The organism is Stenotrophomonas sp. STEN083, from assembly GCF_056759195.1.
Map to the genome: position 1 here is coordinate 1 of NZ_JBRRCU010000002.1, position 115343 is coordinate 115343.

81 protein-coding genes and 1 tRNA gene (1 of these 82 running past the window's edge) are annotated in these 115343 nt (G+C 61.4%); 31 read left to right on the forward strand and 51 right to left on the reverse strand.

Annotation, left to right across the window (positions count from 1 at the left end; genetic code table 11):
* From ACVOK8_RS00865 to ACVOK8_RS00875, 3 genes are all read left to right on the forward strand, one after another.
* On the forward strand, window positions 1-826 hold an 826-nt coding region (locus ACVOK8_RS00865), incomplete at its 5' end, for a methyl-accepting chemotaxis protein (RefSeq protein ID WP_481565149.1).
* A 132-nt stretch (window positions 827-958) separates the two neighbouring features.
* The gene (locus ACVOK8_RS00870; RefSeq protein ID WP_481565150.1) at window positions 959-3592 is read left to right on the forward strand and encodes a methyl-accepting chemotaxis protein; all 2634 of its coding nucleotides are present in this window, start codon (window positions 959-961) and stop codon (window positions 3590-3592) included.
* Window positions 3593-4003: 411 nt separating this feature from the next.
* Window positions 4004-6235 carry a methyl-accepting chemotaxis protein gene (locus tag ACVOK8_RS00875; protein ID WP_481565151.1) on the forward strand — a complete coding sequence of 744 codons (2232 nt, stop codon included), beginning with the start codon at window positions 4004-4006 and terminating at the stop codon, window positions 6233-6235.
* Window positions 6236-6402: 167 nt separating this feature from the next.
* On the opposite strand, the gene ACVOK8_RS00880 is transcribed toward ACVOK8_RS00875, so the two are convergent.
* The 3 genes from ACVOK8_RS00880 to ACVOK8_RS00890 form a co-directional block, all read right to left on the reverse strand.
* A complete protein-coding gene (locus tag ACVOK8_RS00880) occupies window positions 6403-7797 on the reverse strand; it encodes an FAD-binding oxidoreductase (RefSeq protein WP_481565152.1) in 1395 nt (464 codons plus the stop codon).
* 34 nt (window positions 7798-7831) lie between these two features.
* Window positions 7832-8854 carry a GNAT family N-acetyltransferase gene (locus ACVOK8_RS00885; RefSeq protein ID WP_481565153.1) on the reverse strand — a complete coding sequence of 341 codons (1023 nt, stop codon included), beginning with the start codon at window positions 8852-8854 and terminating at the stop codon, window positions 7832-7834.
* 118 nt (window positions 8855-8972) lie between these two features.
* A complete protein-coding gene (locus tag ACVOK8_RS00890; RefSeq protein ID WP_481565154.1) occupies window positions 8973-9725 on the reverse strand; it encodes a class I SAM-dependent methyltransferase in 753 nt (250 codons plus the stop codon).
* Between the two features lie 351 nt (window positions 9726-10076).
* On the opposite strand from ACVOK8_RS00890, the gene ACVOK8_RS00895 reads away from it, so the two are divergent.
* From ACVOK8_RS00895 to ACVOK8_RS00930, 8 genes are all read left to right on the forward strand, one after another.
* A complete protein-coding gene (locus ACVOK8_RS00895; RefSeq protein ID WP_481565155.1) occupies window positions 10077-10844 on the forward strand; it encodes a flagellar brake protein in 768 nt (255 codons plus the stop codon).
* Window positions 10845-11142: 298 nt separating this feature from the next.
* Window positions 11143-11634 carry a chemotaxis protein CheW gene (locus ACVOK8_RS00900; RefSeq protein WP_481565156.1) on the forward strand — a complete coding sequence of 164 codons (492 nt, stop codon included), beginning with the start codon at window positions 11143-11145 and terminating at the stop codon, window positions 11632-11634.
* Between the two features lie 124 nt (window positions 11635-11758).
* The gene (locus ACVOK8_RS00905) at window positions 11759-12142 is read left to right on the forward strand and encodes a hypothetical protein (protein WP_405051672.1); all 384 of its coding nucleotides are present in this window, start codon (window positions 11759-11761) and stop codon (window positions 12140-12142) included.
* 83 nt (window positions 12143-12225) lie between these two features.
* Window positions 12226-14595, forward strand: a complete 2370-nt coding sequence (locus ACVOK8_RS00910) for a methyl-accepting chemotaxis protein (RefSeq protein WP_481565157.1) — start codon at window positions 12226-12228, stop codon at window positions 14593-14595.
* 361 nt (window positions 14596-14956) lie between these two features.
* Entirely contained in the window at window positions 14957-17116 is a 2160-nt protein-coding gene (locus ACVOK8_RS00915) for a methyl-accepting chemotaxis protein (RefSeq protein ID WP_481565158.1), read from the forward strand.
* Window positions 17117-17129: 13 nt separating this feature from the next.
* A complete protein-coding gene (locus tag ACVOK8_RS00920; RefSeq protein ID WP_481565159.1) occupies window positions 17130-17975 on the forward strand; it encodes a CheR family methyltransferase in 846 nt (281 codons plus the stop codon).
* Window positions 17972-18571, forward strand: a complete 600-nt coding sequence (gene cheD / locus ACVOK8_RS00925; protein WP_481565160.1) for a chemoreceptor glutamine deamidase CheD — start codon at window positions 17972-17974, stop codon at window positions 18569-18571. Before ACVOK8_RS00920 ends, cheD begins: the two co-directional genes overlap by 4 nt.
* Window positions 18568-19623: a protein-glutamate methylesterase/protein-glutamine glutaminase gene (locus ACVOK8_RS00930; protein ID WP_481565161.1), complete on the forward strand. Its 1056-nt coding sequence runs from the start codon at window positions 18568-18570 to the stop codon at window positions 19621-19623. Before cheD ends, ACVOK8_RS00930 begins: the two co-directional genes overlap by 4 nt.
* 30 nt (window positions 19624-19653) lie before the next feature.
* Here ACVOK8_RS00930 and ACVOK8_RS00935 read toward each other — a convergent pair whose 3' ends face one another.
* The 8 genes from ACVOK8_RS00935 to ACVOK8_RS00970 form a co-directional block, all read right to left on the reverse strand.
* On the reverse strand, window positions 19654-23310 hold the full coding sequence (locus ACVOK8_RS00935; protein WP_481565162.1) for an ATP-binding protein: 3657 nt from the start codon (window positions 23308-23310) through the stop codon (window positions 19654-19656).
* A 23-nt stretch (window positions 23311-23333) separates the two neighbouring features.
* Window positions 23334-24020 (reverse strand): response regulator, encoded by a 687-nt coding sequence (locus ACVOK8_RS00940; RefSeq protein ID WP_481565163.1) that lies wholly within the window; start codon window positions 24018-24020, stop codon window positions 23334-23336.
* 164 nt (window positions 24021-24184) lie between these two features.
* Window positions 24185-25261, reverse strand: coding sequence for an OmpA family protein (locus ACVOK8_RS00945; protein ID WP_481565164.1), 1077 nt, complete (start codon window positions 25259-25261; stop codon window positions 24185-24187).
* Entirely contained in the window at window positions 25212-26120 is a 909-nt protein-coding gene (locus tag ACVOK8_RS00950) for an OmpA family protein (protein WP_481565165.1), read from the reverse strand. Before ACVOK8_RS00950 ends, ACVOK8_RS00945 begins: the two co-directional genes overlap by 50 nt.
* Window positions 26121-26433: 313 nt before the next feature.
* Entirely contained in the window at window positions 26434-28137 is a 1704-nt protein-coding gene (locus tag ACVOK8_RS00955; protein ID WP_481565166.1) for a TolC family protein, read from the reverse strand.
* Window positions 28138-28858: 721 nt separating this feature from the next.
* Complete coding sequence (locus tag ACVOK8_RS00960) at window positions 28859-33727, reverse strand: Ig-like domain-containing protein (protein WP_481565167.1); 4869 nt, start codon at window positions 33725-33727, stop codon at window positions 28859-28861.
* A gap of 450 nt (window positions 33728-34177) precedes the next feature.
* Window positions 34178-40282, reverse strand: a complete 6105-nt coding sequence (locus tag ACVOK8_RS00965; RefSeq protein WP_481565168.1) for an Ig-like domain-containing protein — start codon at window positions 40280-40282, stop codon at window positions 34178-34180.
* A gap of 1106 nt (window positions 40283-41388) precedes the next feature.
* On the reverse strand, window positions 41389-46491 hold the full coding sequence (locus ACVOK8_RS00970; RefSeq protein WP_481565169.1) for an Ig-like domain-containing protein: 5103 nt from the start codon (window positions 46489-46491) through the stop codon (window positions 41389-41391).
* 343 nt (window positions 46492-46834) lie between these two features.
* On the opposite strand from ACVOK8_RS00970, the gene ACVOK8_RS00975 reads away from it, so the two are divergent.
* From ACVOK8_RS00975 to ACVOK8_RS00985, 3 genes are all read left to right on the forward strand, one after another.
* Entirely contained in the window at window positions 46835-47071 is a 237-nt protein-coding gene (locus ACVOK8_RS00975) for a hypothetical protein (RefSeq protein WP_481565170.1), read from the forward strand.
* 81 nt (window positions 47072-47152) lie between these two features.
* Window positions 47153-49540 (forward strand): type I secretion system permease/ATPase, encoded by a 2388-nt coding sequence (locus tag ACVOK8_RS00980; protein ID WP_481565171.1) that lies wholly within the window; start codon window positions 47153-47155, stop codon window positions 49538-49540.
* Window positions 49540-50781 (forward strand): HlyD family type I secretion periplasmic adaptor subunit, encoded by a 1242-nt coding sequence (locus ACVOK8_RS00985; RefSeq protein WP_481565172.1) that lies wholly within the window; start codon window positions 49540-49542, stop codon window positions 50779-50781. Before ACVOK8_RS00980 ends, ACVOK8_RS00985 begins: the two co-directional genes overlap by 1 nt.
* Before the next feature lie 317 nt (window positions 50782-51098).
* On the opposite strand, the gene acnB is transcribed toward ACVOK8_RS00985, so the two are convergent.
* The 3 genes from acnB to ACVOK8_RS01000 are packed head-to-tail and all read right to left on the reverse strand — an operon-like array spanning window position 51099 to window position 54360.
* Window positions 51099-53690: a bifunctional aconitate hydratase 2/2-methylisocitrate dehydratase gene (acnB, locus tag ACVOK8_RS00990; protein WP_481565173.1), complete on the reverse strand. Its 2592-nt coding sequence runs from the start codon at window positions 53688-53690 to the stop codon at window positions 51099-51101.
* Between the two features lie 38 nt (window positions 53691-53728).
* Window positions 53729-54127 (reverse strand): type II toxin-antitoxin system VapC family toxin, encoded by a 399-nt coding sequence (locus ACVOK8_RS00995; protein WP_481513245.1) that lies wholly within the window; start codon window positions 54125-54127, stop codon window positions 53729-53731.
* Window positions 54127-54360, reverse strand: a complete 234-nt coding sequence (locus ACVOK8_RS01000) for an AbrB/MazE/SpoVT family DNA-binding domain-containing protein (RefSeq protein ID WP_481535712.1) — start codon at window positions 54358-54360, stop codon at window positions 54127-54129. Before ACVOK8_RS01000 ends, ACVOK8_RS00995 begins: the two co-directional genes overlap by 1 nt.
* A gap of 529 nt (window positions 54361-54889) precedes the next feature.
* On the opposite strand from ACVOK8_RS01000, the gene acnA reads away from it, so the two are divergent.
* On the forward strand, window positions 54890-57652 hold the full coding sequence (gene acnA, locus ACVOK8_RS01005; RefSeq protein WP_481565174.1) for an aconitate hydratase AcnA: 2763 nt from the start codon (window positions 54890-54892) through the stop codon (window positions 57650-57652).
* Between the two features lie 246 nt (window positions 57653-57898).
* On the opposite strand, the gene ACVOK8_RS01010 is transcribed toward acnA, so the two are convergent.
* Window positions 57899-58201, reverse strand: coding sequence for a nuclear transport factor 2 family protein (locus ACVOK8_RS01010; protein WP_481565175.1), 303 nt, complete (start codon window positions 58199-58201; stop codon window positions 57899-57901).
* Between ACVOK8_RS01010 and ACVOK8_RS01015 the strand changes: the two genes are divergently transcribed.
* Window positions 58200-58421 (forward strand): hypothetical protein, encoded by a 222-nt coding sequence (locus ACVOK8_RS01015; RefSeq protein WP_481565176.1) that lies wholly within the window; start codon window positions 58200-58202, stop codon window positions 58419-58421. The two genes, ACVOK8_RS01010 and ACVOK8_RS01015, sit on opposite strands and share 2 nt — an antisense overlap.
* A 32-nt stretch (window positions 58422-58453) precedes the next feature.
* Window positions 58454-60136, forward strand: a complete 1683-nt coding sequence (locus tag ACVOK8_RS01020; protein WP_481565177.1) for a long-chain fatty acid--CoA ligase — start codon at window positions 58454-58456, stop codon at window positions 60134-60136.
* Between the two features lie 133 nt (window positions 60137-60269).
* On the opposite strand, the gene ACVOK8_RS01025 is transcribed toward ACVOK8_RS01020, so the two are convergent.
* The 12 genes from ACVOK8_RS01025 to hisS form a co-directional block, all read right to left on the reverse strand.
* Window positions 60270-60824 carry a single stranded DNA-binding domain-containing protein gene (locus ACVOK8_RS01025; protein ID WP_481565178.1) on the reverse strand — a complete coding sequence of 185 codons (555 nt, stop codon included), beginning with the start codon at window positions 60822-60824 and terminating at the stop codon, window positions 60270-60272.
* A gap of 368 nt (window positions 60825-61192) precedes the next feature.
* A complete protein-coding gene (locus tag ACVOK8_RS01030; protein ID WP_481565179.1) occupies window positions 61193-62716 on the reverse strand; it encodes a calcineurin-like phosphoesterase C-terminal domain-containing protein in 1524 nt (507 codons plus the stop codon).
* 237 nt (window positions 62717-62953) lie between these two features.
* A complete protein-coding gene (gene hisIE, locus ACVOK8_RS01035; RefSeq protein ID WP_481565180.1) occupies window positions 62954-63592 on the reverse strand; it encodes a bifunctional phosphoribosyl-AMP cyclohydrolase/phosphoribosyl-ATP diphosphatase HisIE in 639 nt (212 codons plus the stop codon).
* Entirely contained in the window at window positions 63582-64358 is a 777-nt protein-coding gene (gene hisF, locus ACVOK8_RS01040; protein ID WP_481532858.1) for an imidazole glycerol phosphate synthase subunit HisF, read from the reverse strand. Before hisF ends, hisIE begins: the two co-directional genes overlap by 11 nt.
* Window positions 64352-65086 carry a 1-(5-phosphoribosyl)-5-[(5-phosphoribosylamino)methylideneamino]imidazole-4-carboxamide isomerase gene (hisA, locus tag ACVOK8_RS01045; RefSeq protein ID WP_481565181.1) on the reverse strand — a complete coding sequence of 245 codons (735 nt, stop codon included), beginning with the start codon at window positions 65084-65086 and terminating at the stop codon, window positions 64352-64354. The genes hisF and hisA overlap by 7 nt, the downstream gene beginning before the upstream one ends.
* Complete coding sequence (hisH, locus tag ACVOK8_RS01050; protein ID WP_481565182.1) at window positions 65083-65682, reverse strand: imidazole glycerol phosphate synthase subunit HisH; 600 nt, start codon at window positions 65680-65682, stop codon at window positions 65083-65085. Before hisH ends, hisA begins: the two co-directional genes overlap by 4 nt.
* On the reverse strand, window positions 65679-66752 hold the full coding sequence (gene hisB / locus ACVOK8_RS01055) for a bifunctional histidinol-phosphatase/imidazoleglycerol-phosphate dehydratase HisB (RefSeq protein WP_481565183.1): 1074 nt from the start codon (window positions 66750-66752) through the stop codon (window positions 65679-65681). Before hisB ends, hisH begins: the two co-directional genes overlap by 4 nt.
* On the reverse strand, window positions 66749-67828 hold the full coding sequence (gene hisC, locus ACVOK8_RS01060) for a histidinol-phosphate transaminase (RefSeq protein WP_481565184.1): 1080 nt from the start codon (window positions 67826-67828) through the stop codon (window positions 66749-66751). The genes hisB and hisC overlap by 4 nt, the downstream gene beginning before the upstream one ends.
* Window positions 67825-69120: a histidinol dehydrogenase gene (gene hisD, locus ACVOK8_RS01065; protein ID WP_481565185.1), complete on the reverse strand. Its 1296-nt coding sequence runs from the start codon at window positions 69118-69120 to the stop codon at window positions 67825-67827. The genes hisC and hisD overlap by 4 nt, the downstream gene beginning before the upstream one ends.
* Window positions 69117-70028 carry an ATP phosphoribosyltransferase gene (hisG, locus tag ACVOK8_RS01070; protein ID WP_481565186.1) on the reverse strand — a complete coding sequence of 304 codons (912 nt, stop codon included), beginning with the start codon at window positions 70026-70028 and terminating at the stop codon, window positions 69117-69119. The genes hisD and hisG overlap by 4 nt, the downstream gene beginning before the upstream one ends.
* A 9-nt stretch (window positions 70029-70037) precedes the next feature.
* The gene (locus ACVOK8_RS01075; RefSeq protein WP_481545869.1) at window positions 70038-70364 is read right to left on the reverse strand and encodes a YerC/YecD family TrpR-related protein; all 327 of its coding nucleotides are present in this window, start codon (window positions 70362-70364) and stop codon (window positions 70038-70040) included.
* Between the two features lie 364 nt (window positions 70365-70728).
* Complete coding sequence (gene hisS, locus ACVOK8_RS01080; protein WP_481565187.1) at window positions 70729-72138, reverse strand: histidine--tRNA ligase; 1410 nt, start codon at window positions 72136-72138, stop codon at window positions 70729-70731.
* A 108-nt stretch (window positions 72139-72246) separates the two neighbouring features.
* Between hisS and ACVOK8_RS01085 the strand changes: the two genes are divergently transcribed.
* Window positions 72247-73005: a Crp/Fnr family transcriptional regulator gene (locus ACVOK8_RS01085; RefSeq protein ID WP_481537979.1), complete on the forward strand. Its 759-nt coding sequence runs from the start codon at window positions 72247-72249 to the stop codon at window positions 73003-73005.
* A gap of 141 nt (window positions 73006-73146) precedes the next feature.
* On the opposite strand, the gene thrC is transcribed toward ACVOK8_RS01085, so the two are convergent.
* From thrC to kdsA, 13 genes are all read right to left on the reverse strand, one after another.
* The gene (thrC, locus tag ACVOK8_RS01090) at window positions 73147-74442 is read right to left on the reverse strand and encodes a threonine synthase (protein ID WP_481565188.1); all 1296 of its coding nucleotides are present in this window, start codon (window positions 74440-74442) and stop codon (window positions 73147-73149) included.
* Between the two features lie 103 nt (window positions 74443-74545).
* Window positions 74546-75475, reverse strand: a complete 930-nt coding sequence (locus ACVOK8_RS01095; RefSeq protein ID WP_481565249.1) for a homoserine kinase — start codon at window positions 75473-75475, stop codon at window positions 74546-74548.
* Between the two features lie 11 nt (window positions 75476-75486).
* Complete coding sequence (thrA, locus tag ACVOK8_RS01100; protein ID WP_481565189.1) at window positions 75487-77991, reverse strand: bifunctional aspartate kinase/homoserine dehydrogenase I; 2505 nt, start codon at window positions 77989-77991, stop codon at window positions 75487-75489.
* 492 nt (window positions 77992-78483) lie between these two features.
* The gene (locus tag ACVOK8_RS01105; protein WP_481565190.1) at window positions 78484-79428 is read right to left on the reverse strand and encodes a DMT family transporter; all 945 of its coding nucleotides are present in this window, start codon (window positions 79426-79428) and stop codon (window positions 78484-78486) included.
* Between the two features lie 88 nt (window positions 79429-79516).
* A complete protein-coding gene (locus tag ACVOK8_RS01110; protein WP_481565191.1) occupies window positions 79517-80257 on the reverse strand; it encodes a helix-turn-helix domain-containing protein in 741 nt (246 codons plus the stop codon).
* Between the two features lie 53 nt (window positions 80258-80310).
* Window positions 80311-80387: transfer RNA gene (locus ACVOK8_RS01115), tRNA-Arg, on the reverse strand.
* An 89-nt stretch (window positions 80388-80476) separates the two neighbouring features.
* Window positions 80477-81457, reverse strand: coding sequence for a Csu type fimbrial protein (locus ACVOK8_RS01120; RefSeq protein WP_481565192.1), 981 nt, complete (start codon window positions 81455-81457; stop codon window positions 80477-80479).
* Entirely contained in the window at window positions 81454-83793 is a 2340-nt protein-coding gene (locus tag ACVOK8_RS01125; protein ID WP_481565193.1) for a fimbria/pilus outer membrane usher protein, read from the reverse strand. Before ACVOK8_RS01125 ends, ACVOK8_RS01120 begins: the two co-directional genes overlap by 4 nt.
* 107 nt (window positions 83794-83900) lie before the next feature.
* Window positions 83901-84671 (reverse strand): fimbrial biogenesis chaperone, encoded by a 771-nt coding sequence (locus ACVOK8_RS01130; RefSeq protein WP_481565194.1) that lies wholly within the window; start codon window positions 84669-84671, stop codon window positions 83901-83903.
* A gap of 21 nt (window positions 84672-84692) precedes the next feature.
* On the reverse strand, window positions 84693-85139 hold the full coding sequence (locus ACVOK8_RS01135; RefSeq protein ID WP_481565195.1) for a Csu type fimbrial protein: 447 nt from the start codon (window positions 85137-85139) through the stop codon (window positions 84693-84695).
* 41 nt (window positions 85140-85180) lie between these two features.
* Window positions 85181-85714 (reverse strand): Csu type fimbrial protein, encoded by a 534-nt coding sequence (locus ACVOK8_RS01140; protein WP_481565196.1) that lies wholly within the window; start codon window positions 85712-85714, stop codon window positions 85181-85183.
* Window positions 85715-85798: 84 nt separating this feature from the next.
* Window positions 85799-86350 (reverse strand): Csu type fimbrial protein, encoded by a 552-nt coding sequence (locus ACVOK8_RS01145; RefSeq protein WP_481565197.1) that lies wholly within the window; start codon window positions 86348-86350, stop codon window positions 85799-85801.
* 96 nt (window positions 86351-86446) lie between these two features.
* Window positions 86447-87292 carry a 3-deoxy-8-phosphooctulonate synthase gene (gene kdsA / locus ACVOK8_RS01150; RefSeq protein ID WP_282269007.1) on the reverse strand — a complete coding sequence of 282 codons (846 nt, stop codon included), beginning with the start codon at window positions 87290-87292 and terminating at the stop codon, window positions 86447-86449.
* Between the two features lie 265 nt (window positions 87293-87557).
* Here kdsA and amaB point away from each other — a divergent pair, with 265 nt between their 5' ends.
* From amaB to ACVOK8_RS01180, 6 genes are all read left to right on the forward strand, one after another.
* Entirely contained in the window at window positions 87558-89090 is a 1533-nt protein-coding gene (gene amaB, locus ACVOK8_RS01155; protein WP_282269009.1) for an L-piperidine-6-carboxylate dehydrogenase, read from the forward strand.
* 119 nt (window positions 89091-89209) lie between these two features.
* Window positions 89210-89506: a DUF4190 domain-containing protein gene (locus ACVOK8_RS01160; protein WP_481513284.1), complete on the forward strand. Its 297-nt coding sequence runs from the start codon at window positions 89210-89212 to the stop codon at window positions 89504-89506.
* Between the two features lie 7 nt (window positions 89507-89513).
* Window positions 89514-90284 (forward strand): class I SAM-dependent methyltransferase, encoded by a 771-nt coding sequence (locus ACVOK8_RS01165; RefSeq protein ID WP_481565198.1) that lies wholly within the window; start codon window positions 89514-89516, stop codon window positions 90282-90284.
* A 4-nt stretch (window positions 90285-90288) separates the two neighbouring features.
* Complete coding sequence (locus ACVOK8_RS01170; protein ID WP_481565199.1) at window positions 90289-91344, forward strand: quinone-dependent dihydroorotate dehydrogenase; 1056 nt, start codon at window positions 90289-90291, stop codon at window positions 91342-91344.
* Entirely contained in the window at window positions 91341-92384 is a 1044-nt protein-coding gene (gene murB / locus ACVOK8_RS01175; RefSeq protein ID WP_481565200.1) for a UDP-N-acetylmuramate dehydrogenase, read from the forward strand. Before ACVOK8_RS01170 ends, murB begins: the two co-directional genes overlap by 4 nt.
* A gap of 32 nt (window positions 92385-92416) precedes the next feature.
* Window positions 92417-93304 (forward strand): DMT family transporter, encoded by an 888-nt coding sequence (locus ACVOK8_RS01180; protein WP_481565250.1) that lies wholly within the window; start codon window positions 92417-92419, stop codon window positions 93302-93304.
* Window positions 93305-93321: 17 nt separating this feature from the next.
* Here the strand turns inward: ACVOK8_RS01180 and ACVOK8_RS01185 are convergent, their stop codons facing one another.
* Complete coding sequence (locus ACVOK8_RS01185; protein WP_481565201.1) at window positions 93322-94041, reverse strand: LrgB family protein; 720 nt, start codon at window positions 94039-94041, stop codon at window positions 93322-93324.
* Window positions 94031-94438, reverse strand: a complete 408-nt coding sequence (locus tag ACVOK8_RS01190; protein WP_481565202.1) for a CidA/LrgA family protein — start codon at window positions 94436-94438, stop codon at window positions 94031-94033. Before ACVOK8_RS01190 ends, ACVOK8_RS01185 begins: the two co-directional genes overlap by 11 nt.
* 81 nt (window positions 94439-94519) lie before the next feature.
* Between ACVOK8_RS01190 and ACVOK8_RS01195 the strand changes: the two genes are divergently transcribed.
* A complete protein-coding gene (locus ACVOK8_RS01195; RefSeq protein ID WP_481565203.1) occupies window positions 94520-95407 on the forward strand; it encodes a LysR family transcriptional regulator in 888 nt (295 codons plus the stop codon).
* A gap of 3 nt (window positions 95408-95410) precedes the next feature.
* Here ACVOK8_RS01195 and ACVOK8_RS01200 read toward each other — a convergent pair whose 3' ends face one another.
* Entirely contained in the window at window positions 95411-97471 is a 2061-nt protein-coding gene (locus tag ACVOK8_RS01200; RefSeq protein ID WP_481565204.1) for a putative bifunctional diguanylate cyclase/phosphodiesterase, read from the reverse strand.
* Window positions 97472-98714: 1243 nt separating this feature from the next.
* Here ACVOK8_RS01200 and ACVOK8_RS01205 point away from each other — a divergent pair.
* The 4 genes from ACVOK8_RS01205 to ACVOK8_RS01220 all read left to right on the forward strand — a co-directional run bounded on the left by ACVOK8_RS01205 (window position 98715) and on the right by ACVOK8_RS01220 (window position 103789).
* A complete protein-coding gene (locus tag ACVOK8_RS01205; protein ID WP_481565205.1) occupies window positions 98715-99245 on the forward strand; it encodes a fimbrial protein in 531 nt (176 codons plus the stop codon).
* A gap of 103 nt (window positions 99246-99348) precedes the next feature.
* On the forward strand, window positions 99349-100074 hold the full coding sequence (locus ACVOK8_RS01210; protein ID WP_481565206.1) for a fimbrial biogenesis chaperone: 726 nt from the start codon (window positions 99349-99351) through the stop codon (window positions 100072-100074).
* A gap of 152 nt (window positions 100075-100226) precedes the next feature.
* The gene (locus tag ACVOK8_RS01215) at window positions 100227-102719 is read left to right on the forward strand and encodes a fimbria/pilus outer membrane usher protein (RefSeq protein WP_481565207.1); all 2493 of its coding nucleotides are present in this window, start codon (window positions 100227-100229) and stop codon (window positions 102717-102719) included.
* Window positions 102716-103789, forward strand: a complete 1074-nt coding sequence (locus tag ACVOK8_RS01220; RefSeq protein WP_481565208.1) for a fimbrial protein — start codon at window positions 102716-102718, stop codon at window positions 103787-103789. Before ACVOK8_RS01215 ends, ACVOK8_RS01220 begins: the two co-directional genes overlap by 4 nt.
* Window positions 103790-103977: 188 nt before the next feature.
* Here ACVOK8_RS01220 and ACVOK8_RS01225 read toward each other — a convergent pair whose 3' ends face one another.
* The gene (locus ACVOK8_RS01225) at window positions 103978-104421 is read right to left on the reverse strand and encodes a helix-turn-helix domain-containing protein (RefSeq protein WP_481565209.1); all 444 of its coding nucleotides are present in this window, start codon (window positions 104419-104421) and stop codon (window positions 103978-103980) included.
* Between the two features lie 80 nt (window positions 104422-104501).
* Here ACVOK8_RS01225 and ACVOK8_RS01230 point away from each other — a divergent pair, with 80 nt between their 5' ends.
* Together ACVOK8_RS01230 and ACVOK8_RS01235 are read left to right on the forward strand one after the other, a co-directional pair.
* The gene (locus ACVOK8_RS01230) at window positions 104502-104993 is read left to right on the forward strand and encodes a DUF2938 domain-containing protein (protein ID WP_481565210.1); all 492 of its coding nucleotides are present in this window, start codon (window positions 104502-104504) and stop codon (window positions 104991-104993) included.
* A gap of 1 nt (window position 104994) precedes the next feature.
* The gene (locus ACVOK8_RS01235; protein WP_481565211.1) at window positions 104995-105798 is read left to right on the forward strand and encodes a class I SAM-dependent methyltransferase; all 804 of its coding nucleotides are present in this window, start codon (window positions 104995-104997) and stop codon (window positions 105796-105798) included.
* 299 nt (window positions 105799-106097) lie between these two features.
* Here ACVOK8_RS01235 and guaA read toward each other — a convergent pair whose 3' ends face one another.
* From guaA to bamB, 7 genes are all read right to left on the reverse strand, one after another.
* Window positions 106098-107663, reverse strand: coding sequence for a glutamine-hydrolyzing GMP synthase (gene guaA, locus ACVOK8_RS01240; protein ID WP_481565212.1), 1566 nt, complete (start codon window positions 107661-107663; stop codon window positions 106098-106100).
* Between the two features lie 104 nt (window positions 107664-107767).
* The gene (gene guaB / locus ACVOK8_RS01245; RefSeq protein ID WP_481565213.1) at window positions 107768-109225 is read right to left on the reverse strand and encodes an IMP dehydrogenase; all 1458 of its coding nucleotides are present in this window, start codon (window positions 109223-109225) and stop codon (window positions 107768-107770) included.
* A 191-nt stretch (window positions 109226-109416) separates the two neighbouring features.
* Window positions 109417-110316, reverse strand: coding sequence for a bifunctional methylenetetrahydrofolate dehydrogenase/methenyltetrahydrofolate cyclohydrolase FolD (folD, locus tag ACVOK8_RS01250; protein WP_481565214.1), 900 nt, complete (start codon window positions 110314-110316; stop codon window positions 109417-109419).
* Window positions 110317-110378: 62 nt separating this feature from the next.
* Window positions 110379-112238: a monovalent cation:proton antiporter-2 (CPA2) family protein gene (locus ACVOK8_RS01255; protein WP_481565215.1), complete on the reverse strand. Its 1860-nt coding sequence runs from the start codon at window positions 112236-112238 to the stop codon at window positions 110379-110381.
* A gap of 81 nt (window positions 112239-112319) precedes the next feature.
* On the reverse strand, window positions 112320-113459 hold the full coding sequence (gene moeB / locus ACVOK8_RS01260; RefSeq protein WP_481565216.1) for a molybdopterin-synthase adenylyltransferase MoeB: 1140 nt from the start codon (window positions 113457-113459) through the stop codon (window positions 112320-112322).
* A gap of 261 nt (window positions 113460-113720) precedes the next feature.
* Window positions 113721-115121 carry a ribosome biogenesis GTPase Der gene (der, locus tag ACVOK8_RS01265; RefSeq protein WP_481565217.1) on the reverse strand — a complete coding sequence of 467 codons (1401 nt, stop codon included), beginning with the start codon at window positions 115119-115121 and terminating at the stop codon, window positions 113721-113723.
* Between the two features lie 12 nt (window positions 115122-115133).
* Window positions 115134-115343 carry the 3' end of an outer membrane protein assembly factor BamB gene (bamB, locus tag ACVOK8_RS01270; RefSeq protein WP_481565218.1) on the reverse strand. 987 nt of this gene lie beyond the right edge of the window, so the window shows 210 of its 1197 coding nt (coding positions 988-1197); its start codon lies off the right edge, out of view — the gene reads right to left on this strand; it ends in the stop codon at window positions 115134-115136.

The following is a 115343-nucleotide window of genomic DNA, read 5'->3' on the forward strand; positions in this document are numbered from 1 at the left end:
CGAGCAGCAGGCCGCCAATCTGGAAGAAACCGCCGCCTCGATGGAGGAACTGACCTCCACCGTGCGCCAGAACGCCGAGCACGCCCGTCAGGCCAACCAGCTCGCCATCGGCGCGCATGGCGTCGCCAGCCAGGGCGGCAATGTGGTCGGTCAGGTGGTCACCACCATGAGCGCGATTGAAGCCTCGTCGAAGAAGATCGGCGACATCATCAGCGTCATCGACGGCATCGCCTTCCAGACCAACATTCTGGCCCTGAACGCTGCGGTGGAAGCTGCGCGTGCCGGTGAGCAGGGCCGCGGCTTCGCGGTGGTTGCCTCGGAAGTCCGCACCCTCGCCCAGCGCTCGGCGGCTGCGGCCAAGGAGATCAAGGGCCTGATCGACGACTCGGTTGGCAAAGTCGGCGAAGGCTCGGTATTGGTGCAGCAGGCTGGCGCCACCATGGGCGAAATCGTGACCTCGGTGCAGCGCGTGACCGACATCATGGCCGAGATCTCGGCGGCCTCGCAGGAACAGAGCGCCGGTATCGACCAGGTCAACCAGACCGTCATGCAGATGGACGAGACCACCCAGCAGAACGCCGCGCTGGTGGAAGAAGCCACCGCCGCCGCACGCTCCATGGAAGACCAGGCCAACCAGCTCAGCGAAGCGGTTGCGGTGTTCCGTACCGATGCCGGGCAGGCCGTTGTCGCGCAGCCGCAGCAGGCCAAGGCTGCATTCGCTCCCGCAGCCCCTGCCCCGGCACGTCGTCTGCGTGCGGTCGCCCCGGCGCAACGCGGCAATGCCGCAGTGCGCGTCGACAACGACGGCGACTGGCAGGAATTCTGATCGCCAGCTGCACGCGTATGAACGACGCCCCTGAATAGGGGCGTCGTCATTTCAGCTCAAGAAAACGCTCCAGCTCGGCCTGCAGATGCCGATGTACTGACAAACCCCTACCTACCAGGCCAGCAGTAACCCATGTCTTTGCCCACTAATTTCCTCACCCGCAGTATTGCAATGCGCTTGATGCTGGGAACGGCATTGGTCGCGACCTTCGCATTCGGCCTCACCGCACTGTTCATCTATCTACGCAGCAGCGATGCACTGCTGTCGGCCTCGCGGGTCAGCCTTGAAAACATCGCCCAGCTCGAGGCCCAGCGCATCTCTACCGAGCTCGGCCACGGCTTTGAAGCCAATGACACCTTGTCGCGCAGCTTCCTGGCACTACGCCAGCAGGGCGGCTTCAGCCGCCTGAGCGCCGCACAGGTGCTGCATTCGCAGGCATTGAACAATCCGCAATGGGTCGGTGTCGGCACTTTGTGGGAGCCGCAGGCCTTCGACGGCGACGATGCCAACCATATCGACGCCGATGGCCACGACGCCAGCGGCCGCTTCATGAGCTACTGGGCCTGGCAGGACGGCGCACCGGTGCAGGAACCGCTGCGCGGCTACGACGTACCTGGAGACGGCGACTGGTACCTGCAGCCGGCCGCCAACAAGAAGCCCTCCGTGCTGGAACCCTATAGCTACGAGATTGGCGGCAAGAAGATCCTGATGACCACGCTGGCAACACCGATCGTGCAGGACGGTCAATTCCTGGGCGTGGTCACCGTGGATTTCGCCCTGCAGTCGCTGCAGGACCGTCTGTCCAAAATGCGCCCGATGGAGGAAGGCTATGTGCGCCTGCTGTCGCCGGCCGGCACCATCATCGCTGATCGTGATCCGGCCATGGTGGGCACCAAAGCCGACGACGCAGACACCCGCGCGATGCTGGCCAACACCGCCAACGGCAAGATCAGTTTCGAGCAGCATCACGATGCCGCCCTCGATCAGGACATGGTGGAAACCTATGTGCCGCTGAAGATAGGCAATGCCGAGCAGACCTTTGCCTTCGGCGTGGTAGTTCCGCGTGCCCTGCTGATGCAGCAGGCACGTGCCCTGCTGTGGACCATCATCGTGGTCGGCATCGTTGCCGCCCTGTTGCTGTGTGGCGCACTGTTCCTGCTGCTGCGCAGGTTTGTTTTCAAACCGCTGAACGAGGCAGTCAAGCTGTCCGACAACATCGCCGCCGGCAAACTCGACAACACAGTCAGCGTGCAACGCGATGATGAGCTTGGCGCCCTGCTCAGCTCCATGCAGCGTATGCAGTCGCAGCTGCAATCGGTGATCGGTGCCCAGCGCCAGATGGCCAAGCAACACGATGCCGGCACCATCAGCTATCGCATGGACGAGATCGCCTTCCCCGGCGACTACGGGGTGATGGTCAAGGAAAGCAACGCACTCGTCGCCTCGCACATCCAGACGTTGCTGTCGGCACTGGATGTCATCAAGCGCTATTCCAATGGCGATCTGTCCCTCGACATCGAACGCCTGCCCGGCGAGAAGGCCGTCATCACCGAGACGGTTGATGCAGTCAAGGCCAGCCTGTCGGCGATCAACAGCGAGATCAAGCGTCTGGCCGGTGCTGCCGCACAGGGCGACTTCTCGGTACGTGGCGATGCCAATGCCTACCAGCATGATTTCCGCGACATGGTCAGCAGCCTCAACCAGTTGATGGAAACCACCGACGGCAACCTGTCCGAGCTCTCGCAGCTGCTGCAGGCCATCGCCCGTGGCGACCTGACCGCGAAGATGCAGGGTGACTTCCACGGCGTGTTCGCCAACATGCGCGACGACGCCAACGCTACCGTCAGCCAGCTGACCGAGATCATCGGCCGCATCCAACACGCCGCCTCCAGCATCAACCTGGCCGCCACCGAAATCGCCACCGGCAACAGCGACCTGTCACGCCGTACCGAGCAGCAGGCCGCCAATCTGGAAGAAACCGCCGCCTCGATGGAGGAACTGACCTCCACCGTGCGCCAGAACGCCGAGCACGCCCGTCAGGCCAACCAGCTCGCCATCGGGGCGCATGGCGTCGCCAGCCAGGGCGGCAATGTGGTCGGTCAGGTGGTCACCACCATGAGCGCGATTGAAGCCTCGTCGAAGAAGATTGCCGACATCATCAGCGTCATTGACGGTATCGCTTTCCAGACCAATATCCTGGCGCTGAACGCGGCGGTAGAAGCCGCCCGTGCCGGTGAGCAGGGCCGCGGCTTCGCGGTGGTTGCCTCGGAAGTACGCACCCTCGCCCAGCGCTCGGCGGCTGCGGCCAAGGAGATCAAGGGCCTGATCGACGATTCGGTCGGCAAGGTCGGCGAAGGCTCGGTGCTGGTGCAGCAGGCTGGCGCCACCATGGACGAAATTGTCACTTCGGTGCAGCGCGTGACCGACATCATGGCCGAGATCTCGGCGGCCTCGCAGGAACAGAGCGCCGGCATCGACCAGGTCAATCAGACCGTCATGCAGATGGACGAAACCACCCAGCAGAACGCCGCGCTGGTGGAAGAAGCCACTGCCGCCGCGCGCTCCATGGAAGACCAGGCCAACCAGCTGACCGAGGCCGTGGCGGTATTCCGCATCGCCGCTGACAACACCGACAAGCCCGCGGCCAAGGCGCCGGCTGCTGCCGTCGCGCAGCACCGACAACAGCGTCTGCGCACGGTCGCCAGTAGCGGGCGTAGTGGCCAGGCAATGCGGAAGATGGATGTCGGAGACTGGCAGGAGTTCTGATCCAACCAAGCCAGTTGAAAGCCCCCGCCAGCAATGCCGGGGGCTTTTCTTTTCTTTTCTGTCAGCCCGCCGGACGAGATTCCAGATTCGAACAGGACACCGCGATTGATCGTAAGAGAGTTACTGAAATTCCGTGAAACAGTGAATAGACGCACATTCCTCACTTCGGTGCCGTCACCTAATTTTCCTGATGTCTTTGAACAGCTAAGTAATGTGATGTTGACGCTGAACATTGTGCTGAATTCTTCAGAATTCAGAGCAGATAGAACCCTACAGCGCAGTCAGATAACGCCGTTATCGGCTATGACAACGCCCGCATAGGCTTGCGGCGTGGACACTACGCTGTGCAAAGGACGGTTGAATAGCGACCCGCGCAGCGCCCAAATCTGCAGTCGATCCGGAGAGTCAGAGATGGAGTTCTTTCGCAACCTCAGCATCGCCAGAAAACTCGCACTTGCTTTCACCCTGACCACGCTGACCACGCTCGCCATGGGCGGCTTTGCCGTGCAGCGCCTGCACCAGGCCACCGCCCAGCTCGACCAGGTCAGCGCCCGCTACATGCCGGCCGTGCAGTATCTCGAGCGGATACGCGCGGATCTGGCCGAGATCCGCATCGCCGAGTTGTCCCAGCTTTCCCATCTCAGCGAACCGGCCTTTGTTGCCGAGTACAACCAGCGCATCATCGAGCAGCGGCAGAAGCTGGCAGAGCACCGCAAACAGTACGAAGCACTGCCCGCCGACAGCACCCAACAGGGCCTGTACGCCGAGTTGAGCAAGACCCTGGAGGCCTACTTCAGTGCCCACGCGTTGATGGAGAAGGCAATCAACGAGGGCCAGTTCGAACTTGCGCAGAACATCTCCAACGATCAATCACGCGTCAGCCGCCGCGACCTGTTTGACGCCGTCGAGAAGCTCAGCGCTCACGTTGCCAGCGTACTGGACAAGGAAGTGGCCGAAGCCAACGCTGCACAGACACGCAGCACTACTGCCATCATCGTCTGCATGCTGCTGCTTGGCCTGTTGTCCGTCGCCTTTGGCGTGGTGATCGTGCGCGCCATCGTGCGTCCGGTGAACGATGCACTGCGCGCCGCTGACGATGTTGCCAATGGTCGCTTGGACAGCAACATCGACAGCAGCCGCAAGGACGAAGTTGGTGCACTGCTTGCTTCGATGCAGCGCGTGCAGAACCAGCTGAAAGCCGTTATCGGTGCGCAGATCGAGATGGCCCGCGAACACGACCAGGGCGCGATCAGCTTCCGCATCGACGAAGCCCGCTTCCCCGGCGAATACGGGCGCATGGTGCGCGAAGTCAACACCTTGGTTGCTCAGCACATTGGCGTAAAGATGCGGGTGGTTGAAGTAATGCGTCATTACGCCCGCGGTGACCTGTCGGTGGACATGGACCGTCTACCGGGCGAGAAAGCTGCCATCACCCAGGCTATGGACAACACCAAAACCAGCCTTTCGGCGATCAACAACGAGATCAAGCGGCTGGCCCATGCAGCTGCAGCCGGTGACTTCAGCCAACGCGGCAATGCAGATCAGTTCGAGCATGATTTCCGCGACATGGTCGGTGGCGTCAACTCCTTGATGGAAACCACCGAGGACAATCTTGGGCACTTGTCGCGGCTGCTGCAGGCAGTTGCCCAGGGCGATCTGACCCAGCGCATGGAAGGCGATTTCCAAGGGGTTTTTGCCCGCATGCGGGATGATGGCAATGCCACCATGGACCAGCTGACCAGCATTGTCTCGCGCATCCAGTCGGCCAGCGGCAGTATCAGCCTGTCGGCCAGCGAAATCGCAACCGGCAACGACGATCTGTCACGCCGCACCGAGCAACAGGCAGCAAATCTGGAAGAAACCGCTGCATCGATGGAGGAACTCACCTCCACTGTCCGTCAGAACGCCGAGCATGCCCGTCAGGCTGATCAACTGGCGCGCGGTGCCGCCGAGGTCGCAGCACAGGGCGGCAACGTGGTCGGCAAGGTAGTGACCACCATGAGCGCGATCGAGGCCTCGTCGAAGAAGATCGCCGACATCATCAGCGTCATCGACGGCATCGCCTTCCAGACCAATATCCTCGCGCTCAACGCGGCGGTGGAAGCGGCACGTGCTGGCGACCAGGGCCGCGGCTTTGCGGTGGTTGCCTCGGAAGTGCGTACGCTTGCGCAGCGTTCGGCGGCAGCGGCCAAGGAGATCAAGGGTTTGATCGACACTTCGGTCGACAAGGTAGCCGAGGGCTCGCAACTGGTACGCAACGCTGGCAGCACCATGGACGAGATTGTTGCCTCGGTGCAGCGCGTCACCACCATCATGGCCGACATCTCCTCTGCCTCGCAGGAGCAGTCCACCGGTATCGACCAGGTCAACCAGACCGTCATGCAGATGGACGAAAGCACCCAGCAGAATGCGGCGCTGGTCGAAGAAGCCACCGCCGCCGCTCGCTCGATGGAAGACCAGGCGCATCAGCTCACCGATGCAGTGGCACAGTTCCGTCTGGCTGGCTCGGTAAGTGCATCGCTGGCCAAGGTTGCCGCCAGCCCGGACGCGGCACCGCCGCGTGGTCGTCCTGCGCTGCGAGCGATCCCGAAACCGGCCAGTCGGGCATCGGTTGCCAGCACGGATGACTGGCAGGAGTTCTAAACAAGCGATAGCGCTGGCGGGCAGGACCTCTCCGTCCTGCCTGCCATCGTCGGGCGTGCTGGCGCTACGCTACGCATTGTTGACACTCTACGGCAGCGGGCTTACCCACACTTCAGGCAGACGCACTGGGTCGCCCAGCAAGTCATCGCTCCGCTAAACACCGTGCTTCAGCCAGCGACGTACTCGCGCTCTGCGACGTCCGCCCCCAGCACTGACACACCCGGGAACACACCCGCCGGGTCATAACGCTGGCGCAGCCGTTGTAGTCGCCACCAGCTTTCCTCGGAGTAGCATCGGGCTACCTCCTGCGAGCGTGTCTCAAGGTCAAACTCATTGACGTAGCTACCGGTCGCAAACCTCGCCAGCTGGTCGTATACGCCACGCAGCCAATCCCGGTTCAACTCGTCCTCGTCGTCTAGGTTCCACTGCGCATAGGTAGAGACCGACATCCGCCCATGCAACGAGTACGCAGCGTCGCCATAGCTGTGTTCCGGTCGCATGATCACCAGCGAGAACGTCCTGGGCGAAGGCCGGGCGCGCATGCCCGAAAGCAGCGCTTCAGCGACCTGCTCCACCGCATTGGTCATGATGTTGTCAGCCCGGTAGCGCTTGCTGACCATCGCCTGCTCGGTCTGCCGATAGATGGGTTCGAAGCTGTCCAGCACCTGTTCGCCAAACTCCCCCACCCACGGATCCACATCCCCGCGCAATGCCTCATGCAGCGCGGTGGCCTGCGTGATGTCCTCGCAGAAGACGCTGGCACTCAAGGCTGCAGGCAATCCCTCCGCGCCACCGAGCGCCAACATGATCTGCATACGCGGATCGTCGCGACGTGTGCACAGTGCCCGCAGCACATGCTTGAGGTTGACCGCGTCCACTGGATAGCTGCGGGCCATCATCATGGTCGGCTTGGGCCACACCTTCAGATGGAAACGAACCACGGCGAAGAACAGGCAGGGACCTCCACCACGCGCCGCCCACAGCAATTCAGCATTCTCGTTCTCGCTTGCATGCAGCAATCGCCCGTCTGCAGTCACTACATCCACCGCAATCACATTGAAGGCGCTCATTCCACCCCAAGCATCGCAGTTGATGCCCAGCCCACCGCCGAGCAGGAAGCCCGCCAAACCCACTTTGCCGCCATGGCCGGTTGGGAATGCCAGTCCATGGGGTGCCAAGGCTTTAGATAGCGCGGCGCTGGTTACGCCCGGCCCAACCGTTACCCGCCGCTGCTGCACATCCACCTCTATCGCGTTCAGCGCCGACAGGTCCAGCAATACGCCGCCACGGTGGAAGAAACTACCGGCATAGCTATGCCCGGATCCCTTCAAGGCAACCCGTAGCCGATGCAGCCGCGCGAAATTGACACTCCTGACTACATCGTCGACGGATGCGGCGCGGACGATGTACTCGGGATAGCGCTCGAAGTCGCGCTTGTTCCATCCGGTGCTGTAGTACCAGCTCGCGTACTCGGCGTGATGGCGCGACCTGACCTTTCCCTCCAGCGCCTGTGAGAACGCACGAAAGTCGTCGGGCAGCATTTTCGGGTGCAACGGGTCCATGTCGGTTCTCCTGGATTGGCCAGATGGATGCGAATCAGCCAGCCACTGTGCTGGTCGCGGCGTATAACGGTAGGGGTTGCAGCCCGAGACGGGTCTTGATGCGTGCATTCAAGCGGCCGGCTTCGATAGTGCGGACTCCAGCGCCCAAAGCCCATTCATAGGCAAACGCGAAACTCACCGTATAGGGGCTGTAGTCGGTCAGGTCGTAACGCATGCCCGCCGACCATATGCACATCAGCGGCTGCTCGACGAAGCAGATCAGCCCGCCCACCACCTTGCCCTTGTCCTCGATCAGCACCAGTCGCACCAGGTCGTCACAGGTCCGCACGAACTGCGCCAATGCCTGCGCCGGAAAATACTGCGGCGTGCCATTGCGCGCGGTGGTCTGCTGGCACAGCTCGGCCAGCTGCTCCAGACGATGATCGAACGGTGGAGCGTGCAGCCCGACCTGGGCGTCGGCGATGGCGAACTTGCGCAGCTGTCGAGTCATTTCATAGCGGCCATCCTTTGGCAGGGCTTTCAGCACTGCGTCAAAGCCATCGAAGCGGGTCATGTCCATGAAATACCTGTCGACCAGGTAACGTACGTCCAATCCCTGCCCGGCCAACTGCTGCCGGGCCTGCTCGCGCGCCACGTTCAGAACCCCAACATAATGCGCATCCAGCGAATGGGCCAAGTCCTTCAAGGCCAGTACCAGTGCATCCTCGACATCCGCGCCTGGGAGGGCGATCACCTCGCTGTCGAAACAATGCATGACGTGACTGAACAACGCGCTCTGACCACGACCGCCTTCAATACCCGCCATCCGCGCCAGCAGCCCGAACGGATCCACCGTCCGTACCGATTGCAGATAGGCGGGCAGAAACCCCACCAGACGCCCTTCCGCTCTGGCCAGCAGGTAGTACGTGCCCTGGATGGACAGCAATGGCGAGCGTTCGGCTGCGCACAGGAAGCGCCAGTCATAGAAGAAAGAAGCCTGGCTTGCCCGATGAAACGCTCGGTACTCAGCCTGGTCCAACGCATCGATGGAAAGCCGCACTTCCACTTCAATGGACATTGCCCGACCCTCAGGATCGCCCAGTACCCCGGAGCCGGAGCCGGGACAGGAACAGGAAGATGGCGCGTGGACGGCGACTTCGCCGTCGCCGCAGAACACCCGCTAGCGGCTATCGTCGCTAGCGCTTGCGACAGGCAATGATTGCTGCATGTGGCTCATCCACGTAGGCCCGCAATGCAGGCGGAACGTCCGGCAGATCGTTGTCCTCGGCGAGCGTTGGATTGGACCATCGGATCGCATCCGCGCCAGCCTTGCGCAGCGATGCTTCAATCGCCTGTCGTGACCAGTACCAGGCATGCACACTGGCGTCGTACTGGCGATAGCGCAGATCCAGGCGCAGGCGTCCGCCCTCGGCATAAGGTTCTTCGCTGTCATCTGGCGTCAGCATGAAACCGCAACCTTGGTAATAAGTGGGCGCCGGCGCGTATAGCGGATGTATCGGCAAGGCAATCAAGCGCCCGCCGCTGCGCAGCGGTGCCAGCATCTGCGCCGTCATCTGATCCAGCTCGTCCAGCGTCGTCGCATAGGGCAGCACATAGACTGCCAACACCACATCGAACGCAGCGCTACCAGCCTCGCCCTGACTGGAGTGGAAACTGATGTCCAGCCCATCGCGCTGGGCGCAACGACGCGCATAGTCGAGCATGCCTTCGGCAAGGTCGTAGCCGACCACTCTGCGTGCACCTGCACGTTTCAACAGACGCGAGTAGTAGCCGCTGCCGCAACCAAACTCCAGAACATCCAGACCTTCCAGTGGGCCCAGCGCAGCAAACACGCTGGGCGTCTCGATGTACCTGCGGAAGGGCCATGTCGCCATGTCCTCGTAGAGCGCTCCCAACTGATCGAACTGATCTGCTGCTTCCCTGCTCATTTGCTGTTCCCTATTTATGAGGGTACTGCGGTGGAAGAAGTCGCAGATGCTCAGGGATCGCAATATGTAGAACAGTGCTCGATTTCACAAATTATCGATATTTCACACAACTCTCTCAAAGATGAAACCTGCGTTCAGCCGCCATCAAGCTGATCTAGTAGTGTCATTTCGATTATCCGCAAGCCGCTTACGTCGCAACGGCCAAGCGCCGTGCCACCGTCGGCAAATGCCCCGACGCGTGGCAGAACTCGTAACAGTCCGCCTAAAGATGCTAAAAAGGCGGCCGTTATCACACTTTGAAGCGCAGTGATCAGCGCTGCGCCGATCATCGACCCAACCGTAACCGTGTCCATGCCCGACCAAGAATCGCCCGCACCGACGCCTTCCCCGCACGCCGGCAATCTCTATGCCGACGACCGCTACATGGTGCGCAACCCGCATCAAGTGCGGCACCTGTTGCAGGCCATGATCGATCAACGCTCGATGATCAATGTGCACCCGGACGGGCGTGACCAGGCCTTCCCGTCAGCGGTATTGGACGTGGACATGCACCACCTGGTGCTCGATGCCAGCCCGGTACCCTCGATCAACCGCTCGGTCGAGACCGCAAGCGACCTGCTCTGCTTCGGCCAGGTCGACAAGGTTACGGTGCGCTTCCAGCTGGAAGGCCATCGCCGTATCGAGCGCGACGGCCATGTCGCCTTTGAGGTGCCGCTGCCGGAGGAGGTCTATCACCTGCAGCGGCGCGAGTTCTACCGCCTGGAAACCCCGGTCGGCGATTCGCCATATTGCGTCTTGCCAGACCCGGACGGCGGTGAAGCCAGCCGCTGGCGGGTACTGGACATCAGCGCCGGTGGCATTGCGCTGCTGCTGCCCCCCGACCAGAACCTGCTCAAGCTGCAGAGCCGCTACAGTTGCGTGTTGGAGATCCCCGAAAGCGCCCCGATCTCAACCCCGCTGGTGGTCTGCAACCTGCGCCAACAGAAGCAACCCAATGGCACGGAGATGACCCGCATCGGGCTGCGTTTCGATGACCTGCCACGCGGTGCGGACAACAGCATCCAGCGCTACATCTTCCGCATCGATCGTCTACGCAAGGCACGTAGCAACGGCGATTGAGTTGCCCGCCCCTCGCAGGCATTCGGATTTGAACTTTGCACGATGGCATTGACGCCGTCCAAAGCCGCGCAGCAGGCGCCCAGCATCTGCAGGCATGATCCAGGCCCCGGCAGGGCCGTGTCGCATGCCGATATGACAGAAAACCGGCACACTGAAACATGATGACGCGCACACTTCATGCGCCACACCAGATCACAGCGGAGCTTTCCCCGTCGGCCTCCTAAAGTCCCCACCCGCAACGCCGATACCGGTGCATCAGCCGCACCACACCGGCAGCCCGCCAGGACCAGGATCCGCCATGAATGACTCCCGCAGCACGTCCGCCGATACCACCGGTGGCGAGTACCTCAGCTTCACTCTCGGCAACGAGCACTACGGCGTGGATATCCTCAAAGTGCAGGAAATCCGCGGCTATGACGCCGTCACCCGCGTCCCCGATGCCCCCGACTACATCAAGGGTGTCATCAACCTGCGCGGCACCATCGTGCCTGTCATCGATCTGCGCCTGAAGCTGCGCCTGGATGAGGCCCGCTACGACGCCTTCACTGTGATGATCGTGCTCAACGTCGAGGACCGCGTTGTCGGCATCGTCGTGGACAGCGTTTCCGACGTGATCCCCCTCAGTGCCGAGCAGATCCGCCCGACACCGGAATTCGGCGCTGCCGTCGATACCCGCTTCATTTCCGGCATCGGCACCCAGGACGATCGCATGCTGATCCTGCTGGACATCGAGACCCTGCTCGACACCGCCGACCTCGGCCAATCGAGCGCTGCCGAAGAAGCGGCCTAAGCGAGCGTTTCGCTAAGCCGATCACAGTTTCACGCATGCGGCTCAAGGGAGGCATTTGCAGGCCGATAGCCATTGCATGCCCGTCCTCCCCGACCGGCCCTACTATCCCTTCCCGGAGTTTCCGATGTACAAGCATGTACTTCCGCTGTTCGCTGCCACCGTGCTGGCAACCGTTGCGTTTGACGCAGTTGCCGATGCCGAGATGATCCCGCCGGAGACCGCCGCGCGTTTCGCCGGCAAGGACGGCATGGTCTGCGGCAAGGTTGAAAAGGCCCGCTACGCCGAAGGCTCCGAAGGCCAGCCGACCTTCCTGCACATGGGCGGCATGTTCCCGCGCCACACCTTCTCGGCACGTATCGCCGGCAGCAACCGCAGCAAGTTCGGTTTTCCGCTGGAAACCCTGGAAGGCAAGACGGTCTGCGTGATCGGCAAGATCCAGCGCGACGCATCGCGCGCCGAAATCGAAGTGGCATCGCCGGCCAATCTGAAGCTGGCAAACATCAAGTAATCCGCCTTTCGTCACGCCGGCTCAGCCGGCGTGCCACCCCGCGCCTATGACATGGCGGGGCCTGTTCCCGGAGATCGCGCAAGATGCAGTGGATCAACTCGCTGAAACTGAAGCCGAAGCTGATGCTGACTTTCGGCGTCGTGCTGTTCGTCATGTTGTTGCAGGGCATCGTCGCGTATCGCGGCCTGCACTCACTGAACAACGCCACCACCGACCTCGCTGAGAAACGTACGCCCAGCCTCCGTACCACCGGTGAGTTGAGCGGCATGGTCAGCGAGTACCGCAACGCGTCCTATCAGAGTTTGATCCGCGCCAGCGATGACGTAAAAGCCGACGCCAAGACGCGCGCAACTGAACTGCGCATGCAGATCGATACCACCATCGCCGCGTATCCAAAGCTGATCGACAGTCCGGAACAGAAGAAACTCTTCGACACGTTTGTAGCCGACTGGAGCAAGACGGCGGCCTCGTACGACGCGGTCAGCGAGATGCTGGCGCTGGACCTGCCGGATGACGCCATCGATACCTTCGTCGGCGAAACCCGAAACCTGCACCGCAAGGCCTATGCGGCCCTGCAGGCGCTTGCTGCAAACGACAATACCCGCGCCCAGGCAGCCGCCAAACAGGCTGCGGAAACCTATCGCGCGTCAGCCCTGCTGATCATCATCGCAGTGCTGGTCGGCGGTGCCGCCGGCCTGGCACTGATCTGGTTGTTCGCCCGCTCACTGGTCAACGCAATGCGTGGCGCCGTGGATGTGGCCAATGAAGTTGCGAGCGGCAAGCTGGACGGCACCATCGACCTGTCCCGCGCCGACGAGGTAGGCGACCTGTTGCGTGCCATGCAGCGCATGCAGCGCGATCTGCGTGAGCGTATCGAACGCGAGCAAGTCATCGCCAACGAGAACCTGCGCATCCGTACCGCGCTGGATTATTCGTCAACCGGCGTGTTCCTGACCAACAACGATCTGGAGATCGTTTACGCCAACCGTGCCCTGCTCGACAAGCTCACTGAGCATCACGAGCAGATCAGCGGCGCGCTCAGTCAGTTCGACGCCAGCAAGCCGTTGATCGGCCAGCCGGTGACCGTGCTTGAACATCGCGGCGAAGTGGATGGCAAGGTTCTGGACGCATTGGACAAGACCGGTGTATTCAAGCGCGAAATGCGCTTTGGCGAGGCCGAGTTCGCGCAGACCATCTCAGTCATCCGCGACGACAACAATGTGCGGGTCGGCCACGTTGTCGAGTGGCGCGATCGCAGCACCGAAGCCCAGGTTGAGAAGGAAGTGGCCCGCATCATCGAGGCCGCCGCAGCAGGCGATCTCAGCGGTCGTATCGGCACCGCAGACAAGGATGGCTTCTTCCTGCAGTTGGCCAGCCAGATCAACGGCCTGCTGGACGCCAACGCCAGCAGCCTGGAACAGATCTCCGCCCTGCTGTCGGGCCTGTCCCGCGGCGACCTGACCGTACGCATGCACGGCGAGTACCAGGGCGTGTTCGCCACCATGCGTGACGACGCCAATGCCACCGCCGAGCAGCTGACCGGCATTGTCGGTCGCATAAAGCAATCATCGGTGTCGATCAACTCGGCCGCTACCGAAATTGCCGCTGGCAACAACGATCTGTCGCGTCGCACCGAACAGCAAGCTGCCAATCTGGAAGAAACGGCCGCCTCGATGGAGGAATTGACCTCCACCGTGCGCCAGAACGCAGAATCGGCACGCCAAGCCAACCAGCTCGCCATCGGCGCCGCATCGGTGGCCTCGCAGGGCGGTGATGTGGTCAGCCAGGTGGTGACCACCATGACCCAGATCGAGCAGTCCTCGCGCAAGATCGCCGAGATCATCTCGGTCATCGACGGCATCGCCTTCCAGACCAATATCCTGGCCTTGAATGCTGCGGTGGAAGCCGCACGTGCCGGCGAACAGGGCCGCGGCTTTGCCGTGGTTGCATCGGAAGTTCGTACGCTGGCACAGCGTTCGGCTGGCGCGGCAAAGGAGATCAAGGGCCTGATCGACGACTCGGTCGGCAAGGTCGCCGATGGTTCGGCACTGGTCCGCAAGGCCGGCACTACCATGGGCGAGATCGTCGCCTCGGTGCAGCGCGTGACAGACATCATGGCCGAGATCTCGGCGGCCTCGCAGGAACAGTCTGCGGGCATCGAGCAGGTCAACCAGACCATCGTGCAGATGGACGAAACCACCCAGCAGAACGCCGCACTGGTGGAAGAAGCCACCGCCTCCGCCCGCTCGATGGAAGAGCAGGCAGCGCAGCTTGCCAACGTGGTGTCGGTATTCCAGCTTGAAGAAGCCGCCACCGAGACCAGCAGCCCCAAGGCCCTGCGGGAAGCGGCAACCCGCCCTGCCAGCCAGGCTCCGGCACCCGCACCGCGTCGTCGTACCGCCAACCGTACCGCAGTTGCCGAGCTGGCCGATTCGGACTGGCAGGAGTTCTAAGCGATATCGTCAACGGCCTCGGCAGCAACGCCGTCCGCCTGAGCCATTGAGCAACCCCTAATCCGATGCCAGACCTCTGGCATCGGATTTTTTTTGCCCTTGTGGGAGCGGCGTAAGCCGCGAAGCAGGGAGATCACCAGATGGCACGGCTGGTAATCGTTCATGCACCGCCAGCTTCGCGGCTTACGCCGCTCCTACAGTGACAGCAAGCAGCAATCCGTATCACCACCGCAGTCGGGTGAACAGTTCCACGTCGCGTGTCTGGCCTCCCGCTTCAAAACACTCAACTCATGCCCCATGCGGCCGATAACCCGGTAACCCCTCACGCAGCGCCGGTACCGCAAGGTTGGCGGCAGATTCGATGAACATCGCTTCGCTCTGGAACAACTACATTTCCAATATTTCGGTCCGGCGCAAGCTGAACCTGCTGACCGCTCTGATCGTCATCGGCGTCGTAGCACTGTCAGTCATAGCGGCGCGCATGCAGTACCTGGACCTGTACGAAACCCGCAAGGAAGCACTGCGCGCCCAGGTGGAAATGAGCTACGGCGTTCTGGATCACTACGCCAAGGAAGCGGAAACCGGTGCGATACCGCTGGAAGATGCTCAGAAGTACGCGATGGCCGCGCTGCAGAAGATGCGCTCCGACGGCGACGTCAACTATTTCAACATCTATAGCAACAAGTACGTGCTGTTGATGCATCCGTTCCGCGCCGACCTGGTCGGCAAGGACATGAAGGACTTCCGTGACCAGGACGGCGTGCGCCTGTACTACGACCAGGTTGAAGCTGCACGCAAGGGCGGCGGCTACGTCGCCTACGTCTGGGCCAAGCCCGGCAAGGAAGGCATGGTTGGCAAACTCACGTATGCAGGCATGTACACACCATGGAACTGGGTGGTTTCAAGCGGCATGTACATGGACGACCTGCAGGCCCAGGCACTGAAATTCACCGCTGTTATGACGGCAGCCGGCGGCGTGCTGGTACTGCTGGTACTGGCGCTGAGCTGGATCATCGGCAACCGCATCGTGCTGCCGTTGCGCAATGCCACCGCCGTCGCTACCGCCATTGCCAATGGCCGCATGGACAACCGCATCGCTGCGCCCAGCAAGGATGAAACCGGGCAGCTGCTGAGCAGCATGGCGCACATGCAGGATCAGCTACGCGCTGTAATTGGTGCGCAGGCGGAAATGGCACGCCAGCATGATGCCGGCATGATCCGCTATCGCATCGACGCCAGCACCTTCCCTGGCGACTACGGAGTGATGGTGGAAGAGACCAACGTACTGGTCAGCAACCATATCGACGTCAAGATGCAGGTGATCGCGCTGGCGCAGCGCTATGCGGTTGGCGACCTCAGCCAGGACATGCCGCTGCTGCCGGGCGACAAGCGTGTCATCACTGACACCATGGCTGCAATCAAGACCAACCTCGCCGCCATCAACAGCGAAATCAAACGCCTGGGCAGCGCAGCTGCTGCCGGCGATTTCAGTCAGCGCGGCGATGAAGACCGCTTCGAGCACGACTTCCATGCAATGGTTCGTTCGCTGAACAACATGATGCAGGTCAGCGACTACAACCTCGGCGAGGTATCGCGTCTATTGCAGGCGCTTGCCGAAGGCGATCTCACCGTCAAACTGAGCGGCGACGCCCAGGGTGTGTTTGCCAGCATGCGCGAGGACGCCAATAGCACCGTCAGCCAGTTGGCCGGCATCGTCTCTGGCATCCAGCAGTCGGCGGACAGCATCAATCTCGCCGCCGGCGAGATCGCTACCGGCAATTCGGATCTGTCCCGCCGCACAGAAATGCAGGCCGCCAACCTTGAAGAAACCGCCGCATCAATGGAGGAACTGACCTCAACCGTCCGCCAGAACGCGGAGTCCGCCCGCCAGGCCAACCAGCTCGCCATCGGTGCTGCCGGGGTAGCCTCGCGCGGCGGCCTCGTGGTCGAGGAAGTCGTCACCACCATGGGGCAGATCCAGCAGTCCTCGCGACGCATCGCCGACATCATCAGCGTGATCGATGGCATCGCCTTCCAGACCAATATCCTGGCGCTGAATGCCGCAGTGGAAGCTGCGCGAGCAGGTGAACAGGGCCGCGGCTTCGCGGTAGTTGCCGCCGAAGTCCGTACCCTCGCCCAACGCTCTGCTGGCGCGGCCAAGGAGATCAAATCGCTGATCGAGGACTCGGTCGGACGCGTGGACGAAGGTTCGCAGCTGGTGCAGCAGGCCGGCAGCACGATGGGCGAAATCGTTACCGCAGTACAACGCGTCACCGACATCATGGCCGAAATTTCTGCAGCTTCGCAGGAGCAGTCAGCCGGCATCGAACAGGTCAACCAGACCGTCATGCAGATGGACGAGACCACCCAACAGAACGCCGCCCTGGTAGAGGAAGCCACCGCTGCAGCACGCTCGATGGAAGAGCAGGCGTCCCTGCTGGACCAGGCGGTTGCGGTATTCCAACTGAACGCACAGCCAGCAGCGGCAGCACGCCCACAATCACTCGCCCTGGCCAGCTGAGCGGACTGCCACCATGATCGATCTGGACAGCAACCAGCGTGATTTCGAGTTCAACGACCGCGACTTCCGTCGCGTCTGCGAGCTGATCCATGCCCGTGCCGGCATTGCGCTGGCGCCGGCCAAGCGCGACATGGTCTATGGCCGTCTGTCGCGGCGGCTGCGCAACCTGGGCCTGCATTCGTTCAAAGACTACCTGGACCAGCTGGAACAGCATGGCGGCGACGAGTGGCAGGCCTTCACCAATGCCCTGACCACCAACCTCACCTCGTTCTTCCGCGAACCGCACCATTTCGACAAGCTGCGCGAGGAGCTGCAGACACGTGCCCCAAAGGCGCCGCTGAAGCTATGGTCGTGTGCCGCCTCCACCGGTGAGGAGCCCTACTCCATGGCGATAACCGCCTGCGAGGCCTTCTCGTCGATGACCCCACCGGTGCGCATCATCGCCACCGACGTCGACACCCAGGTACTGGCCACCGCCAGCCAGGGCGTCTACGCGATGGATCGTATCGCCGGTTTGGATCCGGCCATGAAGCGGCGTTATTTCCAGCGCGGCAGCGGCCCCAATGAGGGCAAGTGCCGGGTAGTCCCTGCCCTGCGCGCCCTGATCGAGTTCCGCCAGCTCAACCTGCTGTCCAACCGCTACGACGTCGGCGGCCCGTTTGATGCACTGTTCTGTCGCAACGTGATGATCTACTTCGACAAGCCGACCCAACGCGGCATCCTCTCGCGGTTGATCCAGCATATGGACGAAGAAAGCCTGCTCTACACGGGTCATTCCGAGAACTACCTGCATGCTGCCGATCTGATCCAGCCGTGCGGCCGCACCTTGTACCGCCGCAGCCGCAGGAATGGCGCATGAAGAACCCGCAGCACTACCCCGATGAGGTCATGCGTTACCGCGACACACGGTTCCAGACGATTGCCGCCAAGCTGCTGCCAACCCAGTACCTGGTAGTGGACGACGATACCGCGTTGACCACCATCCTCGGCTCCTGCGTGGCGGCCTGCATCCGCGACCCCATCCTCGGCATCGGCGGCATGAACCACTTTTTGTTACCAGAAGGCAATATCGGTGACGGCGCGCCCGCGCGCTACGGCAGCTACGCCATGGAACTGTTGATCAACGACCTGCTCAAGCGCGGCGCCCACCGCAAGCGTCTGGAAGCCAAGGTATTCGGCGGTGCCAACGTGCTCAAAGGCTTCACCAGCAATCCGGTGGGAACCCGCAATGCTGAGTTCGTGCGCCAGTACCTGCGCGCCGAACACATCCCGATTGTTGCTGAAGATCTATGTGGCATCCATCCGCGCAAGATCTGGTTCTTCCCGATCACCGGCCGTGTCGTGGTACAGCGTTTGCCGCACGCACATGATGCTGAAGTGGTCGCCACCGAAACCGCCGTCCGCGCCCGCCTGTCGCATACCCCGGTCAGCGGTGGCGTGGAGCTGTTTGAATGATGCCGCAGGCACCCTGCCGGGTTCTGATCGTTGACGACTCGGCCCTGGTACGCCAGATCCTGACCGAGATCCTGGCCGCCGATCCCGCTATCGAAGTCATCGGCACCGCCGCCGATCCATTGCTGGCACGCGAGAAGATAAAACGGCTCAACCCGGACGTATTGACGCTTGACGTGGAAATGCCGCGCATGGACGGCCTGGCCTTCCTGGAGAACCTGATGCGTCTGCACCCGCTACCAGTGGTGATGGTGTCATCACTGACCGAGCGCGGTGCCGACACCACCCTGCAGGCCTTGGCTTTGGGCGCGGTGGACTTTGTCGCCAAGCCGAAGATCGACGTCGCGCGCGGATTGGACGCGTATGCCGAGGAAATCCGCAGCAAGGTAAAGATGGCCGCGCGCTCACGGGTACGGGCAATTGCCGGCGGTCCACGTCGGCCGCTGCAGCGCCCGGCCAGCGCCAGCAGCCTCGGCTTCCGCACCACCGACCGCCTGATCGCCATCGGCGCTTCCGCCGGTGGCACCGAGGCCCTGCGCGTGGTGTTGGAAGCGATGCCAGCCGATGCGCCTGCCATTGTCATGACCCAGCACCTCCCGGCCAGCTTCAGTACGGCCTTTGCAGAACGTCTGGACCGACATTCGGCAATGTCGGTACGCGAAGCCAGCGACGGCGAAGCCATCCTGCCTGGCCACGCCTACCTGCCTGCCGGCGGCCAGCATCTGCGTGTGATACGCGACGGTGCGCGCTGGCGGTGCCGGGTGGACGACGGCGTGCCGGTCAACCTGCATAAGCCGGCAGTCGATGTATTGTTCCGCTCCGTCGCGATGAATGCCGGTGCCAACGCCATCGGAGTGATCTTGACAGGCATGGGCGAAGACGGCGCACGCGGCCTGCTGGACATGAAACAGGCCGGTGCGACGACCCTGGCCCAGGATGAAGCAAGTTCGGTTGTGTGGGGCATGCCGGGCAGTGCAGTGCGTTTGGGCGCCGCCGATGAAGTGCTGCCACTGGATAGAATCGCCGAGCGGATTCTCGGCATCGCCCGCGGCTGATGCCACGGCCTTAACGGCCGTGGCTTTTGATCAGCCCGCCGCTTCAGGCGCGAACATGGCAGCCAGCACCGCGATAATGGCGGGCAACTCACTGGCAATGAACTGCGCGTTTGCAGTGACTTCGTCGGTCTCCACTTCAGCCTGATCGCAGAGAAATTCAATACGCTCACAGATGTCCATCAGATGCGTAACCTGCAACAGACGCATACCACCGTTGATGCGATGCACGAGGCTGGACATCTCCGCTGGTTCAAAGCTAGGCAACAACGCCAGCAGCTCGGTCAGATCACGCACGAAACTCCTATGCGCCTCAATGACCAGACTGCGTGTCATCCCGGCATCGCCACCGGTCAATTCCTGCAGCGTCTCTTCGATGTCGCTGATCTGTTGCTGGCTCGCCTGCACTGCGCTGATGCCTGTGCTCTCACCCAGGGTGACCAGCATGCTGGAAAGTGTGCTCAAGCTGACCGGCTTGAAAAGGCAATCATTCATGCCTGAGGCAATGCACCTGGCCCGCTCCTCGGGCTGCGCGTTGGCGGTGAAGCCGATGATCACGCATGGCGGCAGACCATAGGCCTTTTCATGTCGTCGAATTGCCCGTGCCATCTCATGACCATTCATCACCGGCATATTGCAATCGGTGACGACGACATCGACGCGCTCCTCCAACCAGCAATCCAGACCCTCACGTCCATCCGATGCGCTGCGCACGCACTGCCCAAGAAATGCCAGCTGCTGTGTCAGCAACGTACGGTTTGCGGAGTGGTCGTCAACCACCAGAACCTTCAAACTCGGATGTCTGGCATCCGCGGCCTGCGGAACCTCGTTCGCTCCCGGGACCGGTGGCAATACCTCCAGCGGTAGATTCAGCACGACCGAGGTACCTTCGCCCGGTGTACTGCGGATAGAGATGTCTCCCCCCATCAACTCACACAGGAACTTGCAGATCGGCAAGCCCAGGCCAGTGCCGCCGCGTGAGCTATGGCCATGATTGGCCTGAGAAAATGGATCAAACAGGCTCGCGATATCGGCATCGGCAATACCTATACCGGTATCGGCAACTTCCAGCTGCAGGCGCAACTGTGCCACCGCAACTGAAACAGCATTGACCCGGATGGTGACCCGGCCACGGTCGGTGAATTTGATGGCGTTGCCGACGAGATTGGACAGCACTTGCTTGAACCGCATCGGATCAATGGACACGTCGCAGTCCACGCTGGGATCAAGTTCCAGGATCAGATGCAGTGTCTTCTGGCGGGCCAGACCATTGAACACCCGCGTCACCGACTCGGTCATCTCACGCAGATTGGCCCGCTTCGGACTCAGGCTGACGTGGCCAGACTCGATGCGCACCACGTCCAGGATGTCACCGATCAACTCGAGCAGACCATGGGCCGAGTCATAGGCCACCGCGATGGCCGCCCTATCAAGGCGCCCTTGATCTGCGTGCTTCTGCGCAAGCTCGAGCATGCCGATGATGGCACTCATCGGCGTGCGGATCTCATGGCTCATGGTCGCCAGGAAGGTGGTCTTGGCCCGGCTCGACTGGTCCGCGGCGTTCAGCGCACGGCGCAGTTCTTCCATCAGATGCAAACGGTCACTCACATCGATCCAGCCACAGACCACGCCCTTGGCCTGCCCTTGTGAATCGAAGTAGGGGTAGATCCAGTGATAGATGCTCAGCACCCTTCCAGGCAGGTGCAGCGTGCGATCCACCTCCAGTGGCCTGCCATTGGCCATCACCCACAGATAGTCGTCATGGAAGCTCTGGGCTTCGAACGGATCGAGCTTGGCACCCTCCATCGATGTCTTGCCGATAACCTTTTTCTCGGTGACCGCCAGCATGTCAAGATAGTTGGTGTTGCAGGTAACCAATCTGCCCTGCTCGTCACGGACATATATGGGGTGCGGCGTTCCGTTGATCAGCGAGCGCATGAAATTCAGCTGCTCTCCCAACGCGTCCTCGGCCACCTGGCGACGGCGGTACTGCGAACGGATATGCACGTTCCATATCAACGACACCAGGATAAGCAGCAGTGCCCCAGCGGTAATCTTGTAGATCAACCCGCGAAAGTCAGTCCACGTTGCCGGTGATGCATCGGGCCGCGGCCGCCAGCGGTTCTGGAAGATATCCACTTCGTCCGGCGGAATCTGCAACATCGCTTTATCGATGATGCTGGCAAGCTCGGGCATGCTTTTGCGCGTAGCGATGGCCAACCACGCAGGCGTATCCTCCACTACGTCTGACACACGCAACTTGTCGTCATGCAGGACAGATGTGTAGTAGAGCGCCATCGGCAGGAATGCAATCGTCGCGTCCGCCTTGCCGTCTTTCACCAATTCCATTGCTGCCGCCAAGGTATCGGTCTCGATGAACTGAAAGTCCGATGCCGGCAACAACATTTCCTTCAGCGCATGATGAGCCGGCAGCGCGATGCGCTTGCCGCGAAGATCACTCAATGACAACGGACTGCCGGGTTCTTCGCGCGTAATTATCCCGAAAGAAGTCTGCACGAACGGCCGAGATAAGCTAAACCGCTGTGCTCGCGAAGGGGTCGGCACCAACATGGTCACATCTGCTGTTCCAGCCTCCAGTGCAGCCATCTGTTGATCGAGCCGGGATACCCGGACCGGTTCGAACTCCAAGCCGGTACGCTGCGCGATAGCGCGCATGATGTCAGCACTCAAACCGCTGAAACGCCCATCGGTATCAAAGTAGGAAAGTGGCGCCGTGTCATTGCTGGCGACGAAACGCACCACCGGATTCTCGCTGATCCAGCGCTGCTCTGCAGGCGTTAGTTCTATCCGTGCCGATGGTACGATCCCGCCACCACCGGACCAACGCTTCAGAATCTCACTCCCATGGGTCTGTTGAAGCTGCATCAGCGCAAGGTTGATGACGCGTTCCAGGGTCAGCGCATCCTCGTGCACCGCGAATGCAAAACCGCCGGTATCGGTGCGCGGATCCGCAATCGTTCGCACATAGTTGAAGTAACTCAAATTAACCAGATAGTTGCTGGAAACCGCATCCCCCAGATACAGATCCGCACTACCAAACGCCAGCGAGGCAAGCGCTTGCTCGCGTGAACGGTAGGTGGAGATGATCGCATGCGGGTACAGATCGCGGATCTGGATTTGCGGCAGATAGTCCTCGGCTACCGCGATACGCATACCAGCCAGCCCTGGCGGCATGTGCCTACGCTCTGCTTTGCGCACGTATAGCACCGGCGTATCTTCAACATAGCGCTGTGTCAAACGCACCGCATGTTCTGCGAGTTCGTAGTTATTGGCACTGCCAACCATGTCGACCGCGCCGCTTTCAACCGCACGCAAGGCAGCTGCTCGGTCCGGATAGCGAACAACCCGCAATTTCACGCCAAGCATTTCACCGATAGCGCCAAACGCATCGGCGGTGATTCCCTCATAGCAGTCATTGCCTGAGAACACTTCAAGCGGCATAAAGCTTGGCGGGGCAACACCCATCACCAGCGTACCCTTGGAGCGCAGCCAATCGCCATCCCCTTTTCCAAGCTCAAGCGCAGTGTTTGGCATATTGTTGCGCGCCAACAAAGTCACGTCTCTGACCGCCTCAGAGGCAGCAAAAGCGGAACCCGCCAACAGCAATAGAAGGGCAGCGAGGACCCATGCCGCACAGATCAAGCGGCGCCTCAGCATGATGTGCAGCATGGTTGCGATACTCAGAAATTCAATCAGCCGGTGGCGAGGCTGTGCTGCAGCTTGAACAGCTCTGCATCAGTACGGACGCCAAGTTTTCGGAACGCGGCTTGTTTTTGGCCGCTGATGGTCTTCATGCTGCGCATGAACTTGCGTGATATCTGCGAAACAGACATCCCGTCCAGACAGCAGCGCAGTACCTCACGCTCCTTGGGCGAGAGCGAAGGATCATTCAGCAGGCGCTGCGCGCCTTTTACATCAGGAGATGTGCGTCCCGCGGGCAGCGGCTGCCGTCCAAGACGGTAAGCCAGCCCTGGCGATACATAGGTTTCGCCCGAGGCAACCTTACGAATGGCCTCAACCAGTAACTCTGCGCTTTCTGACTTCCCAAAGAAGCCGTTGGCGCCAACACTGAGCGATAGATTGACGACGGATGGCGTCTCCGTCGAGGACGAAATAAGTATGCAAAGCGTAGGAAATCGACGACGAATCAATCCGATAAGATGCAAACCGTCCAGCTCACTTGCACCCAGTGCATAGTCAAGCACCAGCAGATCTGCTGGAGTATCACCCAATGAAGCAAGCAGATCCCGACTGTTCGAGTAAACACCAACAACCTTCATATCTGCTTCGCGTGACAAGCGCAGCTCCAACGCCATCTGTATTAAATAGTGGTCATCCAACACCGCAACGCGGAGTGGCGCCATCACTGACCATTTCACTGAATCAACTCCTCTACACCGCAAATCCCAGCAACACCAAGCAGGTTCCAGACAGCATGCTGGTTAGTGCTCCCCATCAACCCAGGCAACAAGCCAGAACGATCGTTCTGTTCATCCAAAATGGATGCAGCCCTTGATCCAACGATTGGGGCCATTTCCTTCATTCAAGGCGCCGCTGCCTGACGCACTTCCACGCGCAGCACAATCCTGCGATTTGGCGCATAGCAGACACGCTGTTGTTCAGCACTACCGTAGCAACCGTGCTTCACCAGCGTTCGGCTACCAGCGCTAGTTGAATGCGCCATCGACTGCGGAACACCGTGGCTGATCAAGGCGCTGCGAACGCTGTCAGCCCAACGTTGGCCCAGCAGCTGATTGTCTGCCGAGGCACCCATCGGATCGGTATGTCCCTCTACTTCAACACGGCTTATCTGCGCGCCTTCATGCTGCAGATCTACAAGCAGAGATTGAATGTGGTCGCTGCCATACGCACTGATTCCGTTCAGGCCATTGATCATCGAATCAGCTGAAAGAACGTACTCGCGAACTACCGACTTTGGTGCATCCAGATAGCGATAGTGACGACAAGGCTCAGCCATGGAAGCACGCGATAGCAGGTGGTTCTGCTGCAACATCCCAATCAGTTCTGTGGAAGCTATTGTCTTGGTCACGGGCAACGGTTGATTGCCGCCCTCCTCCCGAACCTTTAAGTAGTAGGTCGCGCCGCCTTTCAACGTCGCTGCGTATAAATCGTCATTCTTTCCCGCGTAAATTGGAGCGTCATCAAGGTAGGAACCCAAGATGTGGCGGCCAGGCACCAAACAGAAAGCGGTATAGCTGCCAGGGTTCAGCGCGGTGATGAACTCCCTGTCCAGATAGACGTTCGCGACTGCGGCGCCGTTGGCATCTACGGAGCGGTAGTAAACAACTTGAGCTTGGTCTTGCCCTACTGCCCCCACCTCTGAGTACAGCATGTCAGATGTGCGGTCACGCTTCGCCGCTGTGGGACCTCCCGCAGATGCTGCACTTGCAGCAGTGAGCAGAACCATTACGGCCACACCTTTTATACGTTCAACTACCGCGCAGCACATCTGAGCATCACTCCGTCGCGCCCGCTCACTCCAACTGATGCGGCGGTGCATATATTCAATATGGAGCGGCAACCCAACGCCGCCGTTCAGTACCCGAGCCTTACTCGCGATGCGCGTATGCCTGAATGACAACGCGGCGATTCGGCGCATTGCAGGCAATCAAACGTGCACGATCGCCCTGACAGTTGTCGACCAACAGCTCGCGATAGCCTTTGGAATGAACGGATATGGCGCTCACAGACAAACCACTCTCGGCTAGCATCTTCTGCACCGCCTGCGCGCGCAGCATTCCGAGCGCATCATTGGCTGCTTCGCTACCGATTGGATCGGTGTGGCCTACCACGTCAATCCGATCAAGCTCTATGCCGACCTTCTTCATCTGGCTTGCAATTGCAGCAACGGCGCCACGGCCATCGTCGCGGACGTCGGCATAACCGGCCTTTCCAAACGCAAACAACACGTCGGCGGACAGGTTGTATTCCAAACGCTCTGCTGTGGCAGCATATCTGCAATTCAACATGGCAGACGCCCGCGACAGGACGTGAACCTGACGCCGGCTGCCAGCAAGTTCACGCTCCGCGTCCGAACGAGTGACCGCCGTTGGCAACAACGCACCGCCCTCGTCCACTTTCAGGAAATAGGTCGTACCAGCTTCCAGCGTTGTTCGCGGCTGCGCCGTCTTGCCCTCATAGTGCGGTGCATCGCCAAGTACGGCATTCAGTCCGTGTGCACCAGGCGTTAAGCAGAACACGGTAAAAGCGCCCGGCAAAAGGCTGGTATGAAACTCGTTGTCCACATACACGTACGTTGCGCTGGCCTGCTGACCAGCTGCTCCAGCACGGTAATAGACGACCTGGCTCTGATCGGCAGCCACTGCTGGTACCGATTGATAGGAATCGCCAAAAGTCGACGCGGGAATTTCCGCATGCGCGGCGGCATACACAAGAAAGCAAGCCGTCGCCCCAGCAACCGCCGATACCGCGCGTTTCATCGTTCCATTCAAAGACATACCATATTCCTCACTAGCAAAATTTCGGCCCGCCACTCCGCGTAAAAGCGAACGATTCGCCTTTGCGGCGAAAGGGCCACCATTTCCAGACTCATAGATAAAACCGGCAGTTCAGCAGCGCACGTCGAAACGCTTCGACGTGCCATGAGCGGCCGCCTCGTTGCTACCAGTATGTTTGTCGACAGAGACTCCATACATAGGGAAAGTCTCAAAATTCAGTTCGCCGTCGCATATGGCGCGACGTATCGGAAAAGAGGCCACAGTGGCATCCACTGTTGCCATTCAAGTAAATACCGCGTGGCAAACGAGGCAGTTACCTGTCAGCACTGAGCCAGCTCAGCAGCGTTCCTGCGCTTGCGTACTGCCTGACTACCGCCTGGTACCCATCAAATCGGCTGGAAACTTCACCAACCTGGTTGTTGTAGTGTTCGCTTTCCGAAGACAGTACATCGAGCAAACTACGCCGTCCCAGGTGATACCACTGGTCATAGAACGCTGCGCGAATCTTGTCCGATTCCAAAGACAAGCCACGATAGAGATCAGCGCGATCGGCCAGCGAACGAGCATCCTGGTTTGCTGCGCGAATACGGTATTCCAGATCCTGCACCTGTTGTTCGGCAGCCATCCAACCTGCTTGAGCGCGCTGCCGCGCTGCTTGTTCCGAAGCGCGACCTGAGCCACCACGAAACGCGGACCAGGATAGCGTCACACCGGTCTGCCATGCGGACTCGCGCCCATAGATGTCATCGCCGGAATTTTTGCCAACCACCCAGTTAACCTGCGGCAGAAGCGCAGATCGCACTGCAGCGGCCTGCATATCTGCCGAGCGCGCCGATGCTCTGGCCTGCAACACGGTGGGGTGATGCAGCGATGCGGCCAGCAGCCAATTCAGTTCCGGAAGTCGAATATCCCAGTATTGCGAACTCGGCAGGCTTGGCAGCGCACGGTTACCTACCATCCTGCGCAGATTGATCTCGATATCACGCGTCTTGGACTCTGCTGCACTACGCGATGCTTCGGCCTGCAGCAATCGTGCCCTGGCCTGGATCAGCTCGCTCACTCGGCCAGGATCGACAGCAACGATGCCTTCAAGCATTTTTACCAGCTCCGCCATGCGGTCCACATAGCGCTGGCTGGCTTCCACAATGATGCGCTGCTTGGCAAGTTCAACCAGATTTGAGGTTACATCGTACGCTGAGGACTCCAACTGCGCCTGCACCGCAGAGTCCGCAGCGTCAGCAAGGTAGCTGCGACTTTCGATGGTCTTGCGAACTCGCCCCCAGTCGAACAGTGTGGTGGTTATACCCAAGCTCAGTGACGGATCGCTGGGCCCCGAAGCGGCGCTGGAGCCAAACTCACGGGAAAGCCCACGAGCACTGATGTCCAACTGCGGATAGCGCTGACCTCTTGCTTCGGAGATATCAGCCTTGGACGCAGCATGTTGCGCCAACGCGCCGGCAACCGCCGGGCTGCGCCCACTCGCAGCATCAACCATGCTCAGGAACATGCTGCGCAGCTCAGCCTCGGGCACCTCGCCCCCCCTTGTACCTGGCGCACCCTGCACGACGACGCCAGGCGCAGACAGCAAGGCACTCAATCGTACGATCGGCGCAACCAAAGCCTCAGCCGCCGCAGGAGCAGTCTCGCTGGTAGCATTCGGCATATCTACCCGTGCGAGTGGAAGGCGCTCAAACACAAGTACATCCTCCAACAACCCATCAGACACTGGAATCGCCAAGCTTTCGCGAACCGAACGCACAACACCAGAAGTTGAATCAGCCTTTGAAGCTCCAGCACCGACCTGGCGCAGCTGCGAAGCGAAAGGTCGCGCGTCGGCAGCAACTTCACTTGCAGTGCTAGCCGGGGCAACCTGCTCGAACCGAAGAAGCTCATCTTCAGCCGTTGCGTTCCCACTCATGACCGCCATGCTGGCAAAAGCGATGACTGTCCAGGTAACAACGGGCCTCTGTGCCGTTCCCGTCCCACCGGAAGCCAAGCACTTATCGAAACTGCTCATCCACTACCTCAAAAGTATTCGTATCCAGAACAAGGAAGGTCGTGTGCTCGGAAACAGCTGCCATCGCTCGTGTTGGGACGTCGAACGCGCAACGCTGCTCCAACCCCTATTACCCAGTCCTGCCGCTAACCTACGTTTACGCCAGTACCGCGTCGCCTAAGAAATTTCCAACGCGTTGCAGCTTCGTAACAGGCGAAGACAGGAATCCGCTGCCCCCAGATTCGCGGAACACGTCCTTGATGCTTGGGCTGAAAGATTCATCCTCATAGAATCCAAAGTCGTGCTTGCACCCCGTAAACGTTGCTGAATCCACTGGCGATATGACATTGGAGCTTGCGTTCCACACGCACCGGCTCCCTGCATCCAGATTCCACTCGGACGCAACGTGCCTTTCCACCTCAGCAGAGCATGGCTTCATGGCGAAATACCCCCACTTGTTCAGCACAGCAACGGCAAGCCTCCATTCCACGCATCGGCACATGGAAGATGCTGGAATAGCGGAAAGTGCAGCTCTGAAAATCATCCACTGAAGGTATCTTCGGGCGTAATCTCTTGCTGTATACGACCAGCAGAGCAGTGGCTCGATACGCCCCTCAAGACGAGATGTCCAGCAACCAAACATCGCTGCTGGAGACTCCCTTTCGGGTGGCGCAAGAGCGTCTGACGAACGCATTGGAAAGGCCCGGAGTGTCTTTTGACTATCCTCCGGACCCTTCTTTCGTCAAACGGCCATATGCTGCTCAAGCGGGTAAGCAATCTCACTCACGACTACGGGGTACCACTCGGTATCGATCGCCTGATTGCTGCTGACCACCCAGCTCTCCTGTTCAACTGTTTCGATGGAGGACTGCTGGTTGACAGCCTGCACTGGATCGATCGCGGGGTCGCGCAGCACAGCGCCCTGGCTGAAGAGCTCAATCCCCGCTTCAACCAGAAGATCGTGCGCCGGGACAAGCACCTCAGCACTGCCATCGTTCGGTGCGGACCTGATCGCCATCGCAACGACAACTACCCACTGCTCAGATGCGTCGCTTATGTTGCCCGCCACATCGAAGGATTGGAATGTAAAGCGATGTTCGCCGTACGCCAAACGCTCGGCGGTGTACGTCCACCCACCGTACTCATCGACTGTTGCGAAGCCAACTTCTTCGCCACTATTGAAAACGATGATGGTCGAATTCGGCTCCGCCCTGCCAACAAAGGTAGGAGTCCGGTCATCGGTGGTCTGCCCGTTCTCAAGGTCTCCCATCCATGCACCAGCGTTATCCTTTACAGCGTCGATAACCGGACGATCGGGAGCGACAGTGTCGACGCGTACGGCATAGGTGTTGCTGACCGCACTCTCAGCACCACCTGAACTTACAGCGATTGCAGAGAAACCGTGCAGTCCTTCCGTCAACGCGATTTCCGGAGTGAAGCTCCAGCGCCCGTTGTCACCTACCACGATGCTTCCGAGCAGAGTTTCGCCGGATCTGACCTCAATCAGCTCTCCCGCCTTCCCGGTTCCGTTGATGGTCGGGTTCGCATCATCGGTACTGCCGCCATTCTGGAGAATGCCGGTGTACTCGCCAACGTCATCCCTGACGTTGGTGATCCTCGGGATCGTCGGAATCGAGGTATCGACGATAAAGTCAAAGGTATCGGAAGGTGCACTCAGATTGCCGGCTGCATCCAAGGCTTCAACGCTCAGTGTATGCACGCCATCATCCAAGGCTGCGGACAACACAAATGTCCAGCTGCCATCACTAGCTGTCACGGCACGGCCAATCTCAATCCCACCGTCCTTGATGATCACTATGCAGTCGCGTTCGGCGGTACCGCTGATTGTCGGCGTGGAATCGTCAGTCATTCCGCCCGAGGCGACGCTGCCCGTACGCGCGCCATGATCGTCATACACCAGCTCGATTGCTGGCCTATCCGGTGCGCTCGTGTCGATCAAGATGTCGAATACCTCCGAGGGCGCACTAACGTTACCGGCACCGTCTTCAGCTTTCACAGTGAACTCGTGCGCACCATTGAGCAACGGCGAACTTGGCGTGAAGCTCCACTCCCCGTTCATGCCGACCGTGGTGCTACCCAGCAGACTGCCGTTGTCATAGATGTGAACCTCGCTATTGGGCTCAGCCTTGCCGGACAGCGTCGGCGTGGTGTCATCCGTGCTCTGGCCAGGACTCAGCGCGCCCTGGGGTGAACCCACATCGTCATGTATCTGATCAATCGTCGGCTTGCCCGGGCCAGTAAGATCGATGGTGAAATCGAAGAATTCGCTGTTGGCGCTTTCACCATTGGCCGCCGTGGTCACGGTTGCAGACAGGCTGTGCAGGCCTTCGCTCAAACCAAGGCTCGGCGTGAAGCTCCACTTGCCATCAGTGCCAGCCAGGACCTGCCCCAGCAAGGTACTGCCTTCGTAGACCTTTACGGTACCGCCCGCGGTGGCTATGCCATACAGGGTGGGAGTGACGTCATCGGTGAGACCGCTTGTGCCGATCTCGCCTTGGATAGTGCCAACATCATCGGTGGCACCATCGATGCGGACGACTACGACATTCGTGTTTACTTCGAAATCTATCGCTGGCGACCTAGGAGCAACGTTCCCAGCCTTGTCCACCACTTCGTAACTCAAGCTGTGCTGACCATCAACAAGCACCGGGGAGGGGGTGAAACTCCACTCGCCACTTGCGTTGGTAGGCACTCGCCCGATCACCATCGCTCCGTCATAGATGACTACGGCCGCGTTGGCCTCAGCCTTGCCAACGAACGTCGGTGTGTTGTCGTCGGTCGTCATTCCGTCAACGATCTGGCCAGTGATCTGACCCACGTCGTCCCACAGCGCTGCGTCCGCCGGACCCGGCTGCACCGGCGCGGCGGTGTCCACAATGATCGGGTACGGACCGGTTGGATCACTGCTATTGCCCACAGCATTGGTGGCCACCGCAGTAATGCTGCGCAGGCCGTCAGCCAGGTCGGCGGTTGGCGTATAGCTCCATTCGCCATTTGCGCCAACAGCAGTACTGCCGGCCAACGCGCCGTCGATATAGATCGATACCTTCGTACCCGCTTGCGCGGTACCGTTTATTGTCGGGCGCGCGTCGTCAGTCACGTCGTTCTTCTGCAACGCACCGGTAACCGAGCCGATATCATCAACCACCGAGGTGATTGCCGGAGTAGCCGGCAGCTCCGGACTGCCCAAGGTCAGGTCGAAGTTGTTGGATCGCTCACTGGCGTTGCCTGCGGCATCGATCGCTTCGGCAGTCAGCTTGTGCGGGCCCAGCCCCATCGGCAAGAACGGCTCAAACGACCACTTGCCCTCGGCATCGGCGATGACATGCCCGATCTCCAGGCCATGATCCCTGATGACCACCTTGGCAAATGCCTCCGCGCTGCCGCTGATGGTCGGCTTGGAATCGTCGGTCCAGTCACCCGAGCTGAGGGGGCCCATCTGACTGCCTTGATCGTCGTTCACCAATTCAATCACCGGAGGTGCCGGTGGGGCTGTGTCGATGGTGATGGCGAAGCCGTCCGAATGAACGCTGGTGCTGCCTGCTTTGTCCTGTGCGGTAACAGTGAACAGATGACCACCGTCCAACAGTGGCGGACTTGGAGTGAAACTCCACTTGCCTGCGGCGTCAGCGACGGTGTTTCCGAGCAGATTGCCCCCGTCATAGACCCAAATGGTACTGCCAGCCTCAGCCTTGCCAGATATCGTTGGCGTGCTGTCATCCGTGCTCTGGCCCTGGCCAAGCGCGCTCTGCAACGTTCCCCTGTCGTCATACACCTGCTCGATCGTCGGTTTTTCCGGAGCGGTGATGTCGACAACAAAATCAAACGTCGCACTGCGGTCGCTCTCGCCTTTCGCCGCGGTGGTCACTGTGGCAACAAGGCTGTGGGCCCCTTCGCTCAGGCCAACGGCTGGCGTGAACTCCCACTTTCCGTCCGCACCCGCAGTTGTCTCGCCCAGCAACAACGTGCCTTCATATATCTTGACGGTGCCACCGGCAGTAGCCGTACCAAACAATCGCGGCTGGGTGTCATCGGTAACGCCGCCGCTCATGAAGGTTCCCTTCACAACGCCGGCATCATCCTCGGCAGCGTATATTTCAACCAGCTCAGGACGTGTATCGACCAGGAACTCGGTCGTTGAGGACTTCTCGCTGGTATTGCCAGCACGATCAACCACGACGTAGTCAAGGATATGCAAACCATCCTCGAATCCCCCGCTGGGACTAAAACTCCACTTACCGTCGCCGGCAACCGCTGCACGGCCGACTTCCACGCCCTTGTCGTAGATAATCACGGTCGCGTTCGGTTCCGCCCTGCCATCAATGACTGGGCGATTGTCATCGGTGATGGTGCCGTTGCCGATCTGGCCCTGGATGCGCCCCTCGTCGTCCGTCATACCGATGATGACGGGAGTATCGGGCGCAATTTTGTCGACAAAAATTACGTAAGGAGCGGATACGTCACTGTACTCGTCATCCCCATACTCATACATCACGGAAATCACGTGGCGGCCGTCAGCCATCGGAAGTCGCGGCACGAATGACCACGCCCCATCAGCACCGGCCGCGACAACACCGATGAGTTCCGCACCGTTGTAGATATGGACCAGCACGCCGCTTTCAGCCTTGCCAACGATCTTCGGGCTTCCGTCATCGGTGAATCCACCATTCGGAATATTGCCTTGAATCGCGCCCTGACCATCCAGAATGCTGTCAATGGCTGCCTCCACCGGTTGGCCAAACGCAACAGCTTCACTCACGTCCAGCGCTTCGACAGCATCGCTACCACCACCAGCGGATGCGGCTTCACGCTGGTACACGTCGACAACCGCGAAGACGTCAACCGGCGTAACACCGTTGCTTTCCGCTGCGTCGTGCACGCGCTCGATATCCACCAGGGGTTTGGCTGGCAATGCTTCTGCAGCAGCCATTCCGGCCGCGAAGCCGACCTGCGCATCGCCAACAGGCTCCACCTCCGGTACAACCGATGCTGCGACCATCGGCGGCGCCGGCTCGAACCCGGTAGCGGGCGACAGCGCAGATCCATCTACTGCGAACAATAACGAACTCGGCACGGCGGTGGACGGCGTCGACGCCAGTTGTAGCAATACTCCCCCCGCAACTTCTGCTGCGGAAGCTTCCGTGGCCTCATCGGTAACCAGCCTGTACGGCTGGTAATTCCCGCCGGTGCACAAACCAAACAACTGCGCATGATTGACAAAGAAACCTTCGATGATCAGAACGTCCCGCGCGGAACCGCCGGACTCTTCAGCCAGCAACAGGTTGTTCGCCAAGCGTTTGATGATCATGCCGTCCGCCGCACCCCGGCTATCGGCACCAGCCAGAATATAGCGACCGCCAGCCAAGGCATGGATACTAGGTGTACTACCCGCGTCCGCCTCCTGCAGAACAAGGTTCTGGGCCACGGAACCGCCATTGAGCACAGATAAGATAGCAGCCATTTGATGATCCACCTTTGTTGTTGATTTGTTGAGCGAAACTGCGGCCGGACTTACACCCAGAAGCGCAGATTCCGTCGAGTACTTTTCAATTCCGTCCCAACTGCCCTGCGCACCCAGGAACTGCGCCATGTGCTGCTTACTTGAGAGCAGGCGCACACGCCAAAGTTTCGCTGACGTTCGTTGACACCGCGCGATGCAGGCGCGGAAGGCACATACCGAATCACATTATGTTTTCTGAGCAGTGCTCGACATGTAGGAGAATCCTCAAATTTCATATCGCGAGAACTACCACGGCGACCAAGCTCGTATCGGCACGCTGGAAATAGCTAGAAACGAATTGGTTGATTCGCGCATCGCGGAGAAGCGCGTCTGCGCCTCTCCGTGGCATAGCGAAATTGGGCTTTGTGGCGTTGGAAATAATCTGGGATACAAGCATTGAAACGCAGCTCCCGAGCCCGTCGCCCACTCCTTCAGCGGCAAATTTCGGCAGTCCTGGGCTCGAGCCCACCTGTATCCACTCACCACGATCATTCAACCCTGGTAACCAGCCCCCCCGAACCGGGGGCCTCGAAACCCGGATCAATCATTCAACTGCTGATCCAGGAGATTGACGCCTTCTATCGTGTTCCGAACCAAACAGTCGGACCCAACCTGCATCTCACCTGACGTTGTTGCCCAGCTGTCCTGCAGGGTGTCTCGATCGGATAGGCCCAATGCGGAAATCGACAGGACTTCCGCGACCCCGACATCGGTGGCGTCTGCGTTGAATATACTCGCCTCGCCATCCACCAACAGATCGTTCACGGAAAGCAATACTTCCGTCCCACCATCACTACCTATCGAACGAACTGCCGCTGCGACCACCACAGTCCAGGTCTCTGATGCGTCGCTCAAGTTGCCCGCAACATCGAAAGACACGAAGGTGAAACGGTGCTCGCCATACGCAAGTGGCTCGGCTGTGTACTTCCAGTTTCCATTCTCATCAACGGAGGCGAAGCCCACTTCCTCGCCATGGTTGAAGACCATGATGGTCGAGCTTGCTTCCGCCTTGCCAGAGAACGTTGGCGTCCGGTCGTCGGTGGTCTGGCCGTTCGCGAGATTTCCGGTCCATACGCCCGCGTTGTCATGAACGGCTTCGATGATGGGGGCGTCGGGAGACACCGTATCAACGCGAATCTGATAGCTGTTGCTGACGTCACTCTCAGCGCCACCTGCGCTCACCGCGACAGCAGTGAATACACGCACGCCGTCAGCAACTGGCGTTGTCGGAGTGAAGCTCCAACGGCCGGTGTCAGCAACCACAACGGTGCCCAGCACATTCCCATCCATGCGTATCTCGATGGTTTCGCCGGCTTTGCCATTGCCGTTTATCGTCGGCATCGCGTCATCGGTTGTGCCGCCATTGAGCAGGATTCCGGTGTATTCACCGACGTCGTCACGGATGTTGGTGATTTTTGGCGGGGTGGGAATCGCGTCATCTACCGAGAAGGTGAACTCGTTGGAGGACAAGCTGCTGTTGCCTGCAGCATCAATAGCTTCAGCGCTCAAGGTGTGCGCTCCTGCTGCCAGTGCTTCAGCCGGCTCGAAAACCCACTGGCCGCCCGCATCCGCCACCACACGACCGATCTCAGTTCCGCGATCCTTGATCACAACAGTGCTGTTCGCCTCGGCCTTTCCGCTGATGGTTGGAATGACGTCATCAGTTGTCTCGCCCTGGCTCAGGTTGCCGGTCTTGGAGCCCTTGTCGTCATACACCGTCTCGATGACTGGCGCATCCGGCGGGAGCGTGTCGACCACAATCCCAAACACAGGCGACGCATCACTCTCGTTGCCCGCCTTGTCCTGCGCCGTTACGGTGAAGTCATGCGCACCATTGAGCAACGGCGGACTCGGGGTGAAGCTCCAATCGCCATTGCGATCGGCCGCTACGCTCCCCAACAGACTGCCCTTGTCATAGATGTTTACCGTGGTGCCCGCATCGGCTTTGCCCGACAAAGTCGGCGTAGCGTCATCCGTATGCTGCCCTTGGCCTAACGCGCCCTGCGAGGCACCGACATCGTCGTTGATCTCTTCAATTGTTGGAAGGTTCGGCGGGGTCAGGTCGACGGTCAACTCGAACGGACCAACACGCTCGCTCTCGCCGTTCGCAACGGTCGTAACCGTCGCTGTCAGACTGTGCGCACCTTCGCTCAGCGGCATTACCGGAGTGATACTCCACTTGCCTTCAGCATCGACTACCGCCTCACCCAACAGCACGCTGCCTTCGTAGACCTTGACCGTACCGCCAATGGTGCCCATGCCGTGCAGGGTCGGGGTGACGTCGTCAGTGACTCCGTTTTTGCCGATTTCACCGGTAACGCTGCCTGCATCATCGATTGCGCCATCGATACTGACCTTCACGCCGGTAGTGTCGACCACGAAGTTGATCGGATCGGACTTCGGACTCACGTTGCCCGCCTGGTCAAGCACTTCGTAGTTGAGACTGTGATTGCCATCGCTCAGACCCGGTGACGGGGTGAAGCTCCAGTCGCCATTGGCATCGCTTGGAACGCGGCCAATCTCCTTGCCGTTGTCATAGATGATCACGGTGCCGCTTGGCTCACCTTTTCCCTCAAAGGTCGGGGTGGCGTCATCGGTCACGGTCCCATTGACGATCGGGCCAGTTACGCTGCCTGCGTCATCAAACAGTACCGCATCGTCCATGCTCGGCTTTTCTGCGGGCTTGGTGTCTACGTTGATCGGATACTTTCCAGTCTCCGGACTGGTATTACCCACGCCATTGGTAGCCTTGGCGGTGATGCTGTGCAGGCCGTCCGGCAGGTCGATGGAGGGGGTGTAGCTCCACTCGCCGTTCGCTGCAACCTCGGCGGTTCCAGACAGCACGCCGTCAATGTAGATCGACACGGTCATGCCAGCCTGGGCGGTACCGTTGATGGTTGGACGCGCGTCATCGGTGACAGCATTCTTCTGAATGTTTCCGGTAATGCTCCCGACGTCGTCAACGACTGAAGTGATCGCTGGAACCGCGGGGGGCACATCAGTGACCACCTCCAGATCAAAGCGATCGGACGGCAAGGAGGTGTTACCCGCCCTGTCCACTGCCTCAGCAGTAAACTCGTGCTTACCGATGGGCAACGGCTTGGTCGGCTCGAAATTCCACTTGCCATCACTGCCGACCTGCGCACGCCCGATCTCCACGCCCTTGTCCTTGATGACGACCGTAGTGTTGGCCTCAGCGGTACCACTGAGCAGCGGCTTGCTGTCATCCGTGGCAGCACCGGACGAAAGATTGCCGGTTACATCACCCTGGTCGTCGTGGACCGACAGTATCGCCGGCCTGTCCGGGGCAACGGTGTCGATAGTGATACCAAAGACCGCCGAGGGCTGGCTCACGTTGCCCGCCTTGTCTACGGCGGTCACCATGAAATCATGCGCGCCGTTGTTCAACGGAGTGGCCGGTGTGAAGCTCCAGTTCCCATTGACATCGGCCACAGCGCTACCCAACAGGCTACCGTTGTCATAGACCAGTACAGTGCTGCCCGCTTCGGCATTGCCAGCCAGCGTCGGGGTGGTGTCATCGGTGTCCTGGCCATTGACCAGCTTGCCTTGGGAGCTGCCAACGTCGTCGCTGATGCTGTCAATGCTTGGCCGGCTCGGCGGGCTCGAGTCGATACTGAAGTCGAACGGAGCGCTGTGTGTGCTCTCGCCATTGGCAACAGTGGTAACTGTAGCGGTCAGGCTGTGTGCACCTTCGCCTAGCGGCACGTCAGGGGTGATGCTCCATTTGCCATCGGCATCGACCACGGCCTCGCCCAATAGTACGCCGCCTTCGTAGACCTTGACCGTTCCGCCAATGCTACCCTTGCCATGCAGGGTTGGCGTGGTGTCATCGGTGATGCCGCTCTTTCCGATCTCGCCGATGACGCTGCCAAAGTCGTCGATCGCACCGTCGATACTGACCTTCACGCCAGCGGTGTCGATAACGAAGTTGATCGCATCAGACGCTTCGCTGACGTTACCCGCCTGATCCACCACTTTGTAGTTGAAACTGTGCGCGCCTTCGTCCAGTGACGGCGACGGGGTAAAGCTCCAATCGCCACTGGAACTGGCGGGCACGCGACCGATCTCCTTGCCCTTGTCGTAGATGATCACGATACCGGCCGGCTCGGCCTTGCCCTCAAAGGTGGGCGTTGCATCGTCAGTCACCGTGCCATTGCTGATCACGCCGGTGACTTGGCCCTCATCATCGAGCAGCACCGCATCGCCAGCACCTGGCTGAGCAGGGGCTTGCGTATCAACATAGATCGGATACTTCCCGGTTTCCGGACTCATATTGCCTACGCCGTTGGTGGCCTGGGCAGTGATGTCGTGTAAACCGTCAAGCAGGTTGGCGGTCGGGGTGAAACTCCAATCACCATTGACCGCGACCACGGTGGTCCCGGACAGCACGCCATCGATATAGATCGACACGGTCATACCTGCCTCCGCGGTGCCATTGATGGTCGGGCGTGCGTCATCGGTAACCGCGCCCTTCTGGATATTTCCGGTGACACTGCCAACGTCGTCGACCACCGAAGTGATCGCCGGGGCTGCGGGGCCCCCCGGGCCGACCAGCACGAGGTCGAAGCGATCCGAAGGTGCGCTGGACGTGCCAGCCTCGTTCATAGCTACAACGGTCAATTTGTACGTGCCCTGCGTCAATGGCAGCGACGGCTCGAATGTCCACCGGCCATCCGCCCCCACCGGCGCACAGCCAATCTCGACGCCGTCGTTTCTGATGATGACGGTGGTGTTCGGCTCAGCGCTGCCCTTGATGGTCGGCTTGGCATCATCAGTTGCGTCACCCGAGCGCAGGAAACCGGTCTGGTCGCCATGATCGTCGTATACCGTCTCGATGACCGGCTTGTCCGGAAGTTGGCTGTCAACGCTGATTGCGTACTCATCCGACGACTCGGAACTGTTGCCGGCCGGGTCAGTGATCACAACTTCAAAGACGTGCTCACCTTCGCTCAGTGCGTCTTCCGGCGTAAACGTCCATATGCCGTTGTCGCCGACCTGCGCTTCGCCAATGACCTTGCCATTGTCGATGATGGTGACGGTGTCGCCAGCATCACCCTTGCCCGAAAGCGTTGGCTGTGTGTCGTCGGTAACACCACCGTTGCCGACCGGACCGGTGACAACGCCATAATCGTCAACAATGCTCTCAATACCCGGCTTTGCCGGCGGCGTGGTGTCAACGATGATCACGAACTCATCGGACGGGCCGCTGCTGTTGCCGGCCGGATCAGTGATGACAACCTCGAAGGAATGCTCGCCTTCGCTCAAGGGTTCTCCCGGGGTGAAGCTCCAGGTGCCATCGTCACCCACCTGCACCTCACCGATCACGATGCCGTTGTCGAGGACGGTTACCGTTTCGCCAGCATCACCCTCGCCCGTCAGTGTCGGCTGCGTATCATCGGTATGGCCACCATTGACGATCGGGCCGATAACTGCGCCCTGATCATCGACAATGCTGCCAATACCTGAATTGTTCGGCGGCGTGGTGTCAACAATTACCACGTACTCATCCGACGACTCTGAGCTGTTGCCAGCTGGATCAGTAACGACAACCTCGAAAACATGCTCGCCTTCGCTCAGCGGCGCGTCCGGAGTGAAAGCCCAGGCGCCGTCTTCGTCAACCTCTACTTCGCCAATGACGTTGCCGTTGTCGATGATGGTGACGGTATCACCTGCGTCGCCCTTGCCCGAAAGCGTTGGCTGTCTGTCGTCGGTAACGCCACCATTCTCCACCGGGCCGGTGACAGGCCCCTGATCGTCAATGATGCTCTCCACCCCCGGCTTGGCCGGCGCGGTGGTGTCGATGATGATCACAATTTCTTCAGATGGATCCGAGCTGTTGCCGGACGGGTCTTTGACCACGATCTCCAGCGAATGTTCGCCATCACCCAAATCCGTCTCGGGGGTGAAGGTCCAGTTGCCACCGCCGTCGACAATGACTTCGCCAATGACCTTGCCGTTATCAATCACGACGACCGTGTCACCGGGCTCCTGACCGGAGCCACCCAGCGTAGGACGGTTATCGTCCGTCACATCACCTGGATTGATACTGCCCTTGAATGGGCCCTTGTCATCGACTAGCGAACCAATGCCTTTGTTCTCTGGCGCAGTGGTGTCTTTGGGTTTGTTGCCGCCCCCCTTGTTGTGCTCGACGATTGCGCCGCCAGCCAGTCCAGCAACCCCGGCCAGCGCCCATGGCAACAAACCAGCGCCGGCGACGACCAAGCCCTCGCCGAAGCCAGCAAGCTGCGCGGAGCCCAACGCCAACGGCGAAGACATACCATCCATCAGGAATGCGGCAGCGCTGTCGGTGTCGCCATCAACTGCGATGTACTCGTGGTACAGGCCATCTTCACCCAGGCCAACCAGTTGGCTGTCAGAGCCAACGAAGTTCTCGATGATCAGCTCCGGCTGATCCGGGTCGGTGCCCTCGAGCGCAACATGCAGATTGTTACCTACGCGCTTGACGGTAATATTCTCCGGGCCCACACCGCTGCCGTTCTCGGCAAGCAGATACTGCCCGCCCTTTACTGCCTTGACGCGAACACATTTGCCGCTCTTGGCATCGCCCAGCGACTTACTCAGAGCAATGGCCTTATCGTTAACTACGGAAACACTGACGTTCATCGCTGAATCACCTGAATGATCATGACTTGATTGGCGGGGCTGATATTTCAGACACCATATAATTTGAACCGACCATCCACGATCAGATTCATCAATGGCGAGATTATTGCCACCGCAATACCGCCCTTAAATAGGACAGGTCTCAAACCGGCGCAGCACATACAAACGGGAACAAGGAGGAAATATAGAGTTTCAAATTTGAAACTAAAGACCAACTCGATAAAAGTTATGACTCACCTTCTTGCAAGTGAAAACACATTGGGCAAAATTCGCCTTTTGCTATCACAACCTAGCGTTGAAAACGCGCCAACCTCGAAAGCCAAATCATCTAAATTCAATAACTTACGCCGCAATTCATGCGCTCCGCGGCGGTCTAGCGATAGCGACGACAAGGCACCCCCCGAACTATCACCGACGCTTCTTTATGTCCTAATCAGCTGACATACCCCCAACCGCATCTGACATACCGACGTAAATCCGGAATGCCGCCTGTTTCATATTTAATACTGAAGCGGAAATCCATTAAACATTCACTTGCTCCCGCCCAAGCCACACTGCATATATATTGCAGCATAAGCTGCTCTTTGCATGAAAGCTAAAACACAAACAGTTTCATACTTGATAACCGCACCGGCATCCTGCATGTTTCGCAGTGACGTAACATTGCGTTTCCGCCGGAAGATCGGAAACATCGTGCAACGACCGTTCGACTCACAGCCCGGGCAAGCACAGCACCCCGCCGCGGAGCTGTTAGCGGAGATTCTGAAAGTCATCCAGATACTTGCTCCCGGGTGCGCCACGGTCCATCCTGATTAGAGGACTGTGACTACTGAAGCATCGCCCCGATCTGGACAGCCGATGCGACCACTGCTGGCTGTAGAAGGCGACTCAGTAACCACCACTGCATACCTCCAGGACTGGCAACGCCCTCCCGCACCCTGCCACCGAAGAAGCTATCCCACCAATGCAGGCAACCGCGGGACCTCAGCCGTACGTTCTTACCCTCAACATCGCCGATAGGACTTCAACAGCCGCTGCGGCGCCGACCATGCAGAGGACATCAAGCGGAGCAGAAGGCAGCGGCGATGAGCCGCTGCCTTGTTCCATCAATAGGCTTCCAGTCTGTAGTCCTGCATATCCAGCCCGAAGCCGTGCACATGGCTAACGTCGACAACGCTTGCCACGGGATCGCCTCTGTGATTAGCCAAGGTTGTAGAAGGGAAAAGCTCATCGCTGGCTGCGGCAAGTACCTCCGATACTGCAGCGAGCGCAGGTTCGCCATAGCGCTCGACAGCCCCCACTACCGCAGAGTTCGTCACCACCACGTTCACGCCTTGCTGAACCAGCAACTCTGCAGCCAAGGAGGAATGCTGGAAAGCGTCGTAGATGACCCCTTCTATGACTACTGCGGCCTTCTTCACCCAGTCGCCGTGGTCGACGTTTCCAGTGAGGACATCGCTCAGATTGACCTTGTCACCCGCATTGCCCTTGACCATCATCTGCACGCGAGCCGCGTCGCCAGCGTGAAAGATGTTCGTGCCACCATTCCGCAGCACGTCGGACAGATTTAGCATCAGCGTGTTGTTTCCGGTGCCCGTCAAGTCAATCACTTCCATCGAACTGATCTTGCTGCCCGCTGCGGTCATGTCCAGCACGTGATTGGCACCTATGATCTTCAGCGTGTCGATTCCACCACCACCGTGAACAGCAGCCGTCGCTTGTCCGAAATAGGTCTGTGCGCTTTGGGACATCGACACGACGTCGTTCGCCAGTGAACCATGGAACGTCTCTGCCAGGACATCTATCAGGTTGGGGTCACGAGTATCCTTCGAATGCGTCACCACATAGTGGCTGAACGAATCCAATGTCACGCTCGTACTCATCGCGGTTACAGTGAACGAACCGATATCCGCCAAACCGGTCTTTGTCCAAGTGAAATTCGCAGTGTGTCGCGCTGTTGCGTCACCAAATACTGTCTGCTGATGAAGCAAATTTCCGTTCACGTCGAACACACGAACCTGTGCACCCAAGGCATTGTCAGCACCGCTCAAGCGCAGTGATATCTGATCCGCCGGTTGGTTCAGCACGAACGTCGCGTTTGCCTGCAAAACATCGTTCAAGGTCAAGCCTGCCAGGCTATTGGTCGTGGCAGCAGTCTTGGCCAAGCTACCCGTCGTGGTCACGGTAAAGCCGTTGCCAGTGTAAACATCATCCACCGGCGCAAGTTGCAATGTGTCGCCAACCAAAGCGCGGGCGTAGGTTCCCACAACGATGTACGGCGACGACAGCGCGCCTATGGAACCATCCTTGCCGATGATCTGCGCGGTTACAGCAAAATCGTACTTATAACTCGCTGTTGAGTACGTCACCGTTGACGGCACATTGAGGGTGACGAAGCCGTTGGCGATGTTCAACTGGCTGAGCACCTGATCGTAGGTACTGGTTCCCCACTGGATGTGCACCTTGTCGCCGACTTTGGCACCGGTGTCGATCAGCGACACGGTCATCTCCGAGCCGTCCTGCGCCAACATAGAGGTGTAAATGTTCGCGGCTTCGGGAATGCTGGTGATGGTTGGCGCTGCCGGGGCATCAGCCAGCGCCACCTCCTGCGTTAGAACGTGAGCCCCGTGGTTGACGCCATCACTCACGCGTACCTGGATGCTCCAGCCGCTCGAATACGCCGTCATGTCAATGAAGGTCCAGTTCTTACCGTGGGTAACCGCATCCAACCAGGTTTTCCCTCCATCCACTGATACCTGTACTTTCAGCCCGCTTGCCAGATGCTGTGATAGCGTTCCCGAGACTTCGCGCCCTGCGCTGCCATCAGCAGTCACAAAATCGCCCTGCGGGCCCGTGTCCTTGCCTATCGTGTCGATCTTCAGCAGGTTACGCGGATCGAATGGTTCCAGAACGATGTACAAGTTGGCTGACTGGGAAACGCCATTGGTGTCCAGCGCTATATAGCCAAACGTTTCTTCTTTTGCGTTTTCGCCGTGGTACAGCTGGACGAACTTCGACTTGTACGTGTAGTCGCCGGCCTGGTGAGCGACGGACGCGTACATATAGACCTGCAACGTTCCGCTATCAGTCGTAATGCTGAGCAGGCCGGTATCCGGATCGTAGATTCCCTTCACCTTGGAGCTGACATTCGTCATTACCAGCGAATTGTTGGCTGCAATGCGGAACGTGCCACCGTCGAGGGTGATCTGGGTCAGGTACTCATTACCGTCACGCGACAGCTTGGCATCATTGTCCAGCAGATTTCCAGAAACACTATCGGCAACCAACGTACCAAGGAGTGTCTCCGGCATCATATCTGGCGAGGGTAGCTCGATAGCTTTTCCGCCTGTGGCCAACCAATGAAACGAATGCTCGGAGCCCGCTTTAAACGGCGCAACACTGATCGGCGTGGATACGATGGGAACATCAAGAACTTCGTTACCGGTTGGATTTAGCAGCATCGCCTGCCACTTGTCTGCTGTCGCCAGCGACAGGCTATTTTCCGCATCACCGAGAATAAACACCTGAGTGGGCCCGATATTGGCTAGATGATCGGCCTTGATGCTGCTCGTTGCAGCCTTGATCGTCTGCTCATATTCCAGGCTGCCGAGCGCAGACAGGGAGTTCACCGCCCCGATGTAGCTGGAGTAGTCAGCGTCCATCATGCTACTGAAGGTGTACTTCATCGGGGTGTTACTGGTCATGCTCAGCAGCGTCAGCGTTACAGCCTGGCCGCCTGCTGCAACAAGATATTCGGACGCCAACAGCTGCAAAGTCGCCTTTACTGCCGATATTGGCGCGCCCCACATGCTCCCCGAGGTGTCGATCACTACGGTCGCGTTGAGTGCGGCCCTTCCAGCAGTTACCAGCTCGTGCGGATGGTCGTCTCCATCCAGTGCAATACTAAAGTCGAAACGATCCGATGGCGTGCTGATGTTTCCAACAACATCCATGGACTCCGCGGTGAGCCGGTGCGCGCCTTCCGCCAGATTGAACTGCGGCGTGAACATCCAGCCCCCTTCTGCATCCGCCTGCACGCAACCGATCTCGATGCCGTGATCCTTGATGATGACCGTGCTTCCAGCTACCGCCGTACCGCTGATGTCTGGACGGTAGTCATCGGTTTCCTCGCCCATCGTCAGGTTGCCGGTCTTACTGCCGCTATCATCGTAAACGGCATCGATGGACGGCGGCGCACCTGAATCGGTAACAACAACAATATCGAACACCTCTGAAGATGCGCTCAGATTGCCTGCTGCATCTTCGGCGGCCACGCTGAGCGCATATTCGCCATCAACAAGCGCTGTATCTGGCGTGTACGTCCATTTACCGCTGGCATCGGCAACCACGCTACCAAGTATGTTGTCGCCATTGTAGATATGTACGGTACTGCCGGCTTCGGCCCTACCAAGCAAGGTCGGCCTGTTGTCGTCGGTGATTGCGCCATTGTCCAGTAGGCCCTGTACTACCCCCACATCGTCCAGCACTTGCTCGATGCTGGGCTTTTCAGGCGGGGTCACATCCACCGTCAACTTGAACGGCTTGCTGCGTTCACTTTCACCCGTGGCAACCAACGTCACCGTCGCATGGAAGCTGTGCACGCCTTCAGTGAGCGCAACCGTCGGGGAGAACTGCCAGGTTCCATCAACATCGGCAGTGACCTGTCCCAATAGCACGCTGCCTTCGTAGATTCTGACGACGCCGCCTGCCGTGGCCGTGCCGAACAGAGTTGGGGTACTGTCATCAGTCATGCCACCGCTGAATACCTCGGCGACCACGTTGCCTACATCATCCTCTGCATAGTAGATGTTGATCTTCTCGGGGCGTGTATCCACAACGAATTCGGTCACAGCCGTACGCTCACTGCCGTTGCCGGCACGGTCCACTGCGGCATAGCTCAGAATGTGCAGGCCATCGACCAATGCACGCTCCGGCGTAAAGCTCCATTTCCCGTCAGCACCGACCAACGCGCGACCAATCTCCTTACCCTTGTCATAGACGATCACCGTGGTGTGCGCTTCGGCAGTGCCATCGATGGTGGGACGATCATCATCGGTGATCATGCCATCGGTGATGGCCCCGGTGATGCGCCCCTGATCGTCCTGTATGCCCGAAATTACAGGTACATCGGGAACAGTTGTATCGACGAATATCACATACGGATCAGAAAAATCGCTGACATCGCCATCCGGATACTCATGGATGATGCTGATCGCATGGCCGCCATCGGGAAACGGTAGCTTCGGCGTGAGCGACCACTCACCGTTTGCACCCGAGATCACCTGGCCGATCAGTTCCACACCGCGGTAAATGTGTACCAGCACGCCCGGTTCGGCCTTGCCCACAATTTGTGGTCTGCCGTCATCCGTATAGCCACCACTTTCTATTACGCCCTGGATCGCACCCTGACCATCCAGAACGGCGTCGACAATTGGCCTATCGTCACCAGGGCGCTCAGCAGGTGGTAGGCCCGCTGGCGGTGGGCCAAGGTCCACCAGTACTCCTTTGTGTAGAACCTGCTCAGCGTGAGCATCGCCCTTTTCACCTGGAATGGAACTTGCGCGTTCGGGCTTACTGAGTGCGACCACACCATCAACTGCTGCGGGCAGGCCGGTGGCCAGCACGGTCCCGCCAGAAGAACCAGCAGCCACTTCTTCCGCTGCTGCAGGATTCCGCACAAGCGGCGAAGACTTGAGCTTGCCTCCATCACTGCTCTCTTCTGCACCAGCCAACGCAAAGCCATCGGTCACTACAACCTTGTCCGACAACGCGCTACTGAACCCCGACACTCCACCATCTGCATACTCGAAATCAACTGATCCTGGTGTAGGTCTGACAGCGCCGAGCGAAATCATTGACGATGAGCCATCCCTCATCTCCGCGACAGTAGTGACACCAGTATCGGTGGCGGCCTGATAGTCCCGATGCTCGCCATCAATACCCAGACCCACCAATTGACCCGAACAGCCAAAAAAATTCTCAATTACGACGGATGCGGGCGCAGTTCCGCTCACCATCTGCTGCAGGACCAGACTGCTGCCGATGCGCCCGGCTATGACATACCCCTCGGCGGTGCCACCTTCAATACTCTCAAGCACGCAACAGGTGCCATCCACCGCATGGATATGCACAACATTGCCACCCTCCGCTACAAGCTGCTGCGAGCTGATCACAGAGCCACCGCCAACCACCGATATCATCGCTGCCATTTTCATTCACCCGTTTTTGTTTCTCATGTAAAAACCTCACGACGCCACCTTGAACAATGGCAACCAGCCGTGGGACCCGTGCATTCGTTAGGCGATCCGATCGATCATCTATTTCAAGACAGAAACTGAGAATGAGACTGGCGTTCTACTCAGACTCAATCTGGCCTTTGAGTACGCCTTGAGGACAGCAGCAGGTACCCGCTCGCTGCATCACCGATAGTTGGCGTCCTCCGCTACGACAATAGGCTTGAGGAACGCGCACCCATATAGGGATAGTCCTGAAGGCAAGACCCAAGACAGCGCAACCTGTGCCACAGCTGCAATTGTGCTGCTCGTTATCAACGTGAGCTCCACCAACGTGCAGCCAAACCTTCTACACATCTCGCTGTTGCTGTTCTTGCTTCAGGCCACGATCTTGGTTTTAAGAATGAGAAAGAAGCCTCTGGAAGAAGAAGCAACAGCACAGTTTTTTTCTCGTCACACCGAGGATGAAGATCAGACCCCTGCGAATACCAAACAAGGACTGAGCAATTGGGAGCATTCCTATTCGCCATTACTCCGATGGACCCCAGACTTCTGATCCTCATCGGGGGCAGCTGACGCTTGGCACTCCCGGATGAAATTTTGCCTGCCTTCGCAGGCACCTCTATCTGGATCTACCATGACCATTCCCAACGCGCCGGCTGACGAAGCTGTAGCGATGACACAAGACCAGACCAGCATCGAAGACACATTGCTGCAAAGCGTTTCCTGGATGTGTGATCACTACGACATGAGCCGCAGCCCGGCCGCACTGGTTGCCGGCTTGCCATGGAATGGCGCGCTGTCGCCGTCACTGGCATTGCAGGCACTGAGCAATGCCGGCCTTACCGGCGGCGTTGTGAAACGCGTTCTGGCACAGCTGCCTGCACAGGTGATGCCGATCATTCTTATGCGCAAGCAACAGGGCGGCGGCATCTTGTTGGAGCGCAGGGAAGTCCGTGATGAGGACAACAAGCGGCAGCTACGCTACACGGTCATTCTTCCAGAGGTATCCGTAGAACCTGTTGACCTGTCACACGAAGACCTTGACGCGCTCTACTCCGGTCACGCCATTCTGGTGAAGCCTCGCGCTCACATGGACAACCGTGCCGGCGACGCACTGCCGGAGTCCAAGGGCCACTGGCTGTTCAGCACCTTGTGGCGCTACCGACGCTATTACCGTAGCGCGGCCATCGCCGCGGTGCTTGCCAACGTATTGGCATTGGCAAGCATCTTCTTCACCATGAACGTCTATGACCGCGTTGTACCCAACCAGGCATTTGTCACGCTATGGTCATTGGGCGTCGGCGTGATCATCGCGATGGTATTTGAAGCCGTCATTCGTTTTGTGCGCGCCCATCTATTGGACGTAGCCGCCAAGAAGGCTGATCTGGTACTGGGCGCCATGCTGTTCCGCCAAACGCTGTCGGTGAAGATGGAACACAAACCTGCTTCCTCAGGCAGCTTCGCCAATCAGCTGCGAGAGTTCGAATCGGTGCGCGACTTTGCCACCTCGGCAACGCTGGCGGCGATCTCTGATCTTCCCTTTGTGCTGATGTTCGTCGGCGTCATTTTTGCCATTGGCGGCCCACTCGGCTGGATTCCGCTGATGATCCTGCCGTTGATCATCATCATTTCGATCTGCATCCAGTGGCCGCTGGCCCGGGTGATGAAGGAAAACCTGCGTGAGTCCTCACTCAAGCAGGGCGTGCTGATCGAATCCATCGAAGGCATGGAGACGCTCAAGTCCACTGGTGGCACCGCCAACATGCAGCGCCGCTGGCAGCACTTCAGTGCCTTGCAATCGGCAACCTCGATGAAATCACGGCGCCTGTCCAGCATCGCTACCGGCACTGTCACCTTGCTGCAGCAATTGCAGACGGTGGTACTGGTCATCACCGGCGTCTATCTGATCACTGCCGGTACGCTCAGCATGGGTGCGTTGATTGGCACCGTGATGTTGGCAGGCCGCGCCACCGCACCGCTGGGCCAGGTGATCGGCCTTGCAGTGCGCTTCCAACAGGCCAAGGCCGCGCTGGAGTCGTTGAACAAGCTGATGGAAATGCCGCAGGACCGCGACCCGGCCCAGGATTATCTGCCGGTGCCAAACCTGAGCGGACAGATCGCACTGAAGAAGATCGGCTTCTCCTACCCCGCCCCGCCAATGCAGCCCAACCCGCCGGTACTGACAGATATCAATCTATCCATTGCCCCGGGTGAGCGCGTTGCCATCCTCGGCCGCATTGGCAGTGGCAAGTCGACTCTGCTGCGGGTGATGTCGCGCCTGTACTCGCCGACCGAAGGGCAGATGTTCACCGACGGTCTGGATGTCAACCAGATTGATCCAGCCGATTGGCGCAAGGCAGTTGGCTTCGTCAACCAGGAAGCACGCCTGTTCCATGGCACCTTGCGCGAGAACGTGATGCTGGGCTGTCCGGATGCCAGCGTAGATGAGTTCGTACGAGTGTTGCGGTTGACCGGTCTGGATCAGGTTGCTGCCTCGCATCCGCGTGGTGTGAACCTGCCCATTGGTGAGAATGGCGACGGTGTATCCGGCGGCCAGCGTCAGCTGATCTCGCTGGCCCGCACCCTGCTCGCCCGTCCGCGCCTACTACTGATGGATGAGCCCACCAGCGCCATGGACGCACAGACTGAAGCCCAGTTCCTGGAGCACCTGCACCGTGCCACGCATGGCCAGACGCTGGTGGTCGTTACCCATCGCCCTTCGCTGCTGAACCTGGTGGAACGGGTGATCGTTATGGACAACGGCCGCGTTGTCGCCGACGGCCCCAAAGCCAATGTGCTCACCGCATTGGGGGCAAATAGCAATGGCGAGGCACGCACGCCAGCCGTCACAGCAACAACCGCTACCGCACCCCCTCCCGCCAGCTCTGTTGCAATGCGCGCTGCTGCAGTTGCAGCGGCGGTGCAACCCGCAGCGGCGAGCAGCGCTAAGCCCGCAGTGGACATCCAGTCCGCGCCGGCACGCGTGCGTCGTAGCAAGCCGCAGCAACAGGAGGTGCAGTGATGTTCCTCTGGAAGAAACAGAAGAAGCAAACTGCATCGATCAGCGCTGCTGATGCGGCCTTCATGGACGATGTTTCCGAATCACTGCTCGCCCAAACCACGCCTGGTTCGCGTATCGTCACCTACATAGTGCTGTTGGTCATGGCGGTCGGCATCACCTGGGCACATTTTGCCCGCGTAGAGGAAATCACCAAGGGCGAAGCCAAAATCGTCTCAAAGAGCCGCGAGCAGATCATCCAGAGCCTGGAAGGCGGCATCCTCGCAGAGATGTCAGCACAAGAAGGCGACGTGGTTGAGCGTGGCCAGGTGCTGCTGAAAATCGACCCCACCCGTGCCAACGCCAGCTACCGCGAGGCACTGAGCAAGGTCATCTCGCTCAAGGCCACCATCGCCCGTCTGCGCGCCGAGGCCTATGGCGAAGCATTGGTGTTCGATGCGCAGGTGCAGGAGTTTGAAGACGAAGTCGCCAGCGAGACCCGTGCATTCAACGCCCGTCGTCGGGCCTTGGAAGAAGGCGTCGCCTCGCTTGAGCAGAGTTATGCTCTGTCGATGCGCGAGATCAACCTCGCCCAACCGCTGGCGGCCAAAGGATTGCTGTCTGACGTGGAACTGCTGCGCATGCGTCGGCAGGCCAACGACATCCGTTCGCAGATTGTTGAACGCCGCAATCGTTACCGCTCCGACGCCAACTCCGAGTTGGTAAAGCTGGAGATGGAACTTTCACAGACCAGCGAGAACCTGGTCGGCCGCGCCGACGTGGTTGAACGCACCACCGTCACCGCGCCGGTGCGCGGCACGGTGAAGAACGTACGGGTCAACACCGTTGGCGGCGTGATTCAACCCGGCGAGCACATTCTGGAAATTGTTCCGCTGGAAGACCAACTGTTGGTGGAAGGCAAGATCCGCCCATCAGATGTCGCCTTTCTGCGGCCCGGCTTGCCGGCAATGGTGAAGATCACCGCCTATGACTACGGCATCTACGGTGGTCTGAACGGTACCGTCGAGCTGATCAGTCCAGACACTTTGAAGGACGAAGAGAAGGGCGCAGCCGGACGCCCGGACAGCACCTACTACCGCGTAACCGTACTTACCGACAAGAGCATACTGGAAGCTGGCGGGAAGGAGCTGCCGATCATCCCCGGCATGATCGCCTCAGTGGAGATCCGCACCGGCGAGAAGACCGTGCTGGAATATCTGCTCAAACCGGTACTGAAAACTCGCGAGGCGTTTCGCGAGCGGTAGTTGTCGCGGGCAGATAGCAGCTTGCGTGGTCCCGGCAAGCACAGCGCGACCAGGGCTCCCCAGGTACTTTCCGCCAAGAACGGTACCTCCTGGTCGCGCTGTGCTTCCCAGGGCCACGCAGGGTTTTCTGCATTTGTGGTAGGGGCGTAAGCCGCGAAGCCAGGACCAACGAACGACCGTAGATCCTGGCAATCTGACAGTGCATCGGCTTCGCGGCTTACGCCGCCTCTACAACAACAGCTGCTGATTTCCGCAGGCAAAAAAAAACCCGGCTTGCGCCGGGGTTTTTCGTTCAACTGTTACTAATCATCTACAACTCAGGCGTTGACCGAATCGGCCACGTCCTTGTAATCGCTGATCTGGTCGAAGTTCATGTAGCGATAGATCTCGGCACCTGCCGATTCCAGCACGCCAACGTCGGCCATGTACTCTTCCTTGGTCGGGATGCGACCCAGACGCGAGCAGATTGCGGCCAGTTCGGCCGAACCCAGGTACACGTTGGTGTTGCGGCCCAAGCGGTTCGGGAAGTTGCGGGTCGAGGTCGACATTGCGGTGGAGCCTTCGCGGATCTGCGCCTGATTGCCCATGCACAGCGAGCAGCCCGGCATTTCCATGCGCGCGCCAGCCGAACCGAAGGTGCCGTACACGCCTTCCTTGGTCAGCTCGGAGGCATCCATCTTGGTCGGCGGGGCAACCCACAGACGTGTCGGGATGTCGCGCTTGCCTTCCAGCAGCTTGGCAGCGGCACGGAAGTGACCGATATTGGTCATGCACGAACCGATGAACACTTCGTCGATCTTGGCACCGGCAACTTCGGACAGGGTCTTCACGTCGTCCGGGTCGTTCGGGCAAGCCACGATCGGCTCGTGGATGTCGGCCAGGTCGATTTCGATGACGGCGGCGTATTCGGCGTCGGCATCACCCTGCAGCAGTTCCGGGTTGGCCAGCCATGCTTCCATCTTCTCGATGCGGCGTGCCAGCGAACGGGCATCCTGGTAACCCTCGGCAATCATCCACTTCAGCAGCGTGATGTTGCTGGTGAGGTACTCGATGATCGGCTCCTTGTTCAGGTGCACCGAGCAACCAGCGGCCGAACGCTCGGCCGAGGCATCGGACAGTTCGAACGCCTGCTCGACCTTCAGATCCGGCAGACCTTCGATTTCCAGGATGCGGCCGGAGAAGATGTTCTTCTTGCCAGCCTTGGCCACGGTCAGCAGGCCGGACTTGATCGCGTACAGCGGGATCGCGTTGACCAGATCACGCAGGGTCACGCCAGGCTGCATCTTGCCCTTGAAGCGAACCAGCACCGACTCCGGCATGTCCAGCGGCATGACGCCAGTGGCAGCTGCGAAGGCGACCAGGCCCGAACCGGCCGGGAACGAGATGCCAACCGGGAAACGGGTGTGCGAGTCACCACCGGTACCGACGGTGTCCGGCAGCAGCATGCGGTTGAGCCAGCTATGGATCACGCCGTCGCCCGGACGCAGCGAGACGCCGCCACGGGTGGAGATGAACTCCGGAAGGGTGTGATGGGTCTTGACGTCCACCGGCTTCGGGTAGGCAGCGGTGTGGCAGAACGACTGCATCACCAGATCGGCCGAGAAGCCCAGGCAAGCCAGGTCCTTCAGCTCGTCGCGGGTCATCGGACCGGTGGTGTCCTGCGAGCCCACCGAGGTCATCTTCGGTTCGCAGTAGGTGCCCGGGCGCATGCCCTTGCCTTCCGGCAGACCACAGGCGCGGCCAACCATCTTCTGCGCCAGCGAGTAACCCTTGCCCGTATCGGCCGGCTGCACCGGCAGACGGAACAGATCGGTGACCGGCAGGCCCAGCGCTTCACGCGCCTTGGCGGTCAGGCCACGGCCGATGATCAGCGGAATACGGCCACCGGCGCGCACTTCGTCGAACAGCACGTCGCTCTTGACCTGGAATTCGGCGATGACTTCGCCGCTCTTCAGTGCCTTGCCGTCGTACGGGCGCAGCTCGACAACATCGCCGTGCTCCATCTGCGACACGTCCAGCTCGATCGGCAATGCGCCGGCGTCTTCCATGGTGTTGTAGAAGATCGGAGCGATCTTCGAACCCAGGCACACGCCACCGAAGCGCTTGTTCGGGATGAAGGGGATGTCTTCACCAGTGAACCACAGCACCGAGTTGGTTGCGGACTTGCGGCTGGAACCGGTGCCGACCACGTCGCCGACGTAGGCAACCAAGTGGCCCTTGTCCTTCAGCGACAGGATTTCCTGGATCGGACCACGCTTGCCGTCTTCTTCCGGCACGAACGGCGCGTCGGGACGCTTGTTCTTCAGCATCGCCAGCGCGTGCATCGGGATGTCAGGACGGGTGGTTGCGTCCGGTGCCGGTGACAGGTCGTCGGTATTGGTTTCGCCCGGCACCTTGAACACGGTGATGGTCAGGCTCTGCGGCACTTCCGGCTTGCTGGTGAACCACTCGGCATCGGCCCAGCTCTGCAGCACGCCCTGTGCATTGGCGTTGCCGGCCTTGGCCTTCTCCTGCACGTCGTGGAATGCATCGAACACCAGCAAGGTGTGCTTCAGGCCTTCAGCGGCGATGGCGCCGACTTCGGCATCGTCCAGCAGCTGGATCAGCGGCGCGACGTTGTAACCGCCGAGCATGGTGCCCAGCAGTTCGGTGGCGCGCTCACGGCTGATCAGTGCGTTCTTCTCGCTGCCGAAGGCAATCGCGGCCAGGTACGAGGCCTTGACCTTGGCGGCGTCATCGACACCAGCCGGCACGCGATTGGTGATCAGATCGACCAGGAACTCGGCTTCGCCAGCCGGCGGGTTCTTCAGCAGTTCAATGACGTCGGCCGTCTGCTGTGCAGTGAGCGGCAACGGCGGGATGCCAAGCGCGGCGCGCTCGGCTACGTGGTGGCGGTAGGCTTCCAACATGACAACTCCCGGGTGTAACGGTTAAAAAGTGGATGGGCTCAGGCTTGCGGCACGATCAGCTTCAAGCCCTTGAAGTAATCGCGATAAAACGTGTCGTTCCAGGTGATCAGGCCGTCGCACTGCAGCAGTGCATGTGCGCCCACCATGAAATCGTCGATGCGGCGGGTATCGCCGCTGCGCTGCCGGTGGCGGCGGTGCATCTCGCCGGCACGCAGCGCGGATTTGGCTTCCAGCGGATTGAAATGGACACCCATTTCTTCCAGCGCACCCTGCACCTCGGCGCCGCCGCGCAGCGATGCACAGATCTCGGCCAGGGTGGTACCGCAGATGACCACCCGACCGCCGACCAGCGCCTGCCGCAGGCAGGCTTCCACCGCGTCGGCACGTGGGCCGTCGCTGAGCAGCTCGATCAGGACGGGAGAGTCAACGGCGATCATCATGCCTCGCCGGCCTCGTCACGGACGGTACGCACGGCCTGTTCGGCCGATTCAAACCCGTCCAGAGCGAACTTGCCGCGGGCGCGCGAGATGGCGTCGTCTACGCTCTTGCGCAGGATGATGCGGCTGCCATCCAGCTCAACCTTGAGCTGGGTGCCCTTGGTCAGGCCCAGCGCGTCACGTACGGCCTTGGGCAAGGTGATCTGCCCGCGTTCAGCTACGGTGGCTTCCATGGGACCTCCAATGAAGTATGTACGAATTATACATACTTCGGTCGGCATACCCCAAACCCACCTCTGTAATGCCGACCCATGGTCGGCTGAGCTTCACCTGTAGTGCCGAGCCATGCTCGGCTGGGGCTTTACCGGGAAGGCCTCAGCCGAAAATGGCCCGGCTCTACGCCCCTCCCTTTGGCGCAGCCAAGGGGAGGGTTGGGGAGGGGTAGCTCTTTGCCTGGCTGATGCAGCATTGGCTTCGCGGCTTACGCCGCTCCTGCAAAACACGTTCGATTTGTCAGCTGAGGCAATACCGGGAACGCCCCTGCCGAGCATGGCTCGGCACTACAGTCGCGGCGCTGCTTGCACACCGTTACATGCCCGCAACACGCCGTTGCCTAAACTGCGGCCAGCAAACATGAACCGAATGCAGGGTGCTTCGTCCATACTCGGAGTGGCATCCACCTGTCAGGGCCCATGGCCCTGGCAAGCCCGCGCAGCGCCCCGGCGCCGCCGCAAGCCATCAGCACTAACAGGAGTCAGCGGTATGAGCGATACATTCTCCACCCGTAGCCAACTGGAGGTTGGCGGCCAGCAGTACACCTACTGCAGCCTTCCCAAGCTCGGCCAGAAGTTCGACATCTCCCACCTTCCCTACTCGATGAAGATCCTGCTGGAGAACCTGCTCCGGCACGAGGACGGCGGCCAGACCGTCGGCCCGGATCACATCGAAGCCGTCGCCCGCTGGAACCCCAAGGCCGAACCCGACACCGAGATCGCCTTCATGCCGGCGCGCGTGGTACTACAGGACTTCACCGGCGTGCCCTGCGTGGTCGACCTTGCCGCGATGCGTGATGCCGTGACCAGACTGGGCGGCAAGGCCGAGCAGATCAACCCGCTGATTCCCTCCGAACTGGTCATCGACCACTCGGTGCAAGTGGACGTATTCGGCCGCCCGGACGCACTGGACCTCAACGGCAAGATTGAATTCGAGCGCAACCAGGAACGCTACAGTTTCCTGCGCTGGGGCCAGAAAGCCTTCGAGAACTTCAAGGTGGTTCCGCCGAACACCGGCATCGTCCACCAGGTCAATCTGGAGAACCTCGCCCGCGTGGTGATGGAACGGCAGATCGACGGCAGCAACTGGGCCTTCCCGGACACCGTGTTCGGCACGGACTCACATACCACCATGATCAACGGCATCGGCGTGCTCGGCTGGGGCGTCGGCGGCATCGAGGCCGAGGCCGCGATGCTGGGCCAGCCCTCCTCGATGCTGATCCCGCAGGTGGTCGGCTTCAAGCTGACCGGCAAGCTGCCCGAAGGCACCACCGCCACCGATCTGGTGCTCACCGTCACCCAGATGCTGCGCACGCTCGGCGTGGTCGGCAAGTTCGTCGAGTTCTATGGCGAGGGCCTGCAGCACCTGCCGCTGGCCGACCGTGCCACCATCGCCAACATGGCACCGGAGTACGGCGCCACCTGCGGCATCTTCCCGATCGATGCCGAGTCACTGAACTACCTGCGCCTGTCCGGCCGCAGCGATGCGCAGATCAACCTGGTCGAAGCTTACGCAAAGGCGCAGGGCCTGTGGCACGACTCCAATAGTCCGCACGCGCAGTACAGCGCCACACTTGAGCTGGACATGGCCGACGTCAAACCGTCGATGGCCGGCCCCAAGCGCCCGCAGGACCGCGTGCTGCTGGAAGACGTGCACAGCAACTTCACCGAGGCACTGAAGGGCCTGACCAGCCACCGCGAACAGCGCAATGGCGACGTCGCCGACTTCATCAACGAGGGCGGCGGTGCTGCGGTTGGCAACGAGCAGCTGGCCAAGGGCCATGCCGACATCGTGATCAACGAACAAGCGATGCGCTTGAAGGATGGCGCGGTGGTCATCGCAGCCATTACCTCCTGCACCAACACCTCCAACCCGGCGGTGATGCTTGGCGCCGGCCTCCTCGCGCGCAATGCTGCACGGCTGGGGCTCAAGGCCAAGCCGTGGGTCAAGACCTCGCTTGGACCGGGCTCCCGCGTGGTCACCGACTATCTTGAAAAAGCCGGCGTCCTGCCGGACCTGGAGAAGCTGGGCTTCTTCGTGGTCGGCTACGGCTGCACCACCTGCATCGGCAACTCCGGCCCGCTGCCTACTGAAGTCAGCGCGGGCATCGCTGCAGGCGACCTGGTGGTTGCCTCGGTGCTGTCGGGCAACCGCAACTTCGAAGGCCGCGTCCATCCGGAAGTGAAGGCCAACTACCTGGCCTCGCCGCCATTGGTGGTGGCATACGCCATTGCTGGCACCGTGCGCATCGACCTGAGCAAGGAGCCGCTGGGCAAGGGCAACGACGGCCAGGACGTCTACCTGCGCGACATCTGGCCGAGCAACAAGGAAATCGGCGACACCATCGCCGCCACCGTCGGCCCGGAAATGTTCAAACAGAACTACGCCGACGTGTTCAAGGGTGACACCCGCTGGGCGCAGATTGAGTCGCCGGAAGGCCAGGCCTACGAATGGAATGGCGACTCGACCTATATCAAGAACCCGCCCTACTTCGATGGCATGACCATGCAGGTCGGCAGCATCAGCGACGTGCATGGCGCACGGGTGATGGGACTGTTTGGTGACTCCATCACCACCGACCACATCTCCCCGGCCGGCAACATCAAGAAGGATTCGCCGGCAGGCCGCTTCCTGCAGTCGCGTGGCGTACAGCCAGCCGACTTCAACAGTTACGGCAGCCGCCGCGGCAATGACGATGTGATGGTGCGCGGCACCTTCGCCAACATCCGCATCAAGAACCTGATGTTCGGCGGCGAAGAAGGCGGCAACACGCTGTACTACGCCCCGGGCAGCAATACCGGCGAGAAGCTGGCGATCTACGACGCGGCGATGAAGTACAAGGCCGATGGCGTGCCGCTGGTGGTGTTGGCTGGCAAGGAATACGGCACTGGCTCATCGCGCGACTGGGCGGCCAAGGGCACCAACCTGCTCGGCGTCAAGGCGGTGATCGCCGAAAGCTTCGAGCGCATCCACCGCTCCAACCTGGTCGGCATGGGCGTGCTGCCGCTGCAGTTCCACGACGGCGAGAACGCACAGACGCTGGGCCTGGATGGTTCGGAAGTATTTGATGTGACTGGTCTGGAAGATGGCAAGGCCAAGCTCGCCACGGTAACTGCGACCAAGGCTGATGGCAGCCGCAAGAGCTTTACTGCCAAGGTGCTGTTGCTGACGCCGAAGGAAGTGGAGTACTTCCGCAATGGTGGCTTGCTGCAGTATGTGTTGCGGCAGTTGGCGGCAAAGAAGGTTGCTTGATCTGCGGCGTTGAATGTTGAGTTGAAAGAACGCCCCTGCTGGGGCGTTCTTTTTTTAATTGACTGAGGTTTTGTAGCCAGACCAAGAGCACCCCTCCCCAGCCCTCCCCTTGGGTGCGCCAAAGGGAGGGGGCAAGAGCAGCCCGCTTGTCTCCCTCCCTTTGGCGCAGCCAAGGGGAGGGCTGGGGAGGGGTGCCTTTGCGCTTTAGCGCTTCAACGCATTCAACCTGCTACCACGCCAAAAAGGTCAACCTTCCCCACCCACCGGCCCCCAATCCGCGCTATACACCTGCCACTCCCCGTCCTGCTCACGCCAGCCGGTAACCACTTCCTGCATCTGCCCACGCTCGGGCAGCAGCCCCTGGTTGCCACCCGTCAGCAGCACAGTGAAGCGCACGGTCGCAGTACCACCCTCGCCCATCTCCACCCGAAGCGGCCCGGTCTGGACGCCTACCTTGGCGTTCAACAGCAACTGCCCGCGCAGCAAACGCTCCATCCCAGCGCGATCCAAGCCCTCGTTGCCCACGAAGTCTTCGGCCATTCCATCCATGAAGCCGCTGGGCTTGCCTGCCTCCACGCTTTTTTGCATTGCAGCAAAGCTTTCGCGCAGCCGCTGTTCCGGTGGTTCGCGGCCACAAGCGGCCAGCAAAAGCATGATCACCGCACAAAGCATGCAGTTGAAGACTGATCGCATCATCTATCCCTTCGCCTTTTCAATTCGTAACGGTATGCTGGCAACAATAACGCCGGTGCCCGATGATCGGGCCTGACCACTAGATCATTCCATTTCCTGGAGGGGAAGATGACGCAAGAACGTCCTTGGCTGCAGAGCTACCCGGCTGGTGTACCGGCTGAAATCGACGTCAACGAATTCCACTCCGTCGCCGATGTTTTCAATGCCTCGGTCGCCAAGTTCCGTGATCGCCCGGCCTACTCCAACTTCGGCAAGGTCCTGACCTATGGCGAAGCGGACGCACTGGTCACCCAGTTCGCCGCCTACCTGCTGGGCGAGCTGCAGCTGAAGAAGGGCGATCGCGTTGCGATCATGATGCCCAACTGCCTGCAGTACCCGATCGCCATCTTCGGCATCCTGCGTGCCGGCCTGACCGTGGTTAACGTCAACCCGCTGTATACCGCACGCGAGCTCAAGCACCAGCTGGTCGATGCCGGTGTCTCCGTGCTGCTGGTGGTCGACAACTTCGGCGATACCGTGCAGCAGGTGATCGCCGATACGCCGGTCAAGCAGGTCATCACCACCGGCTTGGGCGACATGCTCGGCTTCCCCAAGGGCCCCATCGTCAACTTCGTGCTGAAGTACGTGAAAAAGATGGTGCCGGACTACGACCTGCCCAAGGCCATCCGCTTCAAGGATGCATTGAAGCTGGGCAAGCGCCACAGCATGCCGGTGGTCGAGGTGGACCACGATGACATCGCCTTCCTGCAATACACCGGCGGCACCACCGGCGTGGCCAAGGGCGCGATGCTGACCCATCGCAACCTGATCGCCAACATGCAGCAGGCGTCGGCCTGGATCAGCGCCTCGGGCGTCAAGCCTGGCGAGGAAGTCATCATCACCGCGCTGCCGCTCTACCACATCTTCGCGTTGACGGCGAACGGTCTGGTTTTCATGAAGCTCGGCGGTTTGAACTACCTGATCACCAACCCGCGTGACATGAAGGGCTTCATCAAGGAGCTGAAGAACAACCGCTTCACCGCCATCACCGGCGTCAACACGCTGTTCAACGGCTTGCTCAACACCGAGGGCTTCGACGAAGTCGACTTCTCCAATCTGAAGTTTGCCCTCGGCGGCGGCATGGCCGTGCAGCGCGCCGTGGCCGACAAGTGGAAGAAGGTCACCGGCGTCACCCTGGTGGAAGCCTACGGCCTGACCGAGACTTCACCGGCTGCCTGTATCAATCCGCTGGACCTGAAGGAATACAACGGCGCCATCGGCTTGCCGATCCCCTCCACCGAAGCCTGCGTCAAGACCGACGACGGGCAGATGGTGGCATTGGGTGAAGTGGGCGAACTGTGCATCCGCGGCCCGCAGGTAATGAAGGGCTATTGGCACCGCCAGGACGAAACCGACAAGGTGATGGACGCCGATGGCTGGTTGCATACCGGCGACATGGCGCGCATGGACGAAAACGGCTTCTTCTACATCGTCGACCGCAAGAAGGACATGATTCTGGTGTCCGGCTTCAACGTCTACCCGAATGAGATCGAAGACGTGCTGGCGATGATGCCGGGCATCCTGGAAGTGGCCGCCGTTGGTGCGCCCAACGAGAAGTCAGGCGAAGTGGTGAAGGTGGTCATCGTCAAGAAGGACCCCAACCTCACCGAGGAGCAGGTGAAGGAATTCGCCCGCGCCAACCTGACCGGTTACAAGCACCCGCGCATCGTCGAGTTCCGCAAGGAACTACCCAAGACCAACGTCGGCAAGATCCTGCGCCGCGAGCTGCGTGACGCCAAGCCGGAAGCCTGATGCTTCAGGCGTGACCCCTGAAAGCCTCCCCGCAAACGGGGAGGTTTTTTTTGTGCCTGTGAACTGATTGGGAAGCTGTGCGTGATCGCCCGCACAGAGTGATGGTTATCAGCGCCAGCCCGACGACCGCACTTTAAAGCCGCATACCTTCGCGTGATTCGTCATCCGCATTGCCGGCTACGGGCACGGGCACGATTGCCGTGGCACGTTCATCGGATCCAACAAGCGTCAGCGACATCGCCGCAATGGCGGTGACGGTACCGCCAGATTCGCCGCGGGAAACGAGATGGCCGGTAGTGCGCGGCTGATCGACCGCCCGTTCCTGAGGTAGCTCCACCACGGTTCCGCGTACGGCTACCCGATCACCGGTGCGAAGCCGCGAACCCATGCGCATGGTGAACTCGGCCTCGGCAGGCATGTTGATCGAGGTGTCATAGCCCTGATCCAGCACGAACACCCCATCGGATGTGGCCGGGTTGCCATCGCCTTCGTCCTGCAGGAACCAACCAATCGTGGGCGTGCCACGATCGCCTTCGCCCAGGGTTTCCTTGAGCTCCTGACCGATGTCGTCGTTGTCGCCCATCAGGTTGCGCACCACGATGCCTTCGACCAGCACCTCGCTGCCAAGCAGCGGGCTGCTCGCCCCCTGCCCTTGCACCTGCCCGATCAGCTGACGCGCGGGATCCATTGGCTCTACATGGAATTGGCTGCCAGGCAGTGGAAAGCCGCAACCGGTCGACGTCAATGCCGTACCGAGAACCGTGACTTTGGCTAGTGCTGACTTCCAACACATGACGTCCGTGCACCCCGTCTTTTTGTAGGAACGGCGTTAGCCGCGAAGCTCGTAGATTGTCAGATTACAAAAAAAACTGGACAAGGTGCATTCCCCGGCTTCGCGGCTTACGCCGCTCCTACGAAAGCCTGGCGCAGAAAGCACCGCTCGCCTGTGGGAGCGGCGTCAGCCGTGAACTCGTACATCATCAGATTGCAGAGATTCCTTGGCTGCAAGCATTGCCTGCTTCGCGGCTTACACCGCTCCTACAAAAGTCCTTGGCGTCAGGGCTGTGCGGTCTGCAACCGGTAGCTCGCCTGGCTACGGTACTCGACGCCATTCAAGGTGGTGCGCACTTCCACCGCATGCTCGCCCGGGCTCAGCTTGGTCGGCAACGCCGCGCGCCACAAATGGCTGGACGGTACAGCTTCCGGCGAACGGTCGTAGCCACGCAGCTCACTCGCCAGATCATCGGCAATGTTCTGCACCAGCAAGCGCGGGTCGGACTGCTTGACCTGCTTCATCGGCTGCCATTCACCGCCATCAACACGAAACTCCACCGGCAAGCCTTCATAGCCCATGAAGACGTTGGCATAGATGCCCCAGGCCGGATACGCGCCCTGACGCAGTACCTTGGGCGCATGCAGGGCGATCTGCTGATCTGCAGGTGCACGGGCAACGCGGTACTCGACGCTGTACTGGCCCTGCGGACGTACGTTGAGCAGGCCGTAGCCGTTGGGCGTGCCGTCGGCCATGGTGGTATCGGGAATACCCTGCGTGTCCTTTACCCCTGACCAGAACGCGCCACAGGCTGCCCCAACGTTGTACTCGTGCAGCGGCTTGGCACCATTCCAGCCCTGCGCGGCGCCCCAGAACACCTGACTCTGGTTGTGGGTATGACCGCTGACGATCAGCGGATGCGCCACCTGCTCCAGCAGCTTGAACAAGCGGGCGCGATCTTCAGCACGGTATACGTGATCGAACAGCGGGATATGGAAGCCAAGTACCACCAGCTTGTCCTTCGGGATGGTCGGCAAGTAGGCCTCAAGGAAGGAGAACTGATCCTCGCGCAGGCCGCCGATATAGGCCGGCTTCTGGCCGGGCTGGGCGATGATGTCGTCCATGCCGATGAACACCATCGAAGCCTCTTCCCAGGCATAGGTGTCGGGGCCGAGTTGGCGGTGATAGCTGGCCAGTGAATCGGCATCGCTGCTCGCGCCCAGATCCATGTCGTGGTTGCCGGGGACATGCAGCCACGGCACACCCAGCGAAGTGACCGCCTTGGTCAGTGCCGGATAGAGACTGGGGTCGTCATTGGTGATGTCGCCCAGGGTCATGCCAAGGCGTGCCTGATGCGTGCCGCGCAGCGGCGCAATGATGTCGCGCTCGAAGTAGCTGACGTCCAGCGCGGTGCTGGTCTGGCTGTCAGCCAGCAACAGCGTCTGGAAGCTGCTGGGTGCGTTCTTCTCCAGCTTCAGCGCGAATGGGCGACACTGCGCCTCACCCTCGCCTGCCTGTGGCCGCCAGATATCAGGCAGGCCATCCGCGCGCTTGGCGGCGCTATAGCCCGCCGGTTTGATGATGAAGATGTTGGGCTGGCTGGAGGCCGGCAGCTGGTATCGACCATCCTGGCCAGTGCTGACGATGTGCTCGCCATCGGAGACACGGATGCCTGCCAACGGCTTCTCGCCGGCGTCCTGTCGGCCATTGCCGTTGCTGTCGAGGAATACCGCGCCTTGGACACAGGATGCGCTGGCGGTGAACGGCGCGCAGGCCAGCAACAGAGCGGGCAACAGGAGTGGGCGCATGGAGGTCTCGGCAACAATGGGCAGGCGGCCATTATCGCCCCGGGATGCTGCAAAGGCATTGCTGCAGGTGGCGGGCAACCTCGTTCTTGTAGGAGCGGCGTCAGCCGCGAAGCCGATACCTCGTACGATTGCAGAGATCGCTAGCCGCGACGCATTGCCAGCTTCGTGGCTGACGCCGCTCCTACATCTGGCCAATCGGTAAGGCCCCTGCCGAGCATGGCTCGGCACTACAGTTGCTCAGCTGGCTGCCTTTTCTGCGGCCTTGGCGTGGCGGTCTTCGAGCACGGCGATGGCATCGTCCAGCGACAGGCCACGGGCGCGCAACAGCACGATCAGGTGGAACAGCAGGTCGGCCGATTCGCCCAGCAGTTCGTCGTCACGCTGTACGACGCCGGCGAGTGCGGTTTCCACGCCCTCCTCGCCCACTTTCTGTGCGATATGGCGCGCGCCTTTCTCGAACAGCTTGGTGGTGTAGCTGTTGAGCGGGCGATCGTGTTCGCGCTGCTTGATCAAGGCATTCAAGGCCCCAAGGAAATTACCCGGTGCGGCACTGAAGCAACTGGTCTCGCCGGTGTGGCAAGTCGGGCCATGCGGGCGCACGGTTACCAGCAGCGTGTCGTTGTCACAATCGCTGCGGATGTCGACCAACTCAAGGTGATTGCCGGATGTCTCGCCCTTGGTCCACAAACGCTTCTTGCTACGGCTGAAGAAGGTGACCTTGCCGCTGCTGCGGGTGGCTTCCAGCGCGTCGCGGTCCATATAGCCAAGCATCAGCACACGCAGCGTGGCCTCGTCCTGGATGATGACCGGGATCATGCCGTTGACCTTGTCCCAGTCTAGTGCAGCCGGATCAACTGGTTTGAATTCAGTAGACATCCCTAACCTCGATTTGTTGTTCGCGCAGGAACTGCTTCAGTTCCGGAATTGCAATGGCGCCGGAGTGGAACACGCTGGCAGCCAATGCCCCGTCAACGTCAGCCTGTTCGAATACATCGGCGAAATGCTGCGGCGTGCCCGCGCCGCCAGAGGCGATCAACGGAACCGTGCACAACGCCCGGGCCTGGCGCAACTGGGCAATATCGTACCCCTTGCGCACGCCATCGCTGTCCATGCAGTTCAGCACTATTTCACCTGCGCCGTGGGCCTGTACTTCACGCACCCAGTCCAAGGTCAGCTTGGCTTCGGCGCGGGTCTTGCTCGGGTCGCCGGTGTAGGAGCGCACCCGCCACTGGCCGTCTGCTTCGCGGATGGAGTCGATGCCGACCACAACGCACTGTTGGCCGAAGGCTTCGGCCAACTCCGCAATCAGCTGCGGGCGCTCCAGCGCCGGAGTATTGATGGAAATCTTGTCAGCGCCGGAATGGAGCACCGCACGCGCGGTTTCAACATCGCGGATACCGCCGGCCACGCAGAACGGAATGTCGATCAAACGCGCCACCCGCTCGATCCAGGCGCGGTCCACGGAGCGGCCTTCCGGGCTGGCGGAGATGTCGTAGAACACCAGCTCATCAGCGCCCTGGTCGCGGTAACGCAGCGCCAACTCGGTGATGTCACCCATGTCGATATGGTCGCGGAACTTGACTCCCTTGACCACGCGTCCTTCGCGCACGTCAAGGCAGGGAATGATGCGTCGACTCAACATGACAAGGCCTCATCAAGCTGCAAGTGACCTTCCAGCAAAGCCTTGCCGAGCACCGCGCCGCCGCAGCCAGCAGCCTTGGCCGCGCGGATATCGGCCGCATCACGGACACCACCGGAAGCCTGCACTGCCACGCCGGGCAGCAACTCCGCCAGATGCGCATAGAGCTCGATATTCGGGCCGGACAGCATGCCGTCGCGGGAGATGTCAGTGCACAACAGATGCTTCATTCCCGCGCGCGCGTAACGCCGGGCGAGCTCATCCAAGGTTACATCTGCGGTTTCGGTCCAACCGTGTACCGGCAAGCGCCACACGCCGTCTTCACCCTGACGGGTGTCCAGCGCGATGGTCAGCTGCTCGGCACCGAACTCTGCCAGCCAGGCCAATACCTGCTCGGGCTCGCGCACTGCCAGTGAACCGATCACCACGCGGCTGGCGCCGGCATCAAGAATGCGCGCCACATCATCACGACCGCGCACGCCGCCGCCGGTCTGCACTTTCAGCTTGGTGGTTGCAGCGATCTGCAGCAGCAAGGGCGCCAAGGTATAGCCGCCTGCCTTGGCCGCATCCAGATCAACCAAATGCATCCAAGTCGCACCGGTCGCAGCGAATGCCTGCGCGCGCGGCAAGGCGTCGTCGCCATAAGTGGTCTGCTTGGCGTAATCGCCCTGCAGCAGGCGCACAACGCGTCCGTCACGGATATCCAGCGCGGGGTAAACAGTGAAGCTCATGCGGCAATCTCGAGAAAGTTCTGCAGAATGCGTGCGCCCGGCCCAGCCGAACGTTCGGGATGGAACTGTGCACCGCACAGGCGCTCGCGCTGTATCACGGCGGTGAACAGGCCACCGTGATGACACGCAGCCACGGTGTCGGAAGTAACGGGAGCTGCGTAGCTGTGCACGAAGTAAGCGCTGGAGCCGAGCGGCACGCCGTCAAGCAAGGTCGACTCGCGCAAGGCCAGCAACTTGTTCCAGCCCATATGCGGTACGCGTACGCCGACACCGGGATGCAGGCGACGGACGATGCCCGGCAGCAGACCGAGACACTCCACATCGCCTTCTTCTGAACGTTCAAACAGCAGCTGCATGCCAAGACAAATGCCCATCAGCGGTACCTGCAGCTCGCGCAGCGGCTGTACCAACCCCTGCGCATGCAAGCGCCGCATGCCCTCGACCGCAGCCCCCACACCGGGCAGGACTACCCGCTCAAGGCCGGCTAGATCCGTTGGCTCGCGCACCATCTGCACATCAACCTGCAGCCGCTCCAGTGCATAGCGCACCGAGCCCAGGTTGGCGCCGCCGGCATCAACCAGACCGACCTTGCTCACAAGGCCCCCTTGGTCGACGGCAACTCGGTGCCTTCCTTGCGAATGGCCTGGCGCAAGGCGCGGGCCAAGGCCTTGAAGCAGGCCTCGACCTTGTGGTGATCGTTCTCGCCTTCAACCTTGAGGTTGAGGTTCAAGCCGCTGGCATCGCACAGCGAGCGGAAGAAATGCGGTACCAGTTCAGTCGGCATATCGCCAACGCGCTCACGCTTGAAATCACCTTCGAATACGAAATACGGACGACCGCTGAAATCCAACGCGGCGCTGGCCAGGGTCTCGTCCATCGGCAAGGTAAAGCCATAGCGCCCGATACCGCGCTTGTCACCCAGTGCTTCACGCAGCGCTTGGCCCAACGCCAGACCAGTGTCTTCGATGGTGTGGTGCTCGTCGATATGCAGGTCGCCCTTGGCTTCTACTTCCAGCGCGAAGCCACCATGGCGGCCGATCTGATCCAGCATGTGATCGAAGAACGGCAGGCCGGTGTTGATCCTGGAGCTGGCGACCTTGTCCAGGTCTACGAAGACGCGGATCTGGGTTTCCTTGGTATCGCGCTGCACGGTGGCGCGGCGCGGCGCGTCAGCCAGCTCATGGGCAATCGCATCCCAATCCCATTCACCGCCAAACTGCTCGGTGCGCAGTTGGAAGCCGCGGATCTTCATGTTGTCTGCGAACTGGATGTCGGTGGGACGATCACCGACCATGCCCGAGCGTGCCCAGTCGATACTGCGGTCCTGCAGATACGAGACCATCATGCCGATGCCCGGCTTGCGGTTGGGGCTGTTGTCCTGCGGCCAGCTGGGGTCGACCAGCACATCACGGAACGTGATGCCCTGGCTGGCGAAGATATGCAGCATCAAGTCGTTCGGGCCGTCGAAACTGGCCTGCGGATAACCTTCGGTTCCAAGGCCGTCCTGGTTGGAGACGATGACGAACTGGTAGCCCGCATCACGCAGCTTCAGCATTGCCGGAATCACGTTCTTGACGAAGCGGATCTTCTCGTAGGCGTCGATCTGGAAATCGGCCGGCTCCTCGATCAAGGTGCCATCGCGATCGACAAACAGAATGGGGGTCATGCGGTGAGCTCCAGCGTGGCAAGTGCGTCGAGGACGCGATCATTCTGTTCGGGGGTGCCCAGGGTGATGCGTAGCGCATCCTGCAGCTGCAGTGCAGCGCGTTGATCACGCACCACCACACCAGCATTCAGCAAGGCTTGAAACGCCGCCTCGGCATCGCTGAAGCGCACCAGCAGGAAGTTTGCGTCCGAGCCGTAAACATGGCGTACACAAGCTTGCAGCGCCAAAGCGATACGCAGCCGGCCGCGCTCGCTGCGCACGGTTGCGATGCGGGCGCTGGTCTGCGTCAGGGCTGCGTCGTCGAGGCCGGCAAGCGCCAAGACAGAGCATGGTGTGGGAATCGGATACGGAGCCTGACAGCGGCGCAGCACAGCGATCAGCGCTGCATCGGCAATGACACTGCCAATACGCGCAGCGGCCAAGGCGTGCGCCTTGGACAAGGTGCGCAGCACCGCAATATTGTCAACGCGATCCATCAAAGTGGTGGCGGATGGCTCATCGGAAAACTCGCCATAAGCTTCGTCAACCACCACCAGCGCCTGACCGCGCAGCGCTTCGGCCACGGCCTGCACCTGCTGTAACGGAATGCTCAGACCACCGGGATTGGACGGTGAGCACAGGAACACCAGCTTGGCATTGCCTTGCTTTGCAGTGGCGATGATGGCGTCGATGTCAGGCACCAGCCCCGCCTCGGTATCCAGCAGCGGCACTTCCAGTGCGGGTGCATTCTGCAGCCGCGCACTGACCGCATACATGCCGAACACCGGCGGCGTGTACAGCACCGCATCGCGGCCGGGAGCGCACAAAGCGCGCACCAGCAGATCGATGGCTTCATCACTACCGCGACCGATCAGCAACTGCTCGGGCTGGCAGCCGTACAACCCTGCCAGACGCTCGCGCAGGAGCTGCGGCTGCGGATCGGGATAGCGACGGCAACTGGCATCGGCGTCGCCGGGATTTGCCCATGCCGATTCATTGGCGTTGAGCCAGATTTCTCCCTGCAGTTTGGCGCTCCGCGCGGAAGAATAACCGCCGAAGTCGCGCAGGTCCTCACGAACCAGATCGAGCACGCTCACGGTGCAACTCCCAGCCGTAGCGCCACCGCGTTGGCGTGTGCACCCAGACCTTCAGCACGGGCCAAGGTCAACGCGCACGGGCCAATACCGGCAATGCCTTCGCGGCTGGCAGCCTGCACGCTGATCTGATTCTGGTAGCTGGCAACGCTGACACCGCTATAGGCGCGCGCGGCACCGGCGGTGGGCAACACGTGATTGGTGCCCGAGCAGTAGTCACCCAGCGCTTCGGGCGTGTAATCGCCCAGGAACACCGAGCCGGCTGCTTCCACTTTGTCCAGCCATCGACGCGGCTCGCGCAATGCAAGAATCAAATGCTCAGGCGCATATCGATTGGAGATTTCAAATGCCTGCGCAATCGAACCAACCTTGACCAGCAGCGATGCGCCCAGCGCCTGGCGCGCAATCGCCGCGCGGCTGAGCTGTGCAAGTTGCGCTTCCACCTGGTCCTGCACGGCGGCAATCATCGCCGCGTCATCGCTGAGCAGCAACACCTGCGAATCCGGACCGTGCTCGGCCTGCGACAGCAGGTCTGCAGCGACAAATGCAGGGTTGGCGCCAGCATCGGCGATCACCAGCACTTCCGAAGGACCGGCCGGCATGTCGATCGCGGCGGCACCGGCTTGGGCGACCTGCTGTTTCGCTTCGGTGACAAAGCTGTTGCCCGGCCCGAACAGCTTGTCGCAGGACGGAACCGACTCGGTGCCATAGGCCATTGCAGCAATCGCCTGCGCACCGCCAATCTTGAACACGCGGTGCACGCCGGTCAGGCGCGCAGCCACCAGCACTGCAGGATCGGCCGTGCCGTCCTTGCGCGGCGGCGTGCACAGCACCACTTCGCGGCAGCCTGCCAGCTTGGCCGGCACACCCAGCATCAGCGCGGTCGAAGGCAGCGGTGCGCTACCCGCGGGCACGTACAACCCAACGCGGGAAATCGGGCGAATGACTTTCTCGCAGACAACCCCGGGTGCGGTTTCCACGCTGTAGGGCTGCGCCATTCCTGCGCGGTGAAAGGTATCGATGCGCTCCGCGGCCTGCTGCATGGCGATGCGCAGCTCAGCCGAGACTGCCAGTTCGGCTGCGGCAAATTCGGCCTCACTGACTTCAAAGCGCTCCGGCGCGATGCCGTCGAAGCGCTCGGTGATTTCACGCAGCGCCGCGTCGCCACGGCTACGCACCTGCTCGATCAAGCCGGCGACCGACTCACGGGTCTGCGTGGCTACGGTTTGCACCGGACGGGTCAGAGCGCGCGCCTGTGCTTCGGCGTCGAGCGCGTTCCAATCGAGGATATTCATACCAGCGACTTCTCCACTGCCAACACCATCAAGCCTTGCGCGCCAGCACGCTCCAGCTCTTCCAGTCGCTGCCAGCTCAAAGCACCACTGCACATGGTCTGCAGCCGTATCGCATTGCCCTGCCCCGGCAAACGCAGCAGCGGCTCAGCGTCTGGCAACAGGCGGGCCAGTGCTTCAACGCGATCCTCGGCGGCCGAGAACATCAACAGCTTCTGGTCCTGCACCTTGCTCAAACCATCAAGGCGTCGCAGCAGCATCGCCATCAGGCCAGCGCGTGCGTCATCAAGCTCACGTACCGGACCGGCGAGTACTGCTTCACTTTCGAGCAACACTTCCACCGGCTTGAGTTGATTGGCTGCCAGCGTGGCGCCACTGGAAACCAGGTCACAGATGACTTCCGCAGTGCCCAGCTTTGGCGCGATTTCCACCGACCCGGAAAGCTCTACCACCTGTGCGTCAATCCCCTTCTCCTGCAGCCATACGGCAAGGATGGCCGGGTAGCTGGTGGCGATGCGCTTGCCCTGCAGCATCTGCACGCCCTGCCAATCCCAATCTTCCGGCACCGCGATCATCAAGCGGCAGGAACCAAAACCAAGACCACGCAGCGGCCGGTACGCATCAGCCAAACCAACCCGCCGACGCGCTTTGGCCTGTTCGTCCAATTCGTTCAAGCCAACCACGCCCAGATCGCAGACACCGTCGGCGATCAGCCCGGGGATATCGTCGTCCCGCACCAGCAGCAGGTCCACCGGCAGCGATTCGCCGAAGCAGAACAGCTTGTCGCGGCTCTGCCGCCAGCTCAGCCCACAAGCCGCCAACAGGCTGCGTGCGGGATCGGCCAAGCGGCCGCTTTTCTGGATGGCGATGCGCAGCCGGTCGCGTGCCGGGGCGGAGGTTGAAGCACTCATGGGGTTTTCTCAGTTGGATTCGGTTTTGCGCGTGGCAAGACGGTCGATGGCGGCGGCGTAACCACCCGCACCATGCTCGAGCGAACGCGCGACCCGGCCGATGGTGGTAACGCTCACCCCGGTAAGGTCATATATCTCACGGTAGGGCACACCTTTGCGCAGCAAAGGGACCACCCGCCAGCGGTCAGCCATGGCCTCCAGCTCGGCGGGGGTACACAGATCGCGCAGGAAGGCCTGCACGTCCTGCGGCCTGTCCAGCGCGGCCAAAGCCCGCGCCAACGCCTTCAGCGGGGCATCGGAGGGCTTCTCTCGTTCAATGTCAGGGCGTGACTTCATCATGTATCAATGTATTAGCGTGCTAATACATTAGTTCGAAATAGCACCAGAGTCAATTCGACCGCCTGTAGTGCCGAACCATGCTCGGCGGAGGCTTTTCCGGCAAAGTTCCAGCCGAGCATGGCCCGGCGCTACAGGCGGGCCCGCCGTTGCGAGAGCGGCGCAAGCTGCGAAATCATGACCGCAACGGTCGGGGAAGGGGTGGGCCAGGCCCTCCCCAGCCCTCCCCTTCGCTGAGCGAAAGGGAGGGAGCAGATTCGTAGTGCCGAGCCATGCTCGGCATGGAGCTTTCCCGGTAATGCCCCCTGCCGAGCATGGCTCGGCACTACAGGCAAAAAAAAGCCCCGCTATGCGGGGCTCTCATTCAGCGCGCCATAGCGCGGGTCTGTTCCAGCTCTACCTGGAGAGTAGATGCCAACTCATCCCTGGCTACTTCGAACTGCTGCTCACGTAGCAGATCCTTCACCGCGACCACACCGCGGGCCAGCTCATCCTCACCAGCCAACACCACAAAGCGGATACCAGCCTTGGCCGCGTACTGGAACTGCTTGCCGATCTTCTTCGGCTCCATCTGCACTTCGGTATTGATACCACCAGCACGCAGGCGACGGGCGATATCCAGCGACTGCGGCATCGCCGCCTCGTCCATCAAGGCCACCATCGCGTGCACGCTGCTTTCGGCGATGCCGTCAATCAGGTTGGCCTCGCGCAGCTGCCAGAACAAACGGGTCAGGCCGATCGAGATGCCGACGCCCGGCAGCTTGGACTTGGTGTAGTGGCTGGCCAGGTCTTCATAGCGGCCACCCGAGCAGATCGAGCCGATCTGCGGATGATCAACCAGGCTGGTCTCGTACACTGTGCCGGTGTAGTAATCCAGGCCACGGGCAATGGAGAAATTCAGGCAATAGGCGGTTTCCGGCACGCCCAGCGCCTTGACCAGTTCCAGCACTTCGCGCAGCTCAGCAGCACCGGCACGCAACGACTCGCTGGCTGATTCGCCGGCGGCATCCAGCACCACTTCGATCTGCGCCAGTGCATCGGCATGCGAGCTGGAGCGGACTTCGACGAAGGCCAGGATGCGATCGACCGCGTCAACCGGCAGGCCGAAATCCGGGCCGACCAAGGTCTCACGCACGTAGTCAGGACCGCGCTTGTCGAGCTTGTCGACCTCGCGCAGCACCAGCGCCTGCTGCTCTGAATCCACGACACCCTGCGCTTCGAAGAAGCCACGCATCAGCTTGCGATTGTTCAGCTGAACGGCGAAGTTGCCGATACGCAGCTCCGAGAACACCGCATAGATCACCGCCAGCACTTCGGCATCGTAACGGATGCTCAGCGTATCCTTGCCGATCACGTCAACGTCGCACTGGTAGAACTCGCGGAAGCGGCCACGCTGGGCACGTTCACCACGGTAAACCCGCTGCATCTGGTAACGACGGAACGGGAAGGTCAGGTCGTGCTCGTGTTCGGCCACATAGCGGGCCAGCGGCACGGTCAAATCGAAACGCAGCGCCATCTCAGGCAGGCCGCCCTTGTCAGCTGATTCGGCGGCGTTGGCCAGCGCACCGGTGGACTGCACGAAATACACCTGGCGCTCGGTCTCGCCGCCGGATTTGGTCAACAGCACATCGGACAGCTCGAACACCGGGGTTTCCACCGGCAGGAACCCGAAGCGCTCGTAGTTGCGGCGGATGACGTCCAGCATGCGCTGGAACGCGATCTGCTCGCGCGGCAACAATTCCATGATGCCGGGCGGGGTACGGGGCTTGATCACGGGCAAAACTCCTGCAACTCAATGGGGAAACGGTCGCTAATTCTAGCCGCACACCGCCCGTCTGGCCGCATGAAGTATAATTTGGGGCACTTCCCCCTCGTTCTAGACATGTCCCGGCCAGCCCAAGGCACCGAGCAATCCACGGTTTCGTCCATTGCCGCCGAAGGCAATGGCGGGCGCGAGTGCCTGCAGTGCTCGGTCCGCCACCTGTCGGTATGCTCGGCCCTGTCCTGTGACGAAGTACACGCGCTGGAGCAGATCACCGTGTCCACGCCAGTGGCGATGGGCACCACACTGGCCCGCGCCGGCGAGCCGCGCGCTTATGTCTATACAGTAACTGAGGGCGCGCTGCGCCTGGTGCGCACCTTGGCCGATGGCCGCCGACAGGTGAACGGCTTTGTACTGCCGGGCGATTATCTGGGCCTGAGCGGCAGCGATCACCACCGCTACGACATCGAGGCCATTGCCGACAGCCGGGTCTGCCGGGTGCCGACCACGCAGATGCGCGACCTGCGTCAACGCTACCCGCACTTGGAGCGTAAGCTGCTGCAGCGCGCCTGCCAGGAGCTGGATGCGGCCCAGGACAATGCACTTGCGCTCGCCCGCCTGCAGCCGCCGGAGCGGTTGGCAGACTTCCTGCTGCGCCTTGCCGCCCGCGAGGCGACCTTGAACGGGCGCAGCAGCAACCGGGTGTCATTGCCGATGGGCCGCGGCGATATCGCCGACCATCTTGGCCTGACCATGGAAACGGTGAGCCGCACCTTCACCAAGCTGCGCCAGCAGGGTCTGATCGCCCTGCCCCACCTGAATGTGGTGGAGATTCTGGATTTCGCCGAGCTGCAGCACCTGGCCAACGACGAGTTCTGACGCTTCACCTGTAGTGCCGAGCCATGCTCGGCTGGAGCGTTACCGGGGAAGCCTCTGCCGAGCACGGCTCGGCACTACCTGGCCGAATTTGCCGGGAACGCCTCTGCCGAGCATGGCTCGGCACTACGCTTCGGTTTTTGGTTACAACAGCTTTTCGCGTAGGGCGGCGTACTCCGGTGCGCAGGGTTCGGCATGGGCTGGACGCTTCAGCAGTTCGGCCAAAGCCGGCGGCACTTCTACTTCGCGGCCGATCATTGGCTCAACCACCGATTCGAATTTGGCCGGGTGCGCGGTCGCTGCCACTGCCCAATGCTGATCCGACGCTGCACTGCCACTGGCGCGCAGCTGCTCCAGAACATGCACCGCCGTGGCGGTATGCGGACAGAACACTTCGCCGTATTCGCGATAGCGATGGGCGATGGTTTCGCGAATGGTTGTATCGTCCACCGCCAGCGAAGTGAACGCATCGCGCAGTGCCGCATCATCACCCTTGTACAGCCAGCGCAGGCGCTCGAAGTTACTCGGTGCGCCCACGTCCATCGCGTTGGCGAGCGTGGCGACACTGGCCTTCGGCGCGTAATCAGCGCCGCTGAAGTAGTCCGGCAGCACGCGGTTGGCGTTGGTCGCCAGCACGATGCGCCCCAACGGTACACCCAGTGCACGCGCCATCACCGCCGCCATCGCGTTACCCAGGTTCCCGGTAGGGATGACGAAGTTCAGCAATGAGCCGTGCGCAGCCTGATGACTGAGCGCGGCATGTGCGTAGTAGCTCATCTGCGGCAACAGGCGCCCCAGGCTGATGCTGTTGGCAGAACTCAACGGCACCTGCGCCTGCAAGCCGGTATCGCTCAAGGCCTGCTTGGCCATCGCTTGGCAGTCATCAAACGATCCGGCCACGCGGAGTGCGCGGATATTGCCGCCAAGGCAACCCAGCTGATGTGCCTGACGCGGTGATACCCGCCCATCCGGGTACAGCACTACAACCTGAAGATTGGGCTGGTTATGGAAGGCCGCAGCGACGGCGGCACCGGTGTCGCCTGAAGTGGCGACCACGATGGTCAGTGGACGTTCCTGCCCTGCGCGCAAGCGCGAAAGGCTGGCAGCGAGGAAGCGCGCGCCGAAGTCCTTGAACGCCGCGGTGGGGCCATGGAACAGCTCCAGCACGTGATCGTTACGGGTCGCCAAAGCCTGCAGCGGCGCTGGGAAATCGAAGGCTTCGCTGCAGATCTTCGGCAGCTCGACTGCCAACGCATCGTCTGCAAAGAACGGCTGCAACAGCTCGGTAGCGGTCGCGGCGAGCGTGTCACCCAGCTGCAAGGTGCGTGCTGCCGGCATTGTTTCAGGCACGTACAAGCCACCATCGGGTGCCAAACCGGCGGCAATGGCTTGGCTGAGCGTGGCGGCGGGGGAAGCGTTGCGGGTGGAGATAAAGTTCATTCGGAAATCCACTAAATGATTGATGTGCTGCTCTGGACTCGAGACCCGCGCAAGGATCCCCCTCACCCCAACCCCTCTCCCGATGGGAGAGGGGCTATCAGGCTTAGAGCAGTCTGGCGCCGGGGCTGTTGATCGGGCTCACCCAGCTTTGGCTGTCGAAACCCGCTGCTGCGAATGCTGCCTGCACCTTGGGCGCAGCAGCCGATGCAGCATCACGATCTTCAAACCAGGCAAAGACACTGGGACCTGCACCGGAGATGCTGGCGCCCATCGCCCCTGCAGCCAGTGCGGCTGCCTTGGCGGCATCGAAGCCAACGATCAGAGGTGCGCGACGTGGCTCGACCAGCACATCAAGCAAGCCTGCCCGCACCAGACCCGCGTCGCCGGCATGACAGCCGGTCAACACCAGGGCCAGATTACTGCTCTGTGCGACAAACTCTTTCAATGCATAACTGCCCTGCAAGGCTTCGCGTGCGTGCCGCGTCTCCAGAAGCGCGTCCGGATGCACCAGCAGGCTATGCCAATGCGCGGGGACCGGTACCGGCACCAAACGCTCCAGCGTTGAGAGCACCAAGCCCCCCAGGAACATCGGGCCAAGGTTGTCACCGTGGCGGCTGCCGCTGGCCACTGCTTCACCGTCCAGCGAGTACTTGTACAACTGCTCTCGACTCAACGGCAGATCCAGCAACGCATTAGCTGCAACCAAAGCCGCTACACAGGACGCGGCCGAGCCGCCCATGCCTGAGCTAAGCGGTATGCCCTTGTCGATCTCCACTTCAAAACCGAACGGGAGCGCCAGCGCCTCGCGCAAGGCAATCAGCGCCGCCCCTGCGGTATTGCTGGGCGCATCCAGCGGCAACTCCACCACTGCGCCGCGAATGGCGACGATGCGCACTTCCGGCGCATCGATGCGCCGCACCGTTACCGTGTCTCCAACGTCAGGTACTGCATAGCCCAGCAGATCAAAGCCTACCGCCACATTGGCCACCGACGCCGGCGAAAACGCCCGCGCCTGTCGTGCCCCGGAACCCATCAAAGCATCACTCACAATCGCGCTCCCTCGCCCGCTGCCACACGCAGCACATCGGCAAACACACCGGCTGCGGTCACTTCCGGACCAGCGCCCGGACCTTGCACCACCAAGGGGTTGTCGCAATAGCGACGGGTGGTGAACTGCACCACGTTGTCGGTCAAACGCAGGTTGGCAAAAGCGTGATCAGCCGGAAGCTCGACCAGGCCAACGCTCGGCTGTTGCCCCGGCTTGAACTGGGCGACGTAGCGCAGCACATTGCCGCGGGCACGCGCATCAGCCAGGCGTTGCGCAAAGCCCGTATCCACTTCATGCAGGCGTGCCATGAAATCCTCGACGCTCGCGCCCTGCAATACAGCGGGTACCAGGCTTTCCACCGCCACGTCTTCAAGGCTCAGCTCATAACCGGCTTCACGGGCAAGAATCACCAGCTTGCGGGCCACATCCACGCCGGACAGGTCGTCACGCGGGTCCGGCTCGGTGTAGCCCATGCCACGCGCCTGCGTGACCAACTCGGAGAACGCCACGCTGCCATCGTACTTATTGAACAACCAGGCCAGCGTGCCGGAGAAAATGCCAGCGATCGCCGTCACGTCATCACCGGTATCGACCAGATCGCGCAGCGTGGTGATCACCGGCAGACCCGCGCCCACCGTGGCTTCATAGCGGAAGCGTGCGCCGGTAGACGCTGCCGCCTCACGGATCGCCTGATAGCGTGCCAGCGGACCGGAGCCTGCCTGCTTGTTCGGGGTGACCACATGGATGCCGGCGGCCAACCAACCGGCATAGCGATCAGCAACTTCGGCACTGCCACTGCAATCGATGATCAGCGTATGTGGCAGACGCGCCGACAACAGGTGCTCGGTGAACAGATCAAGATCATTCGGCAACGCTGCCGAGTCGAATGCGGCCTTCCAGTTGCCGTGCATGCCACGCTGGTCGAGCACCATGCGGTTGCGCGAAGCGACTGCACGCAGGCGCAGATCCAGCTTGGCCCTGGCCAGCAGTGCAGCTTCGGACGCATACAGCTGTTCAAGCAAGGCTGCGCCGACATTGCCCGGCCCGATCACGCCGACCGAGAAGGTCTGTGGCGACAACCAGAAGCCGGCATGTGCAGCGCGCAGCGCCTTGGTCGCATCGCAGGCTTCGATGGCGACCGAGATGTTGCGTTCGGACGAGCCCTGCGCGATGGCCAGGATATTGACCTGCGCGCGACCCAACGATTCGAACAGACGCGCTGCAACGCCGGGTTGGCCGGCCATGCCATCGCCCACCGCCGCAAGCACGCTCACCCCGCTGGTGAGCTGCACGCGCTGCACCTGGCCCGCTGCCAACTCATGCGAGAACGCCTGGGTCAGTGCGTCACGGGCGAACTCTGCCTCGGCCTGTTTCACCACGCAGCAGATCGAATGTTCGGACGAACCCTGCGAGATCATCACCACCGACACATGCGCATTACGCAGCGCAGAGAACACCCGCTCGGCGGTACCGGGCACGCCTATCAGACCGGTACCTTCGACATTCAGCACAGCCAGATCCGCGCTTAGAGTCAGGCCCTTGATCGGGCCGCTGCTGGAGCTGTCGGCGGTGATGCGGGTACCCGGGTGATCCGGACGGAAGGTGTTGCGGATGATGATCGGCAGGCCGCGCTCGATGGCCGGCGACATGGTCTGCGGATGCACCACCTTGGCACCGAAATAGGCCAGTTCACAGGCTTCGTCGTAGCTCAGGGCATCCAATTGCACCGCTTCCGGCACCACCCGCGGATCGGCCGAGAGCACGCCATCGACGTCGGTCCAGATATGCAGCTCGTCGGCAGCGAACAAGGCAGCAAAAATTGCGCCGGAAAAATCACTGCCGTTGCGCCCCAGCGTGGTGATGTTGCCTTTGCGGTCGCGGGCGACAAAACCGGTAACCACCAGCCGCTGCGCCGGATGCGATTCGCGCCACAACGCCAGCTTGGCAGCGCTGGACTTCCAATCGACATCAACGCCAAGCTCGCCATGGTTGACCACCAGCACGTCGCGCGCATCCAGTACATCGGCGTCTTCACCCAGCGCCTGCAGGTGATGGCCAAGCAGGTGGGCCGAAAACACTTCGCCCAGGCCCTGCACGCGGTCCAGCACTTCCTGCGGCAACTCACCGATCACCGCCAACGCCGCCAGAATCTCGCGCAGACGCTCGAAGCGCGCATCCAACCATTCGATGGTCACCCCGGACTGCTCGCCCAGCAGCGCGGCGGCCGCACCACGATGGCGTGCACGCAATTCGTGCCAGCGGTCATCCCAAGCCGGATCGGCTGCAGCCGCAGCCTTGGCCAGGCCGATCAGCGCGTCTGTCACGCCCTTCATCGCCGACACCACGGTGACCTGCACGCTCTCGTCCCGGGCCAGCAGCAGCTGCGCCACATGCCGGTAACGCTCGGCATCGGCGACGGAAGTGCCGCCGAATTTGTGCACGACGGTGCGAACGGCAGCGTTCGCGGCGGAATCGGCGGGAGAAGCAGCAACTGACGACATCGGAAGAACCTCGGCTGGAGGCCCCGACACGCATCTTGATGGGGTTCCCCCGCATCCTGATCCGGGTGCGGGGCCGTGGTTTTCGGAAATTACGCGAAGACGACGGGCCGCACCGGGCTAATGGTGACGGTAATAGTGGTGGTGGTAATGGCGCCGCCGAACCCGGCCACGCGCACCTGGCCGCCGGAAGGCGACTGCAAGAGGCTGACGAGGGGCTGCGGGCGGCTCATGGCCTTCAAGAGACAACAGCCGGGATCAGGCTGTCAAGTGCTGCGTTGCAAAAACGCAGATAAAGGCAACGTCGCCAAACCTGCAGCTAAAAGTTGCAAATGTCATCAAGCGCGAACGTCGCGCATTTAACCAACAAGCAGCGCGCAACAGCTGGTTCATTGCTGCGGGCGCTGCCTGCGGAACATGCAGGCCAACTATCGCCCGCAAGCAATCGAAAGCAGCACCGCTGTCCCGCTTTCGCCACCTGACTGCGCAGGATTCTCAGGCCGAAGCTGGCGCTACCGCCTTCGGCCGGTGCGCCGCGGCGCTCCAGACCACGCCGAGCAGAAGGCAGAGCGCAGCAACAATCTCGATCGCCACTGGCCAGCGCTGCTGCCACAGGAAGCCGTAGAGCAGCCCGAACAAGGTCTCGAACACGATCATCTGCCCGCCCAGGGTCAGCGGCAGCGCGCGGCTGGCGCGGTTCCAGCAAGCATTGCCCAGGATCGAGGCAAACACCGCCACCGCAGCGGCCATCGCCCAGAAGCCCGCCCATTCGCGCCCCGTATGGCCTGCCCCGCCATCGGCGAAGGCGAGCGGCGCCAGCAGCAAGGCCAGACCGCCGGTTGCCACGCCCGTCAGCAGCGACCAGTCGTGTCCGGATACATCAGGCACCTTGGCCAACCAACGGGTATTGCCCACCGAATAGGCCGTCCACGACAACAGCGCGCCGACCCCGCACAGCAGCCCGATCAAGCGCTGGCCCGGGTTGCCCTGGACATGGGTGGAGCCCATGGCTTCGACCCCCATCAGCACAACGCCGGCCACGCACAGCGCCAGCGCCGGGGCCAAGCGGGTCAGCGGGACCGCACCCGGCTCGCGTGCGCCAACCACCGCCACCAGCACCGGCACCATGCCAACGATCAGCGCCGCCGCCGCGCCACCACTCCATTGCACGCATAGCGACAGCAGCACGAAATAGATCAGATTGCCGAGCAGGCTCAACCAGGTGAGTGCCGTCCATTCGACCTTGCCGATGCGGGCACGGAGCGCCGGCCAGCGCGGCACCAGCAATACGATCGCGATCAACCCATAGACCAGATACCGCGCCGCAGCCAGCTGCAACGGGGAAAAATCCGACAACACTGCGGGCGCAAGGAAGACCAAGCCCCATAGCGCTCCCGAGGCCACACCATTGGCGATACCGCCCGCCATCCGATCTTTCATCAAACCACCTACGTCCTGAGCAACCGCCACAGCTTCCGACCACTGCGGCCCTGTGTATTGACCCAACCTTCGCGACTTTGGCCCCAGGCTACGCCTGCAACTGCCGCCGGTAGCGCCCCGGGGTGACGCCTAGCTCGCGGCGCATGGCCCGGGTGAGCGCACTCTGGTCGGAGTAGCCAGCCTGCTGTGCAATCCGTGCCAGCGGTAGTAGACCTTCGGCGAGGCGTTGCTGCGCCCATTCCAGGCGTTGACGCTGCAGCCACTGGACAGGGCTGCAGTCCAGTTCGCGACGGAACGCTGCGTGCAGTGCGGTCAGGCCCAGCCCCGCCTCATTCGCCATGCGCGCCAACGACCAGTCCTGCCCTGGGGCGAGACGGATCCGCTCGCACAAGGCCCGCAGGCGGCCATCGCGGCGTTGCCGACCCTGCGCGAGAACCGCATCCAGCAACAATGGCAGCACCTGCCGCGTCAAGGCCGGCGCCAACTGCGCCCGTCCCTCCGCCGCCTGCTCCACATAGGCCAGCAGATGCCTCGCCGCCGGAGGCAGAACAAAGAATGGGCGTTGCCGCCCGGTTTCCAGCTGCGCGTCGTCCAGCCGCGATGCGTCGCAGTCCACGATCAGGAAACGGTTGCGCCCCCGCGCCTGCTGCACATGCAAGGCACTGGGCGCGACAAACGCCGCACGCTGCGGGTCCAGCCACCCACCGCGACCCTCCACCTCAAGCTCCAGCATGCCGTGCAGCGGCAGGACCAGCTGCACATGCGCATGCCGATGGCCATGACCGATACAGCCATAGCTGCGGAAGCTCAGGGAATCGTCTGCATGCATAGCGGGCACCGCGGAACAGGCAGTGCGGCGCTGGGCCGTCGGCCATGCGAGGGTGGTGGCCCCGACACGATTCGAACGTGCGACCTGTCCCTTAGGAGGGGACCGCTCTATCCAACTGAGCTACGGAGCCGAATACGCAAGGATACAACCAAGCGTGAACATGGACAAAGTCCTGATATCGTCCTGATCTTCGCAAACGGCACAGTCGACGCTGCCGGTTCAGAAAGCAATGTCGACCAGAACGGTATCCACGTAGCGTCCCACAGGCACCGGGGCCTGATCCGCATAGACCTTCGCGTTGTAGCTGAAGACCTGCCTGCCAACGCCCGCGCCGGGGCCCGGATTGACATCAGCGCCGGCACTGGAGCGCCGCTCGGTGTCCACGCTGCCCCACCGCATACCGCTGACGCCCTGGAACAGATCGTAGGCCAGCAGTTCCCCCTGTGCCGATCGCATGTTGCGCCGTGCCGCCGCTAGGTTCTGCCCGTCCCCCAGGCCGACGCTGTAGGCACTGCCTTTGGTGCAGGTAACCGAGATGTTGCCGTTGACCACGGCAAATGCCGAGGGAAGCGCAGCAGCACCGAAATCCAGATCCGGCGCAGCGATACTGCAGTCGTTCTGCACCACCAGCTTGACCGGGACCGTCGTCACCCCACTGCCGGTGTCATATGAAGAGCAAACCCCGGCACCCGAGCTGGCCGTACAGTAACGCCACTCCCAGGCCAGGGTCGCGGTGTCCTCGTAATTGCCTGCGGCGACATTGCTGCCGCCGGCTGCCGCCAGATACAACGGCATCGCCTTGCCGCTTGCACTCTGCAACAACCCCAGTGCGTCGATTACACCCTGCCCAACCAGGTCCAATGGCACCGCAGGGATCAATGCTGCGCCGTTGTTCCTGTCCGCAGAGGCGTACAGCTGGTAGTTCAGTAAATCCCCCGTCGGTCCCAGCAAGCCAGCGTTGGCAGAACTGAAGGTCACGCGGAAATAGGTGTCCTGCGTCTCCCAGGGTTGCAGGGCCTGGCCGCTGCATTCGATGCCTGCGTCACGCGTGGAGGTCGTCTGCGCCGCGGCACCCAGGGCAACGGAGCCCACTGCCCCGAAATCCGCGGATTGTGCATTGCCCGTTGAGCACGCCGCCGCGGCCTGCCCCGTTCCCGCACACACCAGGAACAACCCCACCACACGCGCCAGCCCGCTCATCGGCACACCAGGGGGGCAGGCATCATCACCGCTGCGTCGTCGTCATCGGCCTTGAACATCGCCACGCAACTCTCTCCACTGGCCTGCATCACCTGAAGATGATTGACCTCGTCCAGACGCTCCACATACACCAGCCCGTCCCAGCCAACCACCGTATGCACCCCGCTTTCCACATGCTGCACGCGCGTGCCCATCGGCAGCACCGCCCCCTGTGCATCGGTGAGGACCACACTGGCGGCGCGGGAACGGACAACAGGGAACTCCAACAGATAGCCACTGCGCGCACGCACCATCACGCGTGCCTCCACCAGCGCACTACGCACATCCGCTGAAGATCCCAACAGGTCGATCTCGTACTTGCCCGGATAGTAGGCGCTGGTCCATGGCACCAGCAGATGCCCGCTAGCGCCGGTTCGGCCGACCTCCTGGTTTTCGTAGCGCACTGGGATCCCTGCCTGGCCCTTGGTACTGACCACCACGAATGCGTCGTCCACGCGGTTACCGGCAAACATCCGCCCATCCATCCATACCGCCGAGCCGCTGACATCGGCCCAACGGGTCATGTTGGAACGGCTGCCGTAGGTGCCTGCCTGCACCTGCAGCAGGTCACCGCGCCAGGTCGCATCCAGCTGACGGTAGTCCTCGTCACCGCCATGCGCATAGCCAAGGTTGTAGCCGAAGCCGCCACTCGTGGGTGCCTGGCGCCCATAGTTCACGCGTTCAACCCGGTCCCCGTTGTTGTCACGCTCGGCGGACACCGCCAGCGTGGCCCGCCCGCCCATCGGCACCATCACCTGCGCCATCGCCGCCCAGCCATGGGCATCAAGATCACGGTTGGCCGACATATACAGGCTCATCCCTGACCGCGACGAACGGGTCCAGGACAGATTGAGCAATCGGCTGCGCGAGTCGTCCGCATTGCGGACATCGAAATAGCCAAGACCCGCGCTGCCCCAGGTACCCATACGGAGGCTGGCGGTCGCCTGCTGGCTGCCGCGACTGGTGCGCAGCGTCTGGGCATTGATCGCGCCCAGATCCGCATAGCCGGCCTGCCGCTGCATGCGCTGATAGCTCAAGCTGTAGCGGGGAGCGTTGAACTGGTAGCCAAACGCGAGCTGGCGGGCCTGTCGTCCATTGAAATGGCTCTGGCTCACTGCCGCGTTCACAACACCGGCGTTGGCCACGCGCAGGTTGGCACCGACGCCGGCCAACGACAGCTGCCGTGCGGCTTCGGCGTGCCCTTCCAGAGTCAGCCAGTCCACCACGCCGTAGCGCAGTGTGGCGCTGCCCGCCGCCTTGCCGTAGCTGAAATTGCGGATGCCGTAGTCTTCGCGCAGATTGCCTGCTGCCACCGAGAAATCGACCAGCCCCGGCTGCAACAGCCGGGTGCTGACGTAGAACGGCAGGGTCGTCGAGACTTGCCGGCCCAATGCGTCAGTAGTGACCACCACCGCTTCGCCGGCGCCGTTGATCAGCGGAATATTGGTCAGCGTATAGGGGCCCGGGCTCAGCTGCGTACTGGAGGACTTATAGCCATTGACGAACAGGTCCAGCGCGGTCGGCACGGCCACCTCGCCGGCAAATTGCGGCAACGGGTAGGTCACAAGATCCGGCCGCACGCTGAAATCACGCGAGAACTGCACGCCGCCCAGCCGCACCGAGCTGCTCCACGGCAACGCTGCGGTGATCACATCACCGGCTTCATAGGTCAGCAGCCGGGTCTCGTCGGAGTAGCGCCAGGTGGTGTCGTAGCGCAGATACCCCTCCTGCTGCCCCTTGCCGCCGCTGACGATGTGGCGGAACTGCCCGGTATTGGTCAGGCTGCCAGCAGCACCGAAGACACGCAGCTCGTTCCAGGCTGCAAGGTAGCTGCCGCCAAGGTCGACGTCACTTGCGTAGATGTCGTAGTTGAACATCGCACCCGGGCTTGCCTGCGCCGCCATGCGCGGTGCCGTGCCGCGATAGCTGATGGTCTGCGTGGCCAACCACGCAGGCGGCACCTCCAGCACCAGCCGCAGCAGTGCCCGGTCGTAATGCGCGTGCAGGCCAGGCACATCTTCCAGCGCAATGTCATCTGTGGCCGGTTGTGGCAGGTTGATACCGGCACCGGCCAATGCCGCCGCGCTGGCATGGAGTCGCCCACCCCGCTCCTCAACCACAAGCTGCCGGCCCGTTTCCACCTGGTTGACCACCAGATCCAGATGCAATGGAAGCGGTGCGGCGTCCTGTGCATCGAACGCTGGCAGCGGCAACCCCACCGCTGCAGCCGGCAATACCGGCACCACGCTCAATGCCAGCAGGTGCATCCACAGACCATGCCGCACGGCGCGGGACAACCGCCCGCACGGCGGTGCAGCCCGCTGGCAACAGTTCGTTGCCCCGTCCCCCATACGCCCAAGCGCCACGCGGCTGACGCCTCGCTCATTCAACATCATGCGAACCGTCACTCAAGGACAAGGCGTTGCGGCTGCTGCGCGCCATTGACGCGCACCAACAGCGCTGCGGGATGGCCTTCGGCTGCTGGCAGTGGCCAGCGCATGCTTGCACCCGGCAACACGTAGCCCATCAAACCGTCGTGCAACAGCTGCTGCCTGCCGCCCTGTTCGATGGAGGCTTCGGTCAACCGCGCGTGTATTGGTCCGTCATTGCGAACCTGCAGGTAAGCCTTGCCGTCCACGCTGACCTGCTGCACCCCGAGCTGCGGACGCACCTGCGCGCCGCTTGCATCGCGTACCCCTTGACCCGCATCGCCGACTGTCAGGCCCGCACCATAGACAAACAACGGAATGACATAGCGCATATTGAAACGCACCCCGGGTGCGGCAGCGGCATCGGTCGCCACCGTTGTCGGGATCTCGTCGATCATCACCCGGAATGCCTGCTGCTGACCTGCAGGCGTCGGCGTCATGCGGGTGATACGCACCAACTGCTTCTGCCCGGGCTCGATCTGTGCGATCTGCGGGATGCCGATCACCTGGCGTTGGTTCTGGTACTGGTCATCAAAATCCTGTTGCGACCACGCCAGCACACGCACCTGCAGGCTGATCGGGCTATCGCCCTTGTTCTCCAGCCACAACGCCGTGCTCTGCTGACCCTCTGCCAGCACCGGATCCACCGGCCAGATCAGCACCGAACTTGCGGCACGCGCGCCATCAACCGACAACATCGACGCAGCGAGCACAACGGCCACCGCCAGATACCTAATGAACAACATTCATCCCCCTGAGAACCGCACTTACCAGATCAATTGAACCTGCAACACATCGCTGTACATACCCGCGGGCGAGTGCGCTGGCACGCTCAACTCCGCATGGATGGGCAGCGTCACCACGCCTGCGCCGCCCAGCGGCACGGGCACGGATTGATCTATCGGCAGCAGCACGCCTCTGGCTGCGTCGCTGAACAATTGATAGGGGATGCGCTCACCACCGCCGTCGCGCTGCAGCTGGCGGCCGTGCTGTCCGCCGTCCACCTGCATCGACAATTGCATGCCCGGTGTACACCTGATCTGCACCGTGCTGGACAAGCTGGCAGCAGCGGGCTCGGTGTTCAGCGCAGCCCGCGTTCCGTAATCAAGTGTCCCCCACTGGCCGGCGGCCACCTCGCAGCCGCCAACGACCTCCGCACTGACCTGCATGTCCGCGCGCGGGGCAGCGATCACCTCACCGGTCAACGCAGTCAAGCATGCAACCACCAGAACCGGAAGCATCCACCGCCGCACGATCAAAAGGACAGTTCCACCAAAATGCTGTCCGTGTACGTCCCTGGCGTCAGCCCTGCCTTGCCCACTGCCTTGCCATACAGATTGATTGTCTGTGCAGCACCGGTACTGGTGGGCAAGTTAATCGTGCCATTGATCGGCAGAACAGTGCTTAGACCGGAATCAGTGTAAATGTCATAGGGAACAAAGCTGCCCGCCCCATTCGACAACGCCCGCGTGCCGCCGGAGGACTGCCCATCATTGCTGCCTGCCTGGATCCGCAGCACCGGAATGGCACCACTCGAGCACAGTATCGACATTGTGCCACCACCACCTGCAAGCACCTGCGCTCCGGCCTGGGTGAAAAGCGCCGTTTGCGTACCGAAATTCAAGGCACCAAAATTTACATTGGTTGATGCGGTCGAGCCATTCACCTGGCAGGAGCTGATCAGCACCAATGAAGAATTGATCCGCCCGGTGACGGTGCCAGCCTGTGCCATCGAAGCGAACAGCAAGCCGCCAGCGAACAGTGCAACGCGGATGTTCCTGTATTTCATTCGAACTCCCCATTTGAGCGGTAATACAGGCAGCCGTGCGCCACCTGCGATCTGCCTACCCTAGCGGACCTGCGTAAGAGCAAATCAGAACGACAATTCGACGGCTATCGAATCGGTATAGGTGCCTGGCGGCAAGCCCGCTGCCGCCGTGACCTTGCCGTAGAGATTCAAGGTCTGTGCCGCGCCATTGCTGACCGCCAGGTTGATGATTCCTTCTATCGGCAACAGATTGTTGAAACCGGCATCCGTGTACAGGTCATAGCCGACATAGTGACCCGCACCATCGTGCAATGCCCTGCTGCCTGTCGATGCCTGACCGTCATTGCGGCCCGCCCGCATCTTGAGCACCGGAACGAATCCTGCCGCACAGCGGATGCTCATGGCGCCCCCATCAGGTTTCAACACCTGGGTACCGGCCGGCTGCATCAACGCACTGGTGGCCCCGAAGTTCAACGAACCAAAATCGAGGTTGGAACTGGCGGTCGTTCCGTTGACCTCACATGCAGGCACCAACGTCAATGAACTGTGTATCTGCCCACTGATCCCAGGCGCAGCATGACCTGCGGAGCTCAGCAGGAGTCCGCACAGCGCCAAGCCCAAGCTGTTCTTCAAATGGTGCATCGACCCCTCTTCCATCCGTGTGCCACAAACGTGCCTGCATGAAACACTACGGACGTAAGAGAGGGGCCTGCTTGAGGCCGGGGCTGCGCAGCAGCCACCGGCCCGGGCGGATCACGCGATGTCCAGCACCGGGAACGCCTTGACCATATCGTCCAGCGCCTTGATCTGCGCCAGGAAAGGCTCCAGCACATCCAACGGCAATGCACTTGGGCCATCGCAGCGCGCGTTATCCGGGTCCGGATGCGCCTCAAGGAACAGGCCGGCAATGCCAACGGCCATGCCTGCACGGGCAAGTTCGACGACTTGGCGACGACGGCCACCGGAAGCTTCGCTGCCTGCGTCGCGGCGCTGCAGGCTATGGGTGACATCGAAGATCGCCGGCAGCCCGCCGGTGGCTTCGATCATCTCGCGGAAGCCGAGCATGTCCACGACCAGGTTGTCGTAGCCGAACTGGGCACCACGTTCGCACAGGATGATCTGCTCGTTGCCCGCCTCGCGGATCTTGCTGACGATGTGCTTGATCTGGGTCGGACTGAGGAACTGCGGCTTCTTGATGTTGACCGCACGGCCGGTGCGGGCGATGGCCGTGACCAGATCGGTCTGGCGGGCCAGGAAGGCCGGAATCTGCAGCACGTCGACCACTTCTGCGACCGGCGCGGCCTGCGCCACTTCATGCACGTCGGTGATCACCGGCACGCCAAAGCGCTGCTTGACCTGCTCGAAGATGCGCAGCCCTTCTTCCAGGCCGACGCCACGGAAGGAGGTGATCGAGGAGCGGTTGGCCTTGTCGAAGGAAGCCTTGAATACGTACGGGATGCCCAGCTTGCGGGTGACCTCCACGTAGCGCTCGGCGGCGTAGAGGGTGGAATCCAGGTCCTCCAGCACATTCAACCCACCAAACAGCACGAAGGGCAGCTTGTTGCCAACCACTACCCCGTCCGAAATCGTCACGTTCATCTGTCTATCCTGTTCAAGCCGGGGAAACCCCTATCAAGGGTGGCGAATATGGCCGAAAACGGCCGCCAGCAACAGGGTTTGCAGCCACGTTAAAGGCAACGCCCGTCATCCGCACAGTCATTGCCGCCGGCACAGCCCGTCCCATCAACCCAACCAAGCCGCACGGGGCCAATCGGTTCACTCTGATACTATGTAGTACTCACTCCGTCGCCCCCACCCGCAGTTTCCGACGGCGCCAAAATAACGTTAAGAAACAGGAGTTTGAATGTCTTCCGAGCTGCTCAAGGCCTTGGCGCTGGATGCCACCAACGCTGGCACCTACATGGGCAACGGGGAATGGTCCGCCGCCACCGGCGCGGGCGTCCTCAAGCCGCAGAACCCGACCACCGGCGAAGTGATCGCCGAGGTCCAGGCGACGACCGAAGCTGACTACGAAACCGTCATCGCCCGCGCGCAGGAAGCCTACAAGGTGTGGCGCACCACCCCGGCACCACGCCGCGGCGAAGCCGTGCGTCTGTGCGGTGAAGCACTGCGCAAGCACAAGGACGCACTGGGCTCGCTGGTCGCGCTGGAAATGGGCAAGTCCAAGCCGGAAGGCGACGGTGAAGTGCAGGAGATGATCGACATCGCCGACTTCGCACTGGGCCAGAGCCGCATGCTGTACGGCTACACCATGCATTCCGAGCGTCCCGGCCACCGCATGTACGAGCAGTACCACCCGCTGGGTCTGGTCGGCATCATCTCGGCCTTCAACTTCCCGGTCGCGGTGTGGAGCTGGAATGCGTTCCTGGCTGCCATCTGTGGCGACATCTGCATCTGGAAGCCGTCCAACAAGACCCCGCTGACCGCCATTGCAACGATGAAGATCTGCAATGAGGCGCTCGAAGGCGCCGGTTTCCCGAACCTGTTCTTCCTGATCAACGACGCCGGCACCGCGCTGTCGGAAAAGATGGTCGACGACCGCCGCGTGCCGCTGATCTCGTTCACCGGTTCCACCCAGGTCGGCCGCACCGTCAACCAGAAAGTTGCCCAGCGCCTGGGCCGCTGCCTGCTGGAACTGGGCGGCAACAACGCCATCATCATGGACGAGACCGCCGACCAGAAGCTGGCCGTGCCGGGCATCGTGTTCGGCGCCGTCGGCACCGCCGGCCAGCGCTGCACCACCACCCGCCGCCTGATCGTGCATGAATCCATCTATGACAACGTGCTGGCCACGCTGATCAAGGCCTACAAGCAGGTCGAAGGCAAGATCGGTGACCCGACCGACGCGGCCAACCTGATGGGCCCGCTCAACAGTCCGGAAGCCGTGCAGCAGTTCCTGGCCTCGATCGCCAAGGCCAAGGCCGCCGGCGGCACCGTCGAGACCGGCGGCACCGCCATCGACCGCGCCGGCAACTTCGTGCTGCCGGCGATTGTCACTGGCCTGAAGAACAGCGATGAGATCGTCCAGCACGAGACCTTCGCGCCGATCCTGTACGTGATGAAGTACAAGACCCTGGACGAAGCCATCGACATGCAGAACGGCGTGCCGCAGGGCCTGTCCTCGTCGATCTTCACCCAGAACCTGAAGACCGCCGAGAAGTTCCTGTCGGCTGCCGGTAGCGACTGCGGCATCGCCAACATCAACATCGGCACGTCCGGTGCGGAGATCGGTGGCGCCTTCGGTGGCGAGAAGGATACCGGCGGTGGCCGTGAGTCAGGCTCGGATGCATGGAAGGTCTATATGCGCCGCCAGACCAACACCATCAACTACTCCGATTCGCTGCCGCTGGCCCAGGGCATCAAGTTCGATCTTTGATGGTGCCTGCCCCAGCTTTGGTTGGGGCGATGGATGGGTGTACAGCTGAAAGCTGCCCTCACCCCAACCCCTCTCCCGCGCGCGGGAGAGGGGCTTAATTCGCTGAAACGGAGTTCCCGATGAGCATTCCTGCACCTCGCCAGACCAGCAGCTACGCCGTGATCAGCCTGGTCGCCGGCATCCTCGGTTGGACCCTGTTACCGGCCATAGGCAGCATCTGCGCCATCATCTTCGGCCATATGGCACGCGGCGAAATCCGCCGCAGCAACGGCCAACTGGAAGGCGATGGCCTGGCTGTGGCTGGACTGGTGCTGGGCTGGCTGGCTACCGCGCTGTGGCTGATCGGCATCATCTTCTTCATTGCCATCCTGGTGTTCTTCGGCGGCTTGGCTGGCCTCGCTGCGATGAACTCCTGAGGCCGGCATGGGGCAATCCGATTCAACCCAACGTTTCAGCAGCCGGGTAGCGGACTATGTGCGCTATCGCCCGGGCTATCCGTCCACGCTGCTGGAATGGCTTCACCGCGACATCGGCCTGCCCCGCACTGCGCTGGTCGCCGATATCGGCGCCGGCACCGGCATTTCCAGCGAGCTGTTCCTGGCTGCCGGGCATCCGCTGATCGCAGTGGAACCCAATGCCGCAATGCGCGCCGCAGCTGAGCAGTGGTTGCTGCCACAACATCCCCGGTTCCAATCAATCGCAGGCACCGCCGAGGCCACCACCCTGGCCGACCACAGCGTTGATCTGGTCGCGGCCGCGCAGGCATTCCACTGGTTCGACACCAACGCCGTACGCCGCGAATGGATGCGCATCCTGCGTCCGGGTGGCCTGGCCCTGGTGTACTGGAACTCGCGCCTGCTCGATGCCTCGCCGTTCCTGGCCAGCTACGAGCAGTTGCTGCTGGACTACGGCACCGACTACACCGAGGTCGCCGAGCGCTACCAGGACGACCAGACCATGCGCGACTGGTTCGGCGATGGGCTGCGCGGCCTCGTCCACCTGCCGAATGTGCAGTACCTGGACTACGACGGCCTGCGCGGCCGGCTGCTGTCCTCCTCGTACGCGCCGCAAGCCGGCCACGATCGTCATTCCCCGATGCTGGAGGCCCTGCAGCGTCTGTTTGATGCGCATGCGGTCGATGGCAAGGTTGCCTTTGAGTACCAAACCCGCGCCTTTGTTGGCACGCTGAACTGAGCTTATGTATTCCATTGCCCGCCCCTTCCTGTTCACCCTTGATGCCGAGCGCGCGCACGGCCTGGGCCTGTCCGCGCTGGATCTTGCCTGGCGCACCGGCACCACGCCGCTGATTGCCGGTCGCATCAAGCCGCTTCCCACCCCTGCGTTCGGCCTGAGCTTCCCCAACCCGGTTGGTCTGGCCGCTGGCCTGGACAAGAACGGCGAGCACATCGAAGCCCTGTTTGCGCTGGGCTTTGGCTACGTGGAAATCGGCACCATCACCCCGCTACCGCAGGCAGGCAGCCCCAAGCCGCGCCTGTTCCGCCTGCCGCGGCACAACGCCATCATCAACCGCATGGGTTTCAACAACCTCGGTGTTGATGCACTGGTGAAGAACGTGGAGGCGGTCAAGCACCGCCCCGGCCCGCTCGGCATCAACATCGGCAAGAACAAGGACACGCCCAACGAGGATGCGCTGTCCGATTACCTGATCTGCATGGAAAAGGTCTATCCGCTGGCCGACTACATCACCGTCAACATCTCCTCCCCCAATACCGCCGGCCTGCGTGAACTGCAGGAAGAGCAGGCATTGCGGCGACTGGTTGGCGGCCTGCGCGAGGCGCAGGAGCAACTGGCGGCCAAGCACGGCAAGCGCGTGCCGATGCTGGTCAAGGTAGCGCCGGACCTGAGTGACCGCGACATCGATGCCGCCGCACGCGTACTCGGCGAGCTGGGCGTGGATGGCGTCATCGCCACCAACACCACCATCGGCCGGCCCACGGTCGAAGCGGATCCACTGTCCAAGGAAATCGGTGGCCTGTCCGGCGCGCCCTTGCTCGGCCAATCCACCCTGGTATTGCGGCGCCTGCGCGCGCGCCTGCCCGAGTCGGTACCGTTGATCGGCGTCGGTGGCATCAGTTCGGGCGCGGATGCTGTCGCCAAGATGGCAGCTGGCGCGACCCTGGTGCAGTGCTATAGCGGGCTGATCTTCCAGGGCCCAGGCCTGATCGGCGACTGCGTGAATGCCATCCGTCGCCGTCGTGAATCCCCGTCGGGAGGCGCCGTCGCTCCGCTATGACGAATGCCGCCCCAGCTTGGTCGTTGACCGAGAACGCTCCACTGCGCCACCTCAACACCTTCCATGTCGACGCACGTGCACCGCGCATGTTGCGTATCGCCGATCCCATTGCCCTGCCTGAAGCGCTGGCCGCCATCAGTGCGGCAGACCTGCTGGTGCTTGGCAGCGGCAGCAACGTGCTGCTGGCCGCCGATCCGGAAGATGTGGTGCTGGTGTTCGACAACAGCGAGATCGCCGCGCTGGAACACCGCGCCGACCACACCATCGTCCGCGCGGGCGCTGGCGTGATCTGGCACGAACTGGTGATGTGGTCCTTGAACGAAGGCCTGTCCGGTCTTGAGAACCTGGCACTGATCCCCGGTACTGTCGGCGCCGCGCCGATCCAGAACATCGGTGCCTATGGCGCCCAGGTCGGTGAGTTCATCCAGATCGTCGAGGCCTGGGACCGGCAGGAACAGGTCTGGGTGCGTCTGGACCAGGAAGCCTGCCGCTTCGGCTACCGCGACAGCCTGTTCAAGCATGAGGCTGATCGCTACCTGATCACCGCCGTCGAGTTCCGTCTGCCGCTGCTGCACGAGCTGCAGCTGGACTATGCCGGCATCCGCGAGGAGCTGCAGACCATGGGAATTGAATTCCCGGTCTCGGCCGACGTCGCCAATGCCGTCATCGCCATCCGTCAACGCAAGCTGCCTGACCCGGATGTACTCGGCAATGCCGGCAGCTTCTTCAAGAACCCGATCCTGCCGCTGGAACAGATCGACGTGCTGCAGCAGCACTACCCCGAGCTGCCGGTGTTCCCCGGCAACGATGTCGGCAACCGCAAGGTATCAGCGGCATGGATGATCGAGCAGGCCGGCTTCAAGGGCCAGCGCGACGGTGATGCGGGTGTCTCGCCCAATCACGCCCTGGTGCTCGTCAACCACGGCAATGCCACCGGCGCCGAGCTGCTGGCGTTTGCCCGACGTGTATCTGCAGCCGTACTGGAGAAGTTCGGCGTACCGATTGAACCCGAGCCAAGGCTGGTTGGCGCCCGCTGGTGAATACTGCCTTGGCTGCACCCCGCTCCACCGCAATGCGCGCTGCCGTGCTGATGTTCGGCAGTGCCATGGCTTTCGGCCTGATGGCCATCGCCATCCGTCTGGCAACCGCGTATGTCCCCACCCAGGAAGTAGCGTTCTTCCGCAACAGTTTCGGCCTGCTGGCGCTGTTGCCGATGCTGCTGCGGCCGGGCCACGCGCCATTGCGCACCCAGCAGTTGCCGCGCTACTTCCTGCGCAGCGCAATTGGCCTTGCCTCGATGTTGTGCGGTTTCTGGGCCATCGGCCACCTGCCGCTGTCGCAGGCCATCTCCCTGTCTTACTCCACACCGTTGTTCGTCACCATCGCCGCCGTGCTGTGGTTGGGCGAGAAGGTCCGCTTCCGCCGCTGGGCGGCGGTGATTGTCGGCTTCATCGGGGTATTGGTGATCGTCCGTCCGGGCGCCCACAGCTTCGAACTCGGCAGCCTGATCGCGGTGCTGGCCGCCGTGCTCAGCGCGCTGGTCGCGATCCAGATCAAGCAGCTCACCCGCGTCGACAGCCCGGATACCGTGGTGTTCTACACCTATGTGTTCTGGGTGCCGCTGTCGTTGATTCCGGCATTGTTCGTCTGGGTCTGGCCCAGCGGTATTGCTTGGCTGTGGCTGGTGGCGACCGGCGTGATGGGCACACTGGGCCAGCTGCTGTGGACCCGCGCGCTCAAGCTGGGCGAAGTTTCCGCACTGACCCCGATCAGCTTCACCCAGCTGCCCTTGGTGGTAATCATGGGCTGGCTGTTGTTCGATGAAACACTGGACCGCTGGACCGTGATCGGTGCCCTGATCATCCTCGCTGCCAACGCTTACATCGCCCACCGCGAAGCGGTGTTGGCGCGTCGGCAAGACAGTCTGCAGAACGCCCGGGCCGGCGACACCCCAGCCTGACTTGAGCCCAGCCGTCGTCAGCCCTGCAGCAGCATCACCAGCAAGGGCGCGACGGCCACGTTCAATACACCGGCCAGCACCATCACCAGTCCGGCGATTGCACCCTCGCTCTCACCCAGCTCACGCGCCTTGGCCACACCCATGCCATGCGCGCCCATACCAAACAACGCGCCACGCGCCATCGCGCTGCGCACCGGCAGCAACTTGAGCAACAGCTGCCCGCAAAACGAACCACAGACGCCGGTGATGATCACAAACACTGCGGTCAACTCAGGGATGCCACCGATGCGCCCGGATACGTCCATCGCGAAGGGTGTGGTAACCGAGCGCGGCGCCAGACTCAAACGCAGTTCCGGCGACAAATGCAGCGCCGTGGCCATCAACCACGCGGCGACAATGGCCACACCGCTGCCGACCAGTACACCAGCACCCAGCACCTTCCAGTGCCGCGCGATCAACGCCCGCTGCTGATGGATGGGAACCGCAAACGCCACGGTCACCGGCCCCAGCATTGCCACCAGCCAATGTGTTCCACGCAGGTAGTCGTGGTAGTTGGCGTGCAACAACAAGGCCAGGCCCAGCAAGACCAACGGCGCAATGATCAAGGGTGACGCCCAGGCATAGCCGCTACGCAGATACAGCTTCTTGGCCAGCAGGTAGACCGCCACCGTCAAAACAGCCCAGAACACCGGCCACAACAACTGTGCCGGCTGCTGCATCAGCATCTCAACACTCATGGCGCTGACTCCAGCGCAGCAGCAACTCGACGGTCACCGCCGTGCTTGCCATCACCAGCAAGGTGCCGCCCACCACCACCAGCAACAGTTTCAGCCCAAGCCAACCGAACATCTGCCGGTTGTCGAGCAGGATCATTGCCGCCGGCACGAAGAACAACAGCATTTCCGCCAGCAGCCACTGCGCACCACGCGCAAACGAGCGCGGCGACAACCAGCGCATCGCGAAGGCCAGCAGCAGCACCAATAAGCCAACGATGCCGGCGGGTACCGGCACGCCCAGACGCTGCATCAGCGCCTGCGCCAGCAGCCAGATCACCACCAGCACGCCGATCTGCAAGCCGGCGCTACGGCGCAACCCACGTCGCAGGCCCAGTTGGCCGCGACGCAATGACGACATCAAGATCTCCATTCCTCCTTGTACGCCGGGCTTATCCATAAATAAAATGAATTGATTGCATCCACAGGATTCCATTAGAGAATGGATATCAGGCAGCTACGCATGCTGGTGGAAGTGGTTCGCCATGACGGCTTCTCAGCGGCCGCCGAGGCTGTGTTCGCGACCCAGCCAACCATCAGCAAGGCCATCCGCCAGCTGGAGGATGAGCTGGGTGAAGTGCTGCTGCAGCGCTCCCGCAACGGGGTACGGCTGACCCCGGCCGGCCAGATCGTCTATCGGCGCGCCCTGGCCCTGCTCGGCGAACGCGAGGACATGTTGCGCGAACTGGAAGAACTGCGCGATCTGCAGCGCGGCGAACTGCACCTGGGCCTGGCCTCGCTCGGCAGCGACATCCTGTTCGCGCCGGTATTTGCCCGCTTCCGCCAGCTCTACCCGCAGATCGAGCTGCGCGTACTCGAACGCGGCAGCGAGGCGCTGGAGGAAAGCCTGCGTGCAGGTGAGATCGAGCTGGCCGCCAGTCTGCTGCCGGTTGCCGATGATCTGGACTGGCAACCGGTCCGCACCGAGCCGCTGGTAGCGCTGCTGCCCCGCCAGCATCCATTGGCAGGTTCAGCCAGCCTGCAACTGCAGGACCTGGCCGACGTACCCTTTGTGCTGTTCGAGAAAGGCTTCCTGCTGAACCGGCACATCATCCAGGCCTGTCAGGCACGTGGCTTCAGTCCACGCGAGGTCACCCGCAGTGGGCAACCGGACTTCATCGTCGCGCTGGTCGCAGCCGGCTTGGGCGTGGCCCTGCTGCCGCGCATGATTGCCAACGCACGCCCACGTGCGGATGTAGTGATCGTGCCGCTGGATGAGCCGGAACTGGACTGGAAAATGGTGCTGGCCTGGCGTCGCGGCGGCTATCTGTCCGCTGCGGCGCAGGCTTGGCTGCGGCTGGTGGAAGCGCAGCACAACCAGGCCGATTGATACTTACGCCGTCGACAACTTCGGCGCCCCCTGCAGGCGCTGCGCCACCTGCGCAGCGTCGACCGCACGGTCATACAGGAAACCCTGGCCAATCCGGTAACCGGCCTCGATCAGGATCTGCCGCTGGCTGGCGTTCTCCACCCCCTCGGCAACCAGATCAAGGCGCAGGCTCGGCCCAAGCTTGCCGACCGCTTCGACTATCGCGCGGATCGATGGCTCATCCACCATGCGTGCGACAAAGCTGCGATCGATCTTGAGCACATCAATCGGGTAATCGCGCAGATGTGCCAATGAGGAATGCCCGGTACCAAAATCATCCAACGCGATCCGCATGCCTGCTTCCTTCAGCAAGCCCAGCGCACGGGCCACAAAAGCAGAGCCGCGATCGGTAAGCACCTGTTCGGTGACCTCCAACTCAATCAACACCGGATCAACATCGAAGCGCTGCAGTTTCTCCAGCAGGATTTCAGCAAAGTCATCGCGGAGAAACTCCACCGGTGCTGCATTGATAGCGATTGGCGGCACCTCCAGGCCCTGCGCCTGCCAGGCACAGATATCGGCCAACACCTGCAGGTGCATGGACTCTGCCAATCGCGATGCCAGATCATAGTCGCGAAATGCTTCGTCCAGCTGACAGTCTTCGCCCATCCGCTTGTCTTCGGCGCAAGGCCAACGCAGCAGCGCCTCGTAGCCGACAACGCGACCATCCTGCAGGTTCACCTTCGGCTGGTAGTGCGGCACCACCCCACCGTCGCGCACCAACTGTCGCGCCATCAAGCGTTGATTTGCCGCCTGCTCGGCGATGGCCATCAACCGCCGGCTGTATAAACGCACCCCGCCGCGCCCGTTGGCCTTCAGATCGTTCAACGCGGTGTCGGCTGCTTTCAACAGCTCGGCCGGATCACAGGCATCGCGTGGGTACATGGCGCAGCCAATACTCATGCCGGTATTGATCACCTGCCCGGCAAAGGTCACCGAGCTTTCGGCCAGCAAACTGATGCCTTCGGCAACCTGCAGCAACTCGGCCTCACCGGCAATATCTTCCACTACCACCGCGAACTCATCGCCACCCAGGCGTGTGACCAGGGTCGTGTCGGAAACGTGTGCGGCCACCCGCTTGGCCAGCACCCGCAGCAGATGATCGCCAGCCGAATGCCCTAACGTGTCGTTGACGTGCTTGAAGTGGTCCAGGTCAATGATCATCAACCCCAACGTGCCATGGCACTCACGCTGGCGTTGCAAGCTGAGCCGCAGCCTGCGATTGAACGAACGTCGATTTGGCAAGCCGGTCAACTCATCGATTTCGCAGGCTATCCGCAGCCGCCGCTCGGCATGCTGCTGTCGGCTGACATCACGCGAGACACACAGGATGCCGTTTACCTGCCCTTGCCCGTCAAACATCGGGGTGAGGACGTTGTCCCAGAACTGCGTAAGCGCGCCTTCGCTGCCGGTCTGGCCCGCAAAACGCGCCGCCCGCCCACCCGCGGCCTGCGCCAACGCACGCTTTCCTTTGTTGCGAAAGGCCGCAGGCAACAGCTCGGCCCACTGCATTCCGAACCTGCGCTCGTCCTGCGGCAGCCCGAACGCCAAGCAGCCGGAGCGGTTCATATGCCGCACCGTGCCATCGCTGTTTATCACCTGGATGCAGTCCATGCTGGCATCCAGCATCCGGTCCTGCAGATCCAGACTCTGCTCCAGAGAATGACGCAGGCGACGCCTGGCACTGATATCGGTCATCGTTACCGCCTGCAACGGAACCTCCGCTGCGGGGCTCCCCAAGCGCACCTCGAACCAATGTTCGATGCCCGCCTCATCCTGCAGACGACATTCAAATGCGGGCGCATGCCCACGCAGCAGAAACTCGCGCCAGCCCGCTATCGCCAGCGCACGCTCATCGGCATGCACGCGCTCAAGCCAATCACGTGAACTTCCCAGCGCCGCATCATTGCCGAAGAACTCACGCCAACGCAGATTGGCCTGCACGGGCACGCCATCGTGAACCATCGCAGCCATCTGCGGCAACGCGTCCAACACTGCCTGCAACTGCACATACAAATCCGTCAATCTCCCCCTCCCTGGAGACGGTTCAACAGCCTCGTCCCAAAGCATTGCACTTCCCCCTGATGCATTGCCTCCACGGATCACGCAGCAACATCATGCAGTACAGCGGACATCGCTGAAGTGAAAATCATGTGTAGGCCATGGCGAGGGAAAACGATTACAGCGCGGTGACACATCGCAATGGCGTCCAGCATCCGGTCGCGCTCAAAGCCTGCTTCGGCTGACGTAGATCACACTCCAGCCCAACGCCATCCGTGCAGGCACAGGACAGCTGGCAATCGCACAGGTAGCCCGCAACGCGCCACTCAACCACAACATGGCGGATGAGCCTGCTTCCTAGCCGTACATGCACGCGAGGATCTGCACCCTACAGCGCCTATTCATCTCCAAAACGGGCGATGATCCGCTACAGACTGCTTCACGATTTCCGCCGCGTCGAATGTGAATGCCTTGCCGTACCCGCGCGATCAACAACGGCATTCGAAATGCATTCCAGCAGCACTTCCGAAAGGGGGCAGCGCAAATTCCCCGCAGCATCATCACTTATCGCCGCCCACGCACTGGGGAATACCTACAGCCTGGATCAGCCGAGCAACATAACATTTTCGGCTCGGTTCGAAGCTTCAAGGCATATCAGCACCATCAATCACGAGCATTCAATGCACGGCCGGAGTACTCACTGCCACTTTCACTGGCAGCTCCAGGCCAGGCATACAGCCCCTCCCTGTCACAGCCAGACACTCCGCAAGCGCACGAGGTCCACATTCGAGTAGCCGAGCATTTGCGCTGAACAGCGTGCATCGCGCAAATCCAATTCCATCGCGGGTTGACCAACAACTCCGCGCAGCCGCGCTTCAACCAACTGGCACTCTGGCTAAAAAAAACCATCTCGTCGCCAACCAGCGCGATAGCGCAGGTAGGGCGTTGCGCGTTGCGCCGCTCCGGCAATAGCGAGGTGGCCACCGACGCAGATGGTTGCTTCACCACATAAGTTGTTTCACCACCGCGCTTGCTCGCAGCACCTGGAGTGAGCCCCTTCCAACCACTCATGCAGAAAAGCGCATGGGCCAACCCCCACGCCTGCATCGCCAACGTGCAAGGGCTGCCAGCACCGCCTGACTGTCCTCGTCGTACGCCCATTTTGCACAACCATCGATTGCGCTGCAGGCATAACTACGGGCAAACAACACTCCGCTGCAAACGCACAAACGGTGTCGACGCCCCTCACAACAAACAGGAAAACCAAATGAACTTCATCAACACCAACGTCGCCAAGACCGCCGCATTGGCGCTGGCACTGTCCTGCCTGGTGGCACCAGCAGCCCAGGCAGCATCGGGTTCCATCACCTTCAAGGGCGAGATCGTCCAATCCACCTGCGACGTAAGCACTGCCAGCGTGGACCAGACCGTCACCATCGGCACTTTCCCGACCACCCTGTTCAAGGAGGCTGGAGATGTTTCCGCGCCAAAGAGCTTCAATATCGATATGGAAAACTGCGAAGCCGGCACCTACACGCTGCGCTTTGACGGCACCACGCCAGCCGGCCATCCGGAACTGCTTGCGGTGAGCAAGGCAACCGGCGTTGGTATTGAGATTCTGGACAACAACGACAAGGTTTTTCCGATCAACCAGGACCTGGTTGACCCGGCGCTGGTCACCGTTGCCGCCACCGGCAAGGCAACCGTCAATCTGAAGGCGCGCTACAAGTCCTTCGAGAAGGACGTCGGTGCTGGCATCGCCGACGCGAACTCGACGTTCTCGATCGAGTACCGCTGATGCTATCCGCGGGGCTGATGACGCATTGTCGCTGGCAGCCCCGCGGCTTATCCACCTGAGCGCTCGCCCATCACCGAACCTCAAAGCAAGCCCGATGACTTTCATGCACGCCCCCAACTGCCCGCCGATGAACTGGTGCATCGCCCTGGCGATGCTGCTCTGCCTGTTCTCACCGCATGCTGCCCAGGCAGCAGTGCAAGTTCAGACCACGCGCGTTATCTATGACGCAAAGTCCGCGTCTGCCGCGATGACCCTTTCCAACAAAAGCAGCCTTCCATATATGGTTCAGACCTGGCTGGACGACGGTGACGACTCCGCGATCCCAAAGGACCTGCCAATGGTGATCACACCTCCGCTGATGCAATTGGCGCCAGGCGAGCAGGCAGTGGTCCGAACGATCTACGCCGGCAGCGGGCTTCCAGACAACAAGGAGTCGCTGTTGTGGATCAACGTGCAGGAAATTCCCCCCACTGCGGAAGCCGACAACGTTCTGCAGGTAGCCATCCGCACCCGCATCAAACTGTTCTATCGGCCGCTTGGCCTCGACCAGACACTTGATGAAGCCGCGCGCAGTTTGCAGTGGCGCACGAACGACCAATGCCTGGAGGTTCGCAACAACAGCCCGATGCATATCACCTTCTCGCATCTACAGGGGCAGCCAACCGCGGGCATCGGCAACGATATCGAGCTGGACATGATTGCGCCCGGCCAGACGCTCTCGGTCCCGCTTTCCAAGCTCAACCTTGGCGCCTCCCAATCGTTGCGCTTTGGCTACATCAACGACTACGGCGGCATCAGCGATATCACCGATGTGCCAATCCGGTCCTGAGCAAAACTCCGATCAACTTCGCGATTTCCTTCATGCTTCGCAGAATCCGTGTAAGCCCGCGGCGGGGAAGTGCTGCCCCTCGCTTGGCACCACTGGCGGTTGCCCTCAATGCCTTCAGCATCGGCAGCGCAGTTGCTTCAGCAAACTTCAACATGGATTTTCTACGCGCCGGCACCAGCCACGGCGATGTCGCCGCGCTGTCCAGCCCTGGCGCCATCCTGCCTGGCACCTATCCGTTCGCCATCTATCTCAATGGCAATGAGGTGGCTCGCGAAGCAATCGTGTTTACGGCGTCCCCGTCCGGCCAGACCGAACCTTGCCTTTCGCGCAGCCGCCTCAAGCAGTGGGGCATCCGCCTGGAGGATGTGGAGACTGGTGCAGGCGATGCAACTGACTGCCTTGAACTTGCCCATTCCATTCCTGACGCACGCGTCAGCTACAACGGCAACCAGCAGCGCCTCGATCTACGTGTGCCCCAGGTGCACCTGCACAACCTGCCACGCGGCCACATTCCAAAGGCGCTGCGCGACCAGGGCATCAACGCACTATTGGTCGACTACGCACTCAATGGCGCGCACAACGACGACAAACATCAGCGCCGCGATGACTACTTTTTCGCGTCGATCAACAGCACGTTTAATGTAGGCATGTGGCGCTTCCGTCATACAGCCAGTGCCAACCGATCAAACAATGACAGCCGAACACACTGGACAACACAGGGCTTCCGTGCCGAGACCGATCTAGGCTCCTCGCACAGCAGGTTGACGCTTGGTGATACCTATACCGCATATGGGGTCTTTGACAGCGTACGCTTTCGCGGCGTGCAGATATCCAACGACGATGAAATGCTGCCCTACAGCCAGCGCAGCTATGCCCCCGTGGTACGCGGCATCGCCGCCAGCAACGCACGCGTGGAGATCCGTCAGGACGGGAGCCTCATCTATGCATTGAACGTGGCACCGGGCGCTTTCCAGATCGACGATATCGTACCCAATCGCCTGAGCGGCGAACTGGACGTTTCCATTGCCGAAGCCGATGGCTCGCTGCAACGCCACAAGCAGTCCTTCTCCGCGGTGGAGACCATGCTGCGACCGGGTCTGGTGCACTACGAATTCAGCGGCGGCGAACTGCGCAATGGCTACGACCACTACCAGCCGCGCTTTGTGCAGGCCACTGCAGCACGAGGCCTGGCATCAAACACCACGCCTTATGCCGGCCTGCTGTTGTCTGCGAACTACAGCGCTTTGGCGATTGGTGCCGCCCAGAGCCTGGGCAAACTTGGCTCGGCCTCCATCGATGTCATCCATGCCCGCACCCATCTGGCCCAGGGCAACGTAAGCAACGGTCAGAGTTACCGCTTCCTGTACTCAAAGTCACTGAATGCACATGGCACGGAGTTCCGTCTGGTCGGGCATCGCTACTCTACCTCCGGCTACTACGATTTCGGTGACGCCTCTGCTGAGCGTGCGCAATGGCGCCACGGCTACTACGAAACCAGCTACGACGACCAGGTCGAATACCCCGATCAGGCCGCGCCGTGGACGCACCCGCAGCAGCATCTGATCCAAAGCCAGCGCTACCACAACAAGCGCAACCGTCTGGAAATCGCGCTGAACCAGCGCGTATCCGACGACTACTCGCTCAATGCCAGCTACAACAACCAGAACTATTGGGGTGCCAATGAACGGGAGCGCGAACTGCAACTGGGATTGAACGGCCGTGTTGGCGCCGTGAGCTTTGGCACGTACTTCAGGCATAGCCAAGGGCGCTACAACCGCGCCGACCGTTCATTCGGGCTGACGCTTTCGCTGCCACTGGACCGCCTGGGACTGCGCCGCAGCAGCAGTTCTGCTTCCTACAGCCACTCACGCAATAGCGGCGCAAGCTACCAGTCCGGTATGAATGGCTCGCTGCTGGATGGCGACCGGCTGGGATACGGGCTGAACATAGGTAAATCCGATACTGGCAAGACCGGTTCGGCAAACCTGCGTTACATGGGCAGCAAGGGTGTCGCCACGATCGGCGGCACCCTTGCAGACCGCTACGCCCAGATCAACTGGGGGCTACGCGGCGGCTGGGTTCTGCACCGCAACGGCCTGACCTTCGCGCAGTCGCTGCACCGTACCAATGTACTGGTGCATGCACAGGACGGCGCAGGCCTTGGCCTGGAGAATCAGTCCGGCGTCCGCCTGGACCGGCGCGGCTATGGCCTGGTCAGTGGTGTCAGCGCCTATCGCAGCAATCGGGTGGCCCTGCGCACCGATGACCTTGGCGCTGACATCGATGCCAGCAGGACTTCCAGAATCGTCGTCCCAACCCACGGTGCACTGACGCGTGTAGACTTTGAAACCCGTCGCGGCATCAGCCTGATGATCCACCCCATCCTGGTCGAGGACATCCGGGTACCCCTCGGCGCCACCGTATTCGACAACGATGGTCTGAGCCGCGGTATCGCCGGCCCCAATGGCGAGATCTTCGTCAGTGGCGTGCACCTTGGCGACCGACTCTCCGTCCGCTGGGGCGCGAAACCTGATCAGCGCTGCGAAATGCGCCTGGGGCAGGTCCAGGCAAGTCCCTCCAACATGACCCTGCCTGGTTACCGGCACATCGCATTGCGCTGCGTTCCGCCAGGCCAAACACAATGAAACTGATGATGAAGAAAGCATTACTCAAGGGATTTTCAGTATTGGTGCTTTTGCTGGTGCTGCCAAACGCAGCGTGGGCGCTGTCATGCAAGGAAGCCATGACACAGTCGATCAACCAGGTCATCCCACTACGCGACGAGATCGTGATTTCCAAGGGTGACGCGGTGCGTGGCCGGCTGTTGTGGCGGTCGGAGGACTACACCGTGAGCTTCCGCTGCGTGGACGCGCAAGGCGCACCGCAAGGGGAAGACGCATTCTTCTACTGGGACCCGGACAGAACCGTTGCGCAGATCCATCCGTCGATCGAGATTGGCGTGACCATCAAGCACGTCGACCACAACATCAACGGGGGCGACATCAGAATGCTGGCAGGCAGAGGAACCGTGCCGCCAGCAAACCGACCGAACTGCAAGATGTACTGGAACAACGCCAGGGCAAAGCGATGTGCAACCTCGATGGTGTTGAACGTCACCTTCTCCATCTACATCAAAGCGACAGGCAGCCCGCCCCCCCAGAATGGACAGATCAACAACTGGGGGGTCTACGATCTATTCCAGGTGGATGGCGAAGGTGGCCTGAACACCATACCCAATTCAAACTTCCGCGCAGGTGTTTCTGGACTTGGGCAAATCCACTTCATCGCCTGCAATCCGAACATCACGATCATCGGGAATTCGGGAAGTACGGTGAATTTTGGCCGCATCCCGGTTGCGGACATCAACAAAGGCAAGATCCAGTCCCAGATCCCCTTCCAGATACAGGTCGACATGACCCATCCCGGCGCAGGCAATGAATGCAGTAATCGAATGCTGGTCGCCTCGATCAGCACCCTCAACATCGTCATGGATGGCGCCCTCATCATGCCGAAGTTCGACAGCGGCTTCGGCATAGCGATATCCCAGGCAGACACGCCAGGCCACTTCATCCAGCTGAAGAAAGCCATCCCGTTGGGCCCAGCAAACAACACGCTGTTGAACTACGACTTCCTCGCTTCGTTGATCTGGACCGACGACACCGCAAAACTGGGGCCGTTCTCTGCCACCGCCACGGTCAATGTAACCTTCCGCTGAAGCCGGGTGGGACGCCCCGAGTACAGCAACCCAGATGGAACAACGGGAGCTGCTGGCCTCGATCTCACGCAGCCGTTGCGCTCGGTGAGGTTGAAGAACACCACCGCCAACCAGGCAACGAAGTGGCGCGCATTGCTGGAAGTATCGCCGTCTTCAGGGCAACACGCACTGAGCAAGCGCGGCGCCAATCAACTGCCGGCCCGCGCACTGCGTCTTGTCAGCTTCGGCTTGGCGGCGTCCTGCTTCAGCCGTCCAGCGGCGGCGACCTTGAGCAAGCGCCGGAAAGTCGGGCATTCGGCGTGATTCACCGCAGGGCATGCTGCTGCATGACGCAGACCTTGGCCCATCGCGCGCAAGCGCTTTACGGTTGCATCGATCTCGTCGGCCTTGGCCAGCAGCAGCGCCCTATCAACCTGCGGAGCCCCCTGCGGCGACAGCATCACCTGGATCTCATCCAGCGACAGCCCGCCGGCCTGACCCAAGGCAATCAGAGCCAATTGGTCGAGTACGTCAGCCGCAAAGTGGCGTCGGCCGCCTGCGGCGCGGCTTGCCACGATCAGGCCTTTGTTTTCGTAAAACCGCAGCGTGGAGGACGGCAGTCCTGTTCGCCGGGCGACTTCGGCGATATCCATCGCAGAGACCCTTGACTTGAAGTTGACTTCAACTTTTAGCATATCCGGGAAAACAGATGGGTCACAGCAAAGGAACCGACATGACGTGGATGGATGTGCTGCGGATGGTACTGGTTGGAATCGGGGCGACCATCGTGATGGATGCCTGGACCCAGACCCTCAAACGGCTTGGCGTGGCCACACTCGACTACGCACTGCTCGGGCGCTGGGCTGGACACCTGGCCGGAGGTACGGTCGCCCATGCCAGCATCAGACACGCTGCCGTCATACCCGGCGAGCGACTGCTTGGCTGGGGCATTCACTATGCCATCGGCATCGCTTTCGCAGCCTTGCTGCTGGCGATTGAAGACCCGTCCTGGTTGCATCGCCCCACCCTGCTACCTGCCTTGGCCGTAGGCGTAGCGACCGTAGCGGCACCGCTATTGGTGATGCAGCCCGCGATGGGCGCGGGGTTCATGGCATCGAAGACGCCAACGCCATTGAAGAACTGCCTGCGCAGCGTGGCCACGCATACGGTGTTCGGACTGGGGCTCTATCTTTCGGCTACGCTGATCGTGTTCTGTGAGGCTTGATATGACGACCAACGAAATCCGCTTTCGCGACGGCGCTACTTATGAGCGCTACATGGGTGTGTGGAGCCAGCTCGTCGGCGAGGTGTTTCTCGATTGGCTAGCCCCAGCGCCACAGCAGCAATGGATCGACGTCGGTTGTGGCAACGGCGCTTTCACCGAGATGATCTTCGAGCGCTGCGCGCCGGCGTCGATGCATGGTGTGGATCCATCCCGCGAACAGCTCGCCTATGCGCAAGCCCAGCCAACACTGCAGACAGCAGTGTTTGAGCAAGGTGATGCGATGGCCCTGCCCTACTCGACTTCTGCCTTCGATGTCGCAGTGATGCCGCTGGTGATTTTCTTTGTCCCCGAGCCCGCCCGAGGTGTGGCTGAAATGGCGCGAGTGGTGCGCCCGGGTGGCAGCGTCGCCGCATACGCCTGGGACATGCTGGGTGGCGGATTCCCCTATGAGATGTTGCTGGCCGAGATGCGTAGGCTTGGCCACACAGTTCCGTCACCGCCCAGTCCTGAAGCCTCACGAATCGAGGTGTTGCAGGAGTTGTGGAGCGACGCTGGTTTGGAGGCGATTGAAACCCGGGAAATCGTGGTCTCCCGCACCTTTGTCGATTTCGAAGACTTCTGGTCCACGGCGCTCGGCGCGCCCAGCGTTGGTTCGACGCTCGCGGCAATGACGACTGAGGAGCGCGCCTTGCTCAAGGCCCGGATCAGTGCTCGTCTGGCGGTGGATGCCGAAGGGCGTATCCGCTGTCGTGCGCGCGCCAATGCGGTGAAAGGTTGTGTGCCGGATCAGGCTCGCCCTGGCTGACGTAAATTCCCGCATTGCGCTCAAAGCAACGGTATTCAGGGCGCGTACCGGCAAGGTGCTTGCCCGTGGGAGCTGTGGGAGCGACGTAAACCGCGAAACTGACGCTGTTCGATCTCTCCAGGCATCCGTACCATCTGATCATCTGCGTGCTTCGCGGCTGACGCCGCCCCCACAAAAAGAAAAATCCGATGCCAGGGATCTGGCATCGGATTCCGGATTACTCATTGAACAGCATCGCGCACTACGCGCCCAACTGGCTTGCTACCGCCAGTTGCTACCGCGCCGTGCCAGGCACACCATCACTCCCACTCGATCGTCGCCGGCGGTTTGCCGGAGATGTCGTAGACCACGCGCGAGACGCCGCGCAGTTCGTTGATGATGCGGTTGGAGACGCGGCCGAGGAAGTCGTACGGCAGGTGCGCCCAATGTGCGGTCATGAAGTCGATGGTCTCCACTGCACGCAGTGCGATCACCCACTCATAGGCACGCGCATCGCCCACCACGCCAACCGACTTGACCGGCAGGAATACGGCAAATGCCTGGCTGGTCTTGTCGTACAGGTCGGCGGCACGCAGTTCTTCGATGAAGATCGCATCGGCCTTGCCCAGCAGCTCGGCATACTCACGCTTCACCTCACCGAGGATGCGCACACCCAGACCCGGGCCCGGGAACGGATGGCGGTAGACCATCGCGCGCGGCAGGCCGAGTTCGACGCCGAGGCGACGCACTTCGTCCTTGAACAGCTCGCGCAGCGGCTCAACCAGCTTGAGCTTCATGTCTTCCGGCAGGCCACCCACGTTGTGGTGGCTCTTGATGACGTGTGCCTTGCCGGTCTTGCTGCCGGCCGACTCGATCACGTCTGGATAGATCGTGCCCTGTGCCAGCCACTTGGCATTGCTCAGCTTGTTCGATTCTTCGTCGAAGATCTCGACGAACAGGTTGCCGATGATCTTGCGCTTGGCTTCCGGATCGCTGACGCCTTCCAATGCCTTGAAATAACGGTCGGCGGCATTCACGCGCACGACCTTGACGCCCATGTTGTCGGACATCATTTTCATGACCTGGTCGCCTTCCTGGAAGCGCAGCAGGCCGGTGTCGACGAACACGCATGTCAGTTGCTCGCCGATGGCCTTGTGCAGCAGTGCTGCAACCACCGAGGAATCAACGCCGCCGGACAGGCCGAGGATCACTTCATCGCTGCCAACCTGCTCGCGCACGCGGCCGATCTGGTCGTCGATGATGTTGGCCGCGGTCCACAAGGTGGCGCAGCCACAGATATCGGTGACGAAACGCTTGAGCAGCGCCGAGCCCTGCTTGGTGTGGGTCACTTCCGGGTGGAACTGCACGCCGTACCAACGTTTGTCTTCGTTGGCCATCGCGGCCACCGGGATGCGGTCGGTAACTGCAGTGATGGCGAAGCCCGGCGGCACGTGGGTGACGTGGTCGCCATGGCTCATCCACACATCCAGGCGAGGCTCGCCGTTGTGGTCGGACAGGCCGCCCAGCAGCGCGTCGTTGCCCTGCAGCTTCACTTCGGCGTGACCGAACTCGCGCTGGTCAGCGGCTTCAGTGCCACCGCCCAACTGCTTGGCCATGGTCTGCAGGCCGTAGCAGATGCCCAGCAGCGGCAGGCCGCTGTCGAACACTTCCTGCGGCGCGGCCGGCGCGCCGGGCAGCGTGGTGGTCTCCGGGCCGCCGGACAGGATGATGCCCTTGGCACCAAAGGCGGCGATCTCGGCCGGATCGTGGTCCCAGGCCCAGATCTCGCAGTACACACCGAACTCGCGGATGCGGCGCGCGATCAGCTGCGTGTACTGTGCGCCGAAATCGAGGATGAGGATCTTGTCGTTATGGATGTTGGTCATAAAGCCCGGCAAGTGATCAATGAAAACGGGAGTCGATGCAAAACGAATGGCGGATAGAGAAAGAGGAACGGGACCAGGTCCACGTTCCTCTTCTGCTTACCGCATCAAGCGCGGTAGTTCGGCGGCTCTTTGGTGATCTGCACGTCGTGGACGTGGCTCTCACGTTGGCCGGCACCGCTGATCTTGACGAAGTTCGGCTTGGTGCGCATTTCTTCGATGGTGGCGCAGCCCACATAGCCCATGGTCGCGCGCAGGCCACCGATGAGCTGATGGATGATGCCGCCCACCGGGCCGCGGTACGGCACGCGACCTTCGATGCCTTCCGGCACCAGCTTGTCGGCGGTGGCGGCGTCCTGGAAATAACGGTCCTTGGAACCCTTCTCCATCGCAGCCAGCGAGCCCATGCCACGGTAGCTCTTGTAGGAGCGGCCCTGGAACAATTCGGTTTCACCCGGCGATTCCTCGGTACCTGCGAGCAGGCCACCGATCATCACCGTCGACGCACCAGCGGCCAGCGCCTTGCCGATGTCGCCGGAGTAACGGATGCCACCATCGGCGATCAGCGGAATGCGATCCTGCAGCGCTTCGGCAACCAGATCGATCGCGGTGACCTGCGGCACGCCGACACCGGCGACAACGCGCGTGGTGCAGATCGAGCCCGGGCCGATACCGACCTTGACCGCATCGGCGCCACTATCCAGCAATGCCAGCGCAGCGTCACCGGTGCAGATGTTGCCGCCGATGACCTGCACGTTCGGGAAGTTCTTCTTCACCCAACGCACGCGGTCCAGCACGCCCTGCGAATGGCCGTGCGCAGTGTCCACCACCAGCACGTCGACACCGGCAGCGACCAGCGCTTCGACGCGGCGGTCGGTATCACCACCAACGCCAACCGCAGCGCCAACCAGCAGGCGCGTTGCAGCGTCCTTGGCAGCGTTGGGGTTGTCGCTCTTCTTCTGGATGTCCTTGACCGTGATCAGGCCGCGCAGTTCGAACGCGTCGTTGACCACCAGGACCTTCTCAATGCGGTTTTTGTGCAGCAGCGACAGCACTTCATCCGAGGCCGCGCCTTCCTTGACCGTGATCAGGCGATCCTTCTTGGTCATGATGTGGCGGACCGGATCGTCCAGCTCGGTTTCAAAGCGCATGTCACGGTGGGTGACGATACCGGCCAGCTGGCCGTCGTTGCCCACCACCGGCACGCCGGAAATATTGTGCGCCTGGGTCAGGGCCAGCACATCACGGATCGTGGTTTCCGGACCAACGGTGATCGGGTCGCGGATGACGCCGGATTCGAACTTCTTGACCTTGGCTACTTCGGCAGCTTGCTGCTCGACGGTCAGGTTCTTGTGCAGGATGCCGATGCCACCGATCTGGGCCATGGCAATGGCCAGGCGAGCTTCAGTGACGGTGTCCATGGCCGCCGAGACAATCGGCAACTTCAACCGCAGGTCGCGCGTCAGCCGCGTGCCGAGGTCAACGTCCTTAGGCAGAACGATGGAGTGAGCGGGGACGAGAGAAACGTCATCGTACGTTAGTGCTTCAGCCTGGATGCGCAGCATCGGCGTGCCCGGTAGATGTGGGGAAGCGCGACATTTTACCCTTATTTGCCCGCCGATGTCAGGGGGCAAGTGCGACGCAGTGTCGCGCTGGCGGGGAGGTGTTCAGGGACCATCACCTGCTCCCTCCCTTTGGCGTAGCCAAGGGGAGGGCTGGGGAGGGGTAGCTTTTAAAGCTTGAAAGTCCTGAAGCCTCAGAACGACAAACCTTCGGCGCTGGCCTCGGCCGCCTCGATCGTGTTCTGCATCAGCGTGGCTACCGTCATCGGGCCAACGCCGCCCGGCACTGGGGTGATCCAGCTGGCCCGCTGCGCTGCGGCTTCAAAGCCGACATCACCGACCAGCCGGCCATCGTCCAGGCGGTTGATGCCGACATCGATCACCACCGCGCCCGGCTTCACCCATTCACCCGGAATCAGCTGCGGAATGCCCACCGCCACGACCAGGATGTCGGCGTTGCGCACGGCCTGTTCCAGCACGTCCTTGGGGGTGAACTTGTGGCAGCTGGTCACCGTGCAACCGGCGATCAACAACTCGAGTCCCATCGGCCGGCCGACATGATTGCTGACGCCGACGATGGTGGCGTTGCGACCGCGTACCGGCTGGTCGGTATGACCAAGCAGCGTGGTGATACCACGCGGCGTGCACGGGCGCAGTCCGAACTCGCGCAGCACCAGATGTCCGACGTTCTGCGGGTGGAAGCCGTCCACATCCTTGCGCGGGTCGATGCGCTGGATCAGTCGATTGGCATCGGGAATGCCCGGCAGCGGCAACTGGATCAGGATGCCGTGGATCTTGGGATCAGCATTGAGCTGATCGATCAGATCCAGCAACTGCGCCTCGCTGGTGCCTTCCGGCAAGTCATAGTCAAACGCTTCGATGCCGACCTTCTCGGCGGCACGGCGCTTGTTGCGCACATACACCGAAGACGCCGGGTCACCGCCCACCAGCACCACGGCCAGGCCAGGGCGGGTACCGCCAGCGGCCAGACGGGCGTCGACGCGCACCTTCAAATCGTCGAGCAGCTCCTCGGCGATACGGCGGCCATCAAGGATGCGGGAGGTCTGCGGGGAGGCGTCGGCGAGGACAGTCATGGGGTATGGCGGTGAACACGGGGGCAGCTATTGTCCCTGATTCCGGCCAACGCCACACCTTGTCATCGCCCCGCTGACCCAGCTGAATCAGCAGCAGCCGGCTCCCCTGCCCCGGCAATGGCATCAGGATTGAGCGGACGCGCTTCACGCCGCGGCGGCGTGAAGGGTGTCGGCGTCGGTGCTCCGGGCGTGTTGCGGTACATCAGCCCGGTGTCGGCCTGCAGCCCGCCGCCCGCCATCTCCAGCTCGAAGCGCTCGGCGTCACGACGGCGGATTTCACGCGCGACCAGATCGGCCTCGTCTTCTTCCACGCCGAGCTGCATCAGCGCCGCACGACCGAATTCCACTGCGGACTCGAAGGTCTCGCGGATCTGGAAATCGACACCAGCATGTATCAGCGACAGCGAATGCTCGCGGTCGAACGAGCGCACCAGCAGCTTAGCGAGCGGGAACTCGTGCCGCACCAGCTCGACAATGCGATCAGCAGCGGCGCGATCATCCACGCACACAGCAATCGCGCGTGCGGTTTCCGCGCCGGAGGCGCGCAGCACATCCAGGCGCGTGCCATCTCCGTAATAGATTTTGAAGCCGAACCGGGTGGCGCTGCGGATCATGTCGATATCGTTGTCGATGATGGTCACATCCACATCGCGCGCGAGCAGAGACTGACTGGACACCTGACCGAAACGCCCGAAGCCGATCACCAGCACGCTGCCGCTGAGCCCGTCAGCAGCATCCACATCGTCAGCGGAGACCTGCCCCTCCTTCACCAACAGCCGGTAAACCAGCATGCACAGCGGCGTCAGCGCCATCGACAGCACCACGACGGCGGTGAGGTTGGCGTTGACCTTGGCATCGATCACCCCAGTGGTCGCCGCCGCGGCGAACAACACGAAGGCGAACTCGCCGCCCTGCGCCATCAACACACCGCGATCCAGCGCCTGCCGGTGGTCACTACCCATCACCCGCGCTACGCCGTAGATGCAGATCGCCTTGGCCAGCATCATCGCCGGCACCAGCAGCGCGATAACTTTCCAGTTGGACGCGACCACCGACAGATCCAGCGCCATGCCAACGCTGAGGAAGAACAGCCCCAGCAGGATGCCGCGGAACGGCTCGATATCGGCTTCGATCTGATGGCGGAAGGTGGATTCGGACAGCAGCACGCCGGCCAGGAACGCGCCCATCGCCATCGACAAGCCACCAAGCTGCATCAGCAATGCCGCGCCAAGCACTACCAGCAATGCAGCTGCGGTCATCACCTCGCGCGCCTTGGCGGCGGCGAGGGTGCGGAACAAAGGATTGAGCAGGTAGCGCCCGACCAGCACCAGACCAACGATGGCGCCAGCGCCGATGGCGATGCTCGTCCAGCGCGAACCTTCGTCCGCACCGATCTGCGCCGGCGCCATCCACGCAACCACAGCCAGCAACGGCACGATCAGCAGGTCCTCAAACAGCAGGATGGAGACAATCTTCTGTCCGGACGGCAGGGTCAGGTCGCCACGCTCGCCCAGCAGCTGCATCACCACCGCGGTCGAGGTCAGCACGAAACCCGCGGCCGCAATGAAGGCAATCTGCGGACGATAACCGAACAGGATTGCGACGCCGGTAAGCACCAGCGCACAGGTCACGATCTGCGCCGTGCCAAGGCCAAAGATCTCGCCGCGCAGGCTCCAAAGGTGCGACGGCCGCATTTCCAGGCCGATCACGAACAGGAACATCACCACGCCGAGCTCGGCCACATGAAGGATGGCCTGCGGATCGGAGAACCAGCCAAAGCCGAACGGGCCGATGGCCAGGCCTGCAACGAAATAACCCAGTACCGAACCCAAGCCGAGACGCCTGAACAAGGGCACAGCCACTACAGCGGCGCCCAACAGGGCAACTACCTTTACCAGTTCCTGCGAGGATTCCGCTGCCATGCCGCACCACCTTGTAATCGTCCAGGTGCACGATAAAGCAAAAAACGTGCAGAACCGGTCAGCGCCTGCGGCTTTTTCAACTCATGGCGAATGCGAACAGAACGCCGCGTAATCGATATATCCGGGGAATGGAACGCCGGGCGCGCACAACGGGCAGGCCGGATCGGCATGCACACGGGTCTCGCGGAAGCGCATCTGCAGGGCATCGAAACGCAGCAAACGTCCCGTCAACGGTTCGCCGATATCCAGCAGCAGCTTCAATACCTCGGTTGCCTGCATCACCCCGGCCAGCCCAGGCAGCACACCCAGCACGCCCGCCTCGGAACAGTTGGGAGCGAATTCAGGCGGCGGCGGCTCCGGGAACAGGCAGCGGTAACACGGTGCCACGCCGCGCTGGCGGCCCGCATCGAACACACTGACCTGCCCGTCGAAGCGCTCGATGGCGGCATAGACCAAGGGCTTGGCGTGCTTGATGCAGGCATCGTTGAGCAGGTAGCGCAGTGGAAAGTTATCCGAGCCATCCAGCACCACGTCCACGCCCTGCAGCAGGACGTCAATGTTGGCCGATGTGACACGCTCGGCGACCGCCTCCACCTCGATGTGTGGGTTCAGTGCCATCAGCCGCTCTCGCGCCGAGTCCACCTTGGCTGTGCCCAAAGCCGCTTCGGTGTGGATGATCTGCCTCTGCAGGTTGCTGCGTTCGACCACGTCGTCATCGACGATACGCAATCTGCCCACACCCGCTGCGGCGAGATAGAACGCAGCCGGTGCACCGAGGCCACCCGCACCCAGCACCAACACCGTTGATCGCTGAAGCCGACGCTGGCCGGCTTCGCCCAGCTGCGGCAGCAGCAGATGGCGCGAGTAGCGGTCGTAGAAGTCGCGCTCACCGGCATCCAGCATGGGCTGGACCAAGGGCAAACCCGAAGTCCGCCAGGCAACGGTGCCGCCACTTACCGAGGACAGGTTTGTATAGCCCGCCTCCTGCAACCCGATTGCGGCATCGGCCGAGCGCTTGCCACTCTGGCAGATCAGCAGGATTTCGCGTTCGTACGCGGGCAGGTGCTGAGAGGGCTCGGCCAGCAGCTCGGCCTTGGCAATGCCGATTGCGCCCTCCGCCATACCCCCTGCCCGCTCGTGCGCTTCGCGCACGTCGATCAGCAATGCGCCATCTGCGTGGCGGGCACGGGCCTGTTCCGGAGTCAGTTCGCGAATGCTCATGGCTGGATTATCGGCCAAACGGACAGCAAGGGAGGGAACGCCTTACAGCTTTGGGCTTTGGGCTTTGGGCTATGGGCTTACCGCTTTGGGCTTTGGTTTTTAAGCTCGTCATTCCCGCGCAGGCGGGAATGACGAAATCATTTAGTGAGAACGTCAGCCAAATCGAACGCCCCCCCTCCCAACACACCAAAAACAAAAGCGGCCTTTCGGCCGCTTTCGTTCACATCACTCGGCAGGCTTGAGACACCCACCAGGCTTGAATCACTTCCTGCCCTTGACGTGCTTCATCAGGCGCCGCTTGGCCTTGACCTGACGGTCCGTCAAGACGTTCTTCTTGCCCTCGTACGGGTTTGCACCTTCACGGAACAGGAAGGTCACCGGCGTACCCACCAGCTTGAAACGCTTGCGGAAGAAGTTTTCCAGGTAACGCTTATACGAATCCGGCAGCTCCTTCAGGCGCGTACCGTGCACGATGAAGGTCGGCGGATTGCTGCCGCCCGGGTGCACATAACGCAGCTTGGAGACGTGACCACGGATGCTCGGCGGCGGATTGGTCTCGTACGCCACTTCCAGCGCCTTGTTGACCTCGGACGTGCTGAACTCGTGCGTCGCCGAGGCATGCGCCCGGTGAATCGCCTTGAACAACTCGCGCAAACCCGAGCCATGCAGCGCGGAAATCCGCACGTTCTCGGCCCACGGCACGAAGCCAAGCTTCAGCGACAACAGGGTTTCAGCCTGCTGCTTGTCATACTCGCTCAAACCGTCCCACTTGTTGATCGCAATGACCAAAGCGCGACCAGCATCCAGCACCGCACCCAGCACACTGGCGTCCTGATCGGTCACGCCTTCATGGGCGTCCAGCATCAACACCGCCACCTGACACTGCTCGATCGAGCGCAGCGTCTTGACCACGCTGAACTTCTCGACAACTTCGTCCACGCGCGACTTGCGACGCAGACCGGCGGTGTCGATCAAGCGGTACAGCTGATCGTCGCGCTCCAGATCCACCGCGATCGAATCGCGGGTGGTGCCGGGCACTTCCGAGGCGATCATCCGCTCCTCACCGAGGATGCGGTTCACCAGCGTCGACTTGCCCACATTGGGGCGGCCAACGAAGGCAATGCGGATGCGGTTCGGATCGTTGTCCAGGGTCTCGGCGGTGCCTTCTTCCGGCAGGCGTCCAATGATCTCTTCAACCAGATCGTCGATGCCCTGCCGATGCGCGGCAGAGACAGTCAGCATCTCGCTGAAGCCGTAACGGGAAAACTCGGAACGAACGGCGTGTTCGTCCGTACCGTCGATCTTGTTGATCAACAGCAAGGTAGGCCGCGCAAGCTTGCGCAGCCAAGACAGGATCTCGTCATCCAGGGCCGACGTGCCATCACGCGCGTCAACAACAAATACGATCAGATCCGCCTCACCGGCGGCGGCACGGGCTTGGCGCGCAGTGGCGCCAGCCAGCCCTTCCTCTTCACCGGCGATACCACCGGTATCGACGATCAGGAAGGGATTGTCCTCATCTAGACGGCAAACACCGTAATTGCGATCGCGGGTAACACCCGGCTGGTCATGCACCAGTGCATCGCGCGTACGGGTCAACAGATTGAAAATGGTGGACTTACCGACGTTCGGTCGTCCAACCAGGGCGACCAAAGGCAGCATCGCTATGACTCCTTATTGGGCCAACCGGAATGCGGTCAGCTTTCCATCAACGTTCTGCACCAGCAGGATGCCGTCAGCGACGACCGGCTGCGCCAGCAGAGCATCACCACCGCTCTTCTCACGCGCTGCCAGTTCGCCATCGCTCAACCGCAGCCAATGCAGATATCCCTTGTAGTCCCCCACCACGGCATAGTCGCCCTGGATGGCGGCACCGGTCAGCGA

Coding starts and splice junctions, on each gene's coding strand:
- ACVOK8_RS00890 (WP_481565154.1), bottom strand. CDS start 9,725: ATGAGCAGGGAAGCAGCAGATCAGTTCGATCAGTTGGGAGCGCTCTAC.
- ACVOK8_RS00870 (WP_481565150.1), top strand. CDS start 959: ATGTCTTTGCCCACTAATTTCCTCACCCGCAGTATTGCAATGCGCTTG.
- ACVOK8_RS01020 (WP_481565177.1), top strand. CDS start 58,454: ATGACGCAAGAACGTCCTTGGCTGCAGAGCTACCCGGCTGGTGTACCG.
- ACVOK8_RS01130 (WP_481565194.1), bottom strand. CDS start 84,671: ATGTTGTTCATTAGGTATCTGGCGGTGGCCGTTGTGCTCGCTGCGTCG.
- ACVOK8_RS00905 (WP_405051672.1), top strand. CDS start 11,759: ATGTACAAGCATGTACTTCCGCTGTTCGCTGCCACCGTGCTGGCAACC.
- ACVOK8_RS00910 (WP_481565157.1), top strand. CDS start 12,226: ATGCAGTGGATCAACTCGCTGAAACTGAAGCCGAAGCTGATGCTGACT.
- ACVOK8_RS01105 (WP_481565190.1), bottom strand. CDS start 79,428: ATGAAAGATCGGATGGCGGGCGGTATCGCCAATGGTGTGGCCTCGGGA.
- cheD (WP_481565160.1), top strand. CDS start 17,972: ATGAAGAACCCGCAGCACTACCCCGATGAGGTCATGCGTTACCGCGAC.
- ACVOK8_RS01075 (WP_481545869.1), bottom strand. CDS start 70,364: ATGAAGTCACGCCCTGACATTGAACGAGAGAAGCCCTCCGATGCCCCG.
- ACVOK8_RS01025 (WP_481565178.1), bottom strand. CDS start 60,824: ATGGATCCCGCGCGTCAGCTGATCGGGCAGGTGCAAGGGCAGGGGGCG.
- ACVOK8_RS01110 (WP_481565191.1), bottom strand. CDS start 80,257: ATGCATGCAGACGATTCCCTGAGCTTCCGCAGCTATGGCTGTATCGGT.
- ACVOK8_RS01205 (WP_481565205.1), top strand. CDS start 98,715: ATGAACTTCATCAACACCAACGTCGCCAAGACCGCCGCATTGGCGCTG.
- ACVOK8_RS01190 (WP_481565202.1), bottom strand. CDS start 94,438: ATGTCGTCATTGCGTCGCGGCCAACTGGGCCTGCGACGTGGGTTGCGC.
- murB (WP_481565200.1), top strand. CDS start 91,341: ATGACGAATGCCGCCCCAGCTTGGTCGTTGACCGAGAACGCTCCACTG.
- amaB (WP_282269009.1), top strand. CDS start 87,558: ATGTCTTCCGAGCTGCTCAAGGCCTTGGCGCTGGATGCCACCAACGCT.
- ACVOK8_RS00955 (WP_481565166.1), bottom strand. CDS start 28,137: ATGAGCAGTTTCGATAAGTGCTTGGCTTCCGGTGGGACGGGAACGGCA.
- ACVOK8_RS01180 (WP_481565250.1), top strand. CDS start 92,417: ATGCGCGCTGCCGTGCTGATGTTCGGCAGTGCCATGGCTTTCGGCCTG.
- hisD (WP_481565185.1), bottom strand. CDS start 69,120: ATGAATATCCTCGATTGGAACGCGCTCGACGCCGAAGCACAGGCGCGC.
- ACVOK8_RS01230 (WP_481565210.1), top strand. CDS start 104,502: ATGACGTGGATGGATGTGCTGCGGATGGTACTGGTTGGAATCGGGGCG.
- ACVOK8_RS01210 (WP_481565206.1), top strand. CDS start 99,349: ATGCACGCCCCCAACTGCCCGCCGATGAACTGGTGCATCGCCCTGGCG.
- ACVOK8_RS01165 (WP_481565198.1), top strand. CDS start 89,514: ATGGGGCAATCCGATTCAACCCAACGTTTCAGCAGCCGGGTAGCGGAC.
- guaB (WP_481565213.1), bottom strand. CDS start 109,225: ATGCTGCGCATCCAGGCTGAAGCACTAACGTACGATGACGTTTCTCTC.
- ACVOK8_RS01255 (WP_481565215.1), bottom strand. CDS start 112,238: ATGGCAGCGGAATCCTCGCAGGAACTGGTAAAGGTAGTTGCCCTGTTG.
- ACVOK8_RS01145 (WP_481565197.1), bottom strand. CDS start 86,350: ATGGAAGAGGGGTCGATGCACCATTTGAAGAACAGCTTGGGCTTGGCG.
- kdsA (WP_282269007.1), bottom strand. CDS start 87,292: ATGAACGTGACGATTTCGGACGGGGTAGTGGTTGGCAACAAGCTGCCC.
- acnA (WP_481565174.1), top strand. CDS start 54,890: ATGAGCGATACATTCTCCACCCGTAGCCAACTGGAGGTTGGCGGCCAG.
- ACVOK8_RS01030 (WP_481565179.1), bottom strand. CDS start 62,716: ATGCGCCCACTCCTGTTGCCCGCTCTGTTGCTGGCCTGCGCGCCGTTC.
- ACVOK8_RS00915 (WP_481565158.1), top strand. CDS start 14,957: ATGAACATCGCTTCGCTCTGGAACAACTACATTTCCAATATTTCGGTC.
- ACVOK8_RS01095 (WP_481565249.1), bottom strand. CDS start 75,475: ATGGGTTCCGGGGCACGACAGGCGCGGGCGTTTTCGCCGGCGTCGGTG.
- ACVOK8_RS00880 (WP_481565152.1), bottom strand. CDS start 7,797: ATGGACCCGTTGCACCCGAAAATGCTGCCCGACGACTTTCGTGCGTTC.
- guaA (WP_481565212.1), bottom strand. CDS start 107,663: ATGACCAACATCCATAACGACAAGATCCTCATCCTCGATTTCGGCGCA.
- moeB (WP_481565216.1), bottom strand. CDS start 113,459: ATGAGCATTCGCGAACTGACTCCGGAACAGGCCCGTGCCCGCCACGCA.
- hisIE (WP_481565180.1), bottom strand. CDS start 63,592: ATGTCTACTGAATTCAAACCAGTTGATCCGGCTGCACTAGACTGGGAC.
- ACVOK8_RS01000 (WP_481535712.1), bottom strand. CDS start 54,360: ATGGAAGCCACCGTAGCTGAACGCGGGCAGATCACCTTGCCCAAGGCC.
- ACVOK8_RS00885 (WP_481565153.1), bottom strand. CDS start 8,854: ATGTCCATTGAAGTGGAAGTGCGGCTTTCCATCGATGCGTTGGACCAG.
- ACVOK8_RS00945 (WP_481565164.1), bottom strand. CDS start 25,261: ATGCGCCGAATCGCCGCGTTGTCATTCAGGCATACGCGCATCGCGAGT.
- ACVOK8_RS01160 (WP_481513284.1), top strand. CDS start 89,210: ATGAGCATTCCTGCACCTCGCCAGACCAGCAGCTACGCCGTGATCAGC.
- der (WP_481565217.1), bottom strand. CDS start 115,121: ATGCTGCCTTTGGTCGCCCTGGTTGGACGACCGAACGTCGGTAAGTCC.
- ACVOK8_RS00985 (WP_481565172.1), top strand. CDS start 49,540: ATGTTCCTCTGGAAGAAACAGAAGAAGCAAACTGCATCGATCAGCGCT.
- acnB (WP_481565173.1), bottom strand. CDS start 53,690: ATGTTGGAAGCCTACCGCCACCACGTAGCCGAGCGCGCCGCGCTTGGC.
- ACVOK8_RS00875 (WP_481565151.1), top strand. CDS start 4,004: ATGGAGTTCTTTCGCAACCTCAGCATCGCCAGAAAACTCGCACTTGCT.
- ACVOK8_RS01085 (WP_481537979.1), top strand. CDS start 72,247: ATGTCCCGGCCAGCCCAAGGCACCGAGCAATCCACGGTTTCGTCCATT.
- ACVOK8_RS01220 (WP_481565208.1), top strand. CDS start 102,716: ATGAAACTGATGATGAAGAAAGCATTACTCAAGGGATTTTCAGTATTG.
- ACVOK8_RS00995 (WP_481513245.1), bottom strand. CDS start 54,127: ATGATCGCCGTTGACTCTCCCGTCCTGATCGAGCTGCTCAGCGACGGC.
- ACVOK8_RS01170 (WP_481565199.1), top strand. CDS start 90,289: ATGTATTCCATTGCCCGCCCCTTCCTGTTCACCCTTGATGCCGAGCGC.
- hisA (WP_481565181.1), bottom strand. CDS start 65,086: ATGAGCTTCACTGTTTACCCCGCGCTGGATATCCGTGACGGACGCGTT.
- ACVOK8_RS00900 (WP_481565156.1), top strand. CDS start 11,143: ATGAATGACTCCCGCAGCACGTCCGCCGATACCACCGGTGGCGAGTAC.
- ACVOK8_RS01225 (WP_481565209.1), bottom strand. CDS start 104,421: ATGGATATCGCCGAAGTCGCCCGGCGAACAGGACTGCCGTCCTCCACG.
- hisB (WP_481565183.1), bottom strand. CDS start 66,752: ATGACCCCCATTCTGTTTGTCGATCGCGATGGCACCTTGATCGAGGAG.
- ACVOK8_RS00920 (WP_481565159.1), top strand. CDS start 17,130: ATGATCGATCTGGACAGCAACCAGCGTGATTTCGAGTTCAACGACCGC.
- ACVOK8_RS01120 (WP_481565192.1), bottom strand. CDS start 81,457: ATGAGCGGGCTGGCGCGTGTGGTGGGGTTGTTCCTGGTGTGTGCGGGA.
- folD (WP_481565214.1), bottom strand. CDS start 110,316: ATGACTGTCCTCGCCGACGCCTCCCCGCAGACCTCCCGCATCCTTGAT.
- ACVOK8_RS01195 (WP_481565203.1), top strand. CDS start 94,520: ATGGATATCAGGCAGCTACGCATGCTGGTGGAAGTGGTTCGCCATGAC.
- ACVOK8_RS00965 (WP_481565168.1), bottom strand. CDS start 40,282: ATGAACGTCAGTGTTTCCGTAGTTAACGATAAGGCCATTGCTCTGAGT.
- ACVOK8_RS00895 (WP_481565155.1), top strand. CDS start 10,077: ATGCCCGACCAAGAATCGCCCGCACCGACGCCTTCCCCGCACGCCGGC.
- ACVOK8_RS00980 (WP_481565171.1), top strand. CDS start 47,153: ATGACCATTCCCAACGCGCCGGCTGACGAAGCTGTAGCGATGACACAA.
- thrC (WP_481565188.1), bottom strand. CDS start 74,442: ATGAACTTTATCTCCACCCGCAACGCTTCCCCCGCCGCCACGCTCAGC.
- ACVOK8_RS01235 (WP_481565211.1), top strand. CDS start 104,995: ATGACGACCAACGAAATCCGCTTTCGCGACGGCGCTACTTATGAGCGC.
- hisG (WP_481565186.1), bottom strand. CDS start 70,028: ATGAGTGCTTCAACCTCCGCCCCGGCACGCGACCGGCTGCGCATCGCC.
- ACVOK8_RS00930 (WP_481565161.1), top strand. CDS start 18,568: ATGATGCCGCAGGCACCCTGCCGGGTTCTGATCGTTGACGACTCGGCC.
- ACVOK8_RS00935 (WP_481565162.1), bottom strand. CDS start 23,310: ATGCTGCACATCATGCTGAGGCGCCGCTTGATCTGTGCGGCATGGGTC.
- ACVOK8_RS00970 (WP_481565169.1), bottom strand. CDS start 46,491: ATGGCAGCGATGATATCGGTGGTTGGCGGTGGCTCTGTGATCAGCTCG.
- ACVOK8_RS00960 (WP_481565167.1), bottom strand. CDS start 33,727: ATGGCGCAGTTCCTGGGTGCGCAGGGCAGTTGGGACGGAATTGAAAAG.
- hisF (WP_481532858.1), bottom strand. CDS start 64,358: ATGTTGAGTCGACGCATCATTCCCTGCCTTGACGTGCGCGAAGGACGC.
- ACVOK8_RS01010 (WP_481565175.1), bottom strand. CDS start 58,201: ATGGATGGAATGGCCGAAGACTTCGTGGGCAACGAGGGCTTGGATCGC.
- thrA (WP_481565189.1), bottom strand. CDS start 77,991: ATGTCGTCAGTTGCTGCTTCTCCCGCCGATTCCGCCGCGAACGCTGCC.
- ACVOK8_RS01215 (WP_481565207.1), top strand. CDS start 100,227: ATGGATTTTCTACGCGCCGGCACCAGCCACGGCGATGTCGCCGCGCTG.
- ACVOK8_RS00950 (WP_481565165.1), bottom strand. CDS start 26,120: ATGTCTTTGAATGGAACGATGAAACGCGCGGTATCGGCGGTTGCTGGG.
- ACVOK8_RS01015 (WP_481565176.1), top strand. CDS start 58,200: ATGAAGCCGCTGGGCTTGCCTGCCTCCACGCTTTTTTGCATTGCAGCA.
- ACVOK8_RS01185 (WP_481565201.1), bottom strand. CDS start 94,041: ATGAGTGTTGAGATGCTGATGCAGCAGCCGGCACAGTTGTTGTGGCCG.
- ACVOK8_RS01140 (WP_481565196.1), bottom strand. CDS start 85,714: ATGAAATACAGGAACATCCGCGTTGCACTGTTCGCTGGCGGCTTGCTG.